At 72.3% G+C, this 84,938-nt stretch carries 93 protein-coding genes (1 of these 93 only partly in view); 40 read left to right on the top strand and 53 right to left on the bottom strand.

What is annotated here, in order from left to right:
- Positions 1–61: 61 nt before the first annotated feature.
- The 4 genes from JAV76_RS11920 to JAV76_RS11905 form a co-directional block, all read right to left on the bottom strand.
- The gene (locus tag JAV76_RS11920) at positions 62–478 is read right to left on the bottom strand and encodes a peptidase inhibitor family I36 protein (protein ID WP_198734277.1); all 417 of its coding nucleotides are present in this window, start codon (positions 476–478) and stop codon (positions 62–64) included.
- Positions 479–647: 169 nt separating this feature from the next.
- The gene (locus JAV76_RS11915) at positions 648–2,429 is read right to left on the bottom strand and encodes an FAD-dependent oxidoreductase (protein ID WP_198734276.1); all 1,782 of its coding nucleotides are present in this window, start codon (positions 2,427–2,429) and stop codon (positions 648–650) included.
- A complete protein-coding gene (locus tag JAV76_RS11910) occupies positions 2,426–4,756 on the bottom strand; it encodes a molybdopterin oxidoreductase family protein (protein ID WP_198734275.1) in 2,331 nt (776 codons plus the stop codon). Before JAV76_RS11910 ends, JAV76_RS11915 begins: the two co-directional genes overlap by 4 nt.
- Before the next feature lie 6 nt (positions 4,757–4,762).
- Complete coding sequence (locus tag JAV76_RS11905) at positions 4,763–6,154, bottom strand: MFS transporter (RefSeq protein ID WP_307844185.1); 1,392 nt, start codon at positions 6,152–6,154, stop codon at positions 4,763–4,765.
- A gap of 248 nt (positions 6,155–6,402) precedes the next feature.
- Between JAV76_RS11905 and JAV76_RS11900 the strand changes: the two genes are divergently transcribed.
- Both JAV76_RS11900 and JAV76_RS11895 read left to right on the top strand, forming a co-directional pair.
- Positions 6,403–7,035 (top strand): GNAT family N-acetyltransferase, encoded by a 633-nt coding sequence (locus JAV76_RS11900; protein WP_198734274.1) that lies wholly within the window; start codon positions 6,403–6,405, stop codon positions 7,033–7,035.
- Positions 7,036–7,089: 54 nt separating this feature from the next.
- Positions 7,090–7,701 carry a TetR/AcrR family transcriptional regulator gene (locus JAV76_RS11895; protein WP_198734273.1) on the top strand — a complete coding sequence of 204 codons (612 nt, stop codon included), beginning with the start codon at positions 7,090–7,092 and terminating at the stop codon, positions 7,699–7,701.
- A 27-nt stretch (positions 7,702–7,728) separates the two neighbouring features.
- Here the strand turns inward: JAV76_RS11895 and JAV76_RS11890 are convergent, their stop codons facing one another.
- From JAV76_RS11890 to hisC, 5 genes are all read right to left on the bottom strand, one after another.
- Positions 7,729–9,228, bottom strand: coding sequence for a dihydrolipoamide acetyltransferase family protein (locus JAV76_RS11890; protein ID WP_198734272.1), 1,500 nt, complete (start codon positions 9,226–9,228; stop codon positions 7,729–7,731).
- Between the two features lie 41 nt (positions 9,229–9,269).
- Positions 9,270–10,403, bottom strand: coding sequence for an alpha-ketoacid dehydrogenase subunit beta (locus JAV76_RS11885; RefSeq protein ID WP_198734297.1), 1,134 nt, complete (start codon positions 10,401–10,403; stop codon positions 9,270–9,272).
- Between the two features lie 59 nt (positions 10,404–10,462).
- Entirely contained in the window at positions 10,463–11,623 is a 1,161-nt protein-coding gene (pdhA, locus tag JAV76_RS11880; RefSeq protein ID WP_372403556.1) for a pyruvate dehydrogenase (acetyl-transferring) E1 component subunit alpha, read from the bottom strand.
- A 201-nt stretch (positions 11,624–11,824) separates the two neighbouring features.
- Positions 11,825–12,409 carry a DUF805 domain-containing protein gene (locus tag JAV76_RS11875; RefSeq protein WP_198734271.1) on the bottom strand — a complete coding sequence of 195 codons (585 nt, stop codon included), beginning with the start codon at positions 12,407–12,409 and terminating at the stop codon, positions 11,825–11,827.
- A 152-nt stretch (positions 12,410–12,561) separates the two neighbouring features.
- The gene (hisC, locus tag JAV76_RS11870; RefSeq protein WP_372403554.1) at positions 12,562–13,710 is read right to left on the bottom strand and encodes a histidinol-phosphate transaminase; all 1,149 of its coding nucleotides are present in this window, start codon (positions 13,708–13,710) and stop codon (positions 12,562–12,564) included.
- Between hisC and JAV76_RS11865 the strand changes: the two genes are divergently transcribed.
- The gene (locus tag JAV76_RS11865) at positions 13,709–14,098 is read left to right on the top strand and encodes a phage holin family protein (RefSeq protein ID WP_198734269.1); all 390 of its coding nucleotides are present in this window, start codon (positions 13,709–13,711) and stop codon (positions 14,096–14,098) included. The genes hisC and JAV76_RS11865 overlap by 2 nt on opposite strands.
- Before the next feature lie 6 nt (positions 14,099–14,104).
- Here the strand turns inward: JAV76_RS11865 and JAV76_RS11860 are convergent, their stop codons facing one another.
- Positions 14,105–15,586, bottom strand: a complete 1,482-nt coding sequence (locus JAV76_RS11860; protein ID WP_198734268.1) for a hypothetical protein — start codon at positions 15,584–15,586, stop codon at positions 14,105–14,107.
- Between the two features lie 43 nt (positions 15,587–15,629).
- Positions 15,630–15,854, bottom strand: coding sequence for a hypothetical protein (locus JAV76_RS11855; protein WP_198734267.1), 225 nt, complete (start codon positions 15,852–15,854; stop codon positions 15,630–15,632).
- Positions 15,855–16,035: 181 nt separating this feature from the next.
- Between JAV76_RS11855 and purB the strand changes: the two genes are divergently transcribed.
- Positions 16,036–17,502 (top strand): adenylosuccinate lyase, encoded by a 1,467-nt coding sequence (gene purB / locus JAV76_RS11850; protein WP_372403552.1) that lies wholly within the window; start codon positions 16,036–16,038, stop codon positions 17,500–17,502.
- A 35-nt stretch (positions 17,503–17,537) separates the two neighbouring features.
- On the opposite strand, the gene JAV76_RS11845 is transcribed toward purB, so the two are convergent.
- The gene (locus tag JAV76_RS11845; RefSeq protein ID WP_198734265.1) at positions 17,538–17,759 is read right to left on the bottom strand and encodes a hypothetical protein; all 222 of its coding nucleotides are present in this window, start codon (positions 17,757–17,759) and stop codon (positions 17,538–17,540) included.
- 183 nt (positions 17,760–17,942) lie between these two features.
- Between JAV76_RS11845 and JAV76_RS11840 the strand changes: the two genes are divergently transcribed.
- From JAV76_RS11840 to JAV76_RS11830, 3 genes are read left to right on the top strand one after another with little or no spacing between them, the layout of a single operon-like run.
- A complete protein-coding gene (locus tag JAV76_RS11840) occupies positions 17,943–19,058 on the top strand; it encodes a trypsin-like serine peptidase (protein ID WP_198734264.1) in 1,116 nt (371 codons plus the stop codon).
- Positions 19,055–19,990, top strand: coding sequence for a hypothetical protein (locus tag JAV76_RS11835; RefSeq protein WP_198734263.1), 936 nt, complete (start codon positions 19,055–19,057; stop codon positions 19,988–19,990). The genes JAV76_RS11840 and JAV76_RS11835 overlap by 4 nt, the downstream gene beginning before the upstream one ends.
- Positions 19,990–20,499 (top strand): DUF4333 domain-containing protein, encoded by a 510-nt coding sequence (locus tag JAV76_RS11830; RefSeq protein ID WP_198734262.1) that lies wholly within the window; start codon positions 19,990–19,992, stop codon positions 20,497–20,499. Before JAV76_RS11835 ends, JAV76_RS11830 begins: the two co-directional genes overlap by 1 nt.
- A gap of 16 nt (positions 20,500–20,515) precedes the next feature.
- Here the strand turns inward: JAV76_RS11830 and JAV76_RS11825 are convergent, their stop codons facing one another.
- Positions 20,516–21,949 (bottom strand): glutamyl-tRNA reductase, encoded by a 1,434-nt coding sequence (locus JAV76_RS11825; protein WP_268922556.1) that lies wholly within the window; start codon positions 21,947–21,949, stop codon positions 20,516–20,518.
- A 57-nt stretch (positions 21,950–22,006) separates the two neighbouring features.
- Here JAV76_RS11825 and hemE point away from each other — a divergent pair, with 57 nt between their 5' ends.
- The 3 genes from hemE (at position 22,007) to hemC (ending at position 25,620) form a co-directional block, all read left to right on the top strand.
- A complete protein-coding gene (hemE, locus tag JAV76_RS11820; RefSeq protein WP_198734260.1) occupies positions 22,007–23,068 on the top strand; it encodes a uroporphyrinogen decarboxylase in 1,062 nt (353 codons plus the stop codon).
- Between the two features lie 11 nt (positions 23,069–23,079).
- Positions 23,080–24,555, top strand: a complete 1,476-nt coding sequence (hemG, locus tag JAV76_RS11815) for a protoporphyrinogen oxidase (protein WP_307844184.1) — start codon at positions 23,080–23,082, stop codon at positions 24,553–24,555.
- Positions 24,556–24,693: 138 nt separating this feature from the next.
- Entirely contained in the window at positions 24,694–25,620 is a 927-nt protein-coding gene (gene hemC / locus JAV76_RS11810; protein WP_198734259.1) for a hydroxymethylbilane synthase, read from the top strand.
- Positions 25,621–25,644: 24 nt separating this feature from the next.
- Here hemC and JAV76_RS11805 read toward each other — a convergent pair whose 3' ends face one another.
- The gene (locus JAV76_RS11805) at positions 25,645–25,998 is read right to left on the bottom strand and encodes a MerR family transcriptional regulator (RefSeq protein WP_230402231.1); all 354 of its coding nucleotides are present in this window, start codon (positions 25,996–25,998) and stop codon (positions 25,645–25,647) included.
- Between the two features lie 240 nt (positions 25,999–26,238).
- Between JAV76_RS11805 and JAV76_RS11800 the strand changes: the two genes are divergently transcribed.
- Entirely contained in the window at positions 26,239–27,780 is a 1,542-nt protein-coding gene (locus JAV76_RS11800; RefSeq protein WP_198734257.1) for a SulP family inorganic anion transporter, read from the top strand.
- A gap of 1 nt (position 27,781) precedes the next feature.
- Here JAV76_RS11800 and JAV76_RS11795 read toward each other — a convergent pair whose 3' ends face one another.
- From JAV76_RS11795 to JAV76_RS11780, 4 genes are read right to left on the bottom strand one after another with little or no spacing between them, the layout of a single operon-like run.
- On the bottom strand, positions 27,782–28,780 hold the full coding sequence (locus JAV76_RS11795) for a hypothetical protein (RefSeq protein ID WP_198734256.1): 999 nt from the start codon (positions 28,778–28,780) through the stop codon (positions 27,782–27,784).
- A complete protein-coding gene (locus tag JAV76_RS11790) occupies positions 28,777–29,391 on the bottom strand; it encodes an RNA polymerase sigma factor (protein ID WP_307844183.1) in 615 nt (204 codons plus the stop codon). The genes JAV76_RS11795 and JAV76_RS11790 overlap by 4 nt, the downstream gene beginning before the upstream one ends.
- 56 nt (positions 29,392–29,447) lie before the next feature.
- Positions 29,448–30,572, bottom strand: coding sequence for a calcium/sodium antiporter (locus JAV76_RS11785; protein ID WP_198734254.1), 1,125 nt, complete (start codon positions 30,570–30,572; stop codon positions 29,448–29,450).
- A gap of 36 nt (positions 30,573–30,608) precedes the next feature.
- Positions 30,609–31,763 (bottom strand): FUSC family protein, encoded by a 1,155-nt coding sequence (locus JAV76_RS11780; RefSeq protein WP_198734253.1) that lies wholly within the window; start codon positions 31,761–31,763, stop codon positions 30,609–30,611.
- A gap of 149 nt (positions 31,764–31,912) precedes the next feature.
- On the opposite strand from JAV76_RS11780, the gene JAV76_RS11775 reads away from it, so the two are divergent.
- Positions 31,913–32,977: a S41 family peptidase gene (locus JAV76_RS11775; RefSeq protein ID WP_198734252.1), complete on the top strand. Its 1,065-nt coding sequence runs from the start codon at positions 31,913–31,915 to the stop codon at positions 32,975–32,977.
- Between the two features lie 37 nt (positions 32,978–33,014).
- Here the strand turns inward: JAV76_RS11775 and JAV76_RS11770 are convergent, their stop codons facing one another.
- Both JAV76_RS11770 and JAV76_RS11765 read right to left on the bottom strand, forming a co-directional pair.
- Positions 33,015–33,857, bottom strand: a complete 843-nt coding sequence (locus JAV76_RS11770; protein ID WP_198734251.1) for an SMP-30/gluconolactonase/LRE family protein — start codon at positions 33,855–33,857, stop codon at positions 33,015–33,017.
- 34 nt (positions 33,858–33,891) lie between these two features.
- Positions 33,892–34,488: a TetR/AcrR family transcriptional regulator gene (locus JAV76_RS11765; RefSeq protein ID WP_198734250.1), complete on the bottom strand. Its 597-nt coding sequence runs from the start codon at positions 34,486–34,488 to the stop codon at positions 33,892–33,894.
- Between the two features lie 88 nt (positions 34,489–34,576).
- Between JAV76_RS11765 and JAV76_RS11760 the strand changes: the two genes are divergently transcribed.
- Both JAV76_RS11760 and JAV76_RS11755 read left to right on the top strand, forming a co-directional pair.
- Positions 34,577–35,305 (top strand): NAD-dependent epimerase/dehydratase family protein, encoded by a 729-nt coding sequence (locus JAV76_RS11760; protein WP_198734249.1) that lies wholly within the window; start codon positions 34,577–34,579, stop codon positions 35,303–35,305.
- Positions 35,302–35,523: a hypothetical protein gene (locus JAV76_RS11755; protein ID WP_198734248.1), complete on the top strand. Its 222-nt coding sequence runs from the start codon at positions 35,302–35,304 to the stop codon at positions 35,521–35,523. Before JAV76_RS11760 ends, JAV76_RS11755 begins: the two co-directional genes overlap by 4 nt.
- 40 nt (positions 35,524–35,563) lie before the next feature.
- Here the strand turns inward: JAV76_RS11755 and JAV76_RS11750 are convergent, their stop codons facing one another.
- The 7 genes from JAV76_RS11750 to JAV76_RS11720 form a co-directional block, all read right to left on the bottom strand.
- Complete coding sequence (locus JAV76_RS11750) at positions 35,564–35,860, bottom strand: hypothetical protein (RefSeq protein ID WP_198734247.1); 297 nt, start codon at positions 35,858–35,860, stop codon at positions 35,564–35,566.
- Between the two features lie 134 nt (positions 35,861–35,994).
- The gene (locus JAV76_RS11745) at positions 35,995–36,411 is read right to left on the bottom strand and encodes a hypothetical protein (RefSeq protein WP_198734246.1); all 417 of its coding nucleotides are present in this window, start codon (positions 36,409–36,411) and stop codon (positions 35,995–35,997) included.
- A gap of 73 nt (positions 36,412–36,484) precedes the next feature.
- A complete protein-coding gene (locus JAV76_RS11740) occupies positions 36,485–37,987 on the bottom strand; it encodes a DHA2 family efflux MFS transporter permease subunit (RefSeq protein WP_198734245.1) in 1,503 nt (500 codons plus the stop codon).
- A gap of 12 nt (positions 37,988–37,999) precedes the next feature.
- Positions 38,000–38,758 carry an iron ABC transporter ATP-binding protein gene (locus JAV76_RS11735; protein WP_198734244.1) on the bottom strand — a complete coding sequence of 253 codons (759 nt, stop codon included), beginning with the start codon at positions 38,756–38,758 and terminating at the stop codon, positions 38,000–38,002.
- Positions 38,755–39,804 (bottom strand): iron chelate uptake ABC transporter family permease subunit, encoded by a 1,050-nt coding sequence (locus JAV76_RS11730; RefSeq protein WP_307844182.1) that lies wholly within the window; start codon positions 39,802–39,804, stop codon positions 38,755–38,757. The genes JAV76_RS11735 and JAV76_RS11730 overlap by 4 nt, the downstream gene beginning before the upstream one ends.
- Positions 39,797–40,825, bottom strand: a complete 1,029-nt coding sequence (locus JAV76_RS11725; protein ID WP_198734243.1) for an iron chelate uptake ABC transporter family permease subunit — start codon at positions 40,823–40,825, stop codon at positions 39,797–39,799. Before JAV76_RS11725 ends, JAV76_RS11730 begins: the two co-directional genes overlap by 8 nt.
- A 7-nt stretch (positions 40,826–40,832) precedes the next feature.
- Positions 40,833–41,834, bottom strand: a complete 1,002-nt coding sequence (locus tag JAV76_RS11720; protein ID WP_198734242.1) for a siderophore ABC transporter substrate-binding protein — start codon at positions 41,832–41,834, stop codon at positions 40,833–40,835.
- Between the two features lie 148 nt (positions 41,835–41,982).
- Between JAV76_RS11720 and JAV76_RS11715 the strand changes: the two genes are divergently transcribed.
- The 3 genes from JAV76_RS11715 to JAV76_RS11705 are packed head-to-tail and all read left to right on the top strand — an operon-like array spanning position 41,983 to position 44,700.
- Positions 41,983–42,855: a hydroxyisourate hydrolase gene (locus tag JAV76_RS11715; RefSeq protein ID WP_198734241.1), complete on the top strand. Its 873-nt coding sequence runs from the start codon at positions 41,983–41,985 to the stop codon at positions 42,853–42,855.
- A complete protein-coding gene (locus tag JAV76_RS11710; protein ID WP_198734240.1) occupies positions 42,855–43,394 on the top strand; it encodes a DUF1697 domain-containing protein in 540 nt (179 codons plus the stop codon). The genes JAV76_RS11715 and JAV76_RS11710 overlap by 1 nt, the downstream gene beginning before the upstream one ends.
- Positions 43,395–43,404: 10 nt before the next feature.
- The gene (locus JAV76_RS11705) at positions 43,405–44,700 is read left to right on the top strand and encodes an alpha-amylase family protein (protein WP_198734239.1); all 1,296 of its coding nucleotides are present in this window, start codon (positions 43,405–43,407) and stop codon (positions 44,698–44,700) included.
- 12 nt (positions 44,701–44,712) lie between these two features.
- Here JAV76_RS11705 and JAV76_RS11700 read toward each other — a convergent pair whose 3' ends face one another.
- Complete coding sequence (locus JAV76_RS11700; RefSeq protein WP_198734238.1) at positions 44,713–45,117, bottom strand: hypothetical protein; 405 nt, start codon at positions 45,115–45,117, stop codon at positions 44,713–44,715.
- A gap of 65 nt (positions 45,118–45,182) precedes the next feature.
- On the opposite strand from JAV76_RS11700, the gene JAV76_RS11695 reads away from it, so the two are divergent.
- Both JAV76_RS11695 and JAV76_RS11690 read left to right on the top strand, forming a co-directional pair.
- Complete coding sequence (locus JAV76_RS11695) at positions 45,183–45,569, top strand: hypothetical protein (RefSeq protein ID WP_198734237.1); 387 nt, start codon at positions 45,183–45,185, stop codon at positions 45,567–45,569.
- 87 nt (positions 45,570–45,656) lie between these two features.
- Complete coding sequence (locus JAV76_RS11690; protein WP_198734236.1) at positions 45,657–45,905, top strand: hypothetical protein; 249 nt, start codon at positions 45,657–45,659, stop codon at positions 45,903–45,905.
- 218 nt (positions 45,906–46,123) lie between these two features.
- On the opposite strand, the gene JAV76_RS11685 is transcribed toward JAV76_RS11690, so the two are convergent.
- From JAV76_RS11685 to JAV76_RS11670, 4 genes are all read right to left on the bottom strand, one after another.
- A complete protein-coding gene (locus JAV76_RS11685) occupies positions 46,124–47,092 on the bottom strand; it encodes a hypothetical protein (RefSeq protein ID WP_230402211.1) in 969 nt (322 codons plus the stop codon).
- A 390-nt stretch (positions 47,093–47,482) separates the two neighbouring features.
- On the bottom strand, positions 47,483–47,833 hold the full coding sequence (locus JAV76_RS11680; protein WP_198734234.1) for a hypothetical protein: 351 nt from the start codon (positions 47,831–47,833) through the stop codon (positions 47,483–47,485).
- A 94-nt stretch (positions 47,834–47,927) separates the two neighbouring features.
- Positions 47,928–48,569: an RES domain-containing protein gene (locus JAV76_RS11675; RefSeq protein WP_198734233.1), complete on the bottom strand. Its 642-nt coding sequence runs from the start codon at positions 48,567–48,569 to the stop codon at positions 47,928–47,930.
- On the bottom strand, positions 48,566–49,084 hold the full coding sequence (locus tag JAV76_RS11670; RefSeq protein WP_198734232.1) for a hypothetical protein: 519 nt from the start codon (positions 49,082–49,084) through the stop codon (positions 48,566–48,568). The genes JAV76_RS11675 and JAV76_RS11670 overlap by 4 nt, the downstream gene beginning before the upstream one ends.
- A gap of 260 nt (positions 49,085–49,344) precedes the next feature.
- Between JAV76_RS11670 and JAV76_RS11665 the strand changes: the two genes are divergently transcribed.
- The gene (locus JAV76_RS11665) at positions 49,345–49,722 is read left to right on the top strand and encodes a hypothetical protein (RefSeq protein ID WP_198734231.1); all 378 of its coding nucleotides are present in this window, start codon (positions 49,345–49,347) and stop codon (positions 49,720–49,722) included.
- Positions 49,723–49,730: 8 nt separating this feature from the next.
- Complete coding sequence (locus tag JAV76_RS11660; RefSeq protein WP_198734230.1) at positions 49,731–49,946, top strand: helix-turn-helix transcriptional regulator; 216 nt, start codon at positions 49,731–49,733, stop codon at positions 49,944–49,946.
- Between the two features lie 87 nt (positions 49,947–50,033).
- Here the strand turns inward: JAV76_RS11660 and JAV76_RS11655 are convergent, their stop codons facing one another.
- The gene (locus tag JAV76_RS11655) at positions 50,034–50,522 is read right to left on the bottom strand and encodes an SRPBCC family protein (protein WP_198734229.1); all 489 of its coding nucleotides are present in this window, start codon (positions 50,520–50,522) and stop codon (positions 50,034–50,036) included.
- Positions 50,523–50,748: 226 nt separating this feature from the next.
- Between JAV76_RS11655 and JAV76_RS11650 the strand changes: the two genes are divergently transcribed.
- The 4 genes from JAV76_RS11650 to JAV76_RS11635 all read left to right on the top strand — a co-directional run bounded on the left by JAV76_RS11650 (position 50,749) and on the right by JAV76_RS11635 (position 55,382).
- On the top strand, positions 50,749–52,257 hold the full coding sequence (locus JAV76_RS11650) for a sensor histidine kinase (RefSeq protein WP_198734228.1): 1,509 nt from the start codon (positions 50,749–50,751) through the stop codon (positions 52,255–52,257).
- The gene (locus JAV76_RS11645; protein WP_198734227.1) at positions 52,254–53,060 is read left to right on the top strand and encodes a response regulator transcription factor; all 807 of its coding nucleotides are present in this window, start codon (positions 52,254–52,256) and stop codon (positions 53,058–53,060) included. Before JAV76_RS11650 ends, JAV76_RS11645 begins: the two co-directional genes overlap by 4 nt.
- Positions 53,061–53,232: 172 nt before the next feature.
- Positions 53,233–54,129, top strand: a complete 897-nt coding sequence (locus tag JAV76_RS11640; RefSeq protein ID WP_198734226.1) for an ABC transporter ATP-binding protein — start codon at positions 53,233–53,235, stop codon at positions 54,127–54,129.
- The gene (locus JAV76_RS11635; RefSeq protein WP_198734225.1) at positions 54,126–55,382 is read left to right on the top strand and encodes an ABC transporter permease; all 1,257 of its coding nucleotides are present in this window, start codon (positions 54,126–54,128) and stop codon (positions 55,380–55,382) included. The genes JAV76_RS11640 and JAV76_RS11635 overlap by 4 nt, the downstream gene beginning before the upstream one ends.
- Positions 55,383–55,476: 94 nt before the next feature.
- On the opposite strand, the gene JAV76_RS11630 is transcribed toward JAV76_RS11635, so the two are convergent.
- The 5 genes from JAV76_RS11630 to JAV76_RS11610 form a co-directional block, all read right to left on the bottom strand.
- Positions 55,477–56,199, bottom strand: a complete 723-nt coding sequence (locus JAV76_RS11630; RefSeq protein WP_198734224.1) for a hypothetical protein — start codon at positions 56,197–56,199, stop codon at positions 55,477–55,479.
- Positions 56,200–56,289: 90 nt separating this feature from the next.
- Positions 56,290–57,015, bottom strand: coding sequence for a hypothetical protein (locus JAV76_RS11625; protein WP_198734223.1), 726 nt, complete (start codon positions 57,013–57,015; stop codon positions 56,290–56,292).
- A gap of 177 nt (positions 57,016–57,192) precedes the next feature.
- On the bottom strand, positions 57,193–59,979 hold the full coding sequence (locus JAV76_RS11620) for an ATP-binding protein (protein WP_198734222.1): 2,787 nt from the start codon (positions 59,977–59,979) through the stop codon (positions 57,193–57,195).
- Between the two features lie 123 nt (positions 59,980–60,102).
- Complete coding sequence (locus tag JAV76_RS11615; RefSeq protein WP_230402210.1) at positions 60,103–61,020, bottom strand: alpha/beta hydrolase family protein; 918 nt, start codon at positions 61,018–61,020, stop codon at positions 60,103–60,105.
- Positions 61,021–61,171: 151 nt separating this feature from the next.
- Positions 61,172–61,717 (bottom strand): hypothetical protein, encoded by a 546-nt coding sequence (locus JAV76_RS11610; RefSeq protein WP_198734221.1) that lies wholly within the window; start codon positions 61,715–61,717, stop codon positions 61,172–61,174.
- A 209-nt stretch (positions 61,718–61,926) separates the two neighbouring features.
- On the opposite strand from JAV76_RS11610, the gene JAV76_RS11605 reads away from it, so the two are divergent.
- The 3 genes from JAV76_RS11605 to JAV76_RS11595 all read left to right on the top strand — a co-directional run bounded on the left by JAV76_RS11605 (position 61,927) and on the right by JAV76_RS11595 (position 65,009).
- Complete coding sequence (locus JAV76_RS11605) at positions 61,927–63,318, top strand: hypothetical protein (protein ID WP_198734220.1); 1,392 nt, start codon at positions 61,927–61,929, stop codon at positions 63,316–63,318.
- 36 nt (positions 63,319–63,354) lie between these two features.
- Positions 63,355–64,254, top strand: coding sequence for an alpha/beta hydrolase (locus tag JAV76_RS11600; protein WP_198734219.1), 900 nt, complete (start codon positions 63,355–63,357; stop codon positions 64,252–64,254).
- A 95-nt stretch (positions 64,255–64,349) separates the two neighbouring features.
- Complete coding sequence (locus tag JAV76_RS11595) at positions 64,350–65,009, top strand: XdhC family protein (RefSeq protein WP_307844181.1); 660 nt, start codon at positions 64,350–64,352, stop codon at positions 65,007–65,009.
- A 32-nt stretch (positions 65,010–65,041) separates the two neighbouring features.
- Here JAV76_RS11595 and JAV76_RS11590 read toward each other — a convergent pair whose 3' ends face one another.
- Entirely contained in the window at positions 65,042–65,818 is a 777-nt protein-coding gene (locus tag JAV76_RS11590) for a MerR family transcriptional regulator (RefSeq protein WP_230402226.1), read from the bottom strand.
- An 86-nt stretch (positions 65,819–65,904) separates the two neighbouring features.
- On the bottom strand, positions 65,905–66,411 hold the full coding sequence (locus JAV76_RS11585) for a VOC family protein (RefSeq protein WP_230402209.1): 507 nt from the start codon (positions 66,409–66,411) through the stop codon (positions 65,905–65,907).
- Positions 66,412–66,519: 108 nt separating this feature from the next.
- Here JAV76_RS11585 and JAV76_RS11580 point away from each other — a divergent pair, with 108 nt between their 5' ends.
- The 3 genes from JAV76_RS11580 (at position 66,520) to JAV76_RS11570 (ending at position 68,227) form a co-directional block, all read left to right on the top strand.
- Positions 66,520–66,888, top strand: coding sequence for a hypothetical protein (locus tag JAV76_RS11580; RefSeq protein ID WP_198734216.1), 369 nt, complete (start codon positions 66,520–66,522; stop codon positions 66,886–66,888).
- Positions 66,889–67,157: 269 nt separating this feature from the next.
- Positions 67,158–67,700: a hypothetical protein gene (locus JAV76_RS11575; RefSeq protein ID WP_372403539.1), complete on the top strand. Its 543-nt coding sequence runs from the start codon at positions 67,158–67,160 to the stop codon at positions 67,698–67,700.
- Positions 67,701–67,756: 56 nt separating this feature from the next.
- Positions 67,757–68,227 carry a GNAT family N-acetyltransferase gene (locus tag JAV76_RS11570; protein WP_307844179.1) on the top strand — a complete coding sequence of 157 codons (471 nt, stop codon included), beginning with the start codon at positions 67,757–67,759 and terminating at the stop codon, positions 68,225–68,227.
- Between the two features lie 18 nt (positions 68,228–68,245).
- Here JAV76_RS11570 and JAV76_RS11565 read toward each other — a convergent pair whose 3' ends face one another.
- The 3 genes from JAV76_RS11565 to JAV76_RS15270 form a co-directional block, all read right to left on the bottom strand.
- On the bottom strand, positions 68,246–68,503 hold the full coding sequence (locus tag JAV76_RS11565; protein ID WP_198734214.1) for a hypothetical protein: 258 nt from the start codon (positions 68,501–68,503) through the stop codon (positions 68,246–68,248).
- Positions 68,504–68,530: 27 nt separating this feature from the next.
- Positions 68,531–70,162, bottom strand: coding sequence for a methyl-accepting chemotaxis protein (locus JAV76_RS11560; RefSeq protein WP_198734213.1), 1,632 nt, complete (start codon positions 70,160–70,162; stop codon positions 68,531–68,533).
- Positions 70,163–70,252: 90 nt separating this feature from the next.
- Positions 70,253–70,807, bottom strand: a complete 555-nt coding sequence (locus tag JAV76_RS15270; RefSeq protein WP_307844178.1) for a TetR/AcrR family transcriptional regulator — start codon at positions 70,805–70,807, stop codon at positions 70,253–70,255.
- Positions 70,808–70,921: 114 nt separating this feature from the next.
- Here JAV76_RS15270 and JAV76_RS11550 point away from each other — a divergent pair, with 114 nt between their 5' ends.
- Positions 70,922–72,451, top strand: coding sequence for an MFS transporter (locus JAV76_RS11550; protein WP_198734212.1), 1,530 nt, complete (start codon positions 70,922–70,924; stop codon positions 72,449–72,451).
- Between the two features lie 21 nt (positions 72,452–72,472).
- On the opposite strand, the gene glsA is transcribed toward JAV76_RS11550, so the two are convergent.
- Entirely contained in the window at positions 72,473–73,459 is a 987-nt protein-coding gene (gene glsA / locus JAV76_RS11545) for a glutaminase A (RefSeq protein ID WP_307844177.1), read from the bottom strand.
- 186 nt (positions 73,460–73,645) lie between these two features.
- On the opposite strand from glsA, the gene JAV76_RS11540 reads away from it, so the two are divergent.
- The 4 genes from JAV76_RS11540 to JAV76_RS11525 are packed head-to-tail and all read left to right on the top strand — an operon-like array spanning position 73,646 to position 77,698.
- Positions 73,646–74,350, top strand: a complete 705-nt coding sequence (locus JAV76_RS11540) for a SipW-dependent-type signal peptide-containing protein (RefSeq protein WP_198734211.1) — start codon at positions 73,646–73,648, stop codon at positions 74,348–74,350.
- Entirely contained in the window at positions 74,347–74,961 is a 615-nt protein-coding gene (locus JAV76_RS11535) for a signal peptidase I (protein WP_198734210.1), read from the top strand. Before JAV76_RS11540 ends, JAV76_RS11535 begins: the two co-directional genes overlap by 4 nt.
- A gap of 53 nt (positions 74,962–75,014) precedes the next feature.
- The gene (locus JAV76_RS11530) at positions 75,015–75,944 is read left to right on the top strand and encodes a hypothetical protein (protein ID WP_198734209.1); all 930 of its coding nucleotides are present in this window, start codon (positions 75,015–75,017) and stop codon (positions 75,942–75,944) included.
- Positions 75,941–77,698 (top strand): choice-of-anchor G family protein, encoded by a 1,758-nt coding sequence (locus JAV76_RS11525; protein ID WP_198734208.1) that lies wholly within the window; start codon positions 75,941–75,943, stop codon positions 77,696–77,698. The genes JAV76_RS11530 and JAV76_RS11525 overlap by 4 nt, the downstream gene beginning before the upstream one ends.
- A gap of 9 nt (positions 77,699–77,707) precedes the next feature.
- Here the strand turns inward: JAV76_RS11525 and JAV76_RS11520 are convergent, their stop codons facing one another.
- On the bottom strand, positions 77,708–78,310 hold the full coding sequence (locus tag JAV76_RS11520) for a hypothetical protein (protein ID WP_372403535.1): 603 nt from the start codon (positions 78,308–78,310) through the stop codon (positions 77,708–77,710).
- Positions 78,311–78,380: 70 nt separating this feature from the next.
- Between JAV76_RS11520 and JAV76_RS11515 the strand changes: the two genes are divergently transcribed.
- The gene (locus JAV76_RS11515; protein ID WP_307844176.1) at positions 78,381–78,977 is read left to right on the top strand and encodes a TetR/AcrR family transcriptional regulator; all 597 of its coding nucleotides are present in this window, start codon (positions 78,381–78,383) and stop codon (positions 78,975–78,977) included.
- Between the two features lies 1 nt (position 78,978).
- On the opposite strand, the gene JAV76_RS11510 is transcribed toward JAV76_RS11515, so the two are convergent.
- The 4 genes from JAV76_RS11510 to JAV76_RS11495 form a co-directional block, all read right to left on the bottom strand.
- Positions 78,979–79,419 carry a hypothetical protein gene (locus tag JAV76_RS11510; RefSeq protein ID WP_198734207.1) on the bottom strand — a complete coding sequence of 147 codons (441 nt, stop codon included), beginning with the start codon at positions 79,417–79,419 and terminating at the stop codon, positions 78,979–78,981.
- On the bottom strand, positions 79,406–79,600 hold the full coding sequence (locus JAV76_RS11505; protein ID WP_198734206.1) for a helix-turn-helix transcriptional regulator: 195 nt from the start codon (positions 79,598–79,600) through the stop codon (positions 79,406–79,408). Before JAV76_RS11505 ends, JAV76_RS11510 begins: the two co-directional genes overlap by 14 nt.
- Before the next feature lie 23 nt (positions 79,601–79,623).
- Entirely contained in the window at positions 79,624–80,475 is an 852-nt protein-coding gene (locus JAV76_RS11500; RefSeq protein ID WP_198734205.1) for a CPBP family intramembrane glutamic endopeptidase, read from the bottom strand.
- 142 nt (positions 80,476–80,617) lie between these two features.
- A complete protein-coding gene (locus JAV76_RS11495; RefSeq protein ID WP_198734204.1) occupies positions 80,618–80,911 on the bottom strand; it encodes a hypothetical protein in 294 nt (97 codons plus the stop codon).
- A gap of 113 nt (positions 80,912–81,024) precedes the next feature.
- On the opposite strand from JAV76_RS11495, the gene JAV76_RS11490 reads away from it, so the two are divergent.
- Positions 81,025–81,447, top strand: a complete 423-nt coding sequence (locus JAV76_RS11490; RefSeq protein WP_198734203.1) for a hypothetical protein — start codon at positions 81,025–81,027, stop codon at positions 81,445–81,447.
- Here the strand turns inward: JAV76_RS11490 and JAV76_RS11485 are convergent.
- Positions 81,386–81,769 carry a hypothetical protein gene (locus tag JAV76_RS11485; protein WP_198734202.1) on the bottom strand — a complete coding sequence of 128 codons (384 nt, stop codon included), beginning with the start codon at positions 81,767–81,769 and terminating at the stop codon, positions 81,386–81,388. The genes JAV76_RS11490 and JAV76_RS11485 overlap by 62 nt on opposite strands.
- Positions 81,766–82,473 (bottom strand): AAA family ATPase, encoded by a 708-nt coding sequence (locus JAV76_RS11480; RefSeq protein ID WP_198734201.1) that lies wholly within the window; start codon positions 82,471–82,473, stop codon positions 81,766–81,768. Before JAV76_RS11480 ends, JAV76_RS11485 begins: the two co-directional genes overlap by 4 nt.
- 105 nt (positions 82,474–82,578) lie before the next feature.
- Between JAV76_RS11480 and JAV76_RS11475 the strand changes: the two genes are divergently transcribed.
- A complete protein-coding gene (locus tag JAV76_RS11475) occupies positions 82,579–83,019 on the top strand; it encodes a hypothetical protein (RefSeq protein WP_198734200.1) in 441 nt (146 codons plus the stop codon).
- Between the two features lie 42 nt (positions 83,020–83,061).
- Here the strand turns inward: JAV76_RS11475 and JAV76_RS11470 are convergent, their stop codons facing one another.
- Positions 83,062–83,916, bottom strand: coding sequence for an NAD(P)H-binding protein (locus JAV76_RS11470; protein WP_198734199.1), 855 nt, complete (start codon positions 83,914–83,916; stop codon positions 83,062–83,064).
- Positions 83,917–84,022: 106 nt separating this feature from the next.
- Between JAV76_RS11470 and JAV76_RS14960 the strand changes: the two genes are divergently transcribed.
- On the top strand, positions 84,023–84,433 hold the full coding sequence (locus JAV76_RS14960) for a winged helix-turn-helix transcriptional regulator (RefSeq protein ID WP_198734198.1): 411 nt from the start codon (positions 84,023–84,025) through the stop codon (positions 84,431–84,433).
- A 154-nt stretch (positions 84,434–84,587) separates the two neighbouring features.
- Here JAV76_RS14960 and JAV76_RS11460 read toward each other — a convergent pair whose 3' ends face one another.
- Positions 84,588–84,938 carry the end of a hypothetical protein gene (locus JAV76_RS11460; RefSeq protein WP_198734197.1) on the bottom strand. It continues 435 nt past the right edge of the window, so only the last 351 of its 786 coding nucleotides appear in the window; its start codon lies beyond the right edge, outside the window; the stop codon is at positions 84,588–84,590.

Raw genomic sequence — 84,938 nt, 5'->3', positions numbered from 1 at the left:
TTCCCCAACTAATCTAGTCCGTGTTCTGCGTCCAGTCCTAAATTAACGGGACGTGTCCCACCTAGCAGCCGGTAAACCAGACCCCCTCGATCGTGTCGTCGAAGTTTCGACCTGCGCCGTCGAGGCCTGCGCCGTTCCTCAAGTCAGGATCACGATAGTTGGATCCCATGAGCTGCTTGCTGTAGAGCGTGAAGTAACTCCCTGACGGTTCGTTGTTCAGCGTTCTGTCGTCGTAGAACCGGGTGTACCTGCAGCTTGCCCCGTTGGCCGCCGCGGATGACGCCACATTGATGAGTGACGTGAGCGCGGCCTTTGACTTGGCTGTGCCGAAGTAGCGCCCGCCAAACTGCGGGTGCTCCCAGACGCAGGCGTACCCGGAAGCACAGTCCCCTGTCGCAGCGGATGCCGACGTGGTACCGGTCATCGCCACCAACCCCGACGCTAGCAGCGCAACCAGAGACCTCTTGAGCAACTTCACTTCTACTCCCCCCGCTTTGGACCGTATCAAATCGGACCTAGCGACGGAAGGTTACCAGAACTCCCCTTTGGCGCCAACGGTTCAATCGCGTCCGTTCGCGGCCATCACGACCGTGACAGGAGCACGTCATGTGCTCGACGTGGCAGAACCTCCCGCCCCTCAGGCGCGTTCAATCCAACACCTTGACGTTTCCTCGGTGAGATTCATGCAGTGCTACGACGTCGTCAGGCTCCACGAGGAGAGGCGCGTCGGGTTCCTCGGCGGGGGTCGACGCCGTCAACCAGTCCGCGATGCCGCAGACGAGGTCCTTGCACCCACCGCAGCCGGTCGTCGCGCGGGTGGCCTTCGCGATGTCCTCGACGGAGCGGGCACCGTGCTGCCAGCAGCCGACGATGTCGCCCTTGCTCACGCCGTTGCACCGGCACACGGTGGTGCGGTCGGGCATGTGGGTGGGGTCGCTCGCGGCGACGGTGGCGGTGGCGACGGGCTGGACGAGGAGGTGTGCGGGGTCGGCGGGGACCGGGGTGCGGCGCGTGTAGGCGGCGGTGAGGTCCGCCCCGAGCTGGGGCGCTCCCACGCACGTGGCGCCGACGACGAACCCGTCGGCGACGACGACCTCCACGTGCCGTCCGGCGTCCGGGTCGCTGAGGCTCACGGTCCGCGCCCCGGGCTGTGGAGTGCGACGCGCGCCGCACACGCCCATGGTGACGACGTCGAGGCCGGCGGCCTTGAGGCGCACGACGTCGGTCCCGCGCGACGCCTCGTCGTCGGCCTGCGTGGGTCGGACCGTTGGGTCGGCCGTTCCCGATGCCCCGATCGACGCCACCGGAGCAGTCTCCGCGGCCGGGCGGGTGACGACGTTCATGCTCAGCCGCAGCGCCATCGACGGCCGTCCTGGGGAGAGCCGCTCCCCCGCGAGCCTGACCCGCCCGCCGACGTGGTCGTCGTCGGCTCCGTCGGCTGCCACGCCCGCGGCGCCGGCCGCCCCGGCGGCGAGGTGCTCGGCGAGCCGCCGGGACTGGTCCCACCCCTGGGCGATGAGGCCGGTGGCGCCTTCGGGCGGTTGTGCGCAGTCCCCGACGGCGAAGACGCGGGCGTCGGCCGGGCTGGCGAGGGCGGCGGTCACGACGACGCCGCGGTCGACGGGCAGCCCGGCGGCGACGGCGGCCGCCGTCTCGGGGACGGTGCCGCAGGCGAGCACGACGAGGTCGGCGGGGAGCGTCTCGGTGGTCCCGTCGGCGAGCGCCACCTCGACGGCGGCGGCGCGGCCCGCACCGAGGACCACGCGTTCCGTGCGCGCACCCGTGCGCTGCGCGACGCCGAGGTGGGTGAGGGTCCGTGCGGCGACGGCGCCGGCGTCGGGGGCGAGCTGCCGGTCCATGACGGTCGCGCCGCCGTGGACCACGGTCACGGCGAGGCCCCGCCGGGCGAGCCCGCACGCGGCCTCGAGCCCGAGGACGCCGGCCCCGACGACGACGGCGGTGCGCGCGTTGACGGTGGCGGCGACGATCTCGCGGGCATCGTCGAGGGTGCGCAGGGCGTGGACCCCGGCGGGCAGGGGCCCGCCCGTCCCGATCCCGTCGACGTCGGGGACGCGCGCGGCCGACCCGGTCGCGAGGACGAGCGCGTCGTACGGGTGGACGGCGCCGTCGGCGGTGAGGACGCGACGGTCGGCGCGGTCGATGTGGACGACCGACGTGCCGCGGTGCACGGTGGCGCGCTCGTGGGTGAGCGCGGGCAGGGCGAGGGACGCGACGTCGACCTTCCCGGCGACCACGTCGCTGAGGAGCACCCTGTTGTACGGGTCGTACTCCTCGGCGCCCAGCACGGTCACGTCGAACCGGGCGGTGTCGCCGGTGCCGTCGCGGGAGAGGAGGTCGTCGACGAAGCGCGATCCGACCATGCCGTTGCCGACGACGACCACGCGGGTCAGGGGACGGGTGGTGGTCACAGGAGTACCTCCGCGCTGGTCGGGGACAGTGCGTCAGGCAGGACGACGGTGCCGGCGAGGCTGACGTCCACGGCGCACACCTTGAACTCGGGCATGCCGGAGATCGGGTCCGTGGCGTCGGTGGTGATGCGGTTGACGCTGCCGGTCCCGGCCCAGTGGAAGGGCATGAAGACGGTGTCGGGGCGGGCGGTGGTGGTGAGACGGGCGGCCGCGACGACGGCGCCGCGGCGGGACTCGACCCGCACGGACGCGCCCTCGGTGATGCCGAGGCGGTGCGCGAGGACGGGGTGGATCTCCACGAAGGGCGCGGCGACGGCCCGGTCGAGCTCGGGGACGCGCCGGGTCTGCGCCCCGGACTGGTAGTGCTGGAGGACGCGCCCGGTGACGAGGTAGAGGGGGGCGTCGGGGCGCAGATCGTCGCTGGGGCCGACGTGGTCGACGGGCACCATGCGGGCGCGCCCGTCGGGCGTGGGGAACCCGTCGAGGAAGAGTCGCGGCGTGCCGGGGTGGGGTGCCGCGTCGGGAACGGTGCCGTCCGGGCCCGCCGGGGCGGTCGCCCCGGGTGCCAGGCACGGCCAGAAGAGGTCCGGGTCGGCGTCGAGCCGTGCGTGGCTGAGGCCCGAGTAGTCGGCGGGGCCGCCGGCGCTGGCGCGGGCGAGCTCGTCGAACACCTCGGCCGGGTCGGTCGGGAAGTGCACGTCGGACCCGAGGCGGCGCGCGAGGTCGGCGAGGACGTCGAGCTCGGAGCGCACCCCGTCGGGCGGGGCGATGGCGCGGCGGCGCCGGATGACGCGGCCCTCGAGGCTCGTCATGGTGCCCTCCTCCTCGGCCCACTGCGTCACGGGGAGGACCACGTCGGCGAGGCGGGCGGTCTCGGACGGCACGAAGTCGCACACGACGAGCATGTCGAGGGCCTCGAGGTTCGCGGTGACCTGCCGCGAGCGCGGTGCACTGACGACGAGGTTGGAGCCGTGGACGAGGAGCATGCGGGGTCCGGCGGGGCGTGCGGCCTGTCTGTCGGTGGCGGGCTCGGCGGGCTGCCCGAGGCGGCGCAGGAGCTCGACGGCGGGGAGCCCGGGCCCGGGGATGGTCGCGGGGTCGACGCCCCACACGGCGGCGACGTGCTCGCGGGCGGCGGGGTCGTCGATCTTGCGGTACCCGGGGAGCTGGTCGGCCTTCTGGCCGTGCTCGCGTCCACCCTGCCCGTTGCCCTGGCCGGTGACGGCGCCGTAACCGCTGCCGGGACGGCCGACGAGCCCGAGGGCGAGGGCGAGGTTGATGGCGGCCGTCACGGTGGCCGTGCCCTGGGTGGACTGCTCGACGCCGCGCCCGGTGAGGACGTACGCCCCCGCGCCGCCGCGCGCGGGGCTCGCCGCGGCGAGGAGACGGGCGACGCGGCGCAGCTCGTCGGCAGCCACCCCGCACACCTGCTCGGAGCGCTCCGGCCACCACGTGGCGACGGACCGGCGGACGTCGTCGGCGCCCGTGGTGCGGTCGGCGAGGAACGCCGCGTCCCCGAGGCCTTCGGCCCACACGACGTGGAGGAGGGCGAGGAGGACCACGAGGTCGGTTCCGGGGACCACCTGGAGGTGGACTCCCGCACCGTCGTCGGTGAGGGATGCGGTCGCGCTGCGGCGCGGGTCGACGACGACGAGGCCACCGCGCTCGCGCGCACCGGCGAGGTGCTGGACGGAGGGGGGCATGGTCTCGGAGAGGTTGGACCCGAGGAGCAGCACGGCCTGCGCGCCGCCGACGTCGGCGAGCGGGAACGGCAGCCCCCGGTCCACCCCGAACGCCCGGTTGGCGCCGGCGGCGGCGGACGCCATGCAGAAGCGCCCGTTGTAGTCGATGTTCGCGGTGCGCAGGACGGTTCGGGCGAACTTGCCGAGCGTGTACGCCTTCTCGTTGGTGAGGCCTCCCCCGCCGAACACGGCTACGGAGTCACGGCCGTGCTCCGCGGCGATGCGCGCGGCGGCATCCGCGACCACGTCGAGCGCCTCGTCCCACGTGGCCGCCCGGAGCTCGCCGTCGTCCCCGCGGACCAGGGGCGTGGTGAGCCGGTCGGGGACGCCGAGCACGGTGGCGCTCGTCCAGCCCTTCTGGCACAGCCCACCCTTGTTGGTGGGGAAGTCGCGGCCGTCGACGACGACGGGCGGCCCGTCGGTGCCGTCGGCGCTCCCGGGAGCACCCGCAGCGCCGGCGGTACCCACCGGTGGGGTGAGCGTCATGGCGCACTGGAGCGCGCAGTACGGGCAGTGCGTGGCGGTGCCCGCCGACGCATCCCGGGCGGGGGCGTCGGCGGGGACCGTGGTGTCCGTGGTGGTCATGCGTCCTCAGATGTTCTCGGCGGCCATCGCCGAGCCGCGCCGCTGGTACACGAACCAGGCCGTGGCTGCCATGACGAGGTACACCCCGACGAAGGCCCACAGGGCGGGCACGAGCGACCCGGCCAGGGAGTTCGACGCGGCGAAGCCGCGCGGGATGAGGAACCCACCGAACGCCCCGACCGCCCCGGCGATGCCGATGCACCCGGCGGCCGCCTTGCGGGCCTTCGCCCGCGCCTCGGCCGTCGTGACGCCGGCCTGGAACACGGCGGGGATCATCCGGTACGTCGACCCGTTGCCCACGCCGGTGGCGACGAAGAGCAGGAGGAAGGAAGTGAGGAACAGCGCGTAGCTGTGCGACCCCAGGGCCTGGACGGCGCCGACCGCGCCGAGGGCCATGAGCACGAGGCTGGCCATCGTCACCCGGGTCCCGCCGACCTTGTCGGCGAGGATGCCACCGAGGGGGCGGGTGAGGGACCCGACGAGCGCTCCGAGGAACGCGATGGACAGGGTGACCTCGGGGAACTGGCTCTTGAGGAGCGTCGGGAACGCCCCCGAGTACCCGATGAACGACCCGAACGTCCCGATGTAGATGAAGGAGATCACCCACGTGTGCGTGTTCTTCGCGGCGGCCGCGAAGGACCGGTAGTCGGCGCGGGCCGACGTGAGGTTGTCCATGTACCGCCACGCGAGGAACGCCGCGAGGAGGATGAACGGGATCATCATGAGGCCCGCGCGCTCCAGGGCGATGCCGGCCCCGGCGACGATGACGAGCGGCACCGCGAGCTGCACGGCGGCCGTCCCCAGGTTGCCGCCCGCGGCGTTGAGGCCCAGCGCCTTGCCCTTCTCCTTCTCCGGGTAGAAGAACGAGATGTTCGCCATGGACGACGCGAAGTTCCCGCCACCCACACCGGCGAGCATCGCGATGACGAGCAGCACGCCGAACGACGTGTCGGGCCGCTGCACCGCCCAGGCGAGCGCCCCGGTGGGCAGGAGGAGCAGGAGCGCGGACACGATGGTCCAGTTGCGCCCGCCGAACATGGGCACCGCGAACGTGTAAGGGATGCGCAGCGTCGCCCCGACGAGGGCCGGGACGGCGATGAGCCAGAACTGCTGGTCCACCGTCAGCGCGAACCCCGCGGCACCGAGCTGCGGGACGACGATGCTCCACGTCGCCCACACGGCGAAGCCGAGGAACTCCGCGAAGACCGAGATCCACAGGTTGCGCCGCGCGATGCGCTTGCCGCCGTCGTGCCAGAAGGTCTCGTCCTCCGGGTCCCAGTGGTCGATCCACCGGCCACGACGGGGCGCCGCAGACGCGCCCGGGGCGGTCGGGCTCGCCGTGGTCGTGCCGGTCGTCCCGGCGGTGTCGTCCAGGTCCTGCGCAGTCGAAGTCGTCACTGCGGCCTCCTCGTTGGCGGGCCCGCGGGATCGGGCACTACGAGGACGGTATGGATCGCGTGTTTCCCCCGGACGCGTCCGGCGGTTAAACGACCGTAACCTTCTGCGCACACCGGGCGGTGCCCCGGTGTGAGACGCGCACGGGAGTGCCAGCTCCACCCCGCGACGGGTGTGCGGCTTGGTATCGTCGACGTCCTCGGCACGGACGCCGAGCCCGGCGGGTTCCCGCCGTGACCCGAAGGACCTGCATGTCCCTCCTCGATCTCGTCGGCTGGATCGGCTCCGCCATCCTCGTGTGGTCCCTGCTCCAGTCGCGCATCCTGCGTCTGCGGCTCATCAACCTCGTGGGCTGCGTCATCCTCATCGCCTTCAACCTGCTCGCCGGCGTGTGGCCCATGGTCGGCCTCAACGTCGTCCTGGCGGTCATCAACGTCGTGTACCTGCAGAAGATGCTGCGGTCGCGCCACTCCCCCGCCACCTACTCCGTGGTCCCCACGGAACCCACGGCTCCGTACGTGCAGCACCTGCTGTCCGTCCACGGCACGGACGTCGAGCGGTTCGCCCCCGCGTTCCGTGACGCGGTGGTCGACGCCACGGAGGCGTACCTCATCGTCCGGGGCGACGAGACCGTCGGGTACGTGCTGCTCCACGACGCCGGGGACGGCGTCGCGCAGATCGACCTCGACTACGTCACCGAGCGGTACCGCGACTTCACGCCCGGCGAGTTCGTGTTCCGCCGCAGCGACCTCCTCCGCGACCGCGGCTACACCTCGGTCCGGACGCGGGCCGGCAGCGCCAGCACGGCGCCGTACTACGAGAAGATCGGCTTCACGGCCACGGGCGACGCCTACGAGCTGAACCTCACCCGCACCTCCGCCTGAGCACGGGCCCTAGGTCCCGTTGACGGTGCGTCAACGGGACCTAGCGTCGTGCCCATGAGCACACGGTCCGTCAAGCATCCCGACGTCCGACGCACCGAGATCCTCGCCGCAGCCCGCGAGCTCTTCGCCGACCACGGCATCGCCCGGACGTCCATCGCCGACATCGCCGAGCACGTCGGCGTGACCCGGGGCCTCGTCTACCACTACCACGGGGACAAGGAAGCCCTCGTCGACGCCGTCCTCGAGGCCCACATCGACGAGTTCGTCGAGAGCGTGCGCGCCTGGGACGCCCAGCGCGAGGTCGGCGAGATCGACGAGGCCATCACCAGCTGCGTCGCCCTGTTCAGCCGCCACCTGCGCGGCCAGGGCCCCGCCGGGCAGCCCTGCGCCGACCTCCCCCTCATCGAGGACGCCGCCCTGTACAACCGGTTCCTCGACCGCGCCGTCCGCGCGCTCGTCGACCGCCTCGTCATCACCGGTCTCACGGGACCGGGCACGGCCGGCGGAGCGAGGATCGAGCACCCACCCGAGACCCTCTACGTCCTCGTGCACGGGCTCGTGGGTCTCGCCCGGAGCACGCCGGGGCTCGACCGCTCCACGATCGCGACGATCGTCCGTCGGACGCTCCGGACGGACACGGCCGACCGGGTCGCGCTCGCCTGCTGACGTCAGGGCGCGCCGCGCGCCCCGACGTCACCCCCAGACGAGACCCTGGGCGGGCTCCTCGAGGACGGCGGCGACGTCGGAGAGGAGCCTCGCCCCGAGGGCCCCGTCGACCAGGCGGTGGTCGAAGCTCAGCGCCAGCTGCGTGACGTGGCGCTTCTTGATCTTCCCCTTGTGCACCCACGGCTGCTCACGGATGGCGCCCATCGCGAGGATGGCCGACTCCCCCGGGTTGAGGATGGGCGTCCCGGTGTCGATGCCGAAGACGCCGACGTTGGTGATGGTGATGGTGCCGTCCGACATGTCGGTGGGCGTGGTCCGCCCGGCGCGAGCCGTGGCGGTGAGGTCCGCGATGCCCTGAGCGAGGCCCTTGAGGCCCAGCCGGTGCGCGTCCTTGATGTTGGGGACCACCAGACCGCGCGGCGTCGACGCGGCGATCCCGAGGTTCACGTAGTGCTTGTAGACGATCTCCTGGGCCGCGTCGTCCCAGCTCGCGTTGATCTCCGGGTGCCGGTTCACGGCGAGGAGGAGCGCCTTCGCGGTGACGAGCAGCGGGGTGACCCGGACGTCCGTGAACTCCTTGTCGGTACGCAGCCGCTCCACGAGCCGCATGGTCCGGGTGACGTCGACGGTGTGGAAGACCGTGACGTGCGGTGCGGTGAAGGCGCTCGACACCATGGCCTCGGCGGTGCGCTTGCGCACGCTCTTCACGGGGACGCGCGTCTGGCGCCCGTCGGACGACACCTGCCCGGACGCGAGCCACGGGGCGTCGTCGTCGACGTAGGTGGCGAGCCCCTTGGGCTCCGCCTGGGCGCTGTAGGCGAGGACGTCCTCACGGGTCACGATGCCCCCTGGGCCGGTCGGGTGGATGCTCGACAGGTCGATGCCGAGGTCACGGGCGAGCTTGCGGACGGGGGGCTTGGCACGCACGGCGAGGGTCCCGGGGCGTGGGGCGACCTGCGTCACGGACCGCATCTGCGGCTTGCCGACGGACGCGGGCGACGCCTGCGGCTCGATGCCGGGCGCCCCGGCGAGCGGGGTGCCGACGCCCTGGTCGGGCGTGGTCACGGGGACGCCGTGGGGCTCCTCCACCGGGGTGGACCCACCGGTGGGCGCGGGGGTCGCGACGGGTGCACCGGCAGACGCGCGTCGGGCCCGGCGTGCGGTGCCCGGCGTCGCGACGCCGTACCCGACGAGCACGGACCCGCTCTCGGAGCCCTCGTCGCCGGCGGTGCTCTCGGAGCCCCCTGCCGAGTCGTCCCGCTGGGGGGCGGCCTCACCGTCGGGGTCGGTGTCGATGACGATGATCGGGGTGCCGACCTCGACGACGGTGCCCACCTCGGTGAGGATCTCCGCGACGACGCCGCCGTAGGGCGACGGCAGCTCCACGAGGGACTTGGCGGTCTCGACCTCGACGATCGCCTGGTTCACCGTGACCGTGTCACCGACGGCGACGTGCCAGGAGACGATCTCGGCCTCGGTGAGGCCCTCGCCGGCGTCCGGCAGGTTGAATCGCTCAAAGGTCGGCATGGTGCTCCTTCGGCAGTGCACGCGTGGTGGTCATGGGCGGGTCAGAAGGCGAGGGCGCGGTCGACGGCGTCGAGCACCCGGTCCAACCCTGGCAGGTAGTCGTGCTCGATCTTCGCCACGGGGTACGGCGTGTGGAAACCGCCGACGCGCAGCACGGGCGCCTCGAGGTCGTAGAAGCACTGCTCGGTGACACGGGCGGCGATCTCCGCACCGGTCCCGAGGAACGTCGCGGCCTCGTGGACCACGACGCACCGGTGGGTCTTGCGCACGGACGCGACGACGGTCGCGGTGTCCAGCGGCGAGACGGCACGGAGGTCGACGACCTCGATGCTCGTGCCCTCGGTGGCGGCCGCCTCGGCGACCTTGAGCGCGGTGCCCACCGTCGCGCCGTAGGCGACGAGCGTGAGGTCCGTGCCGGGCCGGGCCACGACCGCGGAGTTCAGGGTGGTGAAACCGCCGGGCTCGCCGGTGGTGCCCGCCGCGTACGGGCCGGTCGCGTGGTCGACGGTCCCCTTCTCCCAGTACCGGCCCTTGGGCTCGAAGAAGAGCACCGGGTCGGGCGAGGCGATGGCCTCCTGGATCATGACGTACGCGTCCTGCGGGGTGCCGGGCGCGACGACGCGCAGCCCGGGCGTGTGCGCGAAGAGCGCTTCCGGGCTCTCGCTGTGGTGCTCGACCGCACCGATGCCGCCCCCGTAGGGAACCCGGATGACGACGGGCAGGGTGAGGCGCCCGCGCGAGCGGTAGTGCATCTTCGCGAGCTGCGTGGTGATCTGGTCAAAGCCGGGGAAGATGAACCCGTCGAACTGGATCTCGCACACCGGCCGGTAGCCGCGCATCGCGAGGCCGATCGCGGTGCCGATGATCCCGGACTCCGCGAGCGGCGTGTCGACGACGCGGTCCACCCCGAACTCGGCCTGCAGGTTGTCGGTGACGCGGAACACCCCGCCGAGCGGGCCGATGTCCTCGCCCATGAGGAGCACCTTGGGGTCGCCGGCGAGCGCCGCGCGAAGCCCTGCGGTGATCGCCTTGGCGAACGGCAGGGTCTCGGTGCCGGTGGGCACCTCGACGCCGCGGTGGGCGGGCTCCCCCGCGTCGGGCGCGGGATCCACCTCGGCGGGCACGGTGCCACCGACCACGCCGAGGGCGTCCTCGGGGGTCCCGGGTTCGGGCATCTCGGCCTCCGGGAGGTCGTGGCTGTCCATGGTGAGGTCCTCCCGGACGGTGCTCTCGGTCATCGTGCGCCTCCCTGCGTGTCCGTGAAGGACGCCTCGTAGTCGGCGAACCACTCCCGGTCCTCGGTGACGAGCGAGTGGTCCGTGGCGTAGACGTGGTCGAACATCGAGGCGCTCGCGGGACGCCCCAGGCCCTTGACGTAGCTGCGGACCCGCTCGCCGAGCTCGTCGGCCTGCGCCTCGAGGTCCGCGGCGTGGCCCTCGTCCCAGAGCTCCTCGGTGACGAGGAGCGTCCGGAAACGTTCGACCGGGTCGCGGTCGCGCCAGTGCTGCTCCTCCTCGGCGGTGCGGTACCGGGTGGGGTCGTCGGACGTGGTGTGGGCGCCCATGCGGTAGGTGACGGCCTCGATGAAGGTGGGGCCGCCGCCGGAGCGGGCCCGGTCGAGGGCCTCCGACGTGGCGGCGTAGCAGGCGAGGACGTCGTTGCCGTCGACACGGATGCTGGGCACCCCGAACCCGGCGCCGCGCTGGTAGAGGGGCACCTTGGTCTGGGTGGAGGTGGGCACGGAGATGGCCCACTGGTTGTTCTGGCAGAAGAGCACGAGGGGTGCCTCGTTCACGGCGGCGAACCCGAGGGCCTCGCTCACGTCGCCCTGCGACGTGGCGCCGTCCCCGAAGTACGTGATGACGGCGGTGTCCTTGGTGCGGTCCCCGGTGCCGACGAGTCCGTCGCGCTGGACGCCCATGGCGTACCCGGTGGCGTGCAGGGCGTGGGAGCCGATGACCAGGGTGTAGAGGTGGAAGTTGTGCTCCGCCGGGTCCCAGCCGCCGTGGTCGATGCCACGGAACAGCTGGAGGATGTGCGGCATGTCGAGCCCGCGGGTGTGGGCGACGCCGTGCTCGCGGTACGAGGGGAACGCCATGTCCTGGGGTGCGAGGGCCCGCCCGGACCCGACCTGCGCGGCCTCCTGGCCGAGGAGCGGCGCGTAGAGCGCGAGCTCACCCTGGCGCTGCAGGGACGTCGCCTCGGTGTCGAAGCGCCGGACGAGCACCATGTCGCGGTAGAGGTTGCGCAGGTCCTCGGAGTCGAGGTGCCCGATGCGCGCCCGGTACCGGGCGTTGTCGTCCGAGGCGACGAACGTGCCGTCGGGGGTGACGAGCTGGAGGGGGGTGTCGTCGGGGGTGCTGGCTGCCTGCCGCGACGGCCTCAGGTCGGTCACGCGCTCTCCTCCGGTCGCTGCCGCGCTGGCGCGGCGTGGGACGGGACGTCACCGGGTCCCCGGCTCCGTCGAACCTACGTCTCCGTAGGCTACGTCAGCGTAGGCTACGGGAGCGTAGGTCCTCTAGTGCCGGTCGCCTGAACGCACGACGCCCCGCTTGTCGGGAGTCGACAAGCGGGGCGTCGTGCGTGGGCGGACGTGTCAGGACTTGGGTCCGTACGGGTTGTCGGAGGCGGTGCCCGGCTCGGGGTTCTGCTGGTCGTCACCGGGCTTGGTGACGGAGCCGAACCCACCGGGCTGCGGCTCCGAGGGGCCGGGGGTCCCGAAGCCGGGCGCCGCGTACGGCTGCGCATCGTAGCTCGACCCGCCGTAGGGCTGAGCCGTCTGACCCGGACCCGCGTAGCCGTAGCTCCCGAAGCCGCCCCCGTCGTAGCCGCTGCCGAACCCGCCGCCCTGGGCCGCCGTGATGGTGGCCGCGAGCGAGGGGGACCCGGGGTAGATGCCGGGCACCCGTCCCGGGGGGAAGGGACTGCCCGTGGCCTCCGCGAGGGCGCGGCGCGTCGCCGCGAGCTCCTCCTGGATGGGCCACTCCTTGAGGACGAAGATGAGCATGAACACGAGGTTGGCGCCCGGCACGAGCAGGATGAACATCCACGGCCACGGGTACCCCGTCTTCCCGACGAGACGGGCGTACAGGAAACCGACACCGACGATGATCGCGATGTACAGGAGGGCGAAGAAGATGACGAACCCTCCTGCGAGGGCGTTGGCGCTGTCGTTGTCCATCAGGCTCCGTTCAGAGGGCGGGGCGCGGGTGCGCCGGGGACAAGGTACGCCCTCCGAGCCCCGCTCCGGAACGGGGAGATCGCACCATCACCCGGTGCGCCACCCCGCAGCAGGCGCGCCCGGCGACCGACCGCGGCGTCGCGAGGACAGGCTCAGCGCCAGCCTGCGGTGAAGCGGAGGAAGAGGTCTGTGGCCTCGCGCTCGCCGACGCTCACCCGCACGCCCTCCCCGGCGAACGGGCGGACGATGACGCCCGCGGTCCGCACCTCGGCCGCGAAGCGCCCGGTGCGGTCGCCCAGGGCGAGCCACACGAAGTTCGCCTCCGTGTCGGGGACGTCCCACCCCTGCGCGCGGAGGCCGTCGACGAGGCGGGTGCGCTCGTCGACGATGGAGTCGACCCGACGGAGGAGCTCGTCCTTGGCCCGCAGCGAGGCGAGGGCGGCGCGCTGCGCCACGTGGGACACCCCGAAGGGTGTGGAGGCCGCGCGGATCCCGGCGGCCACCCGCGGGCGGGCGACGGCGTACCCGACGCGCAGACCGGCGAGACCGTAGGCCTTGGAGAAGGTGCGCAGGAGGACGACGTTGGGGTGGGCGGCGAGCGCTGCCGGTCCGTCGACGGGGTCGTCGCACCGGACGAACTCGAGGTAGGCCTCGTCGACGACGACGAGGACGTCGCCGGGGACGGCGGCGAGGAAGCTCATGAGCTCGGTGTGGGTGACGGCGGCGCCGGTGGGGTTGTTCGGGGTGCAGACCATGACGACGCGGGTCCGCTCGGTGACGGCGGCGGCCATGGCGTCGAGGTCGATGCGGCCGTGCTCGGCGAGGGGCACCTGGACGGAGGTGCCACCGGCGACGCTCACGACGATGGGATAGGCCTCGAACGACCGCCAGGGGAAGACGACCTCGTCGCCGGCGTCGACGACAGCCTCGACGACGTGCCCGAGGACGGCGACCGACCCGTTGCCGACGACGACCTGGTCAGGGCCGATGTCGCCGTCCCCGTCGCGGGCGGCGTCGCTGAGGGTCGCGGTGAGCTCGGTGGCGATGGCCTCGGTGAGCTCGGTGGCGAACATGTCGGGGTACCGGTTGACGTCGGACGCGGCGTCGATGATGGCGGCCTGGACGGACGCGAGCGGCGGGTACGGGTTCTCGTTGGAGGAGAGCTTGAACGCGGCGGCGCCGACGGGGGCGCGGCCCCCGGGGACGTACGCGGGGAGCGCGTCGATGGCGGGGCGGAGGGGTACGCGTCGCGAGGTCACGTGCTTCAGTGTCCCATCCCTGCGTGGCAGGATCGTGGTCATGACTTTTCTCCTGCGGGTGGTCATCAGTGCTGTCGCGTTCTGGGTGGCCTCCATGGCCCTCGGGGAGCACCTCGAGGTCCTGGGTGGTGACACGACGGGCGGGCGGGTGGTCGTCTTCCTCGCCGTCGCCCTGGTCTTCGGTCTGGTGAACGCGGTCGTCAAGCCGGTGGTCCAGTTCTTCGCGTTCCCCCTGTACATCGTCACGCTCGGGCTGTTCACGCTGGTGGTGAACGCCCTGATGATCCTGCTCACCGAGTGGATCACGGGGCAGACCGACTGGGGCCTGCGGGTCGACGGCTTCTGGTGGGCGGTGGTCGCGGCCCTGATCGTCTCGGTGGTGAACCTCGTCCTGTCGGGGCTGCTCCCGGACAAGGACGACCGTCGCTGACGGCCCTCAGCCGGAACCGGGCGGCGCCACGCACACCGGTGCCCCTGACGGGTCGGTCGCTGCCGTGGTGAACCCGGGGCTCAGGTAGAAGGTCTCCACCTGCCGTTGCGGGAGGCTCGTGGCACCGACGCTCCCGGGGGTCCGGCCGAGCACGGCCTCCTGCTGCTCGACGGCCGCGAGGACGGAGGGGTCGCCGCCGGCGATCGCCGTGTCGAGGACGGTGGCGTGGGTGAACGGGCTGTGGGCCTCGAGGACGTCGGAGGTGGGGACGTCGGCGCTCACGGTGACACGGTCGAGAAGGTCCGGGGAGACGCCCTGGTCGAGGCTGGACACGAGCTCCTGGTTGTTCTCGACGTGCAGGGTGGGGACGGGCTGGGCGGGCGTGATGTGCGCGACGGGCGACCCGAAGGTCGTGACGTTGCTCAGCGTGTACCGGCGGCGGAAGGTGTCGTCGTCGGCGAGCTCCATGGCGACGATGCCGCCCTGGCTGTGGGCGTAGAGGCCGACGGTGGCGCCGACGGGCGCGCCTGCCTGCATCAGGGCCGACTCGACGAGATCCATGCCGCGCCCCTCCCCGTAGCCCATGAGGTCGAGATTGGCCTCACCGGCGAAGACGCTGTCGGCTCCCGGCGTCCAGTCGTCGGTGCCGGGGATCAGCACGCTCCAGGTCTCGGACCCGTCGGGTTGGTCGATGCGCTGCACCTTCACCGTCCCCGGGGGGTGCACGCCCCCACCGGGGCCGAGGGTCCCGATCTGCTGGGCCGCCTGGGTCACGGACGTCACGGGCGGTTCGAGGGTGCGGCGTTCGGTGAGGTGCCCGGCTTGGAGGTCGAGGACGGACGGCGGGGCCTTGAGCGTGGTCCACGAGTCTCCCGGGCGGAAGCTCCCGAGGCGTCCGAGGAACGTCGGGAGCGAGTACGCCGGCTTGAGGACGCGCGCCGCGTCGTCCACGCCCGGTGTGGTGAAAGGGTTGCGGAAGAGGTTGTAGCTGCCGATCCACGCGCCGAGCCCACCCGCGGCCTTGTCCTTCCACGAGGTCCCCGAGGACTGGACGATCCCCGAGGTGATCGTCAGCCCGTGGAGCATGGGGTTCCAGCTGGAGGTGCCGCCGAGGAGGTCGAGGTACTGGTGCTGGACGCTCGCCTCCGCCGACCCGTACACGACCGACGCGTTCAGGACGCCCGACGCGAGCGTCTCGAGGTCGGCGACCTGCAGGGAGAGCGCCGAGGACAGCGAGCTCACGGTGTCGATCGCGGAGTCGATGTACAGGCGCGTCATGCTCCCGTCGCCGTCCGCGGACGGCGTGAGGACGGTGCGGAAGCGCAGGAGGGCGAGGTCGGCGACCATCATGGCGCAGCGACTGCGCGCGTCGTCGAGGTGCTGGACCGCGGACCGGACGAGCGCCGCGGCCGACTCCATGTCCTGGGTGCTCGCGGCGATCCCCCCGACACCGCCGATGACCTGGATGATGATGTCGTCGTCATTCATGCGACCCTCCTGCGAGGTGGGGCGCAGCGGGCCGGGCCGGTGCTCACAGGTCGATGTTCGTCAGCGCACTGCGTGCGAGCACGATCGTGGGGTCGACGCCGGCCAGCGCCTGCTGCGCCGTCGTCAGGCGTGACCGGTAGGCGTCGGCCGCCGTCGAGACCCACTCCGCCGTGTGCGCGCTCGCGAGGTCCGCGACCGCGTCGGCCACGTCGTCCTCGATCTGGGACAGGCGCGAGTGCAGGGTGCTCAGGTCGGCGGCGAGCGACACGGGTGACCTCCGGCGGGTCGAGATGGATGGGCATGTCGAGGACCGTAGGACGGGGCGCGGGCACGACGGGCGCCGCTTCCCGCGATCTGTGCGGCGACGCCCGGAAGCACCCCCTGTGGAGGGCGTCTCGTGGCCGGACGCGGCCCCCGCCGCGTGCACCGCCCGTGGAAGAATGCGGGGCATGCCCACGAGCCAGCCCATCCCGTCGTCCGAGCGCGCCAGCCTCGCGGACGTGAAGCCGCCCATCGCCCTCGGCCCCCTCGACGGCCGGTACCGCGCCGCGGTGTCCCCGCTCGTCGACCACCTCTCCGAGGCGGCCCTCAACCGTGAGCGCCTGCACGTCGAGGTCGAGTGGCTCGTCGCGCTCACCGACGGCACCCCCGACGGCCCTGCCGTCCCGGGCGCGCCCCGGCTGTCCGACGCGGAGAAGACGTACCTGCGGGGCGTCGTCGCCGACTTCGCCGGGGCCGGCATCGCGGAGATGGCGGAGATCGAGCGCGAGACCGTGCACGACGTCAAGGCCGTCGAGTACTTCCTCAAGCGTCGCCTCGCGGCGGCTCCCGGCATGCTCGGCGACGACACCGTGCTGCCCGGCGTGGGCGAGCTCGTGCACTTCGCGTGCACCAGCGAGGACATCAACAACCTGTCCTACGCGCTCATGGTCCGCGGCGCCGTCACCGAGGTGTGGCTGCCCGCCGCACGGGCCCTCGTCGAGCAGATCGCGGACATGGCGCGCGAGCACGCCGCCGTCCCCATGCTGTCCCGCACCCACGGCCAGCCCGCGACGCCCACCACGCTCGGCAAGGAGCTCGCCGTCCTCGCCCACCGCCTGCGCCGTCAGGTGCGGCGCATCGAGGGCGCCGAGTACCTCGGGAAGCTCAACGGGGCCACCGGCACGTACGGGGCGCACCTCGCCGCCGTGCCCACCACCGACTGGCCCGCGCTGTCACGGAGCTTCGTGGAGGGCCTCGGCCTCACGTGGAACCCGCTGACCACGCAGATCGAGAGCCACGACTGGCAGGCCGAGCTCTACGCCGACGTCGCGCGCTTCAACCGCATCCTCCACAACCTCGCCACCGACGTGTGGACGTACATCTCGCTCGGGTTCTTCACCCAGATCCCCGTCGCGGGCGCCACCGGGTCGTCGACCATGCCCCACAAGGTCAACCCCATCCGGTTCGAGAACGCCGAGGCCAACCTCGAGATCTCGTGCTCGCTCCTCGACACGCTCTCCGCGACACTCGTCACCAGCCGCCTGCAGCGCGACCTCACGGACTCCACGACGCAGCGCAACATCGGCCCCGCGTTCGGGCACTCGCTCCTCGCCATCGACAACGTGCGCCGCGGCCTCACGGCCCTCGCCGTGAACACCACGCTCCTCGACGCGGACCTCGACGAGAACTGGGAGGTCCTCGGGGAGGCCATCCAGTCCGCCATGCGCGCCGCCTCCGTCGCGGGCGTCGCAGGCATGGAGAACCCGTACGAGCGCCTCAAGGAGCTCACACGCGGGCAGCGCCTCACCGGTGACCAGATGCGCGAGTTCGTCGCCGGGCTCGGCCTGCCCGACGACGTCGCGGAACGCCTCGCGGGCATGTCACCGCGCTCCTACGTCGGCCTCGCCGAGAAGCTCGTCGCCGACCACCTCTGAGCGGTGGCCACCTCTGGCCTGCTCCCTACGACCCGTCACGTCGGGTCGTAGGGAGCCCCGTTCATCTCTCCCCAGATGTAGTTGGGGTCCGCGAACGTCGACGCAGCGGTGTCCCCGAACAGGGCGTCGTATCGTGCCCGCGCCTCCTCGCTCCCCACCGGGACGGGCTGCGCGGCGGCCCCGACGACCGGCATCCCCGGCACCCCACCCCCCAGGTCCCCGTCGGTCGGTCCGTGGGCGTCCTCGTTGATCGTCACGTGCGTCCCCTGCGCGTCGTCGAGCTCATGGGGAGTCCTCCCCACCAGACGAGCCAAGATACGCAGTTCGCCAGCGATCAGGCCGAAGTTAAACGCTTCACACACCGTTCCCGGCACGCGGTCGTCCCTGCGGCCGTCCACAGGTCCTCCCGGCGCCACCGGGATCCGTGGCATATTCTCGCCATGCGCACTCGCTCCCCACGCTCCTCGACGCGCGCCCGTCCGCGCGCACGGTCGACGGCCGCTCTGAGCGCACTCCTCGGGCTCCTCGTCGTGGGATGCGCCCCCGCCGTCACGGGCGACGCCGTCGCAGGCGCCAAGAACTCGTCCATCGGCGCCCCGATCTCCACCGACACCGTGTCCCTGCGGCACGACTACGACTCCACCCCCCAGGAGGTCAACGACTACTGGACGGACGAACGCCGCGGTGACGCCGAAGGACGCGACCCCTCCCCCGGTGACGGACGGGCGGACGGCGGCACGGACCAGCCCGACGGCCTCGACGGCCGGCCCGACCCGGCCACCGGAGTCGTCGTCCACCCCACCAGCGGGGCGGTGAGCCCCGACGGACCCCAGCTGCCCGACTCCGACGCGGGCGACGTCTTCGACGCCACCGGCCTCGCCGAGTCCACCCAGGGACGCCTGTACGTGAGCTTCCCCGACGGCGACTACGTCTGCTCCGGGACCGTCGTGAGCGCCGCCGGGCGCAACGTCGTCGCGACCGCCGCCCACTGCCTGTGGGACTTCACGGGCGACGCGGGCTGGGGTGCGATGGTGCTCTTCGTGCCCGACGACGCCGACGACATGGCGTCCGCACCGTACGGCTACTGGAGCGCGGAGGCAGCCTTCGGTCCCCAGGAGTTCGCCGACCTCGCGAAGATCGCCGACGACGGCTCCATCACCGGGGAGGGGTGGGCGTACGACTTCGCGTTCCTCACCATGGCCCCCGACGACTCCGGGCAGGAGATCCAGGACGTCACCGGGGGCCAGGGCATCACCTTCGGCACACCGACCGAGGAGCTCGTCGTCATCGGCTATCCCTCGGCACCGCCCTTCGACGGCAGGTCGCAGCGATACTGCTCGAGCTCGCGGTACTTCACGTCCCTGCGTGGGGCGTTCGGCATCGACTGCGCCATGACGCAAGGATCGTCCGGCGGTGGATGGCTCACCGACTACGACCCGCAGAGCGGCTCCGGCTACCTCGTGGCCACCACGTCCTTCGGGGCGTCCGGGTCCATGGGCGGGATCCCGCTCGGCGCGTCGGCCCTCCAGCTCTACACCGATGCGGGTGGCCTGTGAGGGCCGGTGGCGCGCTTGCCGCGCTCACCACGCTCCTGCTCCTCGCGGCGTGCACCCCCGAACCGGTCGACGGGCAGGCGTTCCCCGACTGGGACCACGCCGACGCCCTCGCCTCGGAACGCTTCGACGCACAGCTCGCCGCCCTCGACGCGGCCATCGACGCGTCGGACCCGTTCAGGTCGGACGCGCAACCGTCGATCACCGGGGTGTCCTACGTCCACGCCACCTACGGTGACCGGGACAGCGGCCAGCAGTCCGTGGTCTCGCTGCACGGCAACCCGGCGTCCGTCCTCATCCAGCAGACCGATGCCGACCCCGGTTTCACGGTCGACACCCTGCACGTGAGCGGCGAGGACGTCGACTACCTGCTCCTCGGCGACGGCTACTCGTCGTTGGCGCCCACGCCCTGGGTGGAGGTCCCCACCGTGTACGGCCACCCCGGTGAGGACCCGCTCGTCGCAGGCCTGCGGTCGATGTGCTTCGTGGACGGCTTCCAGACGATGTGCGAGATCCGCGACGCCATCACGTACACCGCAGACTCGGCCGTGGGTGGGGACGCCCGCCGCTCCGTGGACGTCGAACCGGACGGCACGGTGTTCACGAGGACCGAGGTGACCCTCGCCGCCGTCCTCGTCGACAACTCCCTCGTCCACCTCCCCCAGGACATCGTCGACGAGCTGTCCCCGACGATGCTCGACACCTTCATCCCCGTCGCACTGTGGCAGGACCCCGACGGCAACCTCGTGAAGATGGAGATGAACGGGACCGTCCCAGGGACGGACGGCGCCGAGGACCTGGCCGTCCAGGTGGGTTTCGAGGTGACCGGTGCCGCCGACCCCGGAGCGTTCCCCGACCTGCCCGCCACGGACGACGTCACCGTCATCCCGGCCCGCGGCACTGAAGACTTCTACGATCGGATGGGAGACCTCTGATGAGCACCCCCTACGGCCAGGGCCCACCCCCACGGCCCGACCAGCACGCCGTGCCAGCTCCACCGGCTCCGGCCGTGGGCGGGTACGGTGCGCCCTCCCAGCCCACCGCGTACGGGGTGCCGGTCCAGCCCGGGGTGTACGGCGGACCGGGCGCTGCGGCTCCGCCCGTCCCACGAGGACCGCGTCCGCGCCGCGCGCGGACCGTGCTCGTCACCGCAGCCGCGACCGCCACCGTGTCCGTGCTGGCGACACTCCTTGCCACCGGCACCCTCACGGGCCCGGCACCGTTCGACCGGGACGCGCTCCAGGCCGGTGTGGCCGAGGTGCTCACCGAGGAGCTGGGCGTCACCGACGCGACGCGCGTGGAGTGCCCGGAGGACCGTGTGGCCCGCAAGGGCGACGAGTTCGAGTGCACGTTCCGCTCCGGCGGCGCCGACCTGTCGGTGCCCGTAGTGGTGCTCAACGACGCCGGCCAGTACCGCGTGGGCGGGGAGTTCGGCACGGGCTGACGGGACGCGGGCGCTGTCAGCCCGCCGACCGCTCCCGGCTCTCGTCCCGGGCAGGGTTCCCGGTCGGCGCGGACGCCGCCACGGCGGCCGACCCCGGCCGGAGGGTGACGATGCGCGCCGCCTCGGCAGCGACGTCGTCGAGGGGTTCTCCCTGCCGGGCAGCGTCGCGCACCCGCACGATGCCGCGGTGGAGCAGCACCCCGGCGAGCCGCCGCAGGGACTTCTCGTGGGCGCGGACGTCGGCCTCGCTGGAGAACGTCGACGCGGAGCGCGCCACCTCGGCGTCGACCTCGCTCTCGATGCGCTGACGCAGGGCGACGATCACGCGGTCCGCGGCGCGCATGGCCTCACGGTCCTCGAAGTCGCGCACCGCGTCGCTGACGATCCCGCGGGCGAGGCGCACCGGCTCGGAGCTCGTCGAGGGGGCGTGCGCACGCACGGTCCCCAGGTCCATGAGGAGCACGTGGTCGATGTCACCCACCCGCGGGTCGACGTCACGGTGCAGGGCGAGGTCGAGGATGACGAGGGGGCGCTCCGGCATCTCGTCACCGGCGCGCTCCGCGGCCCGCTCGCGGGCGGTGACCACGGCCGCGGTCTGGAGGATGTAGTCGAGGGCGGACGGCTCGGCGTCGTCGGCGGCCGGCCCCTCGGTGGTGGCGTCCACGAGGGCGCGCCGCGTGCCGGCGCCGCTGCAGGACACGACCAGGTCGGCCGACCCCAGGGCGTCCACGAGGTCCGTGACGGGCTCGATCCCGCGCGCGACGGCGAACTGCTCGGCGCGCCCGGACGCCGAGTACACGGAGATGTCGGTGCAGCCGCGGGCGCGCAGCGCGGCGACGGTCGCCCCCGCGTACGCCCCGGTCCCGACGACGACGACGCCTGCCTGGCGCCACGGCGGGAGGCTCGCCTCGGCGAGGTCCAGGCCCACCGAGACGACGGAACGCCCGTCGGCGCCCAGGTGGGTCTCGTGACCCACGCGCTTGGAGGTGCGCGACGCCCGCTGGAAGAGCCGCTCGAGGCGGGCGCTCGTGGTCCGGGCGTCGTGCGCGGAGTCGAGGGCGCGCCTCACCTGCCCGGAGATCTCGCGCTCCCCGACCACCATGGAGTCGAGGCCGGAGGCGACGGAGAAGAGGTGCTCGGCGACGGCGGTCCCGCTGCGGACCGTGAAGGCGGAGCGGGCGACGTCCGGGCGCACGCCGGACGCGTCGGCGATGAGGCGGGCGATCTCGTCGGCCGCGTGCTGGAGCTCGCGCTCGGTCACGGCCGGGCGGGGCGCGGGGGGTTCGGCGACGTCGAGGTACACCTCGAACCGGTTGCACGTCGCGAGCACGACGGCACCGGTGATCATCTCGCAAGCCTGCACGGCCGAGGTGCCCATCGAGTGCGCGCCGGTGGACAGCTGCTCGAGCGCCTCGAGGTCGAGCTCGTGGTGGCTTGCAGTCATCGACATGAGAACCACAGCGGTTCGATTTAATCATTCAGCCCCGGGAAAGGCAGAATCGACCGTGTGAATCTTCCCAGCAGCCACCCGCTCGTCGACGGTCGCACCACCGACGCACCGCTCGTCCGCGCATTTCGGGGCGAGCGCCCCGAGATCACGCCGATCTGGTTCATGCGACAGGCCGGCAGGTCCCTCCCCGAGTACCGGGAGGCGCGCCGCGGGACGGGCATGCTCGAGTCCTGCCTGACCCCCTCGCTTGCGAGCGAGATCACACTCCAGCCCGTCCGCCGGCACAAGGTCGACGCGGCGATCTTCTTCTCGGACATCGTCGTGCCGCTGCGCCTGGCGGGCGTGGACGTCGACATCGCGGCCGGTGTGGGGCCCGTCCTCGGAGAGGCCGTGCGCACCCCGGAGCAGGTGGACCGGCTCGTCGAGCGCGAGCTCACCGACGAGGCGATGGCCCCGGTGCTCGAGGCCGTGGCGCTCACGGTCGCCGAGCTGGGCGGCACGCCGCTCATCGGTTTCGCCGGTGCACCCTTCACGCTCGCGGCGTACATGGTCGAGGGGCGCCCGTCGCGCGACCACCTCGCAGCGCGGACCATGATGCACGCGGACCCCGAGTCGTGGGCCCGGTTGACCACCTGGGCGGCGGACGTGAGCGGCCGGTTCCTCCGTGGGCAGGCCCTCGCCGGGGCGAGCGCCACCCAGCTGTTCGACTCCTGGGCGGGCAGCCTGGGGCTCGCGGACTACGTCACGCACGTCGCACCGTCGTCGGCACGCGCGCTCACGCACGTCGCGGACCTGCCGGTCTCCGTCGTCCACTTCGGGACGGGCACGGGGCACCTCCTGGGCGCCATGCGCGACGTCGGGGCGGACGTCATGGGCGTCGACTACCGGACGCCCCTCGACGAGGCGAACGCCGTCCTCGGTGGGCGCGCACCGCTCCAGGGGAACGTCGACCCGGCGCTCCTCGGCGCGCCGTGGCCGGTCCTCGAGGCGCACGTGCGCGACGTGGTGGAGCGCGGCCGGTCCGCTCCGGCGCACGTGGTGAACCTCGGGCACGGGGTGCCGCCGGAGACGGACCCCGACGTCCTCACGCGGGTCGTCGAGCTCGTCCACTCCCTCTGAGAGGCCGGACGGTGACCGAGCACGCGGAGCACGGGGCGGGGCGACCGGGAGGCACGGACGACGTGGACGACGTGGACGTCGTCGTCGTGGGGGCCGGAGTCGCGGGCCTCACGGTGGCGCACTCCCTCGCCGGGCGGCGCCCGCTGGTCCTCGAGGCGTCGCCGGTGCCGGGCGGCTACCTCGCGCCGGGCGAGCTCGCCGGTGTGCCGGTCGATGTGGGCGCGGAGTCGTACGCCGTGCGGAGCACGGCGGTCGCGGAGCTCGTCGCCGAGCTGGGGCTGGAGCCGGTGACGCCGAGCAGCCTGTCGGCGTGGGGCTACGTGCCGGACCGCAGCGGCATGGGCGGCCGAGGCGGTGCAGGCCGGGCGTTCCCGCTACCGGGCACGGGGGTCCTCGGCATCCCGGGCCTGCCGTGGGCCGCGGACACGCGTCGGGCCATCGGCGTGCTCGGTGCCCTGCGGGCGAGCCTCGACACCGTCCTCCCCGCGAGCAGGGTGGACACCTCGGACCTCGCGGCGTTCGTCCGCTCGCGCCTGGGCCGTCGCGTCCTGGACCGGCTGGTGACGCCCGTCGCGGGCGGTGTGCACTCGTCGGACCCGGCGCTGCTGTCGGTGGACTCGGTGGCGCCCGGTCTGCGCGCCGCCTACGAGCGCACGGGGTCGCTCACCGCTGCTGTGCGCTCGTTGCGCGCGCAGGCTCCGGCGGGTTCCGCCGTCCGCGGGATCGCGGGCGGGCTGCACGGCCTCGTGTCGGCGCTTGCGCGGTCCGTCGTGGAGCAGGGCGGCGAGGTCCGGCTGTCGACGCCGGTGGAACGGGTGGAGCGCGACGGCGTGGGCTGGGTGGTGCGCACCGCGGACGGGTCGCAGGTGCGGGCGCGGGCCGTCGTGGTCGCCACGACGGGGCGTGCCGCCACCCGCCTGCTCGACGGCCTCGTGGACGTCGAGGGCGCAGAGCCAGCCCGGGGCACGGACATCCGGCTGGTGACGCTGCTGCTGCGGACACCGGCGCTCGACGCGGCCCCGCGAGGCACGGGGCTGCTGGTCGCGCCCGGCTCCGGTGTGGGCGCCAAGGCGTCGACCCACGCGACGGCCAAGTGGCCGTGGCTGCGCCAGATCGTCACGGACACGCTCGGGGCGGACGCCCACGTGGTGCGCCTGAGCTACGGGCGCGGCGGGGGCCTCGACGAGGACGACGTGCGGGGCGCGACGGACGACGCTCTCGTGGCCCGTGCGCTGCGCGACGTCGAGGCGCTCTACGGGATCGACGTCGCGGGTCCCGCCGTCGAGGGGTCGGTCGTGACGCGGTGGGACGACGCGCTGCCCCCGCCGACCCCGGCGGTCCGGGAGCGCGCCGCGCGCCTGACCTCGGACGTCGCGGAGGTGCCCGGGCTGGAGGTCACCGGGGCATGGGTCGCGGGCACGGGCCTGGCGGCCGTGGTGCCGCACGCGCGCTCCGTGGCACAGTCCGTGGAAAACGCCCTGAAATAGACATCGGAAATGTCGACCTGTCATTTCGACAACATTCTTGTGCCGTATTCACCCGGTCGATTCTGACCGCTTGTCAGAACCGCTTGTGACGGGGCACACCTTTCGACGAAACGGGCATCCGGGGAGCACACTGGACCTGTGACCAGAAGCCCTTTGCGCGTCGGCACGCGCGGCAGCGCCCTCGCCCTCACCCAGACCGGCCTCGTCGCCGACGAGCTCCGCGAGCTCACCGGGCGCGACGTCGAGATCGTCCGCATCCGAACCGAGGGCGACGTGCGCGGAGGATCCCTCAGCCAGATGGGCGGCACGGGTGTGTTCGTCACCGCGCTGCGCGACGCGCTCCTCGAGGACCGGTGCGACGTCGCCGTCCACTCCCTCAAGGACCTGCCCACGGCGGACTTCCCCGGGCTCACCCACGTCACCCCGCTCCGGGAGGACCCCCGCGACGCGCTCTGCGCGCGCGACGGCCTCCGCCTGGCGGACCTCCCCCACGGAGCGAAGGTCGGTACCGGCTCACCCCGGCGCGCCGCGCAGCTCCGGCTCGCCCGCCCCGACCTCGAGATCGTCGACATCCGCGGCAACGTCGACACGCGCCTGGCGCGCATCACCGACGACCTCGACGCCGTCGTGCTCGCCGCCGCAGGCCTCAACCGCCTGGGGCGGTCGGACGCGATCACCGAGCTCATCGACCTCGCCGTCATGGCCCCCGCCCCGGGGCAGGGCGCGCTCGCCGTCGAGTGCCGCGCCGCGGACCTCGAGTCCGACGAGTCGCTCCGTGAGGCGTTCGAGTCCCTCGACGACGCACCGACGCACCTCGCGGTCCTCGCCGAGCGGGCCCTGCTGGCCCGGCTCGAGGCCGGGTGCGCCGCGCCGGTGGGCACGCACGCACGCCTCGTCGACGGGCTCCTCTCGCTCGCCGCCGTGGTCGCGCGGCCCGACGGCAGCGAGCACCTGGTGCACTCCGGGTCCGTCGAGGTCACGGAGACGGCGCACGACGTCGCCCGCGGGCTCGGCGTGGAGGTCGCCGACCACTTCCTCGCGCAGGGCGCGGCCGACTTCGTCTGACGGCCGCATCGAGGACCGTGCGGGCTAGCGGCTGCGGGCCTCGAGCAGGTCGATGAACTCGTCGGCCATCGCGAGGGTCCGGGCGAGCTTCTCCCGACGCTCGCGCGCGGCCTGGACGAACCCCGCGAGGCGGACGTCGAGGTCCTCGCCCTCGGCGGCCGAGCCGTCGACCACGCGCAGGAGGTCGGCCATCTCCTCGAGGCTGAACCCGAGCGGCTTCATGCGCCGCACGAGGAGGAGGCGGTCCACGTCGCCCTCGGTGTACAGGCGGAAGCCGCCCTCGGTCCGCTCCGAGGGCCGGACGAGCTCCACGTCGTCGTAGTGGCGCAGCGTCCGCAGGGACAGCCCGGTGCGCTCCGCGACGGCGCCGATGTGCATGGTCGCGCGGTCCTCGTGCGGTGCAGGCGCGGTGTCGCTCGGCGGGGCGGCGGTCGTGGGGCTCGCGTTCATCCCGCAACCCTACCCTCACGTTAGGGTAGGGTCTGACGTGTTGCGCCGTCAGATCGTGCTGCGACACACCAGCCTCCGCGCCTGCGTGACACCTCGCGCCGCGCGACCCGACCTTGCACATGCCCGCCGTCCCGGAGACCAGGACGCGGGCCGACCGAACGGACACCCATGTCGTCACCCGACGCCGCCCCCACGCCCGCCCCCACACCCAGGCCCGTCGCACCGCCGGAGGCCGACGAGGTCCACTCCGTCATGGCCGCGCTCCGCTCCCCCAGGCGCCTCAAGGTCGAGGTCCTCGCCGGCCTCGTCGTCGCCCTGGCGCTCATCCCCGAGGCCATCGCCTTCTCGATCATCGCCGGCGTGGACCCCCGCCTCGGGCTCTTCGCGTCCTTCACGATGGCCGTGTCCATCGCGTTCCTCGGCGGGCGGCCCGCCATGATCTCGGCCGCGACCGGCGCCGTCGCGCTCGTCGTCGCGCCCGTGGTGCGCGACCACGGCGTCGAGTACCTCATCGCCACCGTCATCCTCGCCGGGGTGCTCCAGGTGGTCCTCGGGGTCGTCGGCATCGCCAAGCTCATGCGCTTCATCCCGCGCTCCGTGATGGTCGGGTTCGTCAATGCCCTCGCCATCCTCATCTTCACGTCGCAGATCCCGCACATGGTCGACGTGCCCTGGGTCGTGTACCCGCTCATCGCCGCAGGGATCGCGATCATGGTGTTCATGCCGCGCCTCACGAAGGTGGTTCCGGCACCGCTCGTCGCCATCGTCCTCCTCACGATCGTGACCGTGGCCGCCGCGATCGCCGTCCCCACCGTCGGCGACGAGGGCGAGCTCCCCGACAGCCTGCCCGCCCTGTTCCTCCCCGACGTGCCCCTGAACCTCGAGACCCTCCAGATCATCGCGCCCTATGCGCTGGCCATGGCGCTCGTGGGCATCCTCGAGTCGCTCCTCACCGCCAAGCTCGTCGACGACGTCACCGACACCCACTCGAACAAGACCCGCGAGTCGTGGGGCCAGGGCGTCGCGAACATCATCACCGGGTTCTTCGGTGGCATGGGCGGCTGCGCGATGATCGGTCAGACGATGATCAACGTCAAGGCCTCGGGCGCCCGCACCCGCATCTCCACGTTCCTCGCCGGCGTGTTCCTGCTCGTCCTCGTGGTCGGGCTCGGTGACGTCGTCGCGATCATCCCCATGGCCGCCCTCGTCGCCGTGATGATCATGGTCGCCGTCGGCACCTTCGACTGGCACTCGATCCGCCCCGACACCCTCAAGCGGATGCCCAGGAGCGAGACCATCGTCATGCTCGCCACCGTCATCGTCACCGTGTGGACGCACAACCTCGCCATCGGCGTGGGTGTCGGTGTGCTCGTCGCGATGGTGCTCTTCGCCCGCCGTGTCGCGCACCTCACCGAGGTGACCCGCCTCGACGCCACCGACGACGGCGAGCGCGTCTACGCCGTGACCGGCGCCCTGTTCTTCGCGTCGTCCAACGACCTCTTCACCCAGTTCGACTACGCGGGCGACCCGCAGAACATCGTCATCGACCTCTCCGGCGCGACCATCTGGGACGCGTCCACCGTCGCGACCCTCGACGCCATCACCACCAAGTACCACCGCAAGGGCAAGAACGTCACCATCGTGGGCCTCGACGCCACCAGCGCCGAGCGCCACGAGCGTCTCGCCGGGAAGCTCGGCGGCGGGCACTGACCTACGGCGAGGCGACGGCGGGGCCGTGAACGGTGATCTCGATGCCGCCCCCCACGAGCATGTCCACCCGAGCACACCCGGCGTCCGGGTCGGCGATCACGACAGGCGGGCCCGCCCAGTCCTCGTCGATGACCTCGAGGGCACGCGCCACGACCTGCTCGGCCTCGGCGAGGCCGACACACTGCTCAGAGATCCCCTCCCGGAGCGCGTCTCGCAGGACAACGGCTTTCGGCTCCTCCCACAGCACGTCCGGGTCCTCGATGCCCACCGTGATCGTCACGAGGGAGAGCTCGTGGTCCAGATACCCCCGCGCGCACGGGCCCGGGACGTCGGCGGGGACGGGGGCTCGGGTCACGACGTCCCACCCGGTCAGTCCGAGCCTCTCGAGATCAGCACGAGCCGCGGCCACGGCCTCCTCCTCGGGCATGCACCGAGAGCGCGTCCCGTCGACCACGTCGTAGGTGGTCAGCTCGAGCTCGTGCATCGCCGCATCATCCTCCGCCGCCGCCGGAGGGAAGACCGTGGCACCGTCGGGCACCTGATCTGCGGGGGCGACGTAGATCCGCCCTCCTGCACCGGCCCGGAAGGCGACCGGGTCCTCGATCGGCGGTAGGCCGCTCTGCGCCTGGTACCACTGGCAGTCGGCGACGACGTCGCCGGTACGCGCGACGCCATCCGTCTCCGGGACCGGCTCCCCCCGGGGTTCCGCCGCCCATTCGGTCAGGCACGTCGGAGCGTCACCGTCACCGCCGGTGAATCGAGCCTGGTTCGCCGCGTAGGTCGCGTAGGCGGCACCTCCACCGACCAAGGCTAGGGCCACGACCCCTGACACGACCGCTCTCCGCGGCCCCCGGCGGCGTGCAGCCTGCCCTCCCCCGGGCCGCGCAGTCCCGAGGATCTGCTCACGAAGGTCACTACCAGGCACACCGGTCGTCCCGAGGTCCACCCCCCGCAGCGGGTCCGCCGCGCGCAACCGGGCCATGACGTCGTCGTTCCTCATCGTGACTCCTCCGCGCCGAGGCGGGCAGCAGCCCGCATGTCCATGACCGAACCAGGTACCGCGGTGCGCTCCCGCCGCTCAGGGCGCAAGCCCGCGGCATCCGTGGGGCGAGGCAGCTCCTCCGCATCCGCGAGCACCCTCATCTGCTCGAGGAGGCGTCGTCGCGCCCGGTGCAGGCGCACGCGCACCGTGGCACGCGGGACATCGAGGACCACGGCGATCTCGTCGCGGGCCAGCTCATCCCAGGCGACGAGGCGCAGGATCTCCTGGTCGTCCGCCCTCAACCGGGACATGGCCATCTCCACCGGCGAGGTGTCGGGCCGCGGTGGGACCACGTCGGGCAGCGTCTCGCGGAGCCTGTCGGCGAGCGCGGTGCGCCTCAGGTCACCCCGGTAGAGGTTGGCGAGGACCCGCCGGGCGACGCCGAAGAGCCAGGGTCGGGCGTCGTCGCCCGTGGGCATCTCGTCGAGGCGTCGCCAGGCGACGAGGAAGGTCTCGGCGACCACGTCGGCGGCGTCCGCCGGGGCGGAGACACGACGCAGGGCGTAGGCGAGGAGGGGGTGGTAGGTGCGTTCGAAGAGTGCGGTGAACCGCTCGTCCGGTGAGTTCACGGTGGCCTTTCGTGTGAGGTCCGTCATCCCACACATGTCCGTGACCCCGCGGAGCGTTACACCTGCCCGTGCATCTGCGCTCGCCCTCGGCGCAGGCCCACCTCGTAGGCCGTGAACACCACGAGGGTGAGGGCGAGGAGGGGGAGCACGAACCACGCCATGGCGGTGGTGAACCCGTCGAGGGCGTCGTGCTCGGTGGCGGCGAGGACCACGAACGCCGTGTACGCGACGTAGAGGAGGAGGAAGACGCCCCCCTCCCAGCGGGCGATCGCGAACCCGGTGAACGCCACGGGCAGGAGAGCGACGGACGCCGCGAGCATGAGGGGGATGTCGAGGGCGACGGCGGCGTCGGGCACGGGGATGCCGTCACCGGCGAGGATCGCCGGGAGGCCCAGGACGAGTCCGATGTTGAAGATGTTGCTGCCCACGATGTTCCCCACGGCCATGTCGCGCTCGCCGCGGCGCACCGCGATGATCGAGGTCGCGAGCTCGGGCAGCGACGTGCCGATGGCGACGACGGTGAGACCCACCACGAGGCTGCTCACCCCGAACCCGGTGGCGATGCTCACCGCCCCGTCCACGAGCCACGTGGCCCCGAGGACGAGGAGCCCCACGCCCACCACGAGGAACGCGACGGACCGCAGCACAGGTGCCGGCGGGTCGTCGTCCCCGGCGTCGTCGGTCGCGACGTCACCGGCGCCTCCCGTGACGGGGATGGGGGCCGCGGTGCGTCGGCGGCCCACCACGATCGTCAGGACGGTGTAGGCGACCACGGCCGCGAGGAGCACGACCCCGTCGAGGGTGCTGATCCCCCCGTCGAGGGCCATGACGAGCAGCAGGACGGACAGCCCCACCATGACGGGGATGTCGAACCGCACCACCTGCCGGGTGACGAGCAAGGGCACCACGAGCGCGGAGAGACCGAGGATCAGCAGGACGTTCGCGATGTTGGACCCGACGACGTTCCCGACCGCCAGCCCCGACTCCTCGGAGAAGACCGCTCCCACGCTCACCGCGAGCTCGGGGGCGGACGTCGCCGCGGACACCACGGTGAGCCCGACCACGAGCGCCGAGATCCCGGCACGGCGCGCGAGGGACGACGCACCCCGCACGAGCAGCTCGCCACCGCCCACGAGCAGGACGAGACCGGCCACGATGCGTGCGACGTCGAGGAGATCCATGCGACGAGTATGCCTGCGCCGTCGACGACGGGCAGGTCAGCCGCGGTTGCCGTCCAGGTCGTCCGCCGCGAGGCGCTCGTAGTGCTCCGTGAGGGTGTCGACGACCCGGCTCAGCGCGAGCGTGATCCCCACGGCGGCCCCCGGCTCCCTCGACGGGTCGACGCGGACCCGCCCGACGGTCGTTTCGAGGTCGTCGACCGCGCGGCGGGCGGCGTCGTACGCGTCGGCGTCACCGTCCAAGCGGTCCGCGGCCTCGACGGCCCGTGCCACGTCACGGAAGGTGCGCGCCGTGACGGTGCGCAGGTCACCGTCGAGGGGGTCCGAGCGCAGCCGCGACCGCTCGGACTCGACGACGAGCCCGGTGAGCTCGGCGACCCGATGGGTCAGGTCGACGAACAGCCGGGACTGCCGGGACTGGTGTGCCCGCCACGCCGCGTGCCGCCGGGCCGCCCAGTTCGCCTCGGCAGCCTCCGTCGCGCGGGCGACCGCGTCGTCGACCTGCCGGGCGACCGTCACGAGGTCGTGCTGGTGCCCGAGCCACTCGTCGGGGCCCGGTCTCTCCTCGGCGACGAGGGCGTCACCCAGGTCGTCGAGCTGTGCCACGACGGCCTTGCGCAGGTCGTGGAGTGCGAACGTCGCAGGTGTCAGCGGCAGGGGCGGCTTCACCGCGTTGACGAGGATCCCGATGACGGCGCCCACGAACGTCAGTCCGATGTACGCACCGGTGTACCCGACGGGGTCGGCGTCCCCGACGATGAGGACGAACAGCGCGGAGGTCGGCACCCAGCTGCCCAGGCCGCCGAGGACACGCAGCCCGGACAGGGCGACTCCGACGAGGACGACGAGCGCCAGCGACGGGAGGGTCCACGGCACGAGGAGGTCGACGACCTGGGCGACGGCGGCACCGAGGAGGATCGCCCCGACGGCCTGCGCGGACTCACGGGCGGACGACGCCAGGGTGACGGAGGTGGCGACCACAGCCCCGAGCGGCGCGTAGTAGGGGTAGGCGGACCACGGTTCGGGGACGAGCAGGGCGACGGGGAACGCGATGACGGCGGCGACCGTGGCCCGCACGGCCAGACCCCAGCGGGGGTGGCGGTTCCACGTGGTGCGGGCGGTGGCGACGGCGCGGCGCAGCGTCGCGCGCCGGGTCGTGGCGTCGGTGTCCCGCGGTCTGTCCGAGTCGTTCACCCGCATACCTTCCCCCGTGGCCGTGGCCCCCGCGACCGGAGGGTGGAGACCGGCCGACCAGGGCGTGCCCCCTGGGGTGGGCGATGCCCGGCTCGGGTTCAGCCCTCGGGTGGACGAGTCGCTGAGCAGCGCCGACGTACCGTGAGGTCATGCCGGCCGACCGTTCCTCCTCCCGTCCCGCCCGACTCCCTCGGGGAGGCGGGCCCCGGCGGCGCCCCGTCCTCCGTCGGGTCCTCATCGGGTTGGGCGGCGCCCTGGTGGTCGTCGTCGCGGGCGGTGCGTGGGCGGTGCACGCCTACGGCCCGAGGTTCGGTCTGTACCTCGTCCCGCCGTCACCCCAGCGGTACGCGGAGGTGGCGCTGGACGTCCTGGAGTCCGGGTACGACGCCCACGGCCCGGCGTGGGAGGCGGAGCGCGCACGGGTGGTGGCCGCCGCGGAGGGCGCGTCGGACTATGCGGACCTCCACGGGGTCCTCGCGGAGGCGACGTCTCTCGCCGGGGGCAAGCACTCGTCCTTCCTCACCCCGGAGGAGACGACGGCGTCCGAGCAGGGCGCCACCAGCGCTTTCGTCGAGCCGACCGTCACGACGCAGGACGGGGTGACGACGGTGACCGTCCCCGAGGTGGGGAGCGTGTCGGAGGAGCTGCAGCAGAGGTACGCGGACGTCCTCGCCCGGGGGATCGCTGAGGCCGCACCGGGCACGTGCGGTTGGGTGGTGGACCTGCGGGGCAACACCGGGGGCACCATGTACCCGATGCTCTCGGGGGTGTCCCCGCTGCTGCCCGTCGGCCCGGCGATGTCCTTCCGGTCACGGACCGGAGACGGCGTCGAGGTCACCGTGCAGGACGACGGGGCAGGGGTCGGCGGCCGCACCACGGTCGTGATCGAGGCCGTGCCGAAGGTCTCCGGGCAGCCGGTGGCCGTCCTCCAGGACGGGCGGACCGCGTCGAGCGGCGAGGCCGTGCTCACGGCGTTCCGTGGTCTCGACGGAGTCGAGTCCTTCGGGGCGGACAGCGCCGGGTACACGTCGGCGAACTCGGTGCGACGCCTCTACGACGGTGCGCAGATCGTCCTCACGCAGAGCACCTACGTGGACCGGGACGGCGTCGACCTCGCGGAGGAACCGGTCGCGGCGGACCACCCGACCACGCCGGAGGACGCGCCGGACGCGGCACGGGCGTGGCTCGTGGAGCAGGGGTGTGGGACCGCCTGACCGACGGCCGGGCTCGGGCGCGGCCTCGACGGGGACGTCAGCCGGCGAAGGGCAGCACGGGCCTGCCCGGTACGTCCACACGGACGCGGAACACTGCACCCGCCTCCGGCTCGGGGTCGTCGAGGTTCTCCCTGGACGTGGTGATGTACAGGTCGCGCAGGTCGTCGCCGCCGAGCGTGCAGGCCGTGACGAGGTGCGCGGGCAGGCGGATCTCGGTGAGGACCTCGCCGTCGGGCGAGCAGCAGCGGACGATGCCCGCGTGGTTGCGGGCGATCCACACGTTGCCCGCCGAGTCGACGGTGAGACCGTCCGGGTGCGCGTCGTCGTCGGTGACGAACGGCCTGCGGCCGGTGAGCTCGCCGTCGACGACGTCGAAGACGTCCGTGCGGCGGGTCTGCGTGTCGTTGTAGTAGGCGAGCGACCCGTCCGGGGAGAAGTCGATTCCGTTGGAGACCGTGACGTCGTCGAGGACGACGCGCACCTTCCCGTCGGGCGTCACCCGGTAGAGGGCCGCCGCGCCGACCGTCTGGTCGTAACCCATGGAGCCGGCGTAGAGGTTGCCGTCGGGGTCGCAGCCGCCCTCGTTCATGCGGACCGACGTGTCGGTCCACAGCTCCGTCCACGGGGTGGGCTCGCCGTGGGGGTCGTCGGCGAGCGCGATGCCCCGCTCGGTGCCCACGACGTAGCCGCCCTGGACGCGGGGCCGCACGAACGCGGCGACGTCGCCGACGTGGAGGCGGTCGACGGTGCCGTCGGCGCGGAGGGTGAGGAGGTCGCCGGCGAGCATGTCGACCCAGCGCAGCCCGCCCCAGGTGGGCGACCAGACGGGGCCCTCCGCGTGGTAGGCGAGGGGTTCGGTGATCTGCTCGACGTCGCTCATGCGTCCTCCGGCGGGAAGGGGGTGGGTGCGTCCCTCACGGTATCGCCGGGGGCGCGGCCGCGCAGGCGGTCGCGACCATGGCCGTGACGGTGGCGCGCAGGACGGCACGGGGGTCGGCGGCGTCACCGTCGCCGAGGACGGCGCGGGAGAGGCCGGGGAGGACGGACCAGGCGGCGGCGAGGGTGGTGATGGTGAGGAGCACCCCGCGGGCCTCGGTGTCGGTGAGGCAGGGTTCGACGACGCGGAGGCGGTCCACCTGCTCCTGGCAGGTGTGCGAGCGCCGGGCGACCTCGGCGGCGGCGCCGTCGCGCTCGAGGCCTTCCCAGAAGAGGAGCCGGGGCAGGTGGGGGTGGGTGGCGTAGAAGTCGAGGACGGCGACCGCGTGGTCGGCGAGCCCGTCGGTCCCGGTGCCGGTGGCGGGGACGGCGGTGACGAGGGCGTCGAGCTCGACGGCGAGGACGTGGTCGAAGAGCTTCTCCTTGCTGCCGAAGTACCGGTAGAGGCGTTCCTTGTTGGTGCCTGCGCGGGCGGCGATGCTGTCGACGCGGCTGCCGGCGAGGCCGCGGGCGGCGAACTCCTCGACGGCGGCCTCGAGGATGACCCTGCGGGTGCGCTCGGTGTCCCATGCCATGGGACCACGTTACCAACCGGATGGTTGCGGTCTGCTGCCGACCGGGCGTAGGGTCCGAGCAATTACAACTAGACGGTTGGAGATTGGCATGACGCAACGCATCGTGGTCCTCGGCGGTTCCGGGGCCGTCGGGTCCGCCGTCGTCGGCGAGCTGCGCCGCCTCGGGCACGACGCCGTGACGGTCGGGCGCGACCCGGCCCGCGCGGACGTGGCCGTGGACGTCGTCCGCGATCCCGACGGGTGGCGCGACGCCCTCGACGGCGCCGACGCCGTGGTCAACGCGTCGGGCCTCGAGGAGGTGCGGGTCGCCGCCGTGGCGCACGCCCGCGGGGTGCCCTTCGTCGACATCAGTGCCACCGGTGGCTACCTGGAGGTGCTCCGCGCGGGCCTCACCACGGGCGGGACGCCGGGCGTCCTCGTCACGGACGTCGGGATCGCCCCCGGCGTCTCGAACGTCCTCGCCGCCGAGGTCCACCGTCGTTCACCCGGGCCGGTGGACGTCGGGGTGGTCCTCGGCGCGGGCGAGCACCACGGGAAGGCCGCGACGAGGTGGACGTTCGACATGCTCGGCCGGTCGTTCGTCGACCCCGCCACAGGGCGGCGGGTCCGCAACTACACGGGCGCCCGGACGTTCGAGGTCGCCGGGACACGGCACCACCTGGTCCGCGCCGACTTCGCGGACCAGCACACCATGACGCGCGAGCTCGGCAGCCCCGTCCGCACCTACTTCGGGCTCGACGACCCCGCGGCCACCCGGACGCTGACCTTCGCCACGTGGTCCCCGGCGCACGTCGCGTCGCGCACCTCGCACCCGTGAGCGGCGGCGAGGACTGGGTCGTGTTCGCGCAGGCCGCCGGCGCGACGCTCGTCGCCTCCGGTGTCACGCAGTCCCTCGCGACGGGGCGCGTCACGGCGGCCGTCGCCCTGCGCGCCACCGCCCTCCCACCCGGGGCGCACGGCATGCACGACGTCCTCACGCTCGACGACCTGCGCACCGTCCCGGGTCTCAGCCTCGCGGAGGAGACGGACGGCTGAGACTCAGGCGCTCGGCGACGCCGAGCCTGCAAGGGTCGGTCTACCCGGGGTCGCCCCAGTGCGCGTTGAGGCGGTCTACCGCCTCGTCCTTCGTCATCTCGGCGATCTCGGCGTCGTCGAGCCCGACGAGGCGCTTGAGCTGCACGACGACCCCCAGCGGGATCGCTGCGACCGGGGGCTCGGTCACTCGGACGTCACGCGCGGGGACCTCGCCGTCCTGGACGCAGCGCCAGAACTCGTCCGACGTGACGCAGAGCTGGTCTCGGAGGATCGCGGACCACATGCTCGCGCCGTATGTAGACGAGTCGACGGGCTTGCTGATCCGGGTGCGCAGCACCCTGCCGTCGGTCAGAGGGAGCTCGTACGTCCGATGGTGGGCGACAGGTCGACCCGTAGCACCTCGGACCAGCTCCCACCCCTCGACGGTGCAGAACGTGTCATGGTCATCGCGTGTCGGGGCAGGACGCCTGCTCATGCGAGACGAGTCATCCACGTCCGCAGCTGCTCGTCGGTCGAGAGGTCGACGAGCTGGACGAATCCCCAGTTCTCCTCGTGGTTGGGAGCGGCACGCAGACGAGCGTTCCAGTCCTCCGCATATTCCCGCGACGCAGCGACGAGGTCATCGATGACAGCGTCGACCGTCGCCCCCGATGCGGTCAACGGCACGCCAGGGAGGAAGGCTGACCACTCCCCTTCCTCGTGCACCACGACGGGGAGCACGTCGACGAGCCTCTCCAGGGCAGCACGGAGGCGTCGAGCGTCGACGACGGCGACCTGCTGGTCCTCGCGCTGCACCGTGGCGGTACGGCCGTCGACCGCAGCGTCCAACAGGTCGCGAAAGTGGCTGCGCCCTTGCGCCGCCGTCGGGAACCGCAGAGCGGTCGGCACCGGATGGATGGTGGACACGTCGACCTCCAGATGTACGTGATGTACAGAGCGTACATGGTGCACAGGCTCGTCCTCAGCGAGCGTGATGCGCTTCGTCCGACTTCCGTGCTGGCACCGCGACCACGTGGGCCGTGCGGTCGGGCCGTGCGAAGAACGCGACCGTCACCGCGCCGACGACGGCCACGGCGGCGGGCAGGAGGAGCGCCTGGGACATGGCGGCCGCGAACCCGTCGTGCAGCGCCGCGGGCAGCTGGCCACCACCCTGCGCGTCGTCCACGGAGGTGCCGGCGCCGAGCTCGGCGGCGAGCCGCGCCTGGATGAGCGCCGCCACCGCGGCGGACCCCAGGACGGACCCGACCTGCCGCGTCGTGTTGAACACCCCCGACCCGGCGCCGGCCTGCGCCGGGGGCAGGTTGCGGGTCGCGGTGCTCGACACGGGCGACCACGTGCACGCGTTCGCGACGCCGAGGACGGCGCTCGGCAGGAGCAGGCGCCACCACTGGGACTCGTCGGGCACGAGCCACACGGAGTACCAGACGAGGGACGTGGCCATGAGGACGAGGCCCGTGACGGCGATGTCGCGCGGGTTCACGCGGTCGACGAGCTTGCCCACGACGGGCGCCAGGACCATGGACAGCACCGCCATGGGCACGAGCATGAGCGCGGAGCGGGTCGGGGAGAACCCGAGGACCAGCTGGTAGTAGAAGACCAGGGGCAGCGACAGGCTCGTCACCGTGAAGCCGACGGCCGTGATGGCACCGTTGGCGAGCGAGAAGTTGCGGTCGTGGAACAGGCCGAGCGGCAGGAGCGGCTCGGCGCGGGTCCGCGCCTGGTGGACGACGAACACGGTGAGGACCACCGCGCCGGAGACGATGACGGCCCACACGGGCACGACGCCCTCGATGCTCCCCCAGTCGTACGTCTGCCCCTCCTGGATGCCGAACACGAGGAGCACCATGCCCACGGCGCTCAGCGCGACACCGACACCGTCGATGCGCCGCGCCGACGTCGGCAGCGTGGGCACCAGCCGCCAGGCGAGGACGAACGCCACGACCCCGACGGGCACGTTGACGAAGAAGATCCACTCCCAGCCGAGGCCGTCGACGAGGACCCCACCGAGGAGGGGGCCCACGAGCGTCGCGACGCCCGCCACGGCACCCCACAGACCCATGGCCTTGCCGCGCCCGTCGGGCGGGAACACCCGCGTGATGACGGCCATGGTCTGCGGGGTCATCATCGCGGCGCCGAGGCCCTGGACCACACGCGCGCCGACGAGCGCCTCCACGGACGACGACAGGCCGCACGCCGCGGACGCGAGCGTGAACACGGTGAGGCCCACGAGGTACACGGGCTTGGGCCCGTACCGATCACCGAGGCGCCCGGTGACGAGGAGCGGCGCCGCGTACGCGAGGAGGTACGCGCTCGTCACCCAGATGACGGCGTTGATGTCGGTCCCCAGGCCACGCATGATGCTGGGGTTGGCGACGGACACGATGGTCGTGTCGACGAGGATCATGAAGAACCCGACGACGAGCGCCCAGAGTGCCGCCCAGGGGCGTGCGACGGTGGTGTTCATGTGCCGGCGACACTACCTGTAGTACACGGCCAGCGGCCTGCCGTGGTGCTCGAGGACGTCCACGGGCGTGCGGAACACCTCGGTGAGGACCTCGGAGGTGATGACCTCCGACGGTGGGCCCGCGAGGTGCACCCCGCCGTCGACCATCATGACGACGTGGTCGGCGTACGCGGCCGCGAAGTTCACGTCGTGGATGACGATGACGACGGTGCGGCCGAGCTCGTCGGCGGCCCTCCGCAGCTGCTTCATCATGGACACCGCGTGCCGCACGTCGAGGTTGTTCAACGGTTCGTCGAGGAGCAGGTAGTCGGTGTCCTGCGCGAGGACCATCGCCACGTAGGCGCGCTGGCGCTGCCCGCCGGAGAGCTCGTCGAGGAACCGCGCCGCGAGGGGCGCGAGGTCGAGGAACTCGAGTGCGTCGTCGACCTTCGCGTGGTCCTCCGCGGTGAGACGCCCGCCGGAGTGGGGGAACCGGCCGAAGGACACGAGCTGGCGGACGGTGAGGCGGGTGACGAAGTGGTTCTCCTGGCGCAGCACCGCGAGGACCTTCGCGAGGTCCTTGGAGCGCGCCGTCACGACGTCGAGCCCCCCGACGTGGACCTGGCCGGTGTCGGGGTCGAGGAGGCGGCCGACGACGGTGAGCATCGTGGACTTCCCCGCACCGTTGGGCCCCACGAGGGCGGTGATGCCGCCCCGGGGGATGTCGAGGTCGACGGGGCCCAGGGCCCGCACGGACCCGTAGGACTTGGAGACGTCGGCGAGGCGGATCACCGCAGGCCCTTCCGCAGGAGGTGGACGAGGAAAATGAGACCGCCGACGAGCTCGATGATCACGGTGACCAGGCCGGCGGCGTAGAAGACGTGGCGGAGGACGAAGTACGCGCCGAGCAGGGCGCACGTGCCGACGAGCGCGGCGAGCGGCAGCAGCCGGGCGTGCGTCGCGGCCCCGGCGACCTGGTAGGTGAGGGTCGCGACGACGAACCCGAAGAACGTCATGGGACCGACCATGGTCGTCGACACGGACACGAGGAGCGCCACGAGGACGAGGAGCAGGAGCACCTCGCGCCGGTGGTTCAGCCCGAGGTTGGTGGAGACGTCGCGCCCGAGGGCCACGACGTCGAGCACGTGCCGGCGCCGCCACAGGACGGCCCCGACGGCGACGCACACTGCGGCCGCCCACGGCAGGTACGACGCGTCGGACCCGCTGATGTTGCCGAAGAGGCGTGCGGAGAGGACGTCGAACTCGCTGGGGGTGAGCATGCGCTGCATGAACGTGGACACGGACGCGAAGCCCATCCCGAGGACCACGCCCACGAGGAGCAGGACATGGAGGTCGGCGCGGCGTCCCGAGAACAACCACCCGTAGAGGAGCGTCGCGAAGCCCACCATGAGGACCGTCTGGACGGCCACGGCCCCAAGGCCGCCGGTGGCTGCCACGGCGGTGCCGCCGAGGACGAACACGAGGGACGTCTGCATGAGGCGGTAGAGGGCGTCGAACCCGAGGATCGACGGGGTGAGGATGCGGTTCCCGGTGGCGGTGTGGAAGATCACCGTGCCCACGCCGTGGCAGAACGCGACGACGACGATGGTCGCCACGGACTCGAGGCGCATCGTGACGATGGTGCGGAACCCCGCGGACCCCACGGGCAGGCGGTTGTCGTAGAGGACGGTCGCGAGGACCAGGGCGATGACGAGGACGCCGCCGGCCACCCACCCGACGGTCGTACGCGAAGGGCGCCACCCGGTCCGCACCCCGGCGGTGGCGGGCGCCGCCTTCACCGCTGCGGGTGCGAGGCCGGCCCCGGCCCGCTCAGCCACGACGCCTCGACCCGAGCACGAGCGACACGAACACGGCCGCCCCGACGATCCCCAGCACCATGGACGCCGGGATCTCGAACGGCATGCGCACGGTCCGCCCCACGAGGTCGCACACGATGACGAGGCCCGCTCCCCCGAGGCACACCCAGGGGATGTTCGAGCGGAGGTCGTCACCGCGCAGCATGGACACGACGTTGGGGACCACGAGGCCGAGGAACGGCAGGAAGCCGACGACGACCGTGGTGACCCCGGTGGCGACGGCCACGAGCGCCGTCCCGCCGAGCAGCACCGTCTCGTAGCTCACGCCCAGGCCGGTGGCGACGTCCTTCCCGAGGCCGGCGACCATGAGCCGGTCGGCGACGACGTAGACGACCACGACGATGACGGCCACCACCCACAGGACCTCGTAGCGGCCGCGCACCACGCTCGTGAAGCTGCCCATGAACCACGTGCCGAGCATCTGCAGGTGGTCGGTCGACACCGCCACGTACGTGGTGAACGAGCTCACGACCGCACCCATCATGATGCCGACGAGGGGCACCACGAGGGTCGAGCGCACGGCGACGCGGCGCAGGAACGCGAGGAAGACCATGGTCCCGACGAACGCCGACGCGCTGGCGAGGAGCATGCGGACGGTGAGGCTCGCGTCGGGCAGGAGGATCACGGAGGCGAGGAGCCCGAGGGCGGCCCACTCGGTGGTGCCGCTCGTCGTGGGCTCCACGAAGCGGTTCTGGGTGAGCATCTGCATGACGAGCCCGCTGAGGGACATGGCCACGCCGGCGAGGACGAGCGCGGCGGTCCGCGGGACGCGCGTGATGAAGAACATCTCCGTCCCCCGTTCCCCGCCGACGACGTCGTAGACGCCGACGGCGAGCGAGAGGAGCACGAGGCCCACGACGAGCATGGTCGCGGCGGGCAGGGCGGCCCGCGCCGCCCACGACCGCCGCCGCACGGGTGCGGCGGGTGCGGCGGTCGTCGGGGTGTCGGCCGTGGTGGTGGTGGCCGGGGCGTGCGTGGTCATGCGGGCGTCAGGACGCCTGGGCGAACGCCTGAGCGATCTGCTCGTAGAGCGCCGTGTACGCCTGGATGTCCTCGGTGAGGTAGAAGCTCGGGTCGAGGTAGATCACCTGGTCCTCGACGACGGCCGTCACGGACGACAGGGCCTCGGAACCGGAGATGAGCTCGGCCGCGGGGCTGTACCCGCCCTCCTCGGACACGGCACCGTCCCGGTCGAGGACGATGATCCAGTCGGGGTTCGCGGCGGCGATGGCCTCGACGCTGATGTCGTCGCCGTGGGAGACGTCCTCGGCCTCCTGCTCGATGGCGGGGGTGAGGCCGAGCGTCGGGAAGAGCATCCCGATGCTGCGGCCGGTCACGGGCGCGCTGTACGCGATCTCCCCGCCGGACGTGATGAGGCCGACGACGGTCTCGCTGTCGTCGTAGGCGTCGCTCGCGGAGGTGACCGCGGCGTCGAAGGCCTCGACGAGCGCCGCGGCGTCGTCCTCGCGGTCGAAGACCTTCCCGAGGATCTCGATCTGCCGGACGAGCTCGTCGGAGGCGTCCTCGCCCTCGCGGGGCGCGATCTCGATGACGGTGGCGTCGGGGTTCTGGGCCTTGATGTCCTCGTAGGAGTCGCTGAAGCGGTACCCGCCGATGACGAGGTCGGGCTGGGCCTCGATGATCGCCTCGAGGTTCGGCTCGCGGTGGCTGCCGACGTCGAGGACGGAGTCCTCGAGGTACTCCGGCCACAGGTCTCCCATGATCGGCTTGGGCGCGGCTTCGAGGTCGACGTCCCAGGCGCTGAGCGTCTCGAAGACGTGGTTGTCCAGGGCGACCACGCGCTCCGGGTTCACAGGCACCTCGACCGTCCCGTGGTTGTCCTCGATCTCGACCGTGCCGGCGGCGGGGTCGGACGCTCCGGTGGCCCCGTCGGACGTCGCGTCCGCGTCCGCGCTGCAGGCGGCGAGCGCGAGGGTGGCGGTGGTGAGGAGAACGAGGGCGCCGGACCGGCGACCTGACTGCACGCGCATGGGTGACTCCGTGGATCGATGGGAGAGGTGGACCTTTGCAAGGTGATCCTTACAAAGGCAAGCCTCACCTTAGACCATGCCTGCCGTGCTGCGGACCAGGGGTTCGCTGCGCGCGACATCTTGCGGCCCTCCCGAGAGGATGGGTGCCGTGACAGACACCCCTTCCTCCCTGCACCTGGGCCCCGACGTCGGACCCGACGACGCCCGGCCCGCCCTCGCCGCAGCCCTCCCGGTGGGCCGCTGGGTCGACTCCGTGGCCGCGCACGCCCCGTTCCCGAGCATGGTGCACCTGCTCGACGCGGCCGCCGCCGCGGGCGACGGCCTCACCCCCGCCGAGGTCGACGAGGCGCTCGTCGGGCACCCGCGGCTACGGAGCACCGGGACGGGCGGGCCCGTCGCCGAGGAGCTGGAGCGGGCCTGCGCCACCTACGAAGAACGGTTCGGCCGGGTGTTCCTCGTCCGGACCGCGGGACGGTCCGGAGAGGAGATCCTCGCCGAGCTGCACCGCCGGCTGGGCCTCGACCCGGACACCGAGGCCGCCCACGTCGCCGAGCAGCTCCGGGAGAACGCCCTGGTCCGCCTCGGGCAGATGTGGGAGGAGCCGGGGTCCCCGGCGGCCCTGGCCCGCCAGGAGGCGCGAGCCGAGCAGCCGCGGTCCCCGACGGACCACGGACCGTGTGCCCTGACCACACGCGTGCTCGACACCGCGCTGGGCACGCCCGGCGTGGGCGTCCCGGTACGGCTCGACGAGCGCACCACCGAGGTGGACGGCACCGCTGCGTGGCGCCCGCTCGGGCGGACGGTCACCGGTGACGACGGGACCGCCGTGCTCGGGCCCGAGCGCCTCGACGCCGGGGTCTACCGGCTCACGCTCGACACCGACACCTACTTCGCGGCGACCGGTCGCACCAGCGGGTACCCGGAGGTCACGGTGACCTTCCGGGTGGACGACGCCACGTCGCGGTACGACGTCCCCGTGCTGCTCGCCCCGTTCGGGTACTCGACCCACCGAGCCTTCTGATGGGGACGGTCGTGGCGCTCCTGCGCGCCGTGAACGTGGGCGGGACGGGGAGGCTCGCCATGGCCGACCTCCGGACCCTGTGCACCCGGCTCGGGTACGAGGACGTGCGGACGTACATCCAGAGCGGCAACCTCGTGCTGCGCACCGACGACCCGCCGGCGACCGTGCGCCAGGACCTCGAGACCGCGCTCCGGGAGCACCTCGGTGCGCCCGTCGACGTCGTCGTGCGGACCGGCAACGAGCTGCGGGCGCTCGCCGACGCGATCCCGTTCCCCGACGCGGACGGCGCCAGGGTCTCGGTGCTCGTCGGCAACGACCCGGTCCCCAGGGCCGACGTCGAGGCCGTCGTCTCACCCGACGGCGAGGAGGTCGTGTGCGGCGAGCGCGAGGTGTACGTCCACTACCCGAACGGCATGGGCCGGTCCCGGCTGCGTCTCCCGAGCACGCTGGGGGTGGTCACGGCACGGAACATGAACACGATCCGCCGCCTGGTGGGCATGGTCGACGACCTCGCTGCGGGCACGCCCGCCCACGGCTAGGGTGAGGCGCATGCGGGACTGGGTGGAGCACGCGATCTGGTGGCACGTCTACCCCCTGGGGTTCGTCGGTGCCGACACGACGGGGGCCGACCGCACGCCGGTCCGGCGCCTCGACCACCTGGAGCGGTGGCTCGACCACGTGGTGGACCTGGGGGCGAACGGCCTGGCCCTGGGACCCGTGTTCGAGTCGAGCACCCACGGGTACGACACGATCGACTACTTCCGGGTGGACCCCCGCCTCGGGGACGACGCCGACCTCGACCGTCTCGTCGAGGCCGCGCACGCGCGCGGCATCCGGGTGCTCCTCGACGGGGTGTTCAACCACGTGGGCCGCGAGTTCGGGCCGTTCCGCACCGCCCAGGACGACCTGTCGTCGCCCGACGCGTCGCTGTTCCGCCGTGACGCGTCGGGCGCGCTGGCGACCTTCGAGGGGCACGACGCCCTCGTCGCCCTCGACCACTCCACGGACGCCGTCGCGGACCTCGTCGTGTCCGTCATGACGCACTGGTTGGCGCGCGGCGTCGACGGGTGGCGCCTCGACGCCGCCTACGCGGTGCCCCCGGAGTTCTGGGCGTCGGTCCTGCCCCGCGTGCGTGAGCAGTTCCCCGACGCGTACGTCCTCGGGGAGGTCCTCCACGGCGACTACGCCGACTTCGTGACCCGCAGCACCGTCGACTCCGTGACGCAGTACGAGCTGTGGAAGGCGACGTGGAGCGCGCTGGAGTCCGCGAACTTCTTCGAGCTCGACTGGACCCTCCAGCGGCACACCGACCTCCTCGCGACGTTCGTGCCGTACACGTTCGTGGGCAACCACGACGTCACGCGCCTCGCCAGCCAGATCAGCGATGCCCGCCACCGCGCGCACGCCCTCGTCGTGCTCCTCACCGTCGGCGGCACGCCGTCCGTGTACTACGGGGACGAGCGCGGCCTCACCGGCGTCAAGGAGGACCGGGCGGGCGGCGACGACGCGGTGCGCCCCGCGTACCCGGCGACCCCGGCGGACCTCGATCCGGCCGGGCAGGACACGTTCGCCCTGCACCAGGAGCTCGTCGGCCTGCGCCGCCGGCACCCGTGGCTGCACACAGCCACCACCCGCACCCTGACGCTCACCAACACCGTCTACGCGTACGAGAGCGTCGGCAGCGTCCCCGACCAGCGGCTCGTGGTGCTCCTCAACGTCTCCGACGACGACGCGACCGTCGACGCGACGGCGTCGACCGTGCTCGCCGGCACCGCGCACGACGCGGACGGCGGGCAGGGCGGCCGCTGGAGCGTCCCGGGGCACGAGTGGGCCGTGCTCTCCTGAGGCGCGGTGGGGTCAGCGACCCAAGGGGTTCGCGCCCGTCTCCGCGACCTCGCCGGTCACGCAGGTGACCTGGGACCAGTCCATCAGACCGTAGATGCCGGCCCGGTCCTCCTCGGGTGCCCACTGCGCGATGCTCAGGCGCTCGCCGGGCGCCTCGCTCCGAACCCAATCGGCGAACAGCTCGACGGCGTGACGCTCCGCGTCGGGCGTCCCCTCCGGGGTGCCCACCTCCACGAGGCGGCCTGCCGCTTCGGAGTACGCCTCCCAGTCGGTGCCCTCGGTGGTGAGGGCCCACTCCGTGTACGCGTCGCAGTAGGCGTCGACGCTCGCGTCGGTGGGCGGCGCGTCCGAGGAGCATCCCGCGAGCGCGACGAGGAGCGCTGCGGACGTGAGGGCGGTGAGGGCTCGTGCTGTCATGCCGGGACCGTAACGACCACGGGTGAGTCGGAGGTGAACGAGGGGCGACCAGTACGTTGTGCCCCATGAGCTACGACATCCTCGCTTTCGACCCCGAGGCCACCACCGATGACGGCTTCGAGAGGTGGTGGGACGACCGGTCGCAGTGGACGGAGGGCCACTCGTACGCGGACCCGCAGGTGACCACTCCGGCGCTGCAGGCGTTCTACCGTGACCTGATCCGCGCGTTCCCTCCGATGAACGGCCCCGACGCCCCGAGCGACGAGCAGCTCGTCGAGGACCCCGACCTGGAGGACCGCTTGACGGACTACTCCATCGGGAGCGACCTCGTCTACGCGGCGGCGTCGTGGGGCCAGGCCGAGGCCGTCCGCGGCGAGTTCGAGCGCCTCGGGAGACTGCACGGCGTCGCCGTCGCCTTCGTGAGCGAGACACCTCTGCGGATCCAGCGGTAGGTCTCGAGCACCGCCCGCGGGGGTGATCTTCTCCCCCGCTCGACCTTCTCGAGCTTCGTTCGAACACCTGTTCGATACCCTGGGTGCATGGTGGACAAGATCCCGGTGCGCGACATGGCCCGCAGCCTGGGCCCCAAGGCCGTGGGTCAGCCGATCACGCGCCCCACGGAGTCGGTGCCCGTGCAGGCGTGGATCACCGACGCGCGCGGCCGCGACGTCCTCGTCACCGGCGAGGCCGTCGCCTGGTCGCCCCGCGCCGGGTACGTCCACTACGCCGACGAGCACGGCCGCGAGGGGTACGTGTGGGTGTGGGCGTCGGCCATCACCCGGCGGTGAGGGGAGCGCTCAACGGGAATCGGCAAGGCGCTAGACGTAAAGGATCGTGCAGGGGCCCAAGCGCGCGACGTGCCGTATGCGGGACCTCGGCGCCTCGATGTGGCCACCGCGATGCTCCGATCTCCTGCCTTCACGCGCAGGCCGGAGTCAGCGCACAGCGCGCCCTGTACAAGCGAGGCGCCCTCAAGACCCGGCAGACAGACCGCTCTCCGCGACCACTACTCAGTCACATTCGACGTCGGAGGGGCCGTGATCCGCCCAGACATCCGAAGAGACCGAGAGCTGTCGGCGGCCGCAACCACGTTCTTCGGTGCAACTTGACGGACCTCGTTTCGGACTGGGGGCTCCCTGGTGACGTCCGAGGGCTTGAACGTCATCTCAAACGGAATCGCGCTTGGGGCCATGCGTGCACTGACTGGTTGGCTGGGGTCTACGTACAGGTGAAACGCCAACTCCTCACTCGTCAGCGTCAGCCACTGGAGCTCGCCGAGCGCGAGCTGATCCCTCGGGTCAGTGGCGATACTCCCGGGGACACCCAAGCGCGCCTTCTCGTCCACTTCGGTAGAGAGCGAGGCAGTTCCCAAACGGAACTTCCCCTGTGACAGCGCCCGGTGAGTATGCGCCCAAGCTACGAGCCCTGCCGAGCGCAAAAGGTACCCGCTCAGGAGTAACCCACCGAACGACCATCCGTCGATCAACTGCAGGTGCGTTGGTACGGTCCGGTCCAGGTGCGCCCCTCCCCACTTGTTCGCGTACGTACTCAGGAACTTCGCCCACGAGTACGTCACTGAGGCGCCCTGGCACTCGGTGTGCACCACGGGCCGCTGAATCCAGTCACGCCACGGGACCCACTCCGCACCGTGAACCTCAGCCCCGGGGCGTGTCGGCAGAGAGCCGACGGAGAACTTCGCCGTCGTGTCAGCCTGCCGCGTCACGAGAATCCTGGACGGGTCGATACCCGAGCTGTCCTCGAGGCGTCGCAGGACGTCATTGCCATGCGCAGGTGCGAGCAGCGCACGCAGGACCACTGCGAGGTCGTCCGCAGCGTACGCCGCCCCGTTGTCGATGCGCTCGATGTGGTCGCGGAGCCGGCACATCATGTGCAGCGCCTGGCCCGCCAGGTGGGGGCCCTCCAAATCAGGCATGGGTGTGGCGGGCGCTGGCTTGGGCGAGCCGAAGGAAGACACACCCTCAGGATGGCATCACGGACGCTCGCGCCGATGGAGAAGAGCGCTCGAGGACGCGCGATGAGTCCCGCAATGTTGGGGGACTCGTTGCTGAGCACAAAGAACAACAGCCACGACCACAACACCGCCTCAGCTACCGCCGACGATCTGCCGGGAGTCTCCGCAAGACCCAGGAACCAAGCAGTTCGCAGATTTCGCGCTCCAACACCGCACACGATAAGCCCGCGTCGCCGGCCTGGGCGGCGTACCAGCGGCGCGCCCCCGGGCGGATCCGGTCCAACAGGACGACCACATGCCCCAAGGAAGTCGTGCAGCAGCTCGCTGCACGAACTCGTCCTCGCTCGGCCGCACCTCTGCTACCCGTCGCGTGTGGAGACGGTTGCGAGGAGATCACCCTCGCTGCTCGGGTAGCTCCAGTTTGAGGTCCTCTGCGATGCAAAATTCACTCCATCGAGCGTGCGTCGCACGCAGCCTCGTGTCATCAAGGGTGTGCGGGCACCTCGGGAAGAGCAGCGATTCGCGTTTGCGCGACCACGTTGCATGCACCAGACCGTCGCCTTTCGCACCGACCCGGACGAGGACGTCGTCACACCCGACACAGCGCATCACAGGTTCGATCTCCCGCCCGTGGAGCGGATGCCCTGGCGCCACCTCGGCCAACAGCTCAGCGATGACGGCCTTCCGGAAGTCCTCGAACACCACAGACCACGAAGCGTCATCGTCCAGATCCTGATCGTCCACGACAGCAAGTCTCGCTCACGGGATGGGGCGGTGTGCGGAAGGCCGCTGATCGGATGCGTTCCCGAGGTCTCGGCGGGCTCTCCACCGCGTGCAGCTACGCCCGGTCAGGAGGTCTGAGGATCTCCAGATCGCTGGTGTGGGGCGGGTCGACGACGGTGAGTCCGGGCATCTCGTCGAGCAGAGCGCGCAGTGGGACTGGCGTCGGGTCGCGGGGCCAGTCCCGGGTGCCGACCGGACCGAAGACCGACAGGCCACGGCAGGTGGCGCTGGAGTGGCGCAGCATCCCCCAGATGCCGGTGAATCCTGCCGCGAAGAACGCGCGGGCCCATGCGCGGGGGGTGTCGTAGGGCCGCATGGTCGTGAGCTCGGGGACCACGCGAAAGCTCGGTGCCGACTCGTGCGTCACGTGGGCGGCCGAGACGGTCTCGGCGAGCGGGAGGGTGGAGACCCACCGGTTCTCCACGATCGCACGAGGGATCGCCCCGTGCTGGACGTGGTCGGGCCCGATCCTCTCGCGCGCCGCAGCCTCGGGCCTGTTCGCGAGGTAGAGGGTGCCGTGGGGTTCGTCGAGGTTGAACCGTCCTCCTGGTCCGGCGGCGAAGTACCACGGTCCTTGTGGGCCGTGCTCCCGGCACCACTGCGTCCCCTTCGTGACCGTGCGCTGGGGGAACCTGGTGAGATCCGTCCGGGGGTCGGGCGGTTGCTGGGTGGAACCGGTGCGAGCGACTCCGCTCACGGGGCCGTCCAGCGTGCGACGGTCTCCAGTGCGAGCTCGCGGGCGACCGTGATGTCGTGGCCGTCGCGGATCCACTGTGCAGGCGTCTGCCCGTCGAGGTCCTCGGCGGGCACGGTGAACCAGGAGGCGATCGCCCAGCCGTCGAGCCCGGATCGCTTGAACGCACCGAGCACGCTCTTGATGCCGGGGTGCATCTCGCGCCCTTCGAACTGGAACGCCGGGTAGACCATGGTCCCGTTGCGTGTCAGCGCGCCGATGAGGGTGCCGCGGTGCACACGGTCGGACACCGCGGCCTTGCTCGAGCCGATCATGGCGACCACGCCTGCTGTGTCGTAGAACGGGCCGATCTGCTGCGCCCAGGGGTGTGGCTGCGCCTGCGGGAGCTGCGTCATCATCTGGCGCGCGACGTCGGCCGGGGAGGCGAGCCCGCTCACGTCCGTGGAGCGCAGCCGGTCGGCGATCTGGTCGGTCAGCTCGGCGAGCAGCACCTGCTGGTAGTCCTCACGCGTCGTCACCACACACCTCCCGTCAAGGTCGTCAAGGTCTGCTCCGACAGTATCAGGAAAGGCAGGCGTCGACGGTGATCGTGCCCAGGCCCGGCCGACGTGCTCGCGCGATCCGGTCGTCGCGCGGGCGACGAGGCTCTGCAGCCCCCTGCATCTCCCGTCGGGACGAACATGGTCTGCCCGGGGTCTCGAACGCACGTTGCCTTGACACACCCTTGGTGCCCGCTGGAAACTCCTCACGTAAAGGAAACTTTCCATCGGGGGTCGTGATGCGTACGTGGTTGGTCCTTGGGCTCGTCGTGATCGCGTCCGCGATCTCGGCCGCGGCGGTTCACGACCACGTCCCCGAGGGGGTGTTCCTGGTGCTGAACGGGCTCGTGCCCGTCGGTGCTGGGCTCGCGGTGAACATCATCACCACGCGTCGGCGGCGCGCACGCCGGGCGGACCAACCGGACAGCATCGAGCGGGATCAGGAGCGCTTCGCCGCGGTGCACACCCTCCCGATCACCATCGTGTCTCTCGCGGTCGTCGGCACGTGGCTCATAGTGAACGACTGGTTCGCCCCGGGAGCCCTCGTCTACGGCACGCTGGTCCTCACGCTCGCGACGTTCTGGATCCAGTACGCCCGCGCGCCCCGGCACCTCTGAGCGCCACCGTGGAGAACACGCTCGCCCGCAGACGGATGGCTGCGGGACTCTCCCAGGAGGATCTCGCGGCACGGACCGGCGTCTCCCGCCAGACCATCAACGCCATCGAGCGCGGACGCTACGAACCCCGCCTCGCCCTCGCCTTCCGCCTCGCCGAGACGTTCGCGTGCCGCATCGAGGACCTCTTCACGCCGGACGCGGAAACAACCGGGCGCGACGGATGAGACGGACGGCGACGGCCACCAGGGCACGGACCAGCGCGCGGTGCGGAGCACCACGAGGGCACCCGGCAGAGCCGGAGGGGTGGACGGTCAGCCCTCCGCCCGACGGACGTCGGTCTCCGCCTCGGCGAACGCCTTGAAGTCCTCCATGTGCTGCCGTGTCTGCTTCTTGAAGGAGCCGCGCAGCAGGGGCGCCACGAGCCGCATCATCCCGGTGAAGCGGTACTCGTTCTCGCTCACCCACAGCGTGCCCTCGGGGCCGCGCGGAGTGAGACGTTCGCGGGCCGCGTTCCACATGCCTTCTGCCACGATCTCCCGCTCGAAGTGGATGACGCGGTCCGCCGGGACGTCGCGGAGGTCGGCCGGTTCTCGGCGCGTCACGGTCTCCGTGCACTCCATGGTCTGCTGCCCTGCCCGGAACACGACCCTGGACTCGGTACCGACCTGGCCGTCCTCGCCGCGCACCGTCTCGTGCGACACCAGACCCCGCAGCCATCTCGGCCGGTGCACGGGGTCCTCGAGAAGCTGCACGACCGTCTCCCGGGGCGACGCGATCTCGATCGAGACGGTGAACTTCACGATGCGGTGCTCCTCGTCCTGAGGTGACGGCGACACGTGGCGGTGGGACCTGGCCGGCCCCGCACCTGATCTCGCAGAGCTCCGGGGCCGCGCAGCTACGTCAACCATACGGCGAGGCCGCGAACCGGCCAGCCCTGCCGCGCTGTCGCCCGGTTCGCCACCACCCCCTTCACGCGCGGGTCCACGGTCGCGCTCACCAGGGCACCCATGACGTAGCGTGCCGTCCATGGCCTCCTCCGCACCTGCACGCCCGCGGCTGCCCGAGCGGCTCGACCTGTGGCTCAACGACCCCGTCGAACCCTTGTGGGAACGCCCGGGCCCCACCCGGGCGCAGGTCCGCAACGACGTCATCGGGACCGCCGTGTTCCTCGTGGTCGCGCTGCTCATGGTGCTGCTGTCCAAGAGCGTCGGCGCGAGCGACGACGAGGCGACGTGGCGCGGGTACGTCGCGACCGCCCTGATGATCCTGCCGCTGCTGGTGCGCCGCACGCACCCGCTCTCCGCGCTCGTCCTGTCCAGCGCCCTGTTCCTCGGCCTCACCTACCTGAGCGTGAGCGCCGCGATCGAGCTCGCCTTCCAGGGCGCGTACTTCGCGGCCATCTACGCCGCCGTCGCCTGGGCGCGGGACCGCCGCATGCTGTGGATCGCCATGTCTCTGGTGCTGCTCACCATGACCCTGTGGCTCGTCTCGACGTTCACCATGGCGACGGGGTTCATGGACCAGTTCGAGCGCTTCGAGCCCGACGGCCCCGTCCCCCAGCTCGCCGCGGCCGTCCTCTACACGAGCATCATCAACCTCGCCTACTTCGGCGGTGCCATCGCCGCGGGGCGCGCGTCGTGGCGGTCCGCCCTGCAGCGTGAGCGCCTCGCCGAGCAGACCGTCCAGGTACGGGAGCAGGCGGGCGAGCTCGCCCGCCGCGCCGTCGTCGACGAACGCCTGCGCATCGCCCGTGAGCTGCACGACGTGGTCGCCCACCACGTGTCCGTCATCGGCGTCCAGGCCGGTGCCGCCCGCAAGGTCCTCACCCGCAACCCCGACGCCGCCGCCGAGGCCCTGCGCACCATCGAGGCCTCCAGCCGCCAGGCCGTCGGCGACATGCGGTCCCTCCTCGGTGTGCTGCGCAGCGAGACGGACACCGACCGCCCCGACGGCAGCCGTGCCCCCGAACCCGGCCTCGGGGACCTCGCCGACCTCGTCGAGGTCCAGCGCGCCGGCGGGCTGGACGTCGACCTCACCGTCGTCGAGGACGCCCTGCCCCTCGCCGACGTCCCCGGGCCCGTCGCCCTCTCCCTGTTCCGCACCGTCCAGGAGTCCCTGTCCAACGTGGCCAGGCACTCCACCGCCTCCCATGCACGCGTCACGGTCCGCACCGGGACCACTACGCACCCCGTCACGGACGAGGAGCACCCCGCCCCGGACGACCCGGCGTCGGCGGCCCAGCCCACCGTGACCCGCTGGATCGAGGCCGAGGTCCTCGACGACGGGCAGCAGCGCCCCGGCACCTCCGGGTCCGGGTACGGGCTGCGCGGCATCCGCGAGCGCGTCCAGCTGCACCGCGGCGAGGCCGAGGTGGGTCCGCGCCTCACCGGCACCGGGTGGCGGGTGCGCGTCCGCTTCCCCCTGGACGGCGCGAGCCCCACCCCGTCCGCACCGCCCGCCCGACCGGCACCACCGGTCCCGGACGACTCCCCCGCTCCCCCCGAACCCGATCCGAAGGACGGCTCCCCCTCATGACCGGTCCGGTCCGTGTGCTCCTCGTCGACGACCACGCGCTGGTGCGCTCCGGGTTCGCGATGGTCCTGTCCGTCGAGGACGACGTCGAGGTGGTCGGCCAGGCCGCCAACGGCCGCGAGGCTCTCGACGCCCTCTCCGCGCACCCTGCGGACGTGGTCCTCATGGACGTGCAGATGCCCGTCATGGACGGCATCGCCGCCACCCAGGAGATCGTGGCGCAGGGCCTGGCGAAGGTCATCATCCTCACGACGTTCGACCGCGACGACTACCTCTTCGACGCGCTCGCCGCGGGGGCCAGCGGGTTCCTGCTGAAGAACGCCGACCCCGACGACCTCGTGGAGGCCGTGCGCGCCGTCGCGGAGGGGCACGCCCTCCTCGCCCCGGAGGCGACGCTCAAGGTCATCTCGCGGCTCGTGGGCACGGAGGCCGGGGTGCGCGGGGCCGGCGGCCCGGTGCCCGGCGGCGCACCGCAGGGGCCCGATGCGCAGGGCGCGAACGGTGCGGCGGGCACGGGCGGCGGCACGACGGTCGCGGGGAGCACGGGCACCGCACCGCCGACCGACGGTGCCGGACCGGTCCCGGCGGACCTCCGGCAGACCGTCGACACGCTGTCCCCCCGCGAGCGGGAGGTCCTCGGGCTCCTCGCGGAGGGCCTGTCCAACGCGGAGATCGCGGAGCGCCTCTTCCTCGGGGAGTCCACGGTGAAGACGTACGTGTCGAACGTCCTCGCCAAGACGGCGTCGCGCGACCGGGTCCAGGCCGTCGTCTTCGCGTACCGCACGGGCATCGTCGGCACCGCCTGACGGCACCTCCGGCAGGCCGCTCCCCCGCGGTCGGCTCCTCTGCGACCTCCCCCACGAGGAGGAGGTCCCCCGCGCGGCGGAACCGCTGGTCAGCGGAACTTTCCGCCGCGCGGGGGAACCGCCGCGCACCCTGCGTCCCTAGGCTCGAGGTACGCCAGGAAGGGACAAGCACATGAGCCAGCAGACAGCCTCGCTCGAGGTGAGGAACCTGACCCGCACGTTCGGGGACAAGACCGCGGTCGACGACGTGACGTTCACGGTCGAGCCCGGCAAGATGACCGGGTTCGTCGGTGCCAACGGTGCCGGGAAGACGACCACCATGCGCATGATCATGGGCGTCCTCGTGGTCCACGGGGGCGAGGTCCTCTGGGACGGGCGCCCCATCACCGCCGCCGACCGCGCCCGCTTCGGGTACATGCCCGAGGAGCGCGGGCTCTACCCCAAGCAGGGCATCCTCGACCAGCTCACCTACCTCGGCCAGCTGCGCGGCATGACCCGCAAGGACGCGGCCCGCGAGGCCACCCGCATGCTCGAGCGCTTCGGGCTCGGCGACCGCCTCAAGGACAAGCTCGAGTCCCTGTCCCTCGGCAACCAGCAACGCGTGCAGATCACCGCGTCGCTCCTGCACGCCCCCACCGCCCTCGTCCTCGACGAGCCGTTCTCCGGCCTCGACCCCGTCGCGGTGGACTCGATGGTCGACCTCCTGCGCGACCGCCTCCGCGAGGGCGTGCCCGTGCTCTTCTCCTCGCACCAGCTCGACCTCGTCGAGCGGCTCTGCGACTCCCTCGTCGTCCTGTCCGACGGGAAGATCATGGCTGCCGGCACCCGCGAGGAGCTCAAGAGCCGCGGCCCCCGCCGCTACCGCGTCGCCACGCCCCCCGACGCCGGGTGGCTGCGCGACGAGCCCGGCGTGCGGGTGGTCGACGTCGACGGCGCCCACGCCGTCCTCGAGCTCGAGGGCGAAGGCACCCAGGCCCGTCTCCTCGAGCGCGCCGTCCCGCGCGGGCTCACCGAGTTCACGCCCCTCGTCCCGTCCCTGACCGACATCTACCGGGAGGTCACCCGATGAGCACCTCGACGTCCACCACGGCGCCCACCGGCGCACCCACCCCGGCCCCCGAGGACACGCACGCCCCCGCCGCCGCCCCTGGCGTGGTGAAGAACCCCTGGCTCGTGGTCACCACCCGCGAGGTCGTGGTCAAGCTCACCGACCGGAACTTCATCGTCTCCACCCTCGTGACCCTCGCCCTCATCATCGTCGGCGTCGGTGCCTCCGCCTACTTCGGGAACCGCACCGCGGACCACACCGTCGCCGTGGTCTCCACCGAGGCCACCGCGGTGGTCGACGCGAGCCAGGCGATCGTCGGGGCCGACGACTCCGGTGACACCGTCACCGCCCAGGAGGTCGCCGACGAAGACGCCGCCCGCCAGGCGGTCCGCGACGGCGACGCCGACGCGGCCCTCCTCGACACCGGCGAGGGCTGGGTCATCGTCGGGGACGAGGAGGTCGACTCCGGGCTCGCCGGGGCCCTCACCGACACCCTCGCGGCCTCCGTCCTCGAGGCCAACGCCACCGAGGCCGGCACCACCACGGCCGAGCTCATGGCCGGCTCCGAGGTCACCACCGAGCTCCTCACCGGCGACGAGGGCCAGGCCGGGCTGCGCTACGCGGCAGGAACCATCTTCGCGTTCCTCTTCTACTTCTCCGCGATCATCTTCGGGATGGCCATCGCCAACTCCGTCCTCGAGGAGAAGCAGAACCGCGTCGTCGAGATCCTCGCCACCGCCATCCCCGTCCGGCAGCTCCTCTACGGGAAGGTCCTCGGCAACTCGATCCTCGCCTTCGGCCAGATCGCCATCTACGCGATCGTCGCGCTCGTCGCGGTGAACATCACCGGCGTGGCGTCCGACCTCGGCTGGCTCCTCGGGGCGTCCGGCTGGTTCATCGTGTTCTTCGTGGGTGGCTTCACGGCGCTCGCCGCCGTGTGGGCCGTCCTCGGGTCGTTGGCCTCCCGGAGCGAGGACCTCCAGTCCAACACCGGGCCCATCACGACCGTCATCATGGCTGCGCTGTTCGTCGGCCTCCTCGCGGACGGCATGTGGCTCACCATCGCCTCGTACGTCCCGATCGTGTCCTCCGTGGCCATGCCCATCCGGGTCCTCGACGGCAGCGTCCCCGTGTGGGAGCCCCTCGTGTCGCTCGCCGTCACGGTCGTCACCGCGTACCTCCTGCTCCGCCTCGGCGAGAAGGTGTACCAGAGGGCCGTCATGCAGGGAGGCACCGCCCTCACGTGGCGCCAGGCCCTCAAGCTCGAGGTCTGACGCGTCACCCTTCCCAGGCGCAGCAGGACCCAACACGCAGCGAGCCCCGGTCGGTGACGACCGGGGCTCGCTGCGTGCTGGACGGGGTGGTGCGTCAGCAACCCTCGGAGTCGTACCGGCAGAGCTGGTTCCAGGCCTCCTGGGCGTCGGCGGTGACCATGCGACGGGCATCACCGACGGTGCCCTCCCCGCCCTCGACGGACACGAGGGTGACGGCGTTCCCGCGGCGCGTCACCGCGAGGTAAGTGCCGAGGGCGTCGTCCCCACCGGCACCGTAGTAGTCGGTCGACATGCCCACTCCTTGCGCACCGACTTCCACGTCCTCGACGGCGTACGCCGTCCGGTCGTCGGAGACGAACTGCGCGCACTCCGCGAGGACGAACCGCAACCGGTCCGACTCGTCCGTGGCGGCCTGCGCGTCGTCGAAGACGGCCACCTGCTGGACGGCGACGGGCGCCTCGAACTCGCCGTCCCCCTGGACGACGGTCCGCATGGCCGCAGCGGCCTCCGGGGTCCCGGGCTCGCAGGTGGCGCTCATGCGCCACTCCACCACGCCCTCGGTCTCCTCGCGGGGCCCCACGGACGGCTCGAGCGCCACGACGGGGAGCATGACGTCGGCAGGGATGTCGGTCGGTGCAGCGAAGTCCGGGTCGGCTGGTTCCGCATCACCCGTCTCCCCTGCGGGGCCGGTCGTCCCGGAGGTGGCGGTCGTGGTGTCGGTCGTCGGGTTCGCGGCGGCGTCGTCGTCGGTGGCGCCGCAGCCGCTGAGGGTGAGGGCGGTGACGGTGCACAGGATCAAGGCGGTAGAGCGTCTCATGCCGCAACCCTCCCAGAAGGGCCGGAGCGCGACATCCACCCGCGGGCGTACCGCGACGCCTACCCTGGGGGGACATGGCGAAGCCCGCGGTCAGCAGCCCTCGGAGTCGTACCGGCAGAGCTGGTTCCAGGCCTCCTGGGCGTCGTCGGTGGCGATCTCCCGGGCCTTGCCGACGTTGTGCTCCCCACCGGAGATGCCGACGAGGGTCACGGCGTTGCCGCGACGCGTGACGGCCACGTAGGCGCCGAGAGCGGTGTCGTCCCCGACGCCGTAGTAGTCGGTGACCAGCCCGAGGCCCTGCGCGCCGACGGCCACGTCCTCGACGAAGTACCCCGTCTGTTCCTCGGCCGCCAGCTCCGAGCACTGCGTGGCGACCGACCGGAGCCGGTCCGCCTCGTCCACGGCAGCCTGCACGTCGGGGAAGGCGGCCACCTGCTGGATGCCGACGGGAGCCTCGTACATCCCGTCGCCCTGGACCACCGTCCGCATGGCGGAGGCCGACTCAGGGGTCCCGGCCTCGCAGGTCTCGCTGATCAGCCACGCGGCCACGCCCTCGGTCTCCTCCCGCGGGCCTTCCGGCGCCTCGAGCGCCTCGGCGGGAAGCATCGCCTCGGCCGGGACGTCCGTGGGGGCCATGAACCCGTCGTCGGTCGGCTCCCCCGTGACGGTCGGCTCCTCGGTGTCCGTGGGTTCGGGGACGGTGGTCGTCACCGTCCCCGTCGGGTCGACGGTGGTGTCGGTGTCGTCCGCGCTGCCGCAACCGCTGAGGGTGAGTGCGACGACGGTGCACAGGGCGAGTGTGAGGGATCGGGTCATGCGGCCACCCTCCCAAACCAGGTGATGACGCGCACCCGGGCGGCTTCACAGAATCTCCCCTACCCGACGTTTGACTCTGAGTATGTGAACCTGCAGACTAGTTCTCAACGGCGCGTACCCACCCCCCTGCGGTGCGCGCCGTTTTTCATGCCCAGATCCTCGTTGGCCTCGACCGTCTCAGTCCAGGTACCGTGCGATCTCCACGCGCGAGCGGATGCCCAGCCGGCTGAAGACGTTCCGCAGATGGTGCTCCACGGTCCGCGGGCTCACCACCAGGTGGTCCGCGATCTCCTTGTTCGTCGCCCCGGCCGCGGCGAGCTCCGCGATGCGCCTCTGCTGCGCGGTGAGCGTCTGGGCACCCTCCGGCCCGTGCTCCGACCCGACGGGGGCGCTCACCCGTCCCACCACCCCGTCGGGCACCGGCCCGTCCGGCGTACCACCGGCCGCCCGCAGCTCCGCGCGCACCCGGTCCGCCCAGAAGTCCGATCCGTGGGCCTCGTAGATCATGAGCGCCTCCCGCAGGTACCGGCGGGCCGCCCCCGGCTGGCGGGAGCGCCGCAGGAACGACGCGTAGAGGAGCTCGGTGCGCGCCAGGTCGAGCTCGACACCGCTCGTCTCGTGCAGCTCCATCGCGTGCGTGAAGTGCTCGCGCACCGCTGCGGGATCGGTGGCGAGCAGCGCGTGGCACCTGTGCGAGAGCGCTCGTCGGGCGACGTCCTGGGTCCCGTCCGCCCACTGGTCGTAGATGTGCACCGCGCGCACGGCCCGCTCGCGCTCGCCGCCTCGGACAGCGGCCTCCACGAGATGCGGCACGGCCATGAGTCGCAGCGCAGGGTGGGCCCGGCCGCCGACGGCCATGAGGCGGAACCGGTCGAGCGCGTCCGAGTGGCGGTCGACCGCGAGGTCCGTGCAGGCCTGCGCCCACCCCGCGAGGGTCCGCGGGCGCTCCAGCCCACGTCGGGCGATCGCGTCCGCCGCCGCCGTGACGCGCACGGCCGCCGACTCCCGGTCGCCGTCCACGGCGGACAGCAGAGCGAGGATCGTCAGGTGGTCGACGGCCGTGTTGTGCCGTCCGTCCTCCTGCGCGTGGGCGAGGCCGTCGAGCGAGCTGGCGACGGCCCGGGCGTGCCGGCCCAGGAGGAGGGCCGCCATCGACCGGTAGACCATGGACCAGGCGAGGACGGCACGGTCACCGTTCGCCTCGGCGTCCGCCGCGGCCCCGTCGGCGAGGTCGTAGGCGGTGCGCCCGTCGCCCAGCGCGAACGCCGCCTCGCTCCCCAGCACCCGGGCGTGCGCGTCGTCGGCGTCGCGCGCCGCGGAGACGACGCGCACCAGGGACCCGCGGGCCTCGTCGTGCTCCCCGCGCAGGGAGAGCTCGAGCCCTACGACGTGCTCCGTCATGAGCGCACCGGGCCCAGGTCGCGCACCGTGCTCGCGCGACGTGGCGAGGGCTCGCCGCAGCGCGTCGGCCCGCAGCCCGGCGTCCCCGGCGATGCACGCGGCCTCGTGGGCGAGCGCCAGGGCGCGCGCGGACGCCGTGGGGTCGTGGCCGGCCAGGCGGTCGGACGCGACGAGGAGCTCGGCGGCCGCGACCTCCGGCGACCCGGTGCGCAGCTCGGTCTCCCCGCGCAGGAGGAGCGCGACGTCCGGCGCCGTCCCGGGGACCGACGCGGCGCGGCGCAGCAGGGAGCGCGACCGGCCCGTCGCGCCACCGGACCACGCGGCGGTGGCCGCGGACACCAGCAGGCGGGACCGGTCCGACGCGTCGGCGCTGTGCCCGGCGGCCTCCTCGAGCGTGAGTGCCGCCCACCCGTGCGCGCCGCGACGCGACGCGGTCTCCGCGGCCGCGACGAGGTCAGCCGTGGAGACCCTGGCGCCGGACCGCGCACGGTGCCACGCGTGCCTGGGGTCACCGGCTCTCTCCAAGCGGTCCGCGACGACGGCGTGCGCGGCCGACCGCAGCTCCGCAGGCAGCTCGGAGCGCACCGCCGACCGTTCGAGCGGGCTGCGGAACGGCACCAGACCCGAGTCGATGCACTCGGCGACGTCCTGCGGTCCCGCACCGAGGGTCGCCGCGCACGCCACGAGGTCGTGACGCTCCAGGTCGGGGTCGCAGGCGAGGAGCGCGAGGACGCTGCGCGCGCCCGGCGACAACCGCCCGGCCCGCGTCCGGCTGTCGCGGCGCAGGACGCTGCGCGACGGCAGGTGCTCGGGCACCGGGGCGTGCCCGGCGAGCTCCGCCGGCGTGAGCGTCGCGCAGAGCGCCACGAGGTCGCCGGGGATCCCGCCCGACGCGTCGTGGAGGTCGTCGGCGAGCGCGTCGGGCGCCGCGCCGCGGGTGGTGTCCGCGACGATCTGCCTGGCCGCGGCGCGGTCGAGGGGTCCGAGGTGGAGGGTCGGGACGTCGTCGAACGGGTCTGGGCCGGGGGTGTGCGGGGAGGCCGTGGCACGGGTGGCGAGGACCATCACGGCCCGGGTGCCCTGGAGGCGTCGGGCGCAGAAGCCCAGCACCAGCGCGGAGGCGTCGTCGAGGTGGTGGATGCTGTCGACGACGCAGACGAGGGGCTGCTCGGTGGCGGCGTGCACGAGGAGGGTGCGGACGGCTGCGCGGAGCGCGAATGACGGTGTCCCGGTGCCGTCCTCGAGCGCGGTGCGGACGGCGGCCGCCTGCACCGCGGAGAGGGGGCCGACGTCGGTGAGGAGCGGCACCACGAGCTGGTGGAGCGCCGCGAAGGGAACGTCCTGCTCGGCCTCCACGCCCGCGGCGGAGAGCACCCGCGCGCCCGCGGTCCGGGCGACGTCCCGGGCATGAGCGAGGAGGAGCGAGGCGCCCGCGCCCCGGTCGCCGACCACCCGCAGGGCGGCACCGTCGGCGTGGGTGGCCCTCAGCACGTGGTGCTCGAGGGCGGCGACCTCGGCGTCGCGACCCCGGATGGCGGTCGTGACCGCTGCGTCGTGTGTCATGGCCCCACGAGTATGCGGCGCTCCCGGCGGGCGCTGCACCTGCACGTCGGGGAGCAGCGACGACGCCCGGCACCGTGACCCGTGAGGGTGCGGTGCCGGGCGTCGCGGACGCTCGGGGTGGTGTCAGAGGCCGGAGCTGCGCCAGTCGGAGACGTTGCGGTCGTTCGTCGGTCCGGGGACGAGGAACTGGGTGTACCGGGTGTCGTCGTCGACGTACCGCTTGAGCCAGGAGATCGTGTACTTGGCGATGGTGGTGTTGGAGTAGTTGGGTGCGAGGTGGCTCGCGCCGTTCAGCTCGAGGTAGGCCTTGCCCGGGGATGCGGGGAGACCGTTGTAGATGGGGATGGCGTGCGAGCGCACGGACGCGACGGTGTCATTCTCGGCGCCGACGACGAGGGTGGGCACGGTGTCGCGCGACCAGCGCTTGGTGAGGTTCCACGGGGTGAGGGCCACGGCGGCCTTGAGGCTGGGCCGGTCGACGGACGCCTCGAGGGTGCCGCCACCGCCCATGGAGTGGCCGACGACGGCGGTGCGCGTCGGGTCGATGCGGCTGCGGACGGCCGTGTCGCTGCTGGTGGTGAGGTAGTCGACGGCGGCGAGGAGCTGGTCGCCGCGGCTGGCGGGCTGGTCGTAGCGGGAGTTCGTGTCGATGGTCATGACCACGAAGCCCTGGGAGGCGATGCGCTCGCCCATCCACGCCATGCTCGACTGGCTGGCGGTGTACCCGGGGGCGATGACGACGGCGCCGAACGTGCCCTGGCTGGTGTCGTTCGGGTAGTAGACGGTGCCGCCGCTGAAGCCCCGGACGAGGGACGAGACGCGGGTGGTGGACACGGTGAACGAGCCGCGGTAGGCCTCGATGCTCGCGGTGGTCGGGTCACCGCCGCGCTCGTACGGGTTGTCGGCGGCCTGGGCGGGTGCGCCCGCGAGGGTCGCCCCGACGAGGCCGACGCACGCGGCGAGGACGCCGAGCATGCGTGCGGCGAGGCCCGGTCGGGTGCCGGGCGCTGTGCGCGGTGCGCTGTGGGTGGTGGGTGACATGGGGTCCTCCGTCGGATCGGCGTTGGTGCTCCGATTCTCAACGCGCCCCGTGGGGTGACGCATCGGTGGAACTACCAGTGGTGCATACCGGGCACACCGGTACGCACCGGGTGGGGGTACGTGGGGGCGTGGGTGCGCAGCGCCGGGCGGGTCAGCGGCCGGGCAGGCCGGGGTCCGTGGCGCCCGCGACGTCGCGCACCCACGGCGCGGGCGTCGTTCCCAGCCTGGGTGCGATCTCGAGCCGCGCCCGCGCGGCCCGGACCTGGGCACGGGTGACGACGGCGACTCCGGGTGCGGACTGCGCGGTGAGCTGGTCGCCCTCGCCCGTCGTGCGGTGTCGGGGCGCGTCGCCCGCGGGTCGGCCGCCGGTCGGTGCGGCCTCGTCGAGGAGCGCGCCCCAGGTGGCGTCGGCGAGCTCGAGCTCCTCGGCGTGGGCAAGGTCGCTGCGCGCGAGGAGGAGCAGCGTGCCCACACCCACCTCCTGGCCGTGCGGGTCGTCGTCGAGGACGTGGTCGGCCGCCCACTCGAACCGGCGCCACCACTCGGCCTTCGCGTCGGCCCGGCGGCGTTGAGCGAGGCTGAGGACCGCGATGGTCCCGGCGATGACCGCCGAGACGAGGGTGGCGAACGGCGCGAGCGCCGACACCCACTCGACCCACAGGGGCAGGACGCTCGTCCCGGACTCCTCGATGCTCATGGTCCGAGGGTCCCAGAGGGCACCCACACCGGTCAGCGAGGGAGGAACCGGACGAGGTCCACCCGCCCGGGCGGGTGGACTTCGTCCGCGCCCCGGGGTCTCACCCGCTCCTGAGCGAGACCGCCGGGCGTGGCCGTGCGACTCTCGGTGGAGGCGTCAGGACGCGGGGCCAGGAGCACATCAGGATCAGGACGATCGGAGGACCCACCATGGACGGACGGGGACCCACGGTTGCGGGCGCGACCACAGCAACGGGCGGGGGCTCCGCGGCGGGCGGCAGCGGGCTGCTGCGGGCCCACGGCACGCAGGGCGTGCCCCGCCGAGCGGTGCTCAGGGCTGCGGGGATCGCGGCCGTCGTGCCGTTCGTCGTCGCGGGCACGGCGCTCGGGGCGGGTGCCGCCCCGAAGAAGCCGGGTGGTGGCAAGGGCAAGCCCGTCGCGCCGGAACCGGCACCTGCCCCGGAACCCGTACCCGTCCCCGAGGTCCCCGCATCCGCGGACTTCACCGCGAACCTGGCCGCCGCGTTCGCCTTCCTCGACGAGCGGGTCTCGCTCGCGCCGGGCACGGAGGGATTCCTGCCGCGCAGCTACACGAGCGGTTTCCTCGGGTCCATCGGGTACGACGTGGCGTTCGTGTACGACTGCGCGCTCGTGGTCCTTGCGTACCTCGCACGCGGCACCGAGGCCGACGTGGCGCGTGCGGCACGCGTGGGCGACGTCCTCGTCGCCGTGCAGTCGGCCGACGTCGCCGGGGACGGACGGGTGCGCTCGTCGTACATGTCGTCGCCCGCCGTGGGGTCGCGTGGCGCGGACGTCGCGAACGCGGCGACCATGACGGGGAACCAGGCGTGGGTGGGGCTCGCGCTCGTCGCGCTGCACCAGCGCACGGGCGACGCCCGCTATCTCACCGCCGCGCTGCGGACCGCGGAGCTCCTCCTGGGCTCGACGTACGACACGCGGGGCGTCGGCGGGTTCGCCGGCGGGTGGACCGCGGGCGGCGCGAAGATCGGGTGGCGCTCCACGGAGCACAACATCGACTGCGTGGCGTTCTTCGGGCGGCTCGCGTCCGTCACGGGCGACGCCCGCTGGGCGGCGGCGTCGGAGTCGGCCCGGAGGTTCGTCCGGTCCATGTGGGCGGGGACGCACTTCCACGTCGGCACCCTCGACGACGGGACCACCCCCAACACGTGGCCCATCTTCGAGGACGTGCAGAGCTGGTCGTGGCTCGCCCTGGGCGAGACCGCGCACAGCGCGTCGGTGGACTGGGCGTGGGACAACCTCGTGACCACCGACGGCGCCGTGACCGGGCCGCGCGTGTTCTTCACGACGCAGCAGAAGGTGTGGGTCGAGGGCACCTGCCAGCTGGCGACCGCGCTCGTGTCGCGCGGCGCGCCGGGCGACGCCGAGCGGGCGGCGACGCTCCGGGCGAGCATCTGGACGGCGCAGACGACGGGGAGCGCCGCCGACGGGCGGGGCGTGCCCGCGGCGTCGTCGGACGGCCTCGACGACGGGTACGGCGAGACCATCTACGCGTCCCTGCACACCGGTGCCACGGCATGGGCGGTCTTCGCGGAGCTGGGCGTCAACCCGCTCGCGTCGTAGCGGCGGGGCCTGCGCCCCGGGTGGCACGCTGGGGGCATGGATCTCCTCGGTGCCCCCTTCGGTGACGGTCTGCTGCTGGACCTCCACGTGCCCGACGGGCCGGGCCCGTGGCCCGTGGTGGTGTGGACGCGGGGGTCCGGCTGGCAGGAGGACGACGCCCGCCGGGGTGCCGACGTCGTCGCCCGCCACCTGGGGCTGCACGGGTTCGCGGTCGCAGGCGTGGACGTCAGCCCGAGCCACCGCGGCGTGTTCCCGCGCCAGCTCGACGACATGGCGGCGGCCATGCGGCACCTGCGCGAGCACGCGACGCGGTACGGGATCGACGCGACGCGCGTGGCGAGCATGGGCGACTCGTCGGGCGGCTGGGCTGCGTGCCTGGCGGGCCTCGCCCTGCCTCCCGGTGAGCGGACCGACGCCGTGGTCGCCCTGTACCCCCCGACGGACCTCCTCGCCATGGACTCCCAGATGCTCCCCGGCCTGGTCGGCGTCTCGACGCCGGGGCACGACGACCCGGGGTCGTGCGAGTCGCGCCTCCTCGGGGGCACCCTCCCGGAGGTGCCCGACGCGGCGCGCGCCGCGAGCCCGATCACCTACGCGGCGGCAGGCGCACCGCCCGTCCTCCTCGTCCACGGAACGCGCGACGAGAGCGTCCCGTACGCGCAGAGCACGACCTTCGCCGACGCCCTCGGGGCCGTGGGGGCGGACGTGCGGCTGGTGACCCTGCCAGGGGTGGGGCACGGCCCGTGGGCGGACGTCCTCGACGGGTCCGTCGGCGCCGACGGGGCCGCGGGCGATGCCACCGGTGGGGCGACGATGTGGCGACCCGGGGCTGACGTGCCCGGACGACCGGTGGCGTTCGGGTGGGGTGTGGTGGTGGAGTTCCTCTCCGAGCACCTCGGCGTCGCGGTGCGCGGCCCGGATCGTTCTGCCGGCTGACCAGGAGCCTCCTCACCGACCTTTGGACGGTGAGGTTGGGCGTGTCGGTGCGGTCAGGGGTGGGCGTGAGCGCGGCCGGGTGGCATGGTGTGCGTGTGAAGGACGACTCCACGGACGCGCAGGGCGCTCCGCTCCCCGACGACCTGCCGCAGGACGTCGCGCCCGGACCTGAGCTCGACGCGGGTCTCGACGAGGGCCTCGAGGCCCTCTGGGAGACGCACCGTCCGCCCCCGCGGCTCGTGGTGTGCGGGGCGACCGACCTGGGTGCGGCGCTCACGGAGGCGGCGGCGCTGCTCGGGTGGCCCGTGACCGTCGTGGACGCCAGCCCTGAGCTCGCGGACCCGGAGCGGTTCCCGGGCGCGCGCGACGTGGTGGTCGCGTGGCCACACTCGTACCTGGCGATGCAGGACGAGCAGGGCCTGCTCGACGAGCGCACCGCCGTGTGCGCCCTCTCGCACGACCCGAGGTACGACGTGCCGCTGCTCATCACCGCCCTGCAGCTGCCCCTCGCCTACGTCGGCGCACTGGGGTCACGAGCCACGCACGACTCCCGTGTGCTCACCCTGCAGGAGTCGGGCCTCGACGACGAGGTCCTCGCGCACCTGCACTCCCCCATCGGCCTCGACCTCGGCGGCACCACCCCGCAGGAGACGGCCGTCGCGATCCTCGCCGAGATCATCGCCGTCCGCTCCGGCGCCTCAGGCCTCCCCCTGCGCGCCCTCGACGGGCCCGTGCACCGCGACCAGACGGACTGACTCTCCGTACGCAGGCCATCACCGCCCCGGCGTCATTCCCAGGTAGCGGTCGCGGGGTCGAGACCGTGGTGCCGGGCGTTGGCGTCGATGACGTCACTCACCCACTGCGCCAGGCCGGGCTCGAGGGCTTCGTAGTGGGCATTGAATCTCGGCTCTGAGACGTACATGCGCCCCAGGCAGACATGCATCGCGTGCGTGCAGTCGAAGTAGGAAGCCATGGAGGCCCGGTGTCGCTCCGCCAAGATGTTCGCCGCGGCGCTTCCGGGCGGGATCGCCTCACGCTTGGCGACAGCCAGATCCTGCTCGAGAGCCTTGGTGGCCGACGCGACCTCCTGCCAGTCCTCGCCTCTGCGGTGCGCGGCGTGCTCGGCGTACTCGAGCCACTGGGGGCTCTGCCCCCACCGCTCCTGGGCTTCGCTCACCCATCCGGGATCCCACCCGGGACCGAAGGCTTCGCTCTGCTCCTCCGGGGACATGAGGATCCCTGACGAGGTCGCCTCGATCATGCGGTCGACGGAGCCGACCATCGACTGCAGTCGGCCGATACGTTGGAGGAGCTGGGCACGCTGCTGACGCAATGAACCCGTCGCATCGATCAAGGGGGCGGACAGGATCTTCGCGATCTCGCCCAACGGCAGACCGAGCTCCCGGTAGATCAGCACGCGGTGGATGCGCGCGACGTCCGCCGGTGTGTACGAACGGTAGCCGCTGGGCGTGCGCTCGCTCGGGCGGACGAGGTCGATCGCGTCCCAGTGGTGCAAGGTCCGCACGCTCACACCCACAGAGGACGCAACCTCGCCGATCGTCATGCCCCGATGGGTCTTGTCGGTCGCCGCTCTCGTCACAGCGACCAGTGTGTCAGCAGCGCGGGACACGGCAGCGACAGGCAGGATGGTCATCCCCGGGGCACCTCGATGCCCATGTCCAGAAGGTTCTGCTCCTCGAGACTCCCAGGTTCCAGGGGACGGGCCGCGGTCATCGTCACTCGGGTCCTCTCCGGAGTGATGATCTGCAGCTCCACGGAGTTCCACGGCATGGTGCGAGGTCCGGACGTGCAGCCGGGGAGGAGGTCCTCGCAGGCCGCACGGACCTCGTCGATCTGGGTCAGGACGCACGCGAAGCTCAAGCCGCTCGTGGGAGCAGTCGCGTGCTGTTCGCCGGGTACCAGCAAAGCGTCCTGGAAGGCCCAGCGGCGCAGGTGTGTGAGGCGCCCGGGGATCGAGAAGAGGTCGATGAACCCCAGACCCCGGGTCCAGAAGTCGACCGAGGCCGCCAGGTCGGAGGTGGGCAGGGTGGCGAACATCGGCATTCCGTACACACCTCGGAAGACGTCCGGGGGCGTGGCGTCGAGCGCAGGGACGGGCACGGGGCTCATGGCAGTGTTCATCTCGTACTTGGTCATGACAGGAGCTTCCTCCCTGACGCCGCGTCAGGGTCAAGTCGCCACGATGTGTCTAATGCATGTTTCATCTAGGTTGAACCTGGGATCACCAGGGCGCATAGTGGTGGCATGGCCTCGAGAACTGTCACTACCCACGCCGACGCGATCCGCATGGACGTGCCGGATCTCGTGCAGACGCTCATCGACGCGCTCGGCGCCTCGGTCGTCGCCGCGATGTCGGGAGCCGGGTCGCGATCTCTTCCGAAGAAATGGGTCGAGGGCACCCGGCCCGGCCCCGAGAAGCTGGACCGCCTCCGCCTCGGCTACCGGGTGTGGAGGACCCTGAGCGACGCCGAGGGACGCCACGTCGCCCTCGCGTGGATGGTGGGCGCCAACCCGCGCCTGGAAGAGCAGACACCCGTCACCTGCATCCGGGAGCTCCGAACCATCGACGTGCTGGGCGCCGCCGAGGCGTTCGTGAACGACAACCCGGCGTGATAGATACACCGGTAGGACATACCTGCTCCACGACAGGCGTCCGCTTGATACCGGCCACCGGAGAGCTTGCCTACCGGGTCGCGAAGGACCGCTACACGCTGCGCTCGGGCCCTTTGTCATCGCTCGTGAACAGGCACGTAGGCCGCCTTCCACCCGATGTGAACGAGTCTCGGGGCAGATTCGACACGTTAGGTCGCACGGTCTACTTCGGCGACTCGCCCGAGTGCTGCTTCGCCGAGGTCCTTCAAGGCTTCCGTATGAGCAGGGAGATGCAGGCTGCGGACGCCCAAGCCGCCGGGCAAGACGTTGATCAGTACCTGCACGACATCACCGCCGATGCGCTGAGCAATGACATCGATCCCCCGTGGGCCGTCTCGGGCGACTGGCAAGCCTCGCGCTCGTTGCTCCACATCCGCATGCCTCTCGAGGGATGGTGGGTGCAGATCGACCACCCAGACACCCTGAATGCCCTCAACGACGCGCTCGCCGCAGATCTACGGACGCTCGGGGTCGGACTCCTGACCTCGAGCATCGCCACGAGCGAGAACCGCCCGGCGACCACACTCATCGCGCAGCACGTCCGCGAACTCACACTCGAGGATGGCTCGCTGCCCTTGGGGATCTCGTTCCGGTCGAAGACGGAGTACGGCCGCTGCCTGGCCTGGTGGAATCGGCGAGAGGACGACGACCTCCTGCCTGCCGACGAGGGCCCGAGCTTCGACGGACGCAGCGACAACGTGTTCACGCCCGCCTTCCAGAAGATCTGCAGCGACTGGGGACTCCCGATCCTCCAGGTGCGCTCGGCCTGGTGATCGCCGACGAGGGCTTCACAGCATCGGACCGCCCTGCGACCGTAGTGTCACGACCTGTGCCAATCATCGAGGTCGTCCGTCCCGGAGCTCCTGCTGCCGACCGGATCGTGCGTGATTACATGTCGGAGGTCGCGTCCCGCTACTACGGTCGGCCGGCGTCATCGGACGAGGTCGACCAAGCGCTGCGTGACGAGCCGTACGACGACCTCGCGGGGACGACGGGTATCTTCCTCGTCGCCCTCGACGGCGGGCAGCCTGTGGGATGCGCCGGTGCCCGGTTCGTCGACGACATCGCCGAGCTGACGAAGGTCTACACCCAGCCTTCATGGAGGGGACGTGGCGTCGGTTCGGGTCTGCTGGCCGAGATCGAGACGATCGTGCGGACTCGCGGGCCCCGCGCTGTCCGCCTCGACACCCGCGCGGAGCTCGTCGAGGCCTGCACGCTCTACGAACGTCGAGGCTTCACGCAGGTCCCCGCGTTCAACGACGAACCGTACTCCGACCGCTGGTACGCGAAGGACCTCTGACGCCCGGAGCCGCGCCGTTCACGCAGGGTCGCGGACGCCCACCCGGTCGAGGATCGCGTCGCACGCGACGAACCCCACCATGACACCGACGATCCACGCGGCGATCACCCAGACGGACGCGTCCATCGCGCTCACGACGAGCACCGGGCCGACGAGAGTGAGGGCCGCGACCGCGCGCAGCGCGAACCGGCGGGTCCGCGCCGCGTGGACGGAGAAGGTCCCCGCCGCGAGGCCGACGAGCGCGAGAAGGACGGAGAGCACGACCGTGGTGACCATGCGCCAAGCCTAGGCCCGATATGTCCCTCAGTACCTGAACCGCGCGACCTGGGAGCTGAGCTCCTGGGCGAGGGACGCGAGACCCTGGATGTTCTCGCCCGCCTGCGCGATGCCGGCCGCGACCTCGTTCGTCGACTCGGCGACGCCGGAGATGTGGGACGCGATCCGTTCGGACCCGTCCGCCGCCTCCGTGATGTTCCGGCCGGACTCGTTGGTCGTCGCCGTCTGCTCCTCGACGGCCGACGCGATGGACATCTGGTAGTCGTTGATCGACGCCACGATCTGCCCGATCTCCCGGATGGCGTCCGCAGCGCCCCGCGAGTCCGACTGGATGGCGTCGACCCGTCGGGCGATCTCCTCCGTCGCCCGCGACGTCTCCTGCGCCAGCTCCTTCACCTCACCGGCGACGACGGAGAACCCGCGTCCCGCCTCACCGGCGCGGGCCGCCTCGATGGTGGCGTTCAGGGCCAGCAGGTTGGTCTGGTCGGCGATCGACGTGATGAGGCGCACCACGTTGCCGATCTCGACGCTGGACGTCGCGAGGCTGACGACCGTCACGTCCGTGCGTTCCGCAGCGAGGACGGCCGTCGCAGCGACCTCCGCCGCCTGGTTCGCGTTCCGGGAGATCTCCCGGATCGACGTCTCCATCTCGTGCGACCCCGCCGCGACCGTCACGACGTTCGAGGAGACGCCCGACGCCGCTGCCGTGACCTCCGCGGCCTGGCGCATCGCCCGTTCCGACGCCTCGGCGACGGATGCTGCGACCGCCTCGAGCTCCTTGCTCGCCCCCGCCAAGGTGGTGGTGGTCGTCGAGATGTCGCGCACCAGCGCCGACACCCTCGTCGTGGCCTCGTTGAGGGCGTCGCCCATCTGGCCCGTCTCGTCCGCGGAGTCGACGTCCACCCGGACCGTGAGGTCACCGTCGGCGAGGCCGCGCAGCGCGTCACGCACCGCGTGCAGTCGACGGACGATGCCCCGGGCGACGACCCACGCGAGCGCCGCACCGGCGACGAGGGCTGCGACGGTCACCGCGACCGTCACGAGACGGTTCCGGGACTCCGCGGCGTCGACCTGGGCCTTGAGGTCGACGACCTGAGCCTGTGCGGCGTCGCGGAGGTCGTCGAGCGCGCCGGACACGATGAAGTACGCGTCCCAGCGGTCCCCCACCCAGATGGCGTCGCCGTCGTCGAGGTCACCGGCCCGCCAGGAGGCGAAGATCCGCTGGTCGGCGTCGGCGTACGCCTGCCAGGCCGCGACGATCTCGGCGTGGGCCGCAGCCCCGTCCGCGTTGAGGGACGCCGGGTCGAGGGCGAGGACCGAGTCCTCGAAGGCGGTGATGCCCTGCTGGTACCCGGCGATGTTGTCACCGTCGACAGCGGCGGCCTCGGCCCCGCCGTCGACCCTGGACGCCCAGGCCATGATGGCGAGGTAGTCGGCAGCCCAGAGCATGCCGTACCGGCCGGCCTCCACCTCGGTCTGGACCTGCACCGCAGCGTCCACCTCGGCCCGGAGGGAGGCGATCCTGTGCGCGCCCTGGAGGGCTGTGGCCGTGACGATCAGCAGCCCCAGCATGAGGACGAGCACGATCGCCGCCACGCGCGTCAGCACGCTCTGGTCGTTGAACCCGCCTCGAAGGCGCTTCGTTGCGCTCGTCCTCATGGCGCCCAGATCGACCGTGGCCTCGCTGCCCTGAGGAAGGTCCCGGGTGAAGATCCCTCGGTCCTGCTAGGACGACCGGCTCGACGAGGCCTACGCGCGGGCCGCGGCCTGCTGCTTGAGGAGGGCGACGACGTCGAGGAGGGACTCGAGGTCGGCCTGGGTGGTGGTCGTCATGGCCTCGCCCCAGGGGCCGCCCGCGAGCGCCGCGTTGTAGTAGAGGCCGTCACCGAGGAGCACGATGGCGCGGGCGATGGGGCGGTCGCCGACCTCGGCGAGGATGATCTCGTGCCAGGTGTCCTGGATGCGTTGCATGGCCTCGCGGGCCTGGGGGTTGGCGTCCTGGACGAGGCGGGCGGTGGCGACGAGGGCCCGGTCGAAGGGGGTGCCGAGGTACGCGGAGCCGCCCACATAGTAGGCGGAGGCCCCCTGGGGTGCTTCCCGCATGGCGGCCATGTCCTCGTCGGCGAGGGCTTCGAGCCGGGCGACGAGGCCTCCGACGAGGGCGTCCTTGCTCTTGAAGTGGTAGAGCAGCCCGCCCTTGGACACGCCTGCGAGGGCTGCCACCGCGTCCATGGTGGCGGCCCGTTCGCCGTCGGTGATCAAGAGCTGCTCGTAGGCGTCGAGCACCTGGTCCCTGGCTGACACAGGTCACACCCTAGCCCTCGACGACTGTACCGGCTGGACGGTATAGTCGGCGGTCGGCCGGCACACCGGACCGCCACCCGAGATGCCTCTCGACACAGCACCCCGGAGCACCACATGACCACCCTCCGTCCCGCACCCACGGAAACGACCGCCCCCACCACCAGCCCCGCCCGCAGGTGGGCCGCCCTCGCGGTCCTCATGCTCCCGGTGCTCCTCGTGGCCGTCGACAACACGGTGCTGAGCTTCGCGATCCCCGCGATCTCCGAGTCCCTGCGCCCCGGCGGCACCCAGCTGCTGTGGATCGTCGACGTGTACCCGCTGGTCCTCGCAGGACTGCTCGTCCCCATGGGCAGCCTCGGCGACCGCATCGGCCGCCGCCGTCTCCTGCTCGTCGGCAGCGTCGGCTTCGCGGCCGTCTCCGCCGTCGCGGCCTTCGCCCCCACCGCCGAGACCCTGATCGCGGCGCGCGCCGGGCTCGGGTTCTTCGGCGCGATGCTCATGCCCGCGTCGTTGTCCCTGCTGCGGAACATCTTCACCGACCCCGTCGAGCGGCGGACGGCCATCGCCATCTGGGCGTCGGGCTTCTCCGGCGGTGCGGCGCTCGGCCCCATCGTCGGCGGGTACCTCCTCGAGCACTTCTGGTGGGGCTCGGTGTTCCTCCTCGCCGTGCCCGTGCTCGTCCCGCTCCTCGTGGCCGGCCCGCTGCTCGTGCCCGAGTCCAAGGACCCCGCCCCCGGCCCGCTCGACCCCACGAGCATCGTCCTGTCCCTCGCCACCATGGTGCCCGTCGTCTACGGCATCAAGGCCGCCGCCGAGTCCGGCGTGACCGTCACCGCGGTCGCGGCGGTCCTCGTCGGGCTCGCCGCAGGCACCACGTTCGTCCGCCGCCAGCTGCGTCGCCCCGTCCCCATGCTCGACGTGCGGCTCTTCACCAACCCGGTCTTCAGCGGGGCCGTCTCCGCGAACCTCCTCAGCGTGTTCTCACTGGTCGGGTTCCTCTTCTTCATCTCCCAGCACCTCCAGCTCGTGAGCGGCCGCGGGCCCATGCAGGCCGGGTTCGTCCTGCTGCCCGGGCTCGTCGTCACCATCGCCGCCGGGCTCGCCGCGGTGCGCCTGGTCCGGCGCTTCACGCCGCGCCAGGTGGTGGTCGGCGGCCTGCTCCTCAACGCCTCCGGGTACGTCGTGGTCCTCACCACCGGCGACGCCGGGTCCGACGTGGCGCTCCTCGTCGCGTTCGCGATGCTCGGCGCCGGGGTGGGCGCGGCCGAGACCATCTCCAACGACCTCATCCTGTCGAGCGTGCCACCCACCAAGGCGGGCGCCGCGTCGGCCATCTCCGAGACCGCCTACGAGCTCGGTGCGGTCCTCGGCACGGCCGTCCTCGGGAGCATCCTCACCGCGTCCTACCGTGGCAGCGTGGTGGTGCCCGACGGCCTGCCCGCCGACGACGCGTACTCCGCGGGGCAGACCCTGGGCGGGGCGAGCGAGGTCGCCACGGGCCTGCCCGCCGCCACGGGCGACGCGCTCCTCGAGTCCGCCCGCCACGCGTTCGACTCCGGGGTGGTCGTCACGTCGAGCGTCGGCGTCGCGCTCATGCTCGTCGCCGCAGGCGTCGCGTTCCGCACCCTCCGCGACGCCCGCTAGGTCCTCCCCTCGGCCGGGGCGTCAGTCCCGGCCGACGGCGAAGACGTGCAGCCCGAGGTCGTCCGAGAACCGCTCGCACGCCAGCACCCCGCGCACCGAGTTCCCCACGGGGTCCAACGGCGGGCTGTACACGCCGATCCCCGCGACCCCCGGTGCCGCAGCCACCAGCCCGCCGGCGACGCCCGACTTCGCGGGGAGCCCCACTCGGCGCAACCACCGACCCGACCCGTCGTACATGCCGCAGGTCACCATGACGCTGAGGACCGTGGTCACCACCTCCGCGCTCACCACCTGCTCCCCCGTCACCGGGTTGCGGCCGCCGAAGGCGAGCGTCGCCCCCATGAGCGCGAGGGTCTCCGCGCTCACGAGCACGGAGCACGCCCGCGCGTACACCGTGATGGCGTCCTCGACGGGCACGTGGAGCGTGCCCGCCGAGCGCATGAGGTGACCGAGCGCCCGGTTCCGGTCACCGAGCATGCGCTCCGAGTGGCTCACCGCCTCGTCGACCGTGAGCTCCTTGCCCGCGAAGGCCGACAACCCCGCCATGATGCGCTCGATGCGCGCGTCGGGCGCCGCCCCGTCCACGAGGCTCGCGGTGAGCAGGGCGCCCGCGTTGACCATGGGGTTCGCCGGGCGGCCCGTGCTGCTCTCCAGGACCACGGCGTCGAACGGCTCCCCCGTCGGCTCCGTCCCCACCCGGTCCAGGACCTCCTCACCCATGTCCGCGAGCGCCAGGGCGTACACGAAGGGCTTCACGGCGGACTGGACGGAGAACTCGACGTCCGCGTCGGCGGTGGAACGCAGGGCACCGTCGTGGTCGACGACGGCGATGCCGCACACGTCCGGGTCGGCGGCCTCGAGCTCGGGGATGGAGTCGTCGACCTCGCCGTCGCGCACGGCGAGCATGTCGGTGCGCAGGGCGTCGAGGTCGTACGTGTCGGGGGTCCATCCCCCGTGAATCAGCGCGACCGTGCGGGCGCGCGGTGGGTGAAGGTGGGGTGAGATCACCGACGACACCGCAGGTCATGGCGGCGTGCTGCGATCTCACCCGGCCCGAAGGCTTATGTCCCTCTCATGCACCTGCCTAACCTCGTCCCGCAGATCGCGGATCCGGGGGGACGCGATCGACCGGCGAGGGTGCCGGTCGCGCGCTCGTCCATGACTTCCCCCTGGCCGTCGCAGGGGGAGAAGAGCATGACCGCATCGCAGATGACCAAGACCGCACGGAGCCCCAAGCTCAAGGCACTTCTCGCGGGAGGTGCGGTCCTCGGTCTCGGGGCGACCGTGACGCTCGCCGCGTGGACGGACACCGAGTGGGTGTTCGGTGGGAACGCGGCCGGGGACGGGCCCGGCATCGGGACGTCCGTCTTCGAGGTGGAGCAGAACGTCGACGCCCCGTTCACGGAGGCCGGCTTCACGCAGGCCGAGGCGAACCCGGGCCAGGCGATGACCTTCGGGCTCTCCGCCCTGAGCCTCACCCCCGGCGACTCGGTCTACGCACCGGTCGCGCTGCGCACCATCGACGACTCGATCGCCGGCACCCTGTCCCTCGACCCGGCCGTCCCCGCGGACGGCATCGCGGTGACCGACGCGGACCAGGCCCTCTGGGGTGCGCTGGACCTGCGGGTGGCCGTGCTCGAGGGGGACGGCACGACGACGTTCACGTGCGACGCGACGACGTTCACCGGTGCTGCTGTCACCATCGTCGCCGACGGCCCGCTGGCCACCGCCGGGGCCTCGGACGTCGTCGAGCTCGACGCCGACAGCGGGAACACGGCGTACTTCTGCTTCGAGATCACCCTGCCCGACGCGCCGACGTTGCCCACCGGGTTCCCGCTGGCCGAGCTCCAGGGCCGGAGCGCCGCTCCCGCGTGGAACTTCCCGTCGGTCTCCGAGTGACCCGAGCGTCACGCCGGGGCGACCGCGCGGGACGCGCGGCCCGCGCCCGTCAGCGCTGCCTCACCGTCGCGAGCGTCGTCGGGGCCCTGTCGATCGTCTGGTTCGCGTGCTCGCTCGCGTTCGGGTGGTCGCTGGTCCTCTTCAAGACCGGGTCGATGGCCCCGACGTACCCCACGGGTGCGGCTGCGGTCTCGGTCCCGGTGTCCGCGGAGGACATCGAGGTCGGCGACGTCGTGACCGTGCCGCGCGCGCAGGGCGGCCTGCCGGTCACCCACCGGGTCGTGGACGTGGCCCCGGTGGCGTCGGACCCCGCAGCACGGCAGCTGGTGCTGCGGGGTGACGCCAACGCGATCGACGACCGTGACCCGTACGTGGTGCGGGACGCGGAGAAGATCGTCGGTGGTGTGCCGTACGTCGGGTACGCGGTGACGGTCCTCGCCCAGCCGACGACGCTCCTCGTGGTGACGGTCCTCGTCGCCCTCCTCACGGTATGGATGCTGTGGCCTGCCCGCGAGGAGCCCGACGCACCGGACGAGGGGCGGGCCGCACCTGAGACCCCGACCACCACCGACGACGCGCAGACCGCCCGGTCGGCCGTCGCGCACCGCTGAGCCGTCCCGCGAGAGCGGGCGGCACCACCACGACCGACCGGAGAGGAGGACCCATGAGGACGCGACGCCACGCCCGCACGGTGTGCCTCCTCGTCGGGCCCGTCCTCGTGGTCGCGGGGGCGGTGAGCGCCGCGCAGGCGAGCGCCCTGCCCGGGGCTGTCACCCCGGCGGCGGTCGAGCCCGACCTGATGGTCCGGTCCGACTGGTCGCAGGCGCCACTGGACGCGATCGCACCAGGCCGCCCGGCGTACTGGGAGGTCGACGCCTGGGTGGTCGGCGTGGAAGGAGCCGCGTTCTCGCTGGAGCTCCGCAAGGACGGGACGCTCATGACCTCGCCCCGCGGGGTCACGACCACGGTCGAGCGGTGCAGCACGGAGTGGACGGGAATCCCCGATGCTCCTCTCTGCGCCGGGGCGGGGGCGGAGGTGGTCGTCGCAGAACCGAGCGACGACCTCGCGGACTCCAGCCCCGTGTACCTGCTCCCCGACCGCGGCGAGCAGGAACCGATCCACCTGCTCGTGACCGTCGCGCTCGACGACTCACCCGAGGCGCGCGCCGACCAGAGCCTCATGGGACTCACCGGCGCCCTGGGCATCGGGATCACCGCCGAGGCGGACGACATCCTGCCCGGCGGCACGCCGCCCCCCACGGAGACGCCCGGCCCGACGACGCCCCCGTCACCGGGCCCGACCGACCCTGACCCCGGTGACGGTACCGGAGACCCCGGTACCGGAGACCCCGGTACCGACGGCCCGGACCCTGACGGCTGGGGCGGCGCAGGCACCCCCGGGCCGCCGGAGGCTCCGTCCGTGCCCGACGGTCAGGGCTGGGTCCCGGCACCCCGCGCCGACGCACCACCCGGCCGCCTGGCGACGACCGGCACGGATGTCGCCGGCCTGGTGCGGGCCGCGGCGCTCGTCGTGCTCGGCGGAGGCCTGCTGCTCCTCGCCGGCGGCCGCCGCCCCTCGGGAGCGACGGCATGAGCGCGCTGCCCGGGGCGGAGCGTCGCGCCGCACTGACCGCGGTCCTCGCGGTGGTCCTGGCGACCGTCATGCTCGCCGTCGGCGCCCTCCGGGCCGTGCCCACGGTCGCGTCGTGGACGGACACCGAGACGGTCCACGGGCAGGTGGGGACGGGCTCACTGGTGTGCGGCGCCGACGCCAGGTACGTGACACGCTCCGACGCACGGTTCCTCAGCGGGTCGCTCCTGCGGACCAACCTCGACGCGCTCGCGTCGCTGCGCGGCATGAACCTCGTGCGACCCGGGGCCGCAGCGGCCGCCCCGACGCCCACCAACGCCGTGAACCTCGGGGTGAACGACGGCGACCCGACGCTCGACACCTTCGGCAACCCGCTCGCCGTGTCTGCGCTCGGCGGCATCGCGGGCCTCGACCTCACCGGGCTGTCCGTCGGGCTGCCGGTCGGGTCCGCGGGACCCGCCAACCAGTACACCCAGGTGACGTCCACCGGGCGGTCCGTCGCCGCGTCAGGTCTGGTCAGCAACACCGGAGGCGTCCTCGTCTCGGGCGACACCCCGCCTGCGACGCTCCCCGGCCGGGCGAGGGTGAGCCTCTCGGGGGTGCTGCCCGCCGTGGCGAACGTCAGCGACGCGCGCCTCGCCGTCGGCGCCGTCGGGTCGTCCGCGTCGCTCGACTGGTGCGGTGCGCTGCGCAGCTCGGTGTGGGGCGACGGGTCGGTCACCGGGGTCACCCGGTCCTACGGCATCGCCGGGCTCGACCTCGAGGTCGCCAGCCCGCTCGTCCGTTCGCTGACCTCGAGCGTGTCGAGCACCGTGAACGCCCTGAACTCCGCGGTCCCGACGCTCGCCGGGACCAACGGGCTCATCAGCCAGGCCATCCGCAGCTCCATCCTGGCCGGGGTGACCAACCTCCTCCGGATCGGCACGGTGACGGGCACCGTGACGGTCACCAACCTCAACCTCTCGGCGGCCCTCGGCGGTCTGCTCACCACGCCGCTCTCCGACGGTGGGGTCACCGTCGACCTCGCGTCGGGCATCGTGCGCGTGAACCTCGCGACGCTCCTCGGGGACGGCGCTCGTGGTCTCAACGACCTGCCTCCCAACCACGAGGTGGTCCTCGACGCCGCCCTCCTGAACGGCATCGGCGACCGTGTGCGGGCGCTGCTCACCGCATGGACCGCCCAGGTGACCACGGCCCTCACCGCCGCGATCGGGGCGGCGACCGTCACCGTGAACCAGGAGGTGACGCTCACCAACCTCCTCAACCTGGGGAACGTCCTGCGCCTCAACGTGTCCTTCTCGAGCAGCCTCGCCAACGTCCTCAACGGCACCACGCAGGCGACAGTCACCGCCTCGGTGCTCGGCGGCCTCGTCGGGATCGACGTCACCGCGCTCACGACGCTCCTCCGGACCAGCATCATCACGTCCGTCGCCGGGACGCTCACCACGCAGCTGAGCGCCAGGGTGACCGCGCTGGGCACAACGCTCGCCACCACCAGGACGTCGTTGGTGACAGCCCTGGGGTCCGTGGTCTCCGCCCTGCCGTCGGTGGTGTCCCTGCGGGTCAATGTCCAACCGGACCGGCCCGGGGCCCCACCGGGGTCGACGTTCGACCCCGGTGCCCCACCGTGGACGAGCCCTGCGTACAGCGTCGCGGCGCTGCGGCTCGGGCTCTTCGACTCGCTCGCACCAGCGAACGGCTTCGCGTACGCGACGTTCGCACGCTCTACGGTGGGGCCGTCGACCGCCCCCTACTGACTCGCACGGTCAGTGCGCCGCTGTCTCGTCCCGCGGGGTGCGCAGCGAGCGGTCCTCACGTGCCTCGGGAGCCTTGGGAGTCTTGGGCGTCTTGGGCCACACCGTGTAGCTGGCGGCCCAGAGGAGGTCGGCTGCAGCGACGATGCCGAGCACCGGGTAGATCTGCGTGAGGGCCTCCGTGCGGGCGGCGTCGTCGACGAGGAGCACGAGGACCTGGATGATGCCGGCCGCGATCCCCACGGCGAGTGCGGTGCGGACGACGTCTTTCCAGCACTTGGCGGCATAACGCATGCCGTGGAGCCTCTCGGGGGCCGGGCCGTCGGCGAAGCGGTGGGCGAACCGGACGTCGGCCCAGCGGATCATGGCGTGGCCGTAGGCGACGGAGAGCCCGAGGTAGACGGCGGCGAGCGCGTGGGGGGTCCCGGCGGTGGCGCCGCCGCGGAGGTCGACGACGGTGGTGGCGAGGAGCACGAGGTCGACGACGGGCGTGAGCGCGAGGAGGGTGAGGCCGGTGCGGCGGCGGCGCAGGGGGTAGCGGGCGACGAGGCCGAGGGCGATGAGGACCCAGAAGCCGATCTCGCACGCGACGATGATCATGACGATGGGGTCCACGGACGCTCCCGGTTCTAGTACGACTGTGCTTGAGAGCGTCACGCTAGCACGACCGTGCTAGCGTCGGGAGGTGCCCAGGACGATGAACCGCGACGAGCGCAAGGCCCAGCTGGCGGAGGCCGTGTGGCGCGTGGTCCTCGACCGCGGCATCGGAGCCGTGTCGGTACGGACCGTCGCGCAGGAGGCCGGCGTCGTGGTGGGGTCGTTGCGCCACGTGTTCCCCACGCGCACCGAGCTCCTCGAGTTCTCCGCCGAGCTCATGATGCAGCGGGCGACCGAGCGCATCGTCGCCACTCCCCCGCTGGACGACCCCGAGGAGTACGCGCTGGCCGTCCTGCGGCACCTGCTGCCCCTCGAGCCGGACAGCCGCGCGGAGCTCGAGGTGAACATCGCGCTCATCGCCGAGGCACCGGCCCTCCCGGGCCTGGAGCGGATCCGCACCGAGGCCTACGAGCAGCTGGGCGAGGGGTGCGTGCGGGTGGTCGAGATGCTCACCGGCCGCACCCGCGACGACCGGACCGTGCAGGACGCGCGACGCCTGCACGCGGTGGTCGACGGGCTGGCGATCCACCTGCTCGTGCGCCCGGCGTCGGACGACCCCGGGTGGGCGCTGGACATCGTCCGCGCGGAGATCGCCCGCATCGCGCAGGACGCGGACGGCGTCTGAGTCAGAGGCGCCGGTCGGCGACGAGGAACGCGCCGACGAGCACGAGCAGCTCGGAGATCAGCAGGACGGCCATCACCGCGGCGACGGGGACACCGAGCTGGAGCACGACGGCGGCGGTCGCGGTGAGGGGCAGCGCGGCGATCCCCACGGCCGACGTCGCGGAGCGCCACACGGTGAGGTCGCGCTCGTCGGCCTCGCGGGCGAACACCCGGTCGGCGGTGGTCGAGGAGTCACGGCGACGGTAGGCGCGCCACACTCCGACGACCGCCGCGACGAAACCCGCGGCTCCGCCGACGAGCACACCGTTGCCCATGGACCGGGCGGAGGACGAGTCCTGGGAGTGGAGCAGGAGCCACAGGCTCACGGTGAAGACGATGGCGGCGAGCCCGCCGGCGGCGAGCCCGAGTGCGATGCGCCTGGGGGAACGGTCAGTCCTCGACATGGAAGATCTCCTCGACGGTGGTCCCGAAGTGGCGGGCGATGGTGATGGCGAGCGGGAGCGACGGGTCGTACTTGCCCGTCTCGATGGAGTTCACGGTCTGGCGGGACACCCCGAGGGCGGTGCCGAGCGCGGCCTGGGACAGGCCTGCGGCCTCGCGGAGGGCGCGGACGTCGTTGAGCATGGCGACTCCTCTCCGTCCGTCGGTCACGCGGTGGCGGGCGTGCGCCCGGCCGGGTCGTCGTGGGTGCCCTCGTCCGTGGTGGCCGCCGGGACGGGGATGAGCAGCGCACGCAGGTCGATGAGCGTGTGGAGGACCATGACGATGAGGAGGCTACCGGTCGAGAGGTAGAGGCCGGCCATGACACCACCGACGAACCCGGTGGTGAGGATCCCGGTCCACCCCTGGTACCAGTGGGCGACCCCGAAGAGGACCGCGGCGACGACGATGAGCGCCGCGCGGGGCGTGGTGTCGGGGAGCGCGACGGCGAGGGTGAGGAGGATGAGCCCGCGGTAGGTGATCTCCTCGGTGACACCGGCGCTCAGGGAGAGCATCGCCCAGCCGCGTCGGCCCGCGGAGGTGCGGGGCAGCATCGGGAGGATGGCCTTCATCTGACCCTGGGGTTCCTTGGCCGGCTTGCCGGCGGCCTTGCGGGCGTTGAGCTTTCCGATGACGACGACGCCGACGATGGCGATGAGCAGCCCGGTGAGCATGCCGGCGAGCGTGGCCGTCGACGTCGAGCCACCGGTGATCCCGAACCGGTCCAGGCCTGCGACGTCGGGGACCCGGAAGCCGATGTCCCCGAGGCCGACGCCTGGCAGGGCGAGGACGAGGAGGATCGCGGCGACGGCCGACGCGCAGCCCTGGAGCGTCCACGACCGGTAGAAGCGCAGCCGGGCCGACTCGCCGTGGACGGCCTCCTCGGCGACGAACCGCGCGTGGCTGCGACGCCCGGAGACGGGCTCGTAGATGACGAGCCCGACGACCGCGACCACCAGGGTGACCACGACGGCCGGGTGGGGGGCGAGGGACTGGAGGTGGGAGAGCAGGTCGTTCACGGGGACTCCTCGGTCGGGATGTCAAGGGAGCTTGACTGATGTCAAGCATGCTTGACCATCCCGATCGTGTCAAGCGGCCTTGACATCGGGTCTCGGTGCGAGGCCGAGTCACGACCCCCATGTCCAGTGGCCGGTGCGGACGTCAGGCGACGGCAGCCCGCGCGATCACGAGGTGGAGCACGAGAACGACGGTCGCCCCGACCGCGAGCGCCAGCCCACCGTAGAAGGCTGCCGACGCAAGCGGATCGACGAAGGTCGTCGTGGGACTCCCACCCACACCGGTCCACGTGCACGTCCACCGCAGCGGGAAGAACGTCATCTCCTGGTCATAGGGCGGGTCGGCCTGAGCCGCGGGGTGCATCGCGTCGACGACACAGGCGGCGTCCCGATGCGCCAGGAGTGCCGCCCCGATCGCCGCGACGAGCAGTTCACCCACGATGCAGAGCACCGTCTCCCGCACCGTGCGCCCCACAACACCCTCCCCGGATCTCGACGACCCGACCACGCTAGCGCCCCGCACCGGCGCGGCGATGTACGTATCGTGGCCGGATGGAGACGGACCCAGACGTCGGGCTGCGGCTGGGACGATTCGCTCTCGTCATCGCGGCCGTGAGCGGGCTCGTCTGGGGAGCGATCGTGCGTGGCCTCCTCGCTGGGGACGGTACTGGGGTCCTCTTCCCCGACGGGCCGTGGATGGCTTGCGTCGGGCTGGCCGACGACGGCTCGTTGCCGGGGGTCGAGCCGGACGCGACTCCATTGGCGGCGGACGTCACGTTCCCCGGGAGCCTCGTCTGCCGATGGGGCGGCGACGTGGTGACGCACCACGAGCTCTTCGTCCTCGACCGGCTGTCGGTCGCGATGCTCGGCGCTGCGGTGGCGGTCACGGTCGGCGCGGCGGCCTGGGCCGTGGTCACTCGTCGAAGAGGGTTCCCTGGTCGGGTTCGTCGTCGCGTCGCCGCGTCCCGTAGGTGATGACGAGGAACGCCAGGTATGCGGCGCACACCATGATGACGAGCACGGGGACGTAGAGACCGGCGGTGGTGGACCAGTCCGCCACATGCCTCGACGCACCGTCGGACGCCGCGCAGTCCCACGTGACCGGGATCCACGACGACGGCCCGCCACGACCGGCGGACGATGCTCCGTCGAGGATCTCCGCGCACCTGTCGTCCGCGAGCACGCCGAGGAACGCCAACGCGGTGTACGGGACCATGAGGAGGCTCACCACGACGGCGGCGACCGCCGCGAGGCCGTGGACCGAGCCGAGGACCCACCGGCCCGCGCCGCCCTTCACCCGAGCTCCCGGACGTACCGCTGCGGGGCGTCGAGAAAACCGCGCCACCCGCGCACCAGGTCGAGGTCGTCGTACTCCGACCGGCGGATCCCCCAGTCGCCCACCTCGAGGAGGTCTGCTCCCGGGAAGGCCGCGAGGATCGGCGAGTGGGTGGAGATGATCACCTGGGAGCCGCCATCGACCTGGTCGCGCAGCAGGCCGAGGAGTGCGAGGCAACCCGTGAGGGACAACGCCGACTCGGGCTCGTCGAGGATCCACAAGCCGTGGAGCCGGTGGCGCTCGCCGACGAGGTCGAGGAACGACTCGCCGTGGCTGCGTTCGTGCAGAGGGCTGCCGATGCCCACGCTCTCGAGGTACGTGTAGAAGCCGTGCATGGTCTCCGCACGGAAGAAGAACCCCTTCTTCAGCGCTCCCGCCCCGCGGACGAGCAGCAGGTGCTCGGCGAGCGTCGACTCCGACGCGCGTGACGCGTGCATCGCCCCGGTGGACCCGCCCTCCGCGTTCATCCCGAAGGCGATGGCGATCGCCTCGACGAGGGTCGACTTCCCGGTGCCGTTCTCCCCCGTGATCACGGTGACCGCCCCGAGATCGAGCCCCTCGAGCAGGACCTGGCGGACCGGGGGCAGCACGGCAGGCCACCGGTCCATGTCCGCAGGTGCGTGCGGGTGCACCTCGACGCGACGCACGGACAGGGGCTTCGGCATGCCACCCAGTCTCGCGCGGCTCCGGCGATATGCGCGATTCACGGCTCGTCGCGGTGTATAAATCAGACCATCACCCTGGACCGCGGGTGCGACGAGAGGTCCCCGATGTCGATTCCCACGCGGTGGGCGCGCCCCGTCGTCCTCGCCGGGTGTGTCCTGCTGGTCGCCGGGTGCTCGGACGACCCGGGCCCGACACCGACGCCCGTCGTGCGCCCCAGCAATCCTCTGGACGAGCTCACCGACCCGACATCCGAGGAGTTCATCGCCCAGACCGTCCGGACGGTCCTCGACGAGGAGGGCGAGGGCAGCGCGACGTTCACCGTCGCGCGGGAGGAGGGCCTCGAGCGTGTGACCTACTACGTGGCGTGCTCACCGGCGAGCACGTTCAAGCTCAGCATGGACGAGCGGTGGTTCTCAGGGGAGTGCGCCACCAGCTTCCAGAACAGCGGCGGCATCCCCGCGGAGGGCACCGGCGACCTCCGGGTCGACCTCGCCCTGCCCGACGGCGTCGCGTACCGGGTGGTGGGGGTCCCCGAGTACTCGTGATCCCGGTGCCGGGCCCGTCGTGCGGGCCCGGCACCGGGCCGGTCACGCCTGGGCGGCGCGGACCGCGTCGACGAGGGTGACGAGCGGGCGGCCGACGAGGCGCGCGAGGTCGTCGCTGTCCGTCTCGAGGTCGCCGGCGGCGATAGACGCGTCGAGGGACGACACGAACCCTGCGGTGCCCTCGTCGAGGCCCACCTGCTGGAGGGCGGCCGCGTACTGGGCGGGCGTCATGTCGCGGGACACGACCGTCGTCCCCGTGACCTCGGTGACGGTCGCGGCGAGCTCGTCGAACGTGAACGCGGGCCCGCCGAGCTCGTAGGTGGCGCCGTCGTCGTCGGCGAGGAGGGCGGTGACTGCCGCCGCCGCGTAGTCGGCGCGGGCCGCGCCGGAGACCTTCCCCGTCCCGGCAGCACCGAGGACCGCGCCGTGCTCGAGGTACTGGCCCAGCTGGCTCGTGTAGTTCTCCAGGTACCAGCCGTTGCGGAGGATCACCGACGTGATGCCGGAGTCGCGGAGCACCTGCTCGGTGGCGCGGTGCTCACCGGCGAGGGGGTTCGAGGTGGTGTCGGCGCGCAGGATGCTCGTGTAGGCGATGCGCTCGACCCCGGCGGCCTTCGCGGCCTCGACGACGGCCGTGTGCTGCGCCACGCGCGCTCCGACCTCGCTGCCCGAGACGAGCAGCAGGCGCTGCACCCCGGCGAGCGCGGCGGGGAGGGTCTCGGGGCGCGAGTAGTCGCCCTCGCGGACCTGGACGCCGCGCTCGGCGAGGTCGGCGGCCTTGCTGGGGGTGCGCACGACGGCGACGACGTCGGCGGGAGCGACCCCGCGCGACAGCAGCTCCTCGACGGCGTGGCGTCCGAAGGGCCCGGTGGCTCCGGTGACGGCGTACGTGGTCATGAGATCTCCTCGAGGTCGGGTCGAGCCGCCACATGGCGACCATTCGATAGCACTAACTATTGCACAGCGCTATCTGTTCCCGCGGTGCGCACGGTAGTCTGGTCCGGTGAGCCCATCCGACCTCTCCCCCGACCCGGAGCAGGAGCTCGTCACCGACGTCTTCGCCCGCGGCTGCACGTCGCGCGCCGCCTTCGAGGACGTCACCTCCAAGTGGGCGTCCCTCGCGCTCCTCGCCCTCGGCGAGGGCAGCTACCGGTTCAACGCGCTGCGCCGCCGCGTCGACGGCGTGAGCGAGAAGATGCTCTCCCAGACGCTCCAGGCCCTCGAGCGCGACGGCATGGTCACCCGCGACGTCGTCACCACCATCCCGCCCCGCGTCGAGTACGCCCTCACCCCCCTCGGCCTCAAGGTCGCCGCGACGCTGCGGGACCTCGCCGACCTCCTCGAGGGCTCGGTGGACGACGTCGGGGCGGCTCGCGAGGCGTACGACGAGCGCCCGGGAGGTAAAAGACCGTGACTTGCGCACACCCGACTTCCCAAATACTGCGAGCCAGCAGGCCGTAGGGCAGAACTAGGACCCGCGGTTTTAGAGGCAACCCGTCAGCGGCACCTGCAGCCGCGTGCGATGTTCAATATTCATTAACGCGCCACTAAATAAACCGCCACCCCCCCTAGTCAGACTGCGCACGTCGCCGTACCCTGCGAACACGAAGCCGCCACGCGAGTGCCTCGCTTACGCGCCTGTACCCGCGTAGACGAGTCGAATCTTCTTTCAGGTAGGCGGATTCTTTTTCAGAGGAGAGGCCAGCTTCCTTTCGCATAAGGTGCATCATCTCTACTAACTGGCTCCTGTAGCCACGCACATAGGAGAGTTTCATCTCCCGAACCTCAACATCCGTCGACTCACGAGTGTTGCTCATCGCGGCCTCGAGTGCCGAGACGTCTTTCGAATGTAGCGCAAGCGTGAACGCATCTCCATCCAAGATGACCTGGCCACCTCCTTCGTCAAGACCTCCCCACAT

It is taken from the genome of Sanguibacter suaedae (assembly GCF_016342785.1).
GTDB classification, from domain to species: Bacteria; Actinomycetota; Actinomycetes; order Actinomycetales; family Cellulomonadaceae; genus Sanguibacter; species Sanguibacter suaedae.
This window is presented reverse-complemented; position numbering and strand designations above follow the sequence as displayed.

Coding starts and splice junctions, on each gene's coding strand:
- JAV76_RS11605 (WP_198734220.1), top strand. CDS start 61,927: ATGGACGGACGGGGACCCACGGTTGCGGGCGCGACCACAGCAACGGGC.
- JAV76_RS11560 (WP_198734213.1), bottom strand. CDS start 70,162: ATGAGGACGAGCGCAACGAAGCGCCTTCGAGGCGGGTTCAACGACCAG.
- JAV76_RS11540 (WP_198734211.1), top strand. CDS start 73,646: ATGACCGCATCGCAGATGACCAAGACCGCACGGAGCCCCAAGCTCAAG.
- JAV76_RS11630 (WP_198734224.1), bottom strand. CDS start 56,199: ATGAGACGCTCTACCGCCTTGATCCTGTGCACCGTCACCGCCCTCACC.
- JAV76_RS11775 (WP_198734252.1), top strand. CDS start 31,913: ATGCCGGCCGACCGTTCCTCCTCCCGTCCCGCCCGACTCCCTCGGGGA.
- JAV76_RS11580 (WP_198734216.1), top strand. CDS start 66,520: ATGGCCTCGAGAACTGTCACTACCCACGCCGACGCGATCCGCATGGAC.
- JAV76_RS11600 (WP_198734219.1), top strand. CDS start 63,355: ATGGATCTCCTCGGTGCCCCCTTCGGTGACGGTCTGCTGCTGGACCTC.
- JAV76_RS11585 (WP_230402209.1), bottom strand. CDS start 66,411: ATGACCAAGTACGAGATGAACACTGCCATGAGCCCCGTGCCCGTCCCT.
- JAV76_RS11510 (WP_198734207.1), bottom strand. CDS start 79,419: ATGTCGAGGACTGACCGTTCCCCCAGGCGCATCGCACTCGGGCTCGCC.
- JAV76_RS11895 (WP_198734273.1), top strand. CDS start 7,090: ATGAGCACACGGTCCGTCAAGCATCCCGACGTCCGACGCACCGAGATC.
- JAV76_RS11610 (WP_198734221.1), bottom strand. CDS start 61,717: ATGAGCATCGAGGAGTCCGGGACGAGCGTCCTGCCCCTGTGGGTCGAG.
- JAV76_RS11860 (WP_198734268.1), bottom strand. CDS start 15,586: ATGAATGACGACGACATCATCATCCAGGTCATCGGCGGTGTCGGGGGG.
- JAV76_RS11620 (WP_198734222.1), bottom strand. CDS start 59,979: ATGACACACGACGCAGCGGTCACGACCGCCATCCGGGGTCGCGACGCC.
- JAV76_RS11710 (WP_198734240.1), top strand. CDS start 42,855: ATGGGGACGGTCGTGGCGCTCCTGCGCGCCGTGAACGTGGGCGGGACG.
- JAV76_RS11550 (WP_198734212.1), top strand. CDS start 70,922: ATGACCACCCTCCGTCCCGCACCCACGGAAACGACCGCCCCCACCACC.
- JAV76_RS11615 (WP_230402210.1), bottom strand. CDS start 61,020: ATGTCACCCACCACCCACAGCGCACCGCGCACAGCGCCCGGCACCCGA.
- JAV76_RS11575 (WP_372403539.1), top strand. CDS start 67,158: ATGCAGGCTGCGGACGCCCAAGCCGCCGGGCAAGACGTTGATCAGTAC.
- JAV76_RS11725 (WP_198734243.1), bottom strand. CDS start 40,825: ATGACCACGCACGCCCCGGCCACCACCACCACGGCCGACACCCCGACG.
- JAV76_RS11565 (WP_198734214.1), bottom strand. CDS start 68,503: ATGGTCACCACGGTCGTGCTCTCCGTCCTTCTCGCGCTCGTCGGCCTC.
- JAV76_RS11900 (WP_198734274.1), top strand. CDS start 6,403: ATGTCCCTCCTCGATCTCGTCGGCTGGATCGGCTCCGCCATCCTCGTG.
- JAV76_RS11695 (WP_198734237.1), top strand. CDS start 45,183: ATGAGCTACGACATCCTCGCTTTCGACCCCGAGGCCACCACCGATGAC.
- JAV76_RS11840 (WP_198734264.1), top strand. CDS start 17,943: ATGCGCACTCGCTCCCCACGCTCCTCGACGCGCGCCCGTCCGCGCGCA.
- JAV76_RS11625 (WP_198734223.1), bottom strand. CDS start 57,015: ATGACCCGATCCCTCACACTCGCCCTGTGCACCGTCGTCGCACTCACC.
- JAV76_RS11890 (WP_198734272.1), bottom strand. CDS start 9,228: ATGCCGACCTTTGAGCGATTCAACCTGCCGGACGCCGGCGAGGGCCTC.
- JAV76_RS11785 (WP_198734254.1), bottom strand. CDS start 30,572: ATGGATCTCCTCGACGTCGCACGCATCGTGGCCGGTCTCGTCCTGCTC.
- JAV76_RS11480 (WP_198734201.1), bottom strand. CDS start 82,473: ATGCCGAAGCCCCTGTCCGTGCGTCGCGTCGAGGTGCACCCGCACGCA.
- JAV76_RS11885 (WP_198734297.1), bottom strand. CDS start 10,403: ATGCCCGAACCCGGGACCCCCGAGGACGCCCTCGGCGTGGTCGGTGGC.
- JAV76_RS11645 (WP_198734227.1), top strand. CDS start 52,254: ATGACCGGTCCGGTCCGTGTGCTCCTCGTCGACGACCACGCGCTGGTG.
- JAV76_RS11740 (WP_198734245.1), bottom strand. CDS start 37,987: ATGAACACCACCGTCGCACGCCCCTGGGCGGCACTCTGGGCGCTCGTC.
- purB (WP_372403552.1), top strand. CDS start 16,036: ATGCCCACGAGCCAGCCCATCCCGTCGTCCGAGCGCGCCAGCCTCGCG.
- JAV76_RS11470 (WP_198734199.1), bottom strand. CDS start 83,916: ATGACCACGTACGCCGTCACCGGAGCCACCGGGCCCTTCGGACGCCAC.
- JAV76_RS11530 (WP_198734209.1), top strand. CDS start 75,015: ATGAGGACGCGACGCCACGCCCGCACGGTGTGCCTCCTCGTCGGGCCC.
- JAV76_RS11795 (WP_198734256.1), bottom strand. CDS start 28,780: ATGAGGAACGACGACGTCATGGCCCGGTTGCGCGCGGCGGACCCGCTG.
- JAV76_RS11505 (WP_198734206.1), bottom strand. CDS start 79,600: ATGCTCAACGACGTCCGCGCCCTCCGCGAGGCCGCAGGCCTGTCCCAG.
- JAV76_RS11475 (WP_198734200.1), top strand. CDS start 82,579: ATGTCGATTCCCACGCGGTGGGCGCGCCCCGTCGTCCTCGCCGGGTGT.
- JAV76_RS11800 (WP_198734257.1), top strand. CDS start 26,239: ATGTCGTCACCCGACGCCGCCCCCACGCCCGCCCCCACACCCAGGCCC.
- JAV76_RS11720 (WP_198734242.1), bottom strand. CDS start 41,834: ATGCGCGTGCAGTCAGGTCGCCGGTCCGGCGCCCTCGTTCTCCTCACC.
- JAV76_RS11590 (WP_230402226.1), bottom strand. CDS start 65,818: ATGACGATCGGCGAGGTTGCGTCCTCTGTGGGTGTGAGCGTGCGGACC.
- JAV76_RS11760 (WP_198734249.1), top strand. CDS start 34,577: ATGACGCAACGCATCGTGGTCCTCGGCGGTTCCGGGGCCGTCGGGTCC.
- JAV76_RS11490 (WP_198734203.1), top strand. CDS start 81,025: ATGGAGACGGACCCAGACGTCGGGCTGCGGCTGGGACGATTCGCTCTC.
- JAV76_RS11765 (WP_198734250.1), bottom strand. CDS start 34,488: ATGGCATGGGACACCGAGCGCACCCGCAGGGTCATCCTCGAGGCCGCC.
- JAV76_RS11635 (WP_198734225.1), top strand. CDS start 54,126: ATGAGCACCTCGACGTCCACCACGGCGCCCACCGGCGCACCCACCCCG.
- JAV76_RS11865 (WP_198734269.1), top strand. CDS start 13,709: ATGACTTTTCTCCTGCGGGTGGTCATCAGTGCTGTCGCGTTCTGGGTG.
- JAV76_RS11875 (WP_198734271.1), bottom strand. CDS start 12,409: ATGGACAACGACAGCGCCAACGCCCTCGCAGGAGGGTTCGTCATCTTC.
- JAV76_RS11830 (WP_198734262.1), top strand. CDS start 19,990: ATGAGCACCCCCTACGGCCAGGGCCCACCCCCACGGCCCGACCAGCAC.
- JAV76_RS11805 (WP_230402231.1), bottom strand. CDS start 25,998: ATGCACATCGGCGCCGTCGCGGAGCGCACCGGGCTGTCCCTGCGGACG.
- JAV76_RS11825 (WP_268922556.1), bottom strand. CDS start 21,949: ATGTCGATGACTGCAAGCCACCACGAGCTCGACCTCGAGGCGCTCGAG.
- JAV76_RS11650 (WP_198734228.1), top strand. CDS start 50,749: ATGGCCTCCTCCGCACCTGCACGCCCGCGGCTGCCCGAGCGGCTCGAC.
- JAV76_RS11700 (WP_198734238.1), bottom strand. CDS start 45,117: ATGACAGCACGAGCCCTCACCGCCCTCACGTCCGCAGCGCTCCTCGTC.
- JAV76_RS11770 (WP_198734251.1), bottom strand. CDS start 33,857: ATGAGCGACGTCGAGCAGATCACCGAACCCCTCGCCTACCACGCGGAG.
- JAV76_RS11640 (WP_198734226.1), top strand. CDS start 53,233: ATGAGCCAGCAGACAGCCTCGCTCGAGGTGAGGAACCTGACCCGCACG.
- JAV76_RS11705 (WP_198734239.1), top strand. CDS start 43,405: ATGCGGGACTGGGTGGAGCACGCGATCTGGTGGCACGTCTACCCCCTG.
- JAV76_RS11690 (WP_198734236.1), top strand. CDS start 45,657: ATGGTGGACAAGATCCCGGTGCGCGACATGGCCCGCAGCCTGGGCCCC.
- hisC (WP_372403554.1), bottom strand. CDS start 13,710: ATGACCACGATCCTGCCACGCAGGGATGGGACACTGAAGCACGTGACC.
- JAV76_RS11525 (WP_198734208.1), top strand. CDS start 75,941: ATGAGCGCGCTGCCCGGGGCGGAGCGTCGCGCCGCACTGACCGCGGTC.
- JAV76_RS11910 (WP_198734275.1), bottom strand. CDS start 4,756: ATGACCACCACGGACACCACGGTCCCCGCCGACGCCCCCGCCCGGGAT.
- JAV76_RS11665 (WP_198734231.1), top strand. CDS start 49,345: ATGCGTACGTGGTTGGTCCTTGGGCTCGTCGTGATCGCGTCCGCGATC.